Source organism: Dyadobacter sp. HNCC25DJ183 (assembly GCF_056895175.1).
Genome location: NZ_JBXHAP010000003.1, coordinates 576,041 through 690,771 on the forward strand (window position 1 = coordinate 576,041; position 114,731 = coordinate 690,771).

Consider the following 114,731-nt stretch of genomic DNA (forward strand, 5'->3'; position numbering starts at 1 on the left):
ATCGGCTCGGCAAACAGCTCAAATGCATTGATCCCGCCCACGTGAGAAAACTTCCCGGCTTTGCCCCAAACGTGTATCTCCTGCGGAGATGCATGAAACCTGAAACGGCGGGTTTTGTAGTTGATGGTAAGTCTGTTACGCTGGGTGGTGTAAAGCTCCGGCATGACAGAATCCGCAGGGGATAGCATGAAATTGTCCCGGAACTCAAATCGCGGTCTTACTTCGAAATCAATCGTGAGCTCGCGCCTGAGCGTGTCGGCCGACTGTGCGGAAGCGCGAAGCACCGGGCCTGTAAACAGGATAAACAATACCAGATAACGCACCGGTTTTAATAGTGTAAAATCCTGTCGGATGTAGGTTAAGAGCCTGAAATTACGCAATTATTCAAAGTTCAAAGCTGAACTTACCCACGCAGGCCACTATTTTTTGTTTGGGTATAAGCTGATCAGTCGAGCCTGGGGAAATTACGGATCTCTCCATTCAGGCGCGGAAATGATTCGAGATAGTCGCCGTTCCCCATTTCCCGCGGATCCTTCGTAGCGAGCTGGTAGCTTTTAAGGTCATTTCTCAGTCGGCTCACTTCCCGAGTAAGCTTTTTATCATGAATCAGATTATTCAAACAGCCAGGATCTTTGATAACATCATAAAATTCTTCTGCCGGCCGCTTGTCAACTGCCAGGTGGAAAAACGGCGCGATCTCCGGTTTTTTCCAATCGCGGATCACGATATTATCGGCCGATTCGTCAATGTCGTGAAATGCAGTATTTACAGCTTCCAGCTTTCCATTTGAATCCAGTTTGGTGGGATCGCCCGCAGGCCAGCGTTCGGGTTTGTAGTTCCGGATGAAAAGGTACCGGTCAGTCCGAATGCTTCTTTGCGGATAACCCATATTGTTGTACCGGGAAGAGGAATGTCGCTCCCTTGATGCAAATGCCGCAATGCGTTGCCCCTTACCTGTTTTCAAAAGTGGTAGCAAGCTTTTGCTCTCCGTTGGGTAAGAAGGCGAACCTGCCTTTCCTACTTCCAGAAAGGTCGCATACAGATCCACCAGACTTACGATGTCCTTTGCCACCACACCTTTGCGGATCTCGTTGCCCCAACGCACTGCCAGCGGCACGTGAATGCCGTATTCATACACATTGGCCTTGGCGCGCGGGAATGACATTCCGTTATCGGCCGTCACAACGATCAGTGTCTCATCCAGCTCCCCGGCTTGTTCAAGCTGCGCCATTACTTTCCCCAACTGCGTGTCAAACCATTGTATCTCATATAAATAGTCGAGCATGTCGCTTCGCACTTCGGGAACATCAGGAAGAAACGGCGGCACCTGCACTTTGTCGATCTCAAATCCATTGGCGGCCCCAATCCCTTTCTGGTAAGTCCGGTGTGGCTCGTGCGTACCCAGCCAGAAAAAGAATGGTTTGCCGGATTCTTTTTGTTCAAAAAAGTCTTTAAAGTTCCCGGCATAATCTACCTCCGAGATCCCTTCTGGGCTCTGTTGTTTTTTGGTCAGATAGGCATTGCCCGCTGGATTTCTGCGTCGCCCCGAAGCTTTAAAATCGCCGGGACCCCAGCCTTTCCCCGTAAATCCCACTGCATACCCGGCCTTTTCAAGCAGGTCAGGAAAAACCTGGAACTCGGCGGGGAAGCTGCTGGCATGGGTGCCGGCCTCTTTGATCTGCCAGCAATTGAGCCCGGTTAATAAAGCCGCACGCGACGGACTACACCCCGGCGACGCCGCAAATGCATTGGTAAACAATATCCCTTCGAGGGCAACCCGGTCGAAATGAGGAGTGCGCGCAGCTTTGTCGCCGTAAGCGCCCGCGTGCGGATAGGATTGGTCGTCTGAAATCACAAACAGGATATTGGGCCGCTTTTCAGCGGCCGGCTTGCTTCTGTTCGCAGCAAGACCGACCGCCAAAATCATCAGCAACGCAACAAATACGTTGATCTTCTGCATACTGACTTATTTATTAAGCTGTTCCAGGATCTGTTTCGCCGCACGCACATCGTAGTCCGAATCCTTCTGATTTTCCTTCAAAAGTGATTTTACATTGGCGATCGCAGGTTCCGCTTTCACGCCGATCGTTTCGAGTACGTTCAATGCCTGCACCCGCGCCATCTGATTGCTGTCTTTGAGCGCTTCACTCAGCGTTTGTACAGGCTTTTCAGTCTCACCTAAGGCAAGCAGTGACTCAGCTGCGGCAATCCTCACAGCTATTTCAGGATCGCTGAGCAATGTAAGCAGCTTGCTTTTGGCAGGAGCCGCTTCATTTTTCAGGACAATTGTGCCTGTTACAGCCCAGTACCGCACCACCGGATCTTTGTCGCTCAACCGTTTGATAATTTCATTCAGCCTGGATTTGTCGCGTGAAGAAGCTATATCTGCTGTTTCCACCACTTTTTTTACATCATACTTCCCACTTTTGGCATAGTCAAAAAGCGGCGTGGTTTCGGAGATTTTACTTAGAAGCGCCTCGGGAATAAAACCTACATCTTTCGACTCGATCAGCCAGTTGTGGTTCACCTCCCGCAGTTTCGCCAGTGTACTTTTATACTTCGGATCAGTAGCCAGGTTGTGGATATTATGCGGGTCGTTTTCGATATCAAACAGCTCCTCAGCCGGTTTTTCCTGCCAGAATCTGGATTGATCTGCATTCAGTCGGCCTGCTTTAAACTCGGCTTCCCAGGAAGGCATCGAAGGCGCCTTCCACAGGTATTCCAAATGTTGCGCGTAGATTTTATGAGGGAGATAGTTGCGGATGTACCTGAATTTTTTGTCGCGGACAGTACGGGAAAGATCGGTACGCTCGTCCATTCTCCCGCGAAAACCGAATGCATAATCGCGTTCTTTCACCTGTTGTTTTCCCAAAAAGGCTTTGCCTTGCATATAGGCCGGTATATCCAGTCCCGCCAGACTCAAAATGCTCGGAGCGAAATCGAGGAATGTCACAATGCGGTCCGTCTGGCTGCCGGGCTTACCAGGCGCGAGCGGCGCGTACTTTTCAGGAACACGAATGATCAGCGGCACGCGCAGCCCGGATTCATAGACAAACCGCTTGCTGCGACCAAGGACACCGCCGTTATCCGCATAATAAAATACGATCGTATTTTCTGTCAAACCCTGTTCGTCAAGCTCTTTCAGCAGCGCACCAAACTGCCGGTCCATTTCCTCCAACTTATCGTAATACTGCGCCCAGTCGTGTTTCATTTCTTCGGTTTTCGGGTGGTATGGCGGCAATGGTGCTTTTTCAGGATCGTGTTTCAACTTTTCAGCTGGTACCGGCGTGTGAATGCTGCTTTCGTGCGAAACATTAAGATTGAACACTGCGAAAAACGGCTGGCCCGGTTTGCGGTTCCTGTAAGTAGCCTTTCCACTCGACTCGTCCCAAGCCTCCGTCTGATCGACCGTATTGTAATCCTTTTTGGCATTGTTCGTCGTGTAATACCCCGCCTCGCGCAGGTACCTCGGGAAAAATTTGACAAAATGAGGGACCGGGTAAGTGCTCCGCATGTGCTCCGTGCCAATGGAAGGTGGGTACATGCCGGTAATCAGCGTAGATCGGGAAGGCGCGCAAACGGGCGCGGTTGCAAATGCATTTTTATACAATACACCCTGGGTTGCAAACTGGTCAAGATTGGGCGTAGTGGCATATTTATCGCCATAAGCACCCAAAAGCGGGCTGTTATCCTCACTCACGATCCAGAGAATGTTAGGCCTGTCCTGGCCGGGCCTTTCCTGCGCTCGCGCTGTTGTAAAGGCCAGTATGGCGACAAGAAGTAATATAGGTTTTTGAAAATAAGTTTTCATTAAAATGGGCCTTTTAGATGAATGTGATCTGCTTTTTTTGCGCTTCCCGGCAGGTCGCTGCCCGGCATTTCGCCGCGTTTGTCTCTACTGGCTGTGGGTTGGCCGGTTCCGCGGTCGTACCAGTCGGGCGTGAGGTTTGCCGGTTCTGTGTCGCCGGTTTCGTCCTGCCATTGTTTAAGCACACTGCGCAGCCCGTTTATTTTAGTTGCATAAGCTTTGTTACCTGCCTCATTTTTGGTTTGAAGCGGATCTTTCCGGTTATCGAAAAACTCTTCTGCCGGCCGCGGTTTGAGCAATGCGTCGTTTTGAAGGACGGTTAGCTTGCCGCTTGCTTTCGCCGCCTGCAATGCTTTTGCCGAGGGACTCTGGTTTGCATCGATCGGCCCTCCATTGTCCCATTCAGGTCTTTTGTTAATGATATACAGGAAATCTTTACTCCGGACGGAGCGTTCGTAAGCTGCGTAATCGTGCCAGTTGTGTTCGGCGAAAACGTACTTGCGAAATGCTTTTTCAGGTGATTGAAACAATGCCGCAAAACTGGTACCCTGGATCGTTTCCGCGGTTTTTACGCCCGCCACTTCCAGCAGGGTAGGTGCAATATCAATGCTGCTGATCAGACTTTCGCAAAGCTGTCCCGCTTTGATCGCCGCCGGCCAGCTCGCGATAAACGGCGTTTTTATGCCCGCATCGTACAGTCGCGTCTTACTGCCGGGAAACGGCCTTCCATTGTCGGCTGTGAAAATAATGAGCGTGTTCTCTGAAATTCCCTGCCTTTCCAGCTCCTGCCGCAACTCACCAACATACCTGTCCAGCCGTGCAATTTCATTGTAGTAAAAAGCCAGGTCCTCCCGCGTTTCCTTCGTATCCACGAGCGTGGGCGGGACAGCAATATCCTTTGCAGGATCGTGCTGAGGTCCGTCCGTCTTCGCCGACCAGGGCCGGTGTGCGTCAAAAGGCGCCAGCCAGAAGAAGAACGGTTTGTTTTTCGGACGCGCTTTCAGCAGGTTGTTCCATTGCAACTCGCCGCCTTCGCCATTGGCTTTGCGGTCTACCAGCAGCGTATCGTAAGCCCGCCGCGTGTTCGGGCCTTCATGCCATTTCCCGACCAATGCCGAGAAATATCCTTGCTTTTTAAGCAGCTCCGGAAAATACTTTAAATGTGCCGGCAGAGGCGAATGCAACTCGGCAGCGCCTGTATTATGCGGATAACGCCCTGTAAGAATGCTGCTCCGGCTCGGACTGCATGAGCTCGCCGTAAGGTACATATTGGTAAACCGCAGCCCGTCTTTCGCGAGCTGGTCCAGGTTCGGTGTTTTGATCTTTTTATTTTCATAAGCCCCGATATCGTCCCAGCTGATATCGTCGCCGATAATGAAAATGATATTAGGCGCCTGCGCGGCAGCTGTTTGAATGCAGCTGCCGGCAAGTACCAAAACCATTAACAGGCTCTTTGCAAGATGTTTTTTCAATGTAATGATCAGTTTAAAACCTGAAAACGGATGAAGACTGCTCGGTTAATAGTTGTTCTGCGTCAATCCCGGATTCACATCAATGGCGCTTTGCGGGATCGGGAACAGCAACTTGCTATCGGTTATATTAAAACCTTTTGGCTTTAAAACTTCCACCGCACGGCCCGTTCGAACCAGATCAAAAAACCGGTGAAATTCAAAGCATAATTCGGTCCTTCTCTCATGTTCAATGGCGAGTGAAAGCGTGGAATATTTGGTGGGGTAGCCCGTTTTTCCATAAACCGGCAGCCCCACGCGCTCACGTACCTGGTTGAGGTAAGAAGCGTCGCCCGTGGCTTCGGAGTAGGAGAGCAGAATGTCCGCATACCGCACGATCTCCACATTCTGGCCGGGATAGCGCCAGTTGGGATCGTAGTATTTTTGGGTAAACGGATATTTCACAAATGCGCCCGTTTCGAGGTTCACATACCCGGGATATACCGACACATTCCTGCGAACCGAATCTGCTGTTTCAAATTCATTCGTCAGGTCCGGTGTGGGACTGTTCAACCCGCTGCCGCGGAAGGTTTCGTTGCTGCCCGGCAGGTGAAAAGCCCAGTGGTAAGGCGTGTAGGTTTGCTGGTAATTGCTGTTCACCGCATTCTGTCCCGCCAAAAACTGCAATTCCAGGATCGATTCCTTTGAATTTTTGGTGCCCGGCGCAAAATTGAATGCATAGTCGGCGCTATTCACCTTTCCATCCTGATTGGCATCGAGCGAATAGGCATTGCTGTCGATGATCTCTTTCAGTTCCTGCGCTGCATTGGTTTTATCGCCAATGGTAAGGTATACCTTCGCAAGAATGGCGGCGGCTGCGTATTTGGTCACCCTGCCCACGTCTGCGCCCGTGTATTTTGCAGGCAATGCAGCTTTACTGGCTTTCAGGTCGGCGATGATCTGCTGGTAGATCGTTTCCTTTTTCTCACGCAGGTACGTGTAGCTTTCATCGGCGCTCACCACTTTCAGCGGCATGGGAATATCGCCCCAAACCCGCACCATATTGAAATAGATCAGCGCGCGAATGAATGTAGCCTCCGCTTTCAGCCGGTCTTTCAATGCGGGATTGGCAAATTGCACCGTCGTTTTTTCAAGCTGTCCGATCGCATTGTTGCAGATGTAAATCGAGTTGTAGCTGTTGTTCCACGCAGTCTGGATCAACCCATTGTTAGGCTGGATCCTGAAAGCTTTGATATCATCCTCAAAAGTGGTCGCGCCGCCCGAAAACTCGATATAGGTATTGTCCGAATAAAGCTCACCGTACAGATCCACCAGTCCGCTGGCGGCATAAGTGCGGTTCAGCTGCCGGTACACATCGTTTACAGCCTGCACGATCTGCGCCTCGGTCGTGTAAAAGCTTCCTTCCGAAAGCCGCGTTTCAGGATATTGATCCAGCTCGCTTTCGCTGCACGAAACCACAGAGAACGCAGCCAGGAGGTAATATATAGGTTGTTTAAAAAGCTTCATGTTGTTTGTGGATTTAGGTTAAAAACCAATGTTGACGCCGAATGTGTAAACCTTTGCCGACGGATAAGGAGAATGCGTTACGCCGCGTGCAGTGGCGCTCGTCGCGCTGCCATTGAAGTTCTCAGGATCAAAAATCGGCGCGTTTTTGTGTGTGAAAAGATTTTGTCCATTCACATAAACCCGAAGTGATTCCAGGTTCAGCTTGGAAAGAAGCGTCGAAGGGAACGTGTAACCCGCAGTCAGGCTTTTAACCCGGAAATAAGAACCGTCCACGATCCAGTAACTGGAAGCCGTTTTCTCGTATCCGTCCAGGTCCACCGTTAGTTTATAATGGTACCCATCGCCCGGCTCCTGTTCCGACCGCCAGCGGTTTGTCATTTCTTTATAGTAATTCCGGCCTTCATGGTACAGCATCGAGCGGTGAATATTATTATCGTACACATCGCTGCCCTGCACGCCCTGGATCAGCACGCTGAGATCAAAGCCTTTGTAGGTCAGGTTATTGGTAAAACCCCAGATGAAGTCCGGCGCATAATTGCCGATGATCGTCCGGTCTTTTGCATTCAGCACACCGTCGCCATTGATATCCACATACCGTCCGTCGCCAGGCTTGGCAGATGCGTAATGCGACGGGTCGGCATCAATTTGCGACTGGTTCATGTACACGCCGTCGTATTGATAACCGTAAAAGCTGAAAATCGGCTGGCCAACCTGGTTGATCGACTCCATTCCAAAACCCGGCTGGTAAATCATCGGCGCATTGTCTTTGCCCAGTGCAAGTACCTTGTTTCGGTTGCGCGAGAAGTTCAGCTGGGAGGTCCACCCGAGTGCGCCTTTGAGGTTATGTGTCGTTAAATTGAGTTCGAGGCCCTTGTTCTGGAGTTTGCCGATGTTTTTGAAAACACTGTTGAAACCGGATACGATGGGCACCGGCACATCCAGCAGCAGCCCGTCCGACTTGGAGATGTAGTAATCCGCTTCCAGCACGATCCGGTTGCTGAACAGGCCAAGATCAAGTCCCGCATTGAATTGCTGCGTGCGTTCCCATTCCAGGTCAGGGTTGGTAATGCTGCCCGGGTAGTAAGTAGTACCCAGGTTATTGCCAAAAGCCACTCTGCCCTGCGACATGGCGCCGATCCATTTGTAATCTGCAAAACGGTCGTTGCCGGTGAATCCGTAGCTCGCGCGGAGTTTCAGGTTGTTCAATGCTTTGACAGAGCTCAGAAAACCTTCGTCCGATACAATCCAGCCGCCGGAAACAGACGGGAACACGCCCCATTTGTTGTTCGGGCCAAAGCGCGAGGAACCGTCGCGCCGGATGCTCGCGGAGAGCAGGTACCTGCCTTTGAAGGTATAGTTCAGGCGTGAAAAATAGGAGATCAGGATACTCCTGTTTTTATCATCTTCTGCCTGAAAAACGGTCTTTCCGGCACTCAGCGCCTTGATCAGATCGTTGTCGTAGCCCCGCCGCTCCTGGTTGGTGTAGTAATATTCATTGTTGTTGTACTCCATTCCGGCAAGCGCAGAAAAGGCGTGTTCCTTGAACGTTTTGTCGTAGGTAAGCAGGTTTTGCGAGGTATAGTTGACGGTGCGCGACTGGTTCACGGTCATAATCCCTTCGGTATAGTAGGTAGGTCCGAGGTTATGGTCAACAGCCTGGTAATTGTTGTTGTCAATCCGGTTATAGAAGAAATTGAGCGATGATCTGAAACGCAAACCGGGCAGAAAATCGATCTGCGCGAATACATTTCCGAGGTTATTGAACTGCCTGTGCTGAATATCGTCCGTGATCTCATAAAGCGGGTGGCCGTTTTTAGGACGGAACAAAATCGCGTCGAACTTCTCAAAGCCGGGCGTATTGGCAGGCGCGCCAAGGTACCCGTTGTTCCCGTAAACCGGGTAAATGGTCGGGTACTGCACTGCCCATTCCACAGTCCGGTTGAAAGGCTCATTCTCGTGGTCGTAAGCCACATTCAGCATACCGCCCACTTGCAGCCACTTTTTGATCTGTGAATTGGCTTTAATATTAAACGTGTACTTTTTGTAATCGGAAGTGATCACAATCCCCTTTTGTTTCACATAACCTGCGGAAACGATGAAATTCGTTTTCGCATTCCCGCCGCTTGCATTCAGCTCGATCTTCTGCATGGGCGCCGTCCTGAAAACGACATCCTGCCAGTCCGTATCTTCGAGGTTTTCAGGATGATCAAATGCAGTGGGCCAGGTGTACTTATATTGTTTCCGGGCTTCGATCGTGTTGGGGGCAGCGGGGTCTCCGCCGCTTTCGATCCAGCCATTTTGCGCCGCGTCAATGGAAGCCTGTGCATATTCACGGGAGTTCATGACAGCAATGCGGTCAATCACTTTCTGGATACCGTACGAATAGTTTACATTAAACTTTGTCCTGCCTTCTTTGCCGCTTTTGGTCGATATCAGAATTACCCCATTTGCGCCGCGCGATCCGTAAATGGCCGCAGAAGAAGCGTCTTTCAATACTTCCATCGATTCAATATCGCCCGCACTGAGCAGGTTCAGATCGTAGTTGGGGATCGGCATTCCGTCGATCACAATCAGCGGTGAGCTGCTGGCCGAGACCGAATTAATTCCCCTGATCTGGATCGTGGAAGAAGTGCCCGGCCGGCCGTTGCTGGACAAAACCTGGACACCCGGGATTTTCCCGTACAAAGCCTGTCCAAGTTCCACAATGGGCCTGCTGGTAATTTCCCGGTCCATTTTGACCGAACCTACCGCGCCGGTCACGTCGCTCTTTTTCTGCGTACCGTAGCCTACAACCACGATTTCATTGAGCTGCCGGGTATCCACTTCGAGCGACACATCGATCGTGGAGCGACCATTCACAGGAATCTCGCTGGACCGGTATCCAATACCGGAGAATACCAGTACGCCGCTCTCAGGCGCCTGGATCTCGTACAGGCCACTGGCATTCGTAGTAGTGCCGCTGGTTGAATTCTTCAAAATCACATTGATCCCCGGTGCGCCGGACTGGTCAGTGGGGGAGGTGACTTTACCTTTAATGGTGAATGTTTGGGCGCTTGCGCCGAGAGAGGACATGATTGCCACCAGCAATACTGCCCAACGGGATCTGCCGATCCCGGTTGATGGTAGTTTTGTAACCATTTGTTTGGGTGAGTAAAAAAATAGTCAGAATAGCTGCGACTGGTGGTTAATGGCAGTACTCTATTAAGTTGATAGGCAAAATAAAGAACTTTGATGCAAAATCACAAATGTAGCTTGGTGCAGTCCAGAGTAAGTTTATTATGGTATGATGAAGTCTGCTATTTCCCACTCTTTTTAGCTATAAAACAATTTTAATAAAAACTTGAAAAATAGTAAGGGTGCTTTTTTCTGATTGACGTCACTGTGGGGTACATAGTGTATCTCTAAACCAAAACAACCCTTATGAAAAAATCCTCTACGTGCATTCGGTGGGGAAGTCTTGCGGTACTGTCAGGTATCTGGCTGCTTCCCGGCTTTCAGATCGAGGCAAGAAGTGGCACCCTGACCAAAGTCAGGCATGAAGTGAAGGCAGCCGTCACGATTACCGGCAAGGTGACAGACGAAAAAGGCGCTGGATTGCCGGGCGTGAATGTGATTGAAAAAGGAACTTCCAATGGTACCACCACCAATCCCGACGGTGACTACACGATTACTGTTGCAGGCGCATCCTCAGTGCTTACATTCAGCTTTATCGGGTACGTATCTCAGGAAGCGACGGTAGACAACCGTACTGCGATCAGCATTCAGCTGGCGCCGGAAGACAAGTCGCTCGATGAGGTAGTCGTGGTAGGTTACGGAACGCAGAAAAAAGTGAATGTCACAGGGGCGGTATCTGCGATCCAGATCGACGATAAGATCACCAATCGCTCGCTCAGCAACGTTTCCTCCGGTTTACAGGGTTTGGTACCGGGACTTGCAGTAAACCAGAATTCGGGTATGGCAGGCCGGAACAACGCTTCCCTGGTAATCCGCGGGTTGGGTACGGTCAACAATGCGAGCCCGCTCGTAGTAGTGGACGGAATGCCCGATGTGGACATTAACCGATTGAATATGAATGATATCGAATCGGTATCTATTCTTAAAGACGCTACTTCTTCTTCTGTTTATGGTTCGCGTGCCGCAAACGGCGTTATCCTGATCACAACAAAGTCGGGTAAAGGACAGGAAAAAGCGACGATCAATTTCTCGGGTAACTACGGCTTCCAGTCACCCACGCGTGCCTACGATTTCCTCGCTGATTATCCGCGTACACTCACGCTTCACCAGCGTGCAGCGGCTGTGAATACCTTGCGTCAGAACTTCAACTTCAAGGACGGTACCATTGATCAATGGATGGCGCTGGGGATGATTGATCCCGTGGCTTATCCGAACACCGACTGGTGGGATGTGATCATGCGGACCGGTTCTGTGCAGAACTACAACCTGTCTGCCTCCGGCGGCGGCGACAAGTCCAACTTCTTTATTTCAGTTGGTTTGATGAACGAGAAGGGTTTGCAGATCAACAATGATTTCAAACGCTACAATGCGCGCTTCAACTACGATTACAAGATCCGTAAGAACATCAATACGGGTGTAAAATTCACGGGTAACTGGTCTAATATGACCTACGCGCTGGAAGACGGGTTCACAGACGATGATGCTTCCAACACAGCAGGGTTTGACATGCAGTTCGCCATTCCGGGTATCCTGCCTTATGATCCTACTACCGGTTACTTTGGTGGTGTAATGGCGTACAATGAAGATCCTCAGGCATATAACCCTTACACGCTGTACGTAAATCAGCTTAACAGGCAGAACCGCCAGGAAGCCAATGCGAACATGTACATCGACTGGACGCCGATCAAAGGCCTGACTGCGCGCCTGGATTATGCACTCAACTACTTCAACCAGTTCCGCTGGAATGCAGCGATGCCTAATCAATCGTACAATTTCCAGACGAATTCGTTTGGTAGCCGGGTGTATGTAGGACCCAATGCGGGCGTAGGTAATTTCACCAATACAGGTTATAAAACCTTGCTCAATGGCCGTTTGAACTACAATACTACGATTGCCAAGAACCATGAGATCGGGGCAATGTTTGTGTATAGCGAAGAATACTGGTACGATCGCTACCAGGCTACCTCGCGTAACGACAGGCTGCACCCTTCTTTGCATGAAGTGGATGCGGCTTTGACGGATATCCAGTCAACAGGCGGTAACTCTTCTACGGAAGGTTTGCGGTCTTACATTGGCCGGGTCAACTATGCTGCATTCGACAAGTACCTGCTTGAAGTGAACTTCCGCTCAGACGGTTCTTCCAGGTTCCTTCCTGGCAGTCAGTTCGGCTTTTTTCCATCGGCTGCATTGGGCTGGCGGTTTAGCGAGGAGGCTTTTATCAACCAGTATACCAGCAGTTTTCTTACTAACGGAAAGATCCGCGCATCTTACGGAAGTCTTGGAAATAACAGCGGGGTAGGCCGGTTTGAGCAGCAGTCGACGCTGGGAGCGAGCAATTATATGGTCAATGGCCAAATTGTGAAAGGTTTTGTTAACCGCAAACTGGTGAACAAAGATCTGTCCTGGGAAACTACGAAAGTATTCAACCTTGGTCTCGACCTGGGCTTCCTGAACAACCGCCTTACTGCTGAAATCGATTACTACGATCGTCTGACCACGGGCATGAACCGTCCGTCAGAAATGTCGATCCTGCTTACAGGTGCTTACGACGCGCCGCGCAAGAACATCGGAAACCTGCGTAACAGAGGTATCGAAGGAAACTTCACCTGGCGTGACCGCAAAGGTGCTGTCAATTATACAGTGGCTGTGAATGCATCCTACAACCGTACGAACCTGGAATCGTGGAATGAGTTCTTGCCAAGAGGCTACACATTCCTGAACATGCCTTACCATTATTTGTACACTTACCAGGATCAGGGCATTGCGCAAACCTGGCAGGACGTGTACAATGCAACGCCGCAAGGCGCGTCGCCGGGAGATATCCTCCGGAAAGATACCAATGGGGACGGCAGGATCTCGGATGAAGACAAGGTAGCGTTCCCGAAGGTGCAGCGTGACCGCCCAACCACCAACTTTGCATTGAATGGTAACGTTTCGTGGCGCGGGTTTGACCTTACTTTCCTTTTGCAGGGAGCAGCGGGCAGAAAAGACTACTGGATCAACATTTACAACAACGTCAATTTCGGTGCGCAGCGGTACGCTTCTACGCCCGGACACTGGGATAACCCATGGTCTGTCGAGAACCGCGACGGCGCCTGGCCACGGCTCAGCGGTAATGCCAACCGGGAGGAAACTACTTTCTGGCTTGACAACCTGTCGTACCTGCGTGTGAAAAACATCCAGCTGGGCTACAACCTGCCGATCACGCTGACCAAAAAGCTTGGTATCAGTAACTTCCGCGTTTTTGCTTCAACTGAAAACCTGGCTACAATCACGAAGTTCCGTGGTCTTGATCCTGAGAAAGCCGGGAACAGAAGCGATGCCTATCCTTTGAACAAATCCTATTCAGTTGGTATCAACATAGGAATATAAAAGCCATTACAATGAAAAGTATCAAACATATATTATCAGCAATAACCCTTACGGGGCTCATATTCGGTACGGGCTCCTGTGTTCAGGACCTGCTTGAACAGGATCCTACCACTGAGCTGGCCGCGAATGCATTCTGGAAAACAGAAGACGACGCCACTTTCGCCCTCAACGGCGCCTATGCGTCTGTTCGCCCGCTGTTTGACAGGGACTATTACCTCGACGGCCACGGTGAGTACGTGCGTACACGCGGTACCAGCGCCACAAGCGGTAACCTGCGCCTCGGCGATGCTTACCACGACGGCGATTACAACCCAAGCGGCTACGGCGACAATTTTGACAAGATGTACCGGTATCTGTACGGAGGTGTGAACCGCACCAATTACGTGATTACCAATGTGGAAGCGATGCTGAAAACTGCCAAGCCGGAGTCGGTGGCCAAGCTGGAAGCGATCGTAGGAGAGGCTAAGCTGCTACGCGGTATGGTCTATTTCCGGTTAATTTCGATGTGGGGCGATGTGCCTTATTTTACCAAAATCGCGGAGTCAAATGCAGATGTATCTAAACTGACCCGCACGCCGATCGCGCAGGTGAAAGATTCCATTATGGCTGATTTCACTTATGCTTACGAAAAGCTCCCTGCAAAATCTGCGGGGGCGGGCCGTGCCGGAAAGCCTGCGGCTCTTGCATTCCGTGGAAAACTGCAGTTGTACTGGGCTTGCTGGAACCGTTTCGGCTGGCCGGAACTTGACACTTTCAAATCGGACGCCAGTCTGGCTCCTGCTGCTTATGCTGCAGCCGCAGCTGATTTCAATTCTGTGATCAATGACTACGGTCTGGCGCTTTTCCGGAACGGTGAGCCCGGCGATATTGATTCCCTGGGGAAAGCCGACAAGCTGCCCAACTACTATTACCTGTTTACACCGGCAGCCAACAATGATCCCGAGATCATCATGGGCTTTACGCACGGAGGAACGGGAACAGGGCAGGGTGAAGAACTGATGCGCGACTTTGCCGGTCGTTCACATGAAGGCTCACAGCTGTGGGTAGCACCGAGGTATGAAATCGCAGATCGTTACCAATCAACCGTTACAGGTGATTTTGCTCCGAAACTGGTACCCATGAACCCGACTGATCCGACTGCACGAACTACGCCAAACTCGGCAGTAAACCCGCAGAGCTACAAGAACCGCGATTACCGCATGAAAGCTTCCATTATGTGGGATTATGAGCAAAGTGTGGGTATGATCTCGTTGAAGTCTACCGGCTGGGTACCGTTTATCTACAAAACCTGGAACCAGCCCATTACGATCAACGGTGTGAAATACACTACCTACAATACCGACGGCAGCAACTCCGGCTACGTATTCCGCAAGTTCCTCCGCAATTATGCGGGACAGGGACGCAGCGACGGTGACTACAACTTCCCGGTAATGCGACTGGCGGATGTATACCTGATGTACGCGGAGGCAACCAATGCAACAAAAGGTCCGACTGCTGAGGCAATTGCTTTGGTTAACAAAATCCGCCGCCGCGGCAACCTGCCTGCACTTACTGCTGCCAAAACAGCGAGCGCAGATGCATTCTTCTCGGCCATTGAACAGGAGCGCATCATTGAACTACTGGGCGAAGGCCACCGCGGCTTCGATATCCGCAGATGGCGGGCGCAAGAGCGTATCTGGGGAGCGCCTTATACCGAGGGCCTGTGGCGGATCGATACCCACGGAGCCAATCAGCAAAGGTATTTCCAGAATACCCCTGAGCGTACTTACCAGCAAAACTATATCTTCCGCATCCCGCCGGGCGAGCGCGACCGCAACCCGAACCTGACCCAGAATACACCTTGGTTATAGGGAGTTACAGGCTGATTTGTTAAAACATTAATATCTATTCCAATGCTAAAAAATATAAAATGGATCGCGGCAATGATGCTGACCGTCAGCATGCTGGTTTCCTGCAAAGAAGATTTTCCCGTGGATGAAGATGGCTTGCTGATCACCGGCCGCAGCCAATGCTATGTCAGTAATTTCGAGCTGCTCGGCCCCGATTTCCAGACCGTAAGGGTAGAAAATCCCGTGATCGACACGACTGCGCAGACGATCAATGTGAAAGTATTTTACGGAACTGACCTTAAAAATCTGTATCCGCAATTCTCCCTGGTGACCGACGCAAAGCTGGATCCGAAGATCACCGGAAAAGAAGACTTTTCTGATCTCTCGAAACCAAAGCAGTATACCGTTGTGTCGGGCAACCGCAAAGTCAGGAAGACCTATACTGTTAACCTGACCGTGCAAACCCCCTAACCCTTAAACAACAAGATCATGAGACATACCTATTTGTATTACTTTCTTGTTTTGATCGGGTTGGTTTCCCTTTCTTCCTGTGAAGAGGAGGAATATGCGATTCCGACGCTCAAACAGGAACTTCAAAACGATGTGATCAAAAGAACGATCGGCCCGAACCTGGTCGGGATGAATATTGAGTTTGCCTATGCAATGGCGCTTCCCAAGTCAATGGGCAAGCTGGTTTCTGCCGAAGTGGAAGCTACCGTTGCAGGAGGCGAGGCTACTTACCTGGAAAACCGCTCTTTTTATACCAACGGGAGCGGTGAAGATGTGGGCATTGAGGTAGGAAGCAAGTCGGTGAACAGCGGCGGCAGAACGACCGTGACATTCACCAAAGATACCTCGGCAGCCACGCTCAGGTACTTTTACCGCATTCCGACAACCGCACGCGGCAAGGAGGTTTCTTTTAAATTTTCAGCTCAGGCTAGCAACGGACAATCGGTTACCTATTCAATGGGACCTTACAAGATCGCCGAGATGGATATGGTACTCGACCTGGATGTAACTGACAGTACCAAGGCATATATTTCGATCGAAGATATGGCGGTTTACAATCTTGCCGATGCCGCTGCCAATGCATCGAAGATCGACCTGGTATACCTGTACCGTTCCATTCCGAACATTACTTTTTCACACGGACTGGTTTCTCCTTCTGCCAAAACCTACCTGCCGGGCGTGAACCTGCCGGCCGGCGCAACCCACTCTTCCAGGGTGCAGAAGGTCTGGAACCTGCGCGATTTCCATTTGGCAAGATTGCAGTATGGTGTGTACATCGACGATCTTGATTTTCAAAAGCTGGACATCGCTTCTGCTCCCGACTATGCCATTAACCTCCGTTCAGAGGCCGGCGTGTGGGTGGAGACACAAGACGGAAAATACCGGGCTTACGTGTACATCAATTCGGTTAACAACAATACCAAAAGCGCCAAGATCAGCATCAAGCGCTACATGATGAAGTAGCATTGCTGAACCTGCTGCCGGCATTTCCCGCAGGTTGTAAACTATGCAACCTGCGGGAGTAATGCATTTCAAGTCACTTCCTAACACCCTTAATGATGAAGAACATTGCACTGGCTGTCCAGATGGCCACCGGTCTGGCATTGTGTTTTCCCATTGTTGCCAAACCGAATGCCATTCCCGCAAGCCTTTCTCCGCATTTAACCAAAACAACAATCCACGCTCGTGAAAGAGCACCCGATGCATCTGCTCCGGTCCAGACTTTTCTTGTCCGCCCCGCCTATCTGAAAGCTTCAAAAGACAAAATCCGGAAAGGGGATAAAGAGCTTCAAAAAGCGTTGCAGGACTTAATTGTCCTGGCCGACAAGGCATTGAAGTCGGGGCCCTATTCAGTTACCTACAAAAGCAAAATACCTCCCAGCGGCGACAAGCACGATTACATGAGCGTGGGTCCGTACTGGTGGCCTGATTCCACCACGTCCGACGGCCTGCCTTACATTCGTAAAGATGGTCAGGTGAACCCTGAGCGGTTTGTTATCAAAGACGCAGACTATCACGGAAGCCTCTGCCGCGATGTATTCCGGCTTTCGCTGGCGTGGTACTACACGGGAAATCAGCGTTATTCAGACAATGCGGTTAAGTTGTTGAAGGTGTGGTTTCTGGATGAACAAACACGGATGAACCCAAACCTCAACTTCGGACAAGCTATCCCCGGACGCACCAATGGGCGGGGGATCGGGATCATCGATACCCGCACGCTTGCGGTGCTGATTGACGGGGTACAGCTGCTTAAACACTCAAAAAGCCTCTCTGCTGCGGATTATCGCGGTATTCAGGATTGGTACAAAACCTTTTTCAACTGGATGCGGATAAGTCCGATCGGTTTGGATGAGGCCGATGAGCACAACAACCACGGTACCTGGTACGATGTCCAAACAGTTTCAATGGCGCTGTCTACAGAACAGCCTGAACTTGCGAAGGAGATTTTGCAGCAGCAGACAATGAAGCGGATCAGCAGCCAGCTGGATACCAGCGGCGCGCAGCCGCACGAGCTGGCGCGTACCGTTTCGTGGAATTATTCGGTAATGAACCTGCAAGGCTTTTTCCAGCTGGCCGCCCTGGCAGATCACGTGGGCATAGACCTCTGGAACTACGTTACACCGGACGGAAAAAGCCTGAAGGCCGCATTTAAATGGCTGCTTCCATTTGCCCAAAAGAAGAAAGCGTGGACGCACCAGCAAATCAAACCCATTCATTTCGACGGCTTTTCAAAAACGGCACGGGCAGTTGCAGACAAGTACCCGGATATTGATCTGTCGGGCCTTGCTAATGAAGAAAATCAGGAAAACAGTCTCTTACTCCTCACAAACACCAATCTCTGATTATGAAAAAGTTTTTTGTACTGCTCGGCATTGTGCTGAGTTTTCATGCCATTTCCGGATTTGGCCAGTCTAATCCGGATGTACTTAAATCGCTTAAAGCGGAACATCCGAGGCTGCTTTTGCTGAAAGGAGAGGAGCAGGCAGTTTTGTCACAGATCCGGAAGCACCCGGAATGGGATGCAATTCACAAGGAAATCCTGGCTGAATGCGACAAGCTGCTGGACATACCGCCTGTGGAGCGCATCAAGATAGGGAAGCGGCTCCTTGACAAATCGCGCGAATGCTTACGCCGTGTTTTTCAATTATCCTACGCTTACCGGACCACGAAAGACGAGAAGTACCTCCGCCGCGCGGAAAAGGAAATGCTGGCAGTAGCCGCGTTTGAAGACTGGAACCCGACTCACTTTCTGGATGTGGCGGAAATGACAATGGCGATGGCGATCGGTTACGACTGGCTCTTCGACGGACTTTCGGAGGAATCGAGAGGTAAGATCAGAGAAGCAATCGTGAAAAAAGGGATTGAGCCTTCAAATGAAAAACGGTATAGTAATTTCCTCAACGCGGAGCACAACTGGAACCAGGTATGCAATGCGGGGATCACTTTTGGCGCATTGGCTGTCGCGGAAAGCGAACCGGAACTTGCCGCCAAAATGATCTCGCGCGCCGTTGCTTCCATCCCAAAAGCAATGGTGCCTTCGTATGAGCCCGACGGCACCTATCCCGAGGGATTCAGCTACTGGGGCTATGGAACTAGCTTTAATGTACTATTTATCAGTGCAGTGGAAAAGGCATTGGGTACGGACTTCGGACTGGCGCAGTCACCCGGCTTTTTGAAAACAGGCGGTTTTTTTCAAAACCTGGTAGGTCCCAGTGGCCTTGCGCACAACTGGGGCGATAGCGGGCTGAAAGAAGGTTTAAGTCCCGCCATGTTCTGGTATGCTGAGAAAACTGGCGATCCGTCGCTGCTATGGACGCAAAAGAAGCTGCTTTCGGACAGAAGCGCAAACAACGTTCGTAACCGGATTCTGCCTGCATTGCTGGTGTGGGGTGCCAAGACCGACCTGGATGCAGTGAAGCCGCCTGCGAAAAAGCAATGGGTTGGGCAGGGACCTTCGCCGGTTGCATTGATGCGCACTTCCTGGGAAGATCCGAATGCGATTTTCGTCGGGGTTAAAACGGGCTCACCTTCAGTAAACCACGCGCATATGGATGTGGGTTCTTTCGTGATAGACGCGCAGGGCGAGCGCTGGGCAATGGATTTTGGAATGCAGGATTATAATTCGCTGGAATCGAAGGGAGTGGATCTCTGGAACCGGACGCAGAACTCGCAGCGCTGGGAGGTTTTTCGGCTCAACAATTTTGCCCATAATACCCTGACATTCGACGGCCAGCTGATGAATGCAAAAGGCTACGCGAAAATCGATTCGTGGTCAGACGATAAGTCGGCGATGTGGGCTATTACGGATCTTTCGGATATGTACAAAGGCCAGGTAGCTGCTGCAAAACGCGGGATTGCGATCCGCGATGGACAATCGGTGGTGATCCGCGACGAGGTAAAAACGGGTGAAAAGGCAGCCAAAATGCGCTGGAACCTGCTGACTCCCGCAACCGTGAAAATAGTGGATGGTAAAACGGTGGAGTTGTCCCGGAACGGTAAGAAAATGCTCCTTGTATTTGATACCAAATCCGACATTGAAATCAAAACCTGGTCAACTACGCCGGGCCACGATTACGACGCGCCAAATCCCGATACGCAGTTTGTGGGTTTTGAGGTGAGCTTGCCTGCCAACTCTTCCACCAGTTTCAATGCGGTTTTTGCGCCTTCAAACAAACTGCCGAAAATGAAGCCACTTGCAGACTGGAAGTAAAATGCTTCCGGTCACATCCTGAACCCTATGAAAAAAATCCTGATACTGTTTGTGTTGCTGACGCAGCTTGCTATGGCGCAGCAATTACGTAAGCCCGGTGAAAATGTCGCCATTCCCGTCGAAGCAGGCACTGGTCAGCCCGACGCGGACCTTGAAAAAATCAGAACACGTGTGGTAGCCGATTTGCTTAAACCAGAAGTAAACGCGGCGAATGTGGCCGATCTGATCAAAACACAAAAACCGGATGGTACCTGGCCGGGGATTAATTATGCGGATGTATCCCGCACCGGCTTTGAGCATAGTGTACACCTCAACAATATGCTGGAACTCGCGCGCGCATTCAAGAAGCCGGGATCTCCTTACCTGGGTAAGCCGGAAGTTAAAAAGACCATTTCAAAGGCACTTGACTACTGGTTTGCCAATGATTTTATATGCGAAAACTGGTGGTGGAATGAAATGGGCACGCCCAACCTGATGATCAGCATCCTGCTCGTACTTGACGAGGACCTTACTCCAAACCAGCGGAAAGAGGGCGTGAGGATAGCGGGCCGGGCCAACATGGAGGCTTCCGGCGCAAGGCCGGGCGGCGACCTGATCCAGATTGCCGGCATGCGCGCCAGGCAGGCGCTTTTTCAACGTAATCCCCAGGTACTAGCCGATGTGATGAAAGTGATGGTTTCGGAAATAAAGGTGTCGACAGGACGCGGTTTGAAGCCGGACCTGAGCTTTCACCACCGCACCGACAATGTCATTTCCACGCTTGCTTACGGTACGGGCTACGCAAATGCGTTCGCCTATTGGGCCGTGAAAACCGAAGGCACGAAATACAAGCTGCCCGACGAGCCGATGAAGCTGCTGGTCGACTACTTCCTGGATGGGATCTGTCAGTCGCATATCCACGGAAGATACCCTGATCCCGGCGCTGAAAACCGGGGGATCAGCCGGAAAGGCGCATTGAAACCGGCCGGTCCCGAATTGGCTGAAAACCTGCTCCGGGCTACTTCTTACCGCAAAGCGGAGCTCGAAAACATAGTCAGGATCAGGAAAGGGGAGGTAAAGCCGAACCTGACCCGCGATCACTATTTCTGGCATTCGCATTACTACACCCATCAGCGGCCCGACTATTATGTGTCGGTGCGCATGCACAGCAAACGCGCTGCCAACATGGAGCAGCCGCATAATGAGGAGGGTTTGAAAAACCACCATTACGGCGACGGCAGCAACTTTATTTCACAGACCGGCAAAGAGTTCGACGGGATTTTCCCGGTTTGGGACTGGCAGAAAATTCCGGGTACGACGGTGGTACAAAAGCCTGATGTAGCGCATTGGAAAGAGCTCGCCAAACCTGGTTTAAATGATTTCACGGGCGGCGTGACGGACCAGCGTTATGGTGCAGCCGCATTCGACTTTGCGAGTGTACATGATCCATTGAAAGCGAAAAAAGCTTGGTTTTTCTTTGATCGGGAGTATGTGAGTCTGGGTGCGGGCATTACTTCTGATGCAGATAATCCGGTAGCTACTACCCTGAACCAGTGTCTGCTTGCGGGCAATGTAACTGTGAGCGACGGCCAACAAACAGCTGTTTTAAAAACAGGAGAACATCAGCTGGAAGCGGCCGACTGGGTACAGCACGATGACGTGGCTTACCTGTTTACCAGGCCAACGAAGCTGAACGTGAGCAATGTGACTGCCACAGGTACCTGGCGGCAGATCAATCACCATTCCTGGGCTACCGACGAAGAGGTAAAGCAGGATGTGTTCAAGGTTTGGCTGGATCACGGACGCAAGCCGGCGGGTGGGAGCTATGAGTACATTGTTGTTCCCGGCATGAAAACAGCGCAGATTGCAGCATACAGGAAGCAGCTACCCGTGCGCATTCTTGCAAACAGTCCCGAAATACAGGCGGTACAGCATGCAGGATTAGGTGTTACGCAGATCGTGTTTTATAAAGCAGGTACACAGAAAATCAGCGATCAGCTCACGATTACAGCGAAAGATCCGTGTATGGTTATGGTAAAAACGCGAGGGAATGCAGTTCAGCGGATCACTGTTTCTGACCCTACTGAGAAGCTGAGCTCACTTGAACTGGAAGTAAGTAAAATGCTCAGTGTGAGTTCCCCTCTTGTTAAAGTAAGTGATGGAACTTTAAAGGGAAGTACGCTCCTGAACTTCAAGCTGCCTGCCGAAGGAATGGCGGGACAGAGTGTAAGTCAGGATTTTAAATAAATAATGGAAACTCCCGCCGAATGCATTTGTTCGGCGGGAGTTTCCCATTATTTATTGGACTTCAAAGCTGACTAGTCAACTTTTTGGGTCAGGTAAAGCGTTGGCATTTCGCTGAGCAGGGAATCGGCCCGGCTCACGAATTCCTTGATGTAAGGTTGTTGATTGTGGTTACTAAGACCAGCCTGGTTCTCCCAGATTTCGTAAAAGACAAACACGTTTTCGTCGTTAATCCCCTGGTGCAGATCATAAAGTACACACGCAGATTCTTTCCGCGTTTCAATGGCCATTTTTTCCAGAATGTCTTTTACCTCTGCTGTAAACTCAGGTTTACTCTTGATTATCGCTGTTAAATAGATTGACATATGTTCAATAAGTTAATTTATAAAGTCCATAATATTGGCAAATTCAGGTTTCCAGCGCAATTCTTCTCTCGCTTTGTTGGCACTGCAATAGCTGCTTGATGCAAAACCAAAATGCGCGCCGATACAGCCGAATTGTTTGGTTCCCTCTTCCACTGACACCGACTGGGCTTCACCCAGCTGAAAAACGTCGCTGATCTTTACTGCAAGCTCTCTGATTGTCGCAGAACCGTTTTCTGCAAAATAGATAGAGCCAGGTTTTGCTTTCTCCATAGCCAGCAGGTACAAATCCACAAGATCTTCAATATGCAGGTTAGACCACCGGTTTGCTCCTTTTCCAAAATACCCTCCGTGCCCTTTTTCCTTTGAAAAGCGGATCAGTGCCGGCAGTTGGATACTGTCTTTTTTGAGACCGGTACCTTTTCCGTACACCATTGTAGGCACAATCACAATGCTCCTCACTCCGCGTGTCGCCGCCCTTTGAATAAATTGGTTCACCAGTACCCGCGACGCCATTTCCAGTTGTGGTTGCAAGGGGATATCTTCTGTAAACCTGAAATCATTGGCTTCTCCTTTTTCTTTTCCGCCCAAAATAGCGGAGCCTGAGGTGAAAACCAGCGTTTTTCCGGTACCAGCAAGCAAGTCGACTAAAAGACCGGCTGCAAATGCATCATCGGCAGATTCGGCCGTGTGAATTACTGTATCGGAATCTGAAATAAACGTTCTGAGCAGTTGCTCGTCGTGTATATTGCCCAACACCCCTGCGAGTCCCAGCGCATTCACGCGGTCGATATCTTCGGGCTTCCGCACCAGTCCGGTCACGTGATATCCTGTTTCTTTCAACTTCATGGCAACCGAACCGCCAATATATCCTGTGATTCCCGTAATGAAAACTTTTTTCGCGTCCATATACCTAGTTGTTTGTCAATGTGGTTTTCAGATGGTTGAGATACAGTTCTTTATAGTTTGAAACCCGCTCGGATGTAACATTCTTCTCCATATCATGAAAATGCATTCCGTTAACCCGCTGCAAGGACAGGAATGCATTCATCCTGTGAAATCCCATTAAAACGCCATCGTCCACACTGGTCTCGTTAAAAAATTCGCCGGGGAGTGTGAATGCGGTCTCGGGTGCATTCCAGGTGGTGGTCACCATGTATTTTCTTCCGGCCAGACTGCCGCCTGTTCCATAGCTAACCTGCGGATTGTCGCTCTTGCGCCCGTCGCTCCTGTACATTCCGGTGCGGTGACCGGCTGTGAAAACCTTGTCGATGTACTCCTTTAATTTGTGGGGAACGGAAAACCACCAAACCGGGAAATGGTAAATGATCAGGTCTGCCCAAACGTAGTTTTCAACTTCTTCCGCCAGATCATATGCTTGATCGACTTCCGTCGTACGTAGTTCGTAGCCGTTTTCAGGTGTAAAAAATGTCTGGTCTGTTTCCAGCAGTGTCTTGTTGAACCTGCCTCCCGAGTGGGCAAACTGTTGCCCGCCGTTAATAATAAATACCTTTTTCATTGTCGCATATTTTTAATGTGACAAAACTAAACGGCTGTTAATTATAATAAAAATAAGTTAAATTTGCGATGTCTATAACTAATATTATACATGCAAGCTAACCTTGAATGGTTCCGGACTTTCAAAGCGGTGTACGATACAGGTACCATGAGCGGAGCTGCCAAGCAGCTGTACGTTTCTCAGCCGGGTGTGGGATTGCATTTGAATGCGCTGGAATCCTATACCGGCTTTCCGCTTTTCGAACGCACTGCGCGTAAAATGATACCTACTGAAAAGGGGAAGTTGTTGTATCAGCAAATGCTCAATTCACTGATGTGCCTGGAAGATATCGAAATACGCTTTCAGCGGAAATCGGGTACCGAGCGCGCGACAGTCAGTGTGGGCATGTGCGTCGAAACCTTTCAGCAAGCGCTGGAAAGGCATATTCCTTCCCTCGATTTCAACCTGATCATGCAATTTGGAAGCCACGACCAGCTGAATTTGTCTCTCGAAAATGGAGCGGTAGACCTGATCCTGACCACCTGCACAAGCAGCAGCAATGGGCTGATCTACGATCCTTTTACAGTGGAGCGGCTTGTGTTGGTAGCGGGGCTGCACACGGATTTAAGCGGCTTCCAGGTACCGGATCAATCGGATAAAACTGCTGCAAGAGACTGGATGAAGACGCAGCTTTGGTACAATACCGCTGCGGATATGGGTGTTCTCAACAGTTTTTGGGAGGTGAACTTCGGGGAGCGACCGGGCTTTTTACCCAACTATATCGTGCCTAATAAATTCTCGATCATCCGCTGCCTTTCGCAGGGAAACGGACTGGCTGTGCTACCGGAGTTTCTATGCAGGCAAGCGATTGAAAGCGGCCAGGTAACGAAGATCTGGGAAGGTTTTGAGCCGTTGGAGAACACGCTTTATTTCGGCAAAAGGAAGCAATCGCTTTATATGCAGGAGATCGGGTATATCGAAACCTTGCTGCAAAGCGAGTTTAAGTGAGAAGCCGGAAAGCTTCTCACTTCATCTAATTCGCATAATTTGTCAGCTGCAGCAAAACACCGTGCAGGTCACTGCTGACTTTAAGCTGACACGCCAGGCGACTATTATCCTGTGCATCCGGACGGGTTTCGAGTGTCATTAACTCTTCGTCCTGCGGTTCGGCGAGCTGGTGCTGGCCTTTCAGGATAAGGCAGTGGCAGTCGGCGCACAGTGCCAGCCCGCCGCAGGTTGCGCGCATTTCATAATCATGGTTTTTCAATGTTTCCATGAGGTTAGCCTCTTCGGCTTCCACCAGTTGCAGCGCTTTTTCCTGTCCCTGGCGATCGATTACTGTCAGCTCTATCATCTTAGAATGCATTAACACCGTTAACAGTTGTGTACTTAAAGCTTAGTTTTTGCTCGGGATACACGTATTTAAAGGCACTTTGCGCCATTAAAGCGGCTTCATGGAACCCCGACAGGATCAGTTTCAGCTTGCCTGTATAAGTATTGATATCCCCGATCGCGAAGATGCCCGGCGTAGATGTGGAGTAATCGTCTACATTCACCTCAATGGCAGATTTGTCCAGCGCAAGGCCCCAGTCGGCTATCGGGCCCAGCTTGGGTGTCAGTCCGAAAAGTGGGATCAGGTGATCAGCTTCCAGGTTAAACACCCCATTGTGTTTGCTGGATACGGTAAGTGACTGCAAATGCCCGTTCCCTGCTACTTCGGTGATCTGCGATTCGAGCAAGAGCCGGAGCTGTCCCTGGTGCGCCATTTCAACCACCTTTTCGGCTGAATCGGGTGCGCCCCGGAATGTTTCGCCCCGGTGAACAAGCGTAAGTTCGGAAGCGATAGGCGCGAGGAAAATAGCCCAGTCCAAGGCAGAATCGCCCCCGCCTGACAGTATCACTTTGCGGTTACGGAAAGTTTCAGGGTTTTTGACAAAATAAGAAATGCCTTTTCCCTCAAACTGCTCCAAACCATTGATAACAGGCTTGCGCGGTTCAAAGCAGCCCAGTCCGCCCGCTATCACGAGTACTTTGCATTCAATGCGGGTATCATCGTGGGTTTGAACCACGAAGCCGCCGTTATCCAGTCGGGTGACAGTATCCACGCGTTCGCCCAGCGTAAAGCCCGGCGTGAAGGGAGCGATCTGCTCCATGAGGTTATCGACCAGCTGCTGCGCCTGAATGGACGGGAAGCCTGGAATATCATAAATGGGTTTTTGCGGATATATTTCTGAAAGCTGCCCGCCTACCTGCGGCAGTGCGTCCACGAGGTGGCAGCGCATTTTTAATAAACCTGCTTCGAAGACGGCGAACAGGCCAACCGGCCCGGCTCCGATAATACATATGTCAGTGGTGATCATCTTTTGAATGGCTAAATGTGCTTTGTTAGTCCATTGCAAAAGTGACACATTCCACTGCCAAAGGCCAATGAAGAATTGTTATTCTATATAACTAAATGTTATAATGGCTTTTGCAAAACCGCATGAAAAGCTCGCTTAGTGCAGATGTTTTTCCGTGGAGATGTATGAACTGGAAGTCACGGTAAATCTCCAATCCTTTGATATCGATAATGGTCAGCTCGTTGTATTTCAATTCGTTCACTACCGATTGTACAGACAGAAACGCGGCGGTTTGTGAATGCAGGAGGTATTGTTTGATTGCGATACTGCTTTCCAGCTCAATTTCGATCGTGAGGTCGCTGAATGCAAGACCGGCTTTTGCCAGCGCTTTTCGCAGTACATCCAGTGTCCCGGAGCCTGCCTCCCGCAACACCAGCGGAATACCGGCGAGCTGTTTCAAGTTGATCTCGCCCCATTTGGCATACTTCCCTTTCGTTTGTGTAACCAGCACAATTTCGTCTTTGACAAAGGGCGTATAGCTGATCTGTGGGTGAAAGCCGGCCCCTTCTACGATCGCGATGTCGACGGTTTCGTCCAGTATGTGTTTGGTTATAAGGTCGGTGTTGCCCTGGATGAATGTGAATGAAAGGGCTGGATAGCTTTTCTTGAAGAGTGCCAGCAGCTTCGGCAGTATCGTCTGCGCAACCGTTGTACTCGCCCCGATGCGGATCGTTCCGCCATGCGCATGCGCCACCTGCGCGATTTCAGATTCCATTTCACGCGAAAGCTGAATGATGCGTTGCGCATACCTGACAAACAATGCACCTTCCGCGGTGAGCCCGATGGTATTTCCATTCCTGGTAAAAAGGCGGCAATTGAGCTGCTGCTCCATCTCCCGCACGTGCTTGGTCACAGCTGGCTGGGTAATGTTCAGTTCAAGCGCAGCTTTGGTAAAGCTGAGCTTTTGTCCCACGGTAAATACTACCAGCAGCCGGTAGTCTACGGTTTTTAATGCAATCATATCTTTAATTTCAGCATTTTCCGGTACATCGTCCGGCTAATCTTATACGCTTCCTGGCACAGCTTTTTAACCTTCGCCATCTTCATTTTTTTAACGAACACAAAATTCATCAAAACTAAAAATCACCTATCATGAAAAAACACTATGGTTTTTGGAAAACGATGCGGAGAGCCCCGTTGTTAATGGCGGTTTGCGGTACGCTCGTTTTTGGTTGCAAAGAAGACGATAATTTCTGGGATGCATTCATTCCCGAGACAGATGAAGAACCAACTTCCACGCAGATCGAGGGTTATGTTTTTTACCCGGCGGTTCAAAAAGCAACAGACGCCAACATCGCCCAGCTGAAAGTACCCGCCGGATTTACGATCAACAAGTTTGCAGACGGGCTGGGTAAGCCCCGCATCCTGCTGGCACACAATGGCCACGTTTATGCTTCCGACCGGGAAGCGGGGATTGTGATTATGCTCACTGATGCGGATAACGACGGCACTGCCGAAGGCAAGAAGACGGTGGCGAACATCAAGCAGGTGCACGGGCTTTCTGTTTACGAGGGCAAAATGTATATGGTAGCTGTAAATGAGGTATATGCAGCTGATATCAATGGCGATGGTACGCTCGGTCAGCCTACTATGCTGATCAATGATCTTCCCGACGGCGGACAGCATCCCAATCGCACCATTGCTTTTGGTCCGGATAAAAAAATGTATCTCACAGTTGGCAGTACCTGTAATTCCTGTCCTGAACCCAATCCTGAAAACGCGACTATCCTGCGTGCCGAGCCGGACGGGTCCAACCGGAAGATATTTGCGAAAGGTTTGAGAAATACGATCGGCTTTGGCTGGCATCCTGAAACGAGTGAGCTCTGGGGAATGGACCACGGGATCGACTGGCTGGGTGATAATGAGCAAAAAGAGGAGGTTAACATGATCAAGCAGGGGGCGGATTACGGCTGGCCTTACATCTACGGTGAAGGCAAATACAACCCCGGCGACAGGCCGCAGGGCGACACTACTTACCAGCAATATCTTGCCAAAACTACATTACCCGCATTGACATACCAGGCGCACTCTGCTCCGATGGGAATGGCGTTTTATACAGGCGCGATGTTTCCCGGTGAGTACAAGAACGATGCTTTTGTAGCGATGCGCGGGTCCTGGAACAGGAGCTCGCCGGTGGGTTACAAGATCGTGCGCATGCATTTCGAAAATGGTAAGCCTGTCCGTTTCGATGATTTTGTAACAGGTTTTATCGTCAACAACAACCGTGCGCATTTCGGCAGGCTGGTGGGCGTAACTGTGCATAAAGACGGATCACTGCTTTTCTCCGACGATACCAACGGGGTTGTTTACAGGGTATCCTATAGATAAAGCGAAGCAGCTCTGACCTGCAACTTTGAATTAACACCAAACACGACTGTATTTATTATGGAGAATCAACAAAACCAGCATTTCGGTAGTGAGCGCGCCGTCACGAGGGACGGGCACAATGTAAGTTTATGGCAAAGAAATATGCATCTGGATAAACAGAATGGCACTTTCGATCCTGCTTTCGTTTATGATGCATTGATAGTAGGAGCGGGGATCACCGGGATTACTGCCGCATTGCTGTTGCAGAGAGCGGGACGTAAATGCGTGATCGCCGATGCCCATCATGCTGGCTACGGAACTACCGGAGGTACCACTGCCCACATCAATACTTTTGCGGATACGACCTATGCCGAGGTGGAAAGTGCATTCAGCGAGGAAGCTTCGAAGCAGTTTGCGAAGTCAATTGCGCAATCGGTGAGCCTTATTACCGAGCTGGTAGACAAGTACGAAATCGAATGTGATTTTGAGCGTAAGAAAGCGTACGTGTATGCGCAGACAGACGATGAAGTAAAGGAGCTGGACGATATGCTCGAAAGTACCATCCGTGCAGGTGTACAGGTGGAAGTTACCCAAACGGCGCCTGCACCTCAGTCTTACCTGAAAGCGCTGGAGTACGATCACCAGGCGCAGTTTCATCCATTGAAATATATTCTGGCATTGCAGAAGGAGTTTGTAGCGCTGGGCGGAGTTGTGCTTGAAAACACCCGGATTGAGGATATTTCTACGGAAGATGATGTGCATACTGCCAAGTCGCCGGAGAGAGAGATTAAGGCAAAGTCTGTGTTTTATGCGACGCACATTCCGCCGGGCGGGGTAAACCTGCTGCATTTCCGCAATGCGCCCTACCGCAGCTACGTGATCGCGGCCACGCTCAGCGACAATGCTTATCCCGATGCATTGGTGTATGACCTGAAAGATCCTTATCACTACTTCCGCACGCACGAAGTGGACGGACAGAAATACCTGATCTCCGGCGGGCACGATCACAAAACGGGCCACGGAGAGCCGGAGCAATCCTTTGAAGACCTGATCAATTTTACCAAATCCTGCTACCAGGTCGCGGAGGTATCTTCCAGATGGTCGGCGCAATATTATGTACCTACTGACGGACTTCCCTACATCGGGCATCTGCCAGGCGCGTCGAAGGGCATTTACGCAGCGACGGGCTACAATGGGAACGGTATTATCCTGGGTACGGTGGCGGCAATTGTTGTCAGTCAGCTAATCGCAACCGGAGAAAGCGAGTTTAAAGATCTCTTCGATCCGGGCAGGATTAAGCCTATTGCAGGATTTACTGAGTTCGTCAAGGAAAATGCAGACGTGGCAAATCGTTTCGTAGCAGACCGCATTGGTATTGAAAAGATTGATTCCGTGGCGCAGCTTCCTGTGGATTCAGGCGATATCGTTGAATACGATGGACAGAAGCTGGCGATTTACAAGGATACGAAAGGCCAGGTACACGCGCTTGATCCCGTTTGTACGCACGCAGGCTGTATTGTAAAATGGAACGGTTCCGAGAAGAGTTGGGACTGCCCTTGTCACGGCGGTCGCTTCAATGCGTACGGGCAGGTACTTACTGGTCCTACGCGCCTTGATCTGGAACGGATTGTGGTTGGGGAAGGGAAGGAGAGTTGAGTTTATGAGTTTAGAGTTTATGAGTTTAGAATTAGAGTTTATGAGTTGTTTTAAATAATAAAAGACCTGCCGGCTTGATTGCGGGCAGGTCTTTTATTTTACTTAAAATCCGATACTGAATTATCGCCGGGTGCGGAGGAATGCGATCGCTAGTACTGCAATGCCGGCTCCCAGTGCGATTTTCCGCGTGAGGCCAACTTTGTTATACTTCATCTCCGACTTCCCTCCAAGCTCCGAGAATACATCCGGGAAATGTCCCTTGTTGATATCCTCGTGTATCCCTTCTATCATATTCACACGGTCGGCTACGAGTAGGAGCAGCCAGTGCCTGATCATCGATTCGCTGTATTTGAATGCGTAGCGACGAATTTTGCCACTCAGTCCTTTGGGCGGATTGGGCGTTCCGAATACTGCGGTAAGGCCCGGGCGCTCGTTTGAATGGAGTACTTCAACCAGTTCAGGCTGTTGCGGCGGTCGCTCCCAGATCATCCCTTTGTTATCGTTTTCAGTCCTTTTCTTCATCGGGTATGCCGGCACGTCCAGCGGATCGGCGTCAATTCCCCAACCATTGATGTGGCTGTAATCTTGTGCTGTCTTTTTCATAATGCTGGTTATTTTCTTGCTGATGGTGGTATTAGGATTGGCTTGATGCAGTTGTCCAGTTTGGCTGAGAAAATGTGGTAAGCATCCGAAACTTCTTCCAGCGGAATGCGGTGGGTAATAATGTCTTTCGGACTCACCCGGCCAGACTGAATATGGTCGATCAACTTAGGAAGCAGTCTTTTTACGGAAGCCTGATTGGCGCGGATTGTGATACCCTTGTTCACCACGTTTCCGATCGGGATCAGGTTTCCGGTTGGTCCGTAAACACCCACAATGGACACGATACCTCCTTTTTTAACCGAGTTGATCGCCCAGTGAAGCGCCGTGGCTGAGCCCGATTGGAGCATCAGTTTACGACCTGTAATGGTTTGCATGGCGTCACCCGCAGCTTCGCAGCCTACGGCGTCAATACATACGTCTGCGCCGAGCCAGTCTGTAGTCTTTTTCAGGAACAGTACTACATCTCCCAACGAGCGGAAGTTGTACACTTCGCATTGCGCATAGTTTTTCACGAATTCCAGGCGGTATTCAAGATGGTCGATCACGATCACGCGGCCTGCGCCGAACAACCAGGCTGATTTTGCCGCCATGATCCCGACTGGCCCTGCACCAAATACCACCACGGTATCGCCGGGTTTGATCCCGCCCATTTCAGCGGCCTGATAGCCGGTAGGGAACACGTCTGTAAGCAACACTGCGTCGTCGTGGTCCAAGTTATCAGGAATGATCATCGGGCCCACGTCTGCATATGGTACGCGCACGTATTCAGCCTGGCCACCGTCGAAACCGCCGGCTGTGTGCGAGTATCCGAAAATCCCGCCTACTGCAGTAGCCTCGGGGTTGGATTCGTGACAGTTACCAAAAAGTCCCTGTTCGCAAAACACGCATTTGCCGCAGGCGATATTAAAAGGAACGAGTACGTTGTCGCCCACTTTCAGGTTTTGTACTGCGTCGCCGATCTCTTCCACAACCCCGATGAACTCGTGGCCGAATGTGGTTCCGACGCGTGTGTCGGGTACCATTCCGTGGTATAAGTGGAGGTCGGACCCGCAAATACACGAACGTGTTACCCGGACGATCGCATCACCTGAATGCTCTATTTTCGGCATCGGCTTACTGCGATCAGCTCTGACCCGGTACGGGCCCCTGTAATTCATTGCTAACATAGTTTTACCGTTAATTGGTTGATGATGTTGAACATGTGAAATTGGGCGGGTATGTAAAAAATTATTCCAGCCCTGCCGGATCTTCTTATTTGTGCTGTTTTTAGATGTTGGTGAAAACAGAATTGCTGGAACGACTTTTTTAATAGGGGCGACATCAACATTAAAACCACAACCGAAATGGCAACTAAAAAAAGTGCATCAAAAGCAACCAAGCAGATCACCGAAGCAGATGGTGAAAAATTGAAAGAATTGTTCGTAGATGGTTTGAAAGATATCTACTGGGCTGAGAAGAACCTTGCGAAAGCTTTGGTGAAAATGGCGAAAAATGCGACCTCAGACGAGTTAAAATCTGCATTTGAACTCCACACTACACAGACTGAAGAGCAGATCAAGACTGTTGAGCAGGTATTTGAAATTATCGGCGAAAAAGCACAGGCTAAAAAATGTGCTGCAATGGAAGGCTTGATCGAGGAAGCGAACGAGATCATTGAAAGCACAGACAAAGGCACAATGGTACGTGACTGCGGTTTAATCATGGCTGCGCAAAAAGTAGAACACTACGAAATCGCATCTTATGGCACACTTCGTAACATCGCGAGAACGCTGGGTTATGAAGATGCAGCAACACTTCTTCAGCAAACATTGGATCAGGAAGGTGAAACCGACCATATCCTAACCGGACTGGCAGAAGGCTATGTGAACGAACAGGCTTCTGTTGAGCAATAACATCGCCGAAAAGCGAAAAAGGGGAAAGCCGGCCATTTGGCCGGCTTTCCCCTTTTATACCCCTATTAAGAAATCAGTACCCCGGATTTTGTGGGGCAAGATTGGGATTAACCTGCAATTCCACACGTGGGATCGGCATTAAATAGTCGCGCGCCGCATTAAAGTTTGCGTGTGGTTCGAGGGAGTTTGCACCTTTGAATACCACATCACCCAGTTTTCTGCGCTGGATATCGTACCATCTTTTGTACTCAAACGCGAGCTCAATGCGGCGTTCTTCCAGCACCAGATCAATAAAAGCCTGCTTGGTAAGTCCTGGTGCCACATCTGCCGGGAAGGTAGTCGGCTTACCGGCCCAGTTCCTCGCCCTGGCGCGTACCTCGTTTACATAGCCGATCGCCTCGGCAGTAGGTCCATTCACCTCGGCTGCCGCTTCCGCCGCAATCAGCAGTATTTCTGCGTAGCGCATTGCCGCATAGTTGTGGTCGGAATCGCGGCCTTCTGCATTGGAAGTACCTGCAAAACGCGCATATTTCGCGATATGCGGCCTTTTTGTATTTGGAAACTGGGTATAAGGCGCCAATTTACCACCGATGAGCAGCGAATCGTCAAAGCTAACTTCCTTCCGGTAGTCGCGCGCGTCCCAGGTATCGAACACTTTCTGGGAAGGTACGATTACACTCCACCCACTTCTTGGGGCATCGCCTCCACGTACTCCCGTCATTGGGGCCATAATATCATCATTCGCCCCACCATCGCCGGACTGCAATCCCAGAAAATCAATGGCAAAAATGTGCTCTTTCAAATTATTTGCCTGCGGCGCACGAAAAAGTGTCTGGAAATCTGCTTCCAGTCCGTAGCCGAATTTGTCTTTATTATCAATCACCCATTTAGCCTCCGCATACGCTTTGGCATAATCCTGCAAGGTAAGATGTACCGCCGCAAGGTAGGAAGCGGCAGTTCCCTTGGAGGGGCGGCTCCGCACATTCGACGGCTGCTGATCGGGCAGGTTTTGTTTGGCAAACTCAAGATCAGCCAGGATACCTGCATACACGGTCGCTGCCGGTGTGCGCGTCAGCTGCTTTACGGCTGCGGGATTGGTGATAAAAAAGTCGATGTAAGGAACATCGCCAAACACGCGAACCAGGTGAAAGTACGAGAATGCGCGTACAAACCGGGCCTCTGCGATCAGTGGGTTGATCTCATTATCAGGCAATCCCAACTGCTGGGCACCTGCAATCGCCGCATTGGTTGCGCTGATCACCTGGTACCAATATGGCCAGAACTGGTTGACCATGTTGTTGTTATCATCCATGTTGAAATCATTTACCTGCTGTCTTTCAGCGGGTGTGCCTCGGTCGCCGATATCGCACATATCGTCACGCAAGGAGAGCGCAGATACGAACTGCCGGCCATAAAGCCGCTCGGAGGCGATCCAGCCGTAAGCGCCGGATATCGCCGTTTCCACGTCTTTCGGAGTTTTGAACAATGCTTCCGGTGCGAGTAGCCCAACCGGCTTTTCGGCCAGATCGGCGCAGCCCAGCAGCATCACGGGAAGTGCAAGGGTGGCCAGTTTTTTAATATATATTTTCATAAAATGCATTTTAAAAGTTGGCACATGAACTATAAACCGATGTTCAGACCTACTGTGTAGGATTTTGCATTAGGGTAGCTGGCGTAGTCAAGACCCAGGTTCCTGTTCCCGTCGGTATCGCCTTCTGACGAATAGTTAACCTCCGGATCGTAACCTTTGTACTTGGTAAACGTGAGAATGTTCTGCGCGCTGACGTAGAACCTCAGCTTGCTGATCCTCAGTTTTTCCAATACCGGCTTCGGAAGATTGTAACCTAACGCCAGGTTTTTCAGACGTACAAAACTGCCGTCGTACACCCAGCGCGTAGAAACCCGACGCGTGCGGCCCGCCATTGCTTTGGGTACATTGGTGTTTGTATTTTCTGGTGTCCACCGGTTCAATGCTTCGGTAGTGGCATTGTTGATCCCCGACAGCAGGTTCAGCTCCATTAATGTGTAGCTCAGCAGATCGTTGCCCTGCGAAGCCTGGAAGAACACGTTCATGTCAAATCCTTTCCAGCTGAAATCGTTGTTGAGGCCCCAGGTAAATTTAGGGTGCGGATTTCCGATGATCGTGCGGTCGTCGCTGTTGAGCATACCGTCCGCCTCGCCGGTGAGCTTACCATTCGCATCTTTTTTGCCGTCAATATCCCTGAATTTCTCGCCGCCAGCTGCTACTTCAAAGCCGCCTCCGGGAATGAAATTGTCGTTTTGCTGATAAACGCCGTCATAAAGCCAGCCATAGAAACTACCCACCGGCTGACCCTCACGCAGGATCTGCGTTTGACCCAGACCTACCATGTGGCCAGGCGCAGAGTTGTAGAAAATGTCCGTTCCATTCGGCAGTTTGAGCACTTTGTTGCGGTTCAGCGAGAAGTTAAGATCTGTGCTCCATTTGAAATTGCCGATCAGGTTACGTGAATTGAAGGTTATTTCAAAACCTTTGTTTTCAACCGAACCGATGTTCTGCAACTGGTTGGTGTAACCTGAGTATTGCGGAAGCGGCACGCTGAACAGCAGGTCGCTGGTAACGCGACGGTAATAATCGAGCACGACATTAATCCGGTTATTAAACAGGCTCACATCAGTTCCGATGTCAAACTGCTTGGTTGTTTCCCAGGTCAGATCGTCGTTGGCAACAGTAGTGGGGCGAACCGCATTCACGGCCACGCCATTGATTACTGTGTACACATTTGAGAAGCGCGCCATTGTCTGGTATGGCGTAATGGCCTGGTTTCCTGTCAATCCGTAGCTCACGCGCCATTTCCACTGGCTGATCGCCGGCATGTTTTGCATGAATGGCTCACTTGACATTTTCCACGCGAATGCGCCGGACGGGAACATTGCCCATTTGTTGTTTTTGCTAAAATTCGAGGAACCATCGCGGCGAATGTTGGCCGTGAAAAGATACCTGTCGGCAAGCGAGTAGGTGATCCGTCCATAGAGCGAAGCAAGCTGCCACTCAACCAATTCTGAGGTCGGGCTCTGCCACACGGACGATCCGCCCAGGTTCCAGAATGAAACTGCGTCGGTGATGAAAGACTGCCCGGTGCCGCCCCAACGTTCGCTGGAAGAGGTTTGATAAGAGTAACCCGCCATGACCGACAGATCGTGGTTAGTACCGATCTTCTTGTTGTAAAGCAGGTAATTCTCGTTTAGCAGCAATGTGCTTTTGGTACCCGTGACACTCGCGCGCCCGCCTATGTTGCGGCCGTCGTTCAATGTACTTGGCAGGTAAGTCCCGGCGCGGCCGCTGTTGGTAGTTGCGCCCATGGTAACCCGCAGTTTAAGATCATCCAGGATGCTGTATTCTGCATAAAGGTTTCCCTGGATGCGATCGGTAAGTGACTGGTTTTCCAGCTGCGTCGCGATTGCGTAGGGATTGTCGATCGGGTCATTTAATCTCGCTACCGTAAATCTTCCGTTTGCGCCGCGAATAGGCTGGTCGGGCTCAAACTTGAATGCGGATGCCACAACGCCCGGCGTAAGGCCGGAAGATCCTTCCTGTGTTTTGGACTGATCGCGGGAAACACGCTGCGCAAAGAGATTCAAACCCAGTTTCAATCTTTTTGCAGCTTGTATATCAATGTTGCTGGTCACCGAAAAGCGGTTGTAGCCCGAATTGATGATGATCCCTTTATGATCGTAAAGTGCTCCCGACACATAGTATTTCACATTATCCCCGCCTCCGGCAATGGAAAGCTGGTAATTCTGAATACCGCCTTTTCTGAAAATCTGGTCTTGCCAATCCGTATCTGCTCCTTGTGAAACCACGTTGGGCCGCGCTTCCTGTACATAGCTCAGGAACTGGGACGCATTGAGCAGGTCGAGGCGGTTGATTTCAGTTTGAGAAGAAAAGGAGGTGTTGAAATCAATTTTCGGCTTGCCCGACATACCTTTTTTGGTAGTGACCATAATTACCCCATTGGCACCACGGGAACCGTAAATGGCTGTTGCAGAAGCGTCTTTAAGTACTTCAATGGATTCGATATCCTCCGGAGGCGGCAATGCGCCACCTACAAATCCATCGACCACATAGATAGGATCGCTGCTCGCATTAATGGAGCTGCTTCCCCTCACACGTACCTTGAAGGTTGAACCCGGCTCGCCATTGTTGGCCTGGATCTGAACACCAGCCGCGCGGCCCTGTAAGGCCTGCACAGTTCCCAGGGCAGGGTAGGCGGTGATTTCTTCTGCTTTGACAGACGATACCGAGCCGGTCACATCGCTTTTCTTGACCGTTCCGTAACCTACTACCACGATCTCTTCCAGCGATTTGTTATCTGTTTTCAGGCTCACATTGATCTGTGTCTGGCTGCCCACAACAGCTTCATGCGAGGTATACCCCACAAAGCTGAACACCAGCGTGGCACTGCCGTCGGGTACCTGAATGGTGTAGTTTCCGTCAGCATCCGAGGAGGTTCCCGTTTGCGTTCCTTTCACCAGAATGTTCACACCGGGAAGCGGCTCTGCATTTTGCGCGTCGGTCACTTTTCCTTTGATCGTGATTTCAGCTGCACCGGGTTGTCGCGGCATTTCAATGCTGGTAGTACTTGCCTCGCCGGTTTTATCATTCGGTTTTACGACAATGTTCTTTCCTTTAACTTCATACACAAGCCCCTGGGGCGTGAGAATGCCGCTAAGTACCTCCGAAAGCGGCTTTGCTTCTGCCGAGAAGGAGATCTTGCGAGTGGATTGTATCAGTTTCGAGCTGAATACGAAACGTACGTCAGCCTGTTTTTCGATCTTCTTCAACACCCGGCCCATTTCTTCCGAATTAACGGAAACAGAGATTTTCCTGCCGAGTAATTCCTGAGCACCGGAGGGACCGGCATTGGCCCGGCTGAAAAAGCACATGGCCAGGCATATTTGTAACAGGCTGATCCGCAGCAGCAACAGACAATGCGGCGATAGTACTATTTTGTTCATACTTTCTGAATTGATTAAGTGTTTAGCGTTTTCTTTTACATTTCCCCGCAACCTTTTCCATCAACGACGATCCGCCCGTCGATCACCTCGTAGCTGGCGCGGACTGCATTGCAAACCAGGTCGAGTTGTTCATAGAGGGACAAGTCGGTCAGCGTGGCTGTTACCGGGCAATGTTTCATTGTTTTTTCATCGAAAATGATTTCTATACCATAGGCTTTTTGCAGGGTTTTAAAGATGTCAGAAACAGGGGAATCATTGAAATTGAAGTCAATAGCTTCGTCAGGCGGGATAATGAGTTCGGGATCGGGGACAATGGTCTTTGTCAATTTTACGGTTTCATGCGCCAGTACAATCTGCTGGTTCGGCTCGATCACCACGGCTCCCCGCTCGCTGAGCTCGTCGCTGGTAAGCGGACTTTTCTCTCTGGCAAATACGGCGACGCGGCCGGTTTTTACAGACACACTTGCATTGCTTTCATTGTCAAAAGACCGGACGTGAAAGCTGGTACCCAGCACTTTGGTAACCAGACTTCCGGCAAAAACATAGAACGGGCGGCCAGGCTGCCGGGCAACTTCGAAGAATGCGCCGCCACTCAGGTGTACTGTCCTTTTTGTTGATGAAAAATGATCGGGGTAACTCAGCTTGCTGTCGGGTGAGAGATAAACCACGCTGCCGTCTGATAGCTTGACGCGCAAAATAGCCTTCCCTGTGTTCGCCACTATACGCATGTCTTTTGTCACCAGTAAATCTCCATTCACCCCGCTGTCCCGGTGTTTGGCAAAAAACCAGACGAAGCCAATAGTAAGCAGGCAAATGCAGGCAGCCCGGAACCAGAATGTGGGCGGAAACCATACCTGTCTTTGGTTGGGAGCGGGCTGGGGATATTCATCAAAATGGTTGAGAATGGACCCGATGGCGTGGTTTCTTTCTGCTTCCGGCAGCGGAGCAGGAGTGGGGCCCACTGCTTTCACCAGCTCACGCGCCCTATCGACCGTCGCTGCTTTGTCCGGATTTTGGGCCAGCCAGCTTTCCCATTGCGCGTCGTCCTGAGCACTGGGATGCAGTACCCACCGTCGGAATGCATCATCCCACAGAAAATCTTCTGCCGAGAAATTTTGATAATCTTTCATGTCCGGATTTGACCTTTCAAATACCATTAGACATTGCTACCGGGCTGATACTGCATTAATCCGACATTTTTCCGGATTATTTTAAAGAAGGTCTATTGGAACAACAATGAAAGGAGAAACGGAATGGCAGTTTTCCATTGCTCGCGGATCCATTTGAATGCAGTTTGAAGCAGATTGGAAACAGACTGGGGCCGGATGTGCATGATTTCGGCGATCTCGTCCCGGTCGAGTTCCTGGAAAAACCGCAGGTATACTACCTCTTTTTGCCTGGCGGGGAGGGCGTTCATCAGCGAGGTAATTTGCTGCGCCACGTGCCTGTTTTCTTCGGAAATGATAAAGTAATGCTCGGAGCTGAATTCGATTTCAAATTCGTTTTCATGCTCTTCGCCTGTGGGGAGCAGCCAATTGCTGCGGTGGCCGAGGCGGTGGAGACGCCGACGCAGGGAGGCGAGGAGATAGGGCTTTGGGGGAATATCACCATTGAGTGTCGCCCTTTTTTCAAGAACTTCCAGGAACACATCCTGGATCGCATCTTTGACAAGTTCCTGGTCGCGGCTGAATTTCTGACCGTACTGGTACATCAGGTCGTAAGTCGCTTCGAGCAGCTTCCGGAACGAAGCCCGATCACCGGCCAATGCAGCTTTCCAGTACTGCGTGACCTCGTTCTCAGAAAGTGAACCGACGTTGAACGTTTTCATCCGAAGCTTTGATTGGAACCGCCGGGTATGCTGCGGTTCCAATCAAAAGACGGCGGGCTTTGGAAAGTACCCGTAATTCCTGCGTAAGTTTTATTGCTTGCCGATAATATCTTCCCACCGATAGTAATGGAAAACCTTTCCTTCGGACATGACGACGAATAAACCTTTGGTGAAAGTCGCATTCAATGCCGTGCTGGTCACTTCGGAACCGTCGCTCTGGTGGGCTGCTACCTTCACAATCCTGAGCGGCGCATGCAGGTGCGGGTTTTCCTTTGAACCCTCGCGGCTGAAAATATGGAACTTGTCGGCACCCTGGTCGGATACCAGCAGATAGCCCGTTTTGTCTCCCGTTTTGTAGATCGAGATACCTTCATTATCCTCTGCAAAGCCGGTATTCGGGATCAATGCAAGCTCGGTGCTGCTGCTGTCGGGGTGGGCGTAGTATTTGCGCACACCTACCTGCTCGTCGGAATAGTAGAGGTAGCCCAGCTCGTTGTCCACTGCAATGGATTCTATTTCCTTCTTGCCACTGTATTTGCCGAATTTCCGCACAAGCTTGCCGGTTACATTCCCTTTTACGTCGCCAGATAACTGGTATTGCCAGAGGTAACCTTCTGCCGGGCCCGACTTCCTGCTCACGATCGCGAAAATCGCCTTGTCTTCTGGTCGGGTATACAACGTTATCCCCATTGGATCGCGCTCGATTTCTCCCGCAAATACTTCAATGCCTCCGTTATCGATCGGTTTCAGGTCAGGCAGACTGAATACACGGATTTTATTGGCCTTCCGCTCGGTTAGTACCGCAATGTCGGTCGGTTTACCATTGATGTTCATTCCGTAAGCGACGTCGACATTATTAGGTCTTTGCAGATTTCTGACAACCTTATCGGCGACTGTTTTTCCATTCAGGTCAAACACATACAGCGCGCCGTCTTCGTTTTTGTCCGTGCCCAAAACGAGGCTTTTTGCCGGGTCGGCGGGATTGATCCAGATCGCCGGATCGTCGGTATCGTGTTTGACGGAATCGGTAATTACCACCGGTTGTATCGCATTGGCAGTATCAATCTGAACTTTGCCGGTTGCTCCGGTTTGCTCATTGGGCTTGCTGCCGCATGCAGCGAGGACGATTATTGAAGTAAGGTATATGGGATAAAATGCGATTTTCATGAAGGTGTTTTAATGCGTTACTATCTGGTTAAGTCAAATTTCAGTCCCATGTTGAAGCGCGGGCGGTAGTACTCTGCCTGCACCGTGCGGGAAGAAATGCTCTGGTAGTAACGCAGTGGCTGGTTGGTCAGGTTGTTCGCTTCTGCAAATACACGCAGGTTTTTGGTGATCTTGTAAGCTGCGTTGGCATCGAGGAAAAACTGTTTGTCGTAGTAAATGTCATCGAACTCATTGCCGCCGAGTGCATCAAGGTAAGCAGCGGTATAGTTGGCCGACAAACGTGCCGAAAACTTCCTGTTTTCCCATGAAAGCGATGCATTGAACATGTGCGGGGCAGTTCCGGGCAGTGTAACGCCGGTTCTCACGTCACCATCTTCATTGTACACGCCATTTGCAAAGGATTTGGTGTAAGTATAGTTGGCGTAAATCCCGAAATACTTCCAAAAGCCTGGGAGGAAGTCGAGCTGCCGCTGAAATGCAGCTTCAATCCCGAACACATTCACGCTTTCACCATTTCTTGACTGGTAAAAATCCCAGGTTTCCCCATCGCCGACCGGGTTAACTTCGCCGGGAAAATCTGCGGCGAAACTGGCTGTGGTATATTGCTGGTTCCGGTAGGTGTAAATGAAATTTTTGAGGTTTTTGTAAAAAGCACCTGCGGAAAATAGGCCCACAGACCTGAAATAGTTCTCAGCCATGAAATCAAAATTCCAGGAGTAAGTCGCTTTCAGGTTCGGGTTACCGGCAGTAATCTCGCGGTCGCCGGGAATGATGCTGATGTAGGGAGCAAGTGCGTAATAATTCGGCCTCGCCAGTGCAGTTGTTGCCGCTGCGCGGAGGATCAGGTCTTCTGTCGCTTTCAGTTTGAATGATACCGAAGGCATTACATTCAGATAATCATTTTTTACAGAACGTGTACCTGTAAGTTCCTCTTCGTCGGTGATCAGGTTACCTGTGTAGTTGATCGAAGTATTTTCAAGGCGTGCTCCGAGGATCATGGAAAGCTTGTCTGTAAAGTCCTGGTCCCAGCGCAGGTAACCTGCTACGATGTTTTCCTTTGCATTGTAATTGGCGCCCAAAAACTCACTTGGAACAGCCTCCTGCTCAAACTCGCCGGTATTGCCGAGATTCAGGTTACCGAGGTAGCTCTTGCTTGTAAATATTCCCGGTACCAGGTGCGAGCCAGCCTGGAAGTTGTTGCTGGGCCAGTTTACAGTACCTGTGCTGCCCAGATCAGCGATCATATCTTCGTTGACAGGCGAGTATTCGTAAAACACATTGTCGCGATCTTTGTTCTTGATGCGCATTCTACCGCCTACCTTCAAACGGCCTTTCTGATCCGCGATGACGGAGAATGGAAACCTGAAATTCACTTTTGCCCCCAATTCCGATTCTTTTGTGAAATCGTGGTTTTCAGATATCTCATTCAGTCCAAGTGAGGTCTGGTCCAGATCAGGGGCGGTAAAAAGAGGCGCGCGGCTGTCGCCGTTGAAAGTCAACGCATTGCCGCCTTCACGGAAATTGACATACCGCTCGTTCGGGCGGTCTTCGCTGGCCGTAGAGTAGCTTACGCTCCAATCCATATCCACTTTCGGGCCCAGTAAGTGCTCGCCTTTGAGCGAATAGTTTTGCACGCGCTGGTCTTCCAGGCGGGTACCTTTGTTGTGGCTGTTTTCAATTCCGCCTTTTGTTTGCCTGCCCACACGGCCCTCGTAGCCGGTAATGTTGTTGGCTTCATCGTAGATCGGCTCAATGTCGTCGATGTTGAGCCTGTACCGGTTCTCGCGGTCATACCGCCAGTTGTACATCGCATTGGCGGTAATGGTATGGTTTTGACTCAGTTTGAAATCGAAAGAAGCTGAGAGGCTGCGGCGGATCCGCTGCACATCATATTTGCGGATCTGACTTTCATTGATGTACACATTGCCAAAATCGTCTTTGGTCCACGACGCTTCCACGTCGTCAGATCCATAGTTATTGTTGTTGTAAGAGCCGCTCAACACCATTCCGATCGCATTTTTGGCAAAACGATTGGCATAAACAAAACCGCCTGTATACAATGCTTTGCCGCGGATCGGGTTGTAGCCGCCCGACAAAGTTGCTGAAATACGCTGTCCATTGGGCGCTGCGCGGGTCACCAGGTTTACGGAGCCTCCGATCGCATCTGCGTCCAGATCGGGCGTAAGTGTCTTGTTTACCTCAATTGTAGAGATCATATCGGACGGGATCAGGTCCATTTGCACACGCCGGTTATCACCCTCGGCAGACGGAATGCGGTCGCCGTTCATGGTGACCGAGTTCAACTCCGGAGCCAGTCCGCGCACGATGATGTTACGCGCCTCCCCCTGGTCATTTTGCATGGTAATACCCGGCACGCGCTTCAATGCATCGCCGATATTGGCATCCGGAAAGCGGCCTACCTGATCAGAGGAGATGATATTGGTTATATTTTCATTGTTACGCTGCTGGTTCAATGCCTTGGCCTGACCTTTCAGCCGGTCCCCGAGCACTACTACCTCATTCATATCCAGTCCGCCTTCCTGCATGATCAGCTCGGTGTTTGTTATGAGCCCATTCTCAACGGCGATCTCCTGCCTTGAAGTGCGGTATCCCATATAGGTAGCTTCGAGCTGGTAAGTGCCAGGCTGTACATTCAGGAACTCGAATCTTCCACGCACATCGGAAATGGTGTACTGGTTTCCCGGCGTGATCCGCAGCGTTGCGCCGGGGAGGGAGAGCTTTTGTCCGTCCATGATAGTCCCGGTAATCAGGCCCTTCTGAGCTACTGCAACGTTTTGTAGCGCGAAAATGAAAGCAATAAGGAAGGTGAGTTTTGTAAAATTAAATACAGGCATAATTCCTCGTTTGATTGATCCGCAAAGATCCGAGGGCAATGTTTCGGCTGCATTACTATAATGTTGCCAAATTGTTACCTGTGTGCGCTGCTGTTATCTGTTCAGGAACCGGTAGAGGTAAGGAGCCTTGTTGGCTGCCCCGGTGAATTTTTTGTCCAGCCGTTCCAGCACATTAAGATCGAGTATTTTCTTCTGGAAATTGTTTCTTGCAAATGGCCGGTCGAAGATAGCTTCGTATAATTCCTGTACTTCTTTCATTGTAAATGTTTCGGGCAACAGGTTGAATGCGATCAGTTTGCGGTCGAGGTTTTCGCGCAATGTTTCCAGCGCGGTGGCAATCATTTCATTGTGGTCAAGGATCAATACCGGCAGGTCCTTGATCGGATACCAGTCAATGGATTGGTCGAGCTCGTTCTGTTTAGGAACCAGCTTGTTCATATCCACCAGCGCATAGTAGCCGATTGTGACGAAGCGCCGTGTGATCCATTCGTATTCCTTCCGGTTGTTGATCCCTTCCCCGAGCTTATCCGGGTTCAATGCGATCAATTTTTCAAGGAAGCTGAGATTTGTCCGCGCAGCTTTGCCGAAGACCCTGAACTGGTCGAGATAAACGTCGGCCAGGCCTGTCCGGTCCTGCAATATCCGGCTCGCTGCTGCGTCGACATCCTCGTCATTATAGACAAACCCGCTTGGCAAAGCCCAGAAATCACCATTGAAGTTCAGCTTGGGTACTAGTACATGCAGTTGTCTGTCGCGGTAGCCGAAAATGACACAGTCAATGGACAGTTGCGCTATGTAACCTTGTTCACTGGGATAATGTAAATTCTGACTCATGCCAATGCTGCCGATCTGAATATAAATGTGAAAGTAAAAAGTTGAAATAAATTTATTGTCTTAAATATAGACAATAAGGTTCTTATTTTTCTAACTTTGAAAATCAATGTACTACAAGCGTATTGAATCCAAAAGTTTTACATAGTCAAACAGCTTATTTATGAAAAAATTCAACCTGTTTATTTTCCTTTTCAGCCTTTGCTGCGTCTACGAGGCCTCGGCACAAACCGCTGCGACTCCCGACTTCTTTGCGGGAAAATGGGAGATTGCAATCAATGGGACACCGAATGGTGATGTTAAATTTTTGACGGATCTGGTACGTAAAGACGGCAAACTGAACGGAGAGCTCATGAATGCAAATGATACCACTGCTGCCAAGCGGCCGATCACGAAAATCGAGGAAAGCGCAGACCGGATCGCCATTTATTTCGAGACAGCCGAAGTAGGGGAGCTATCGATCGATCTGGCTAAGGTTGACGATGACAATCTGAAAGGAATGGTCTACAATTTCGAAGCAACGGGCAAGCGGGTAAAGTAGTTAGTTTGTTTTTGAAGCGAGAGGGCAACCGTTTTGAACGGTTGCTTTTTTTTTGTGCTGGAGCAGTACGTATCTTTCTCCAACACTCATGCAAATACCTGAACATGAAAAGAATCCCTTACATGCTTTTGCTTGCTTCGCTGCTCCTCAACGTATATAGCGCCGCTGTTTGGGGATTTGCCTGCTACGCGCATTCAGGCGTTGCCGAGCGTAGCACATATTACCGTCAGTTTACAGCCGGATCTGATCCCCGGACTTTCTCCATTGCGGCTCTTGCCCTGACGCTGCTATCACTGATTGTATTTATTGCAGCTGTGAGGAAATTGCGCGGGTGGTACATTGCCGTGGTGATTGTTCAGGCGCTATTTGCATTGCTTAATGTTTGGCAGCTTTTTTGAGTTCGGTTGAAAAGAGTTCGCTAACTGGGAGAGATAGGCAGGAATGATATTACAAATTCATTGCGACATAGGCATGAACAACAAAAAAGCACTTAACGAAAGTTAAGTGCTTTGGAAATTTTAAGAGCCCCCAGTCGGGATCGAACCAACGACCTACTGATTACAAGTCAGTTGCTCTACCAGCTGAGCTATGGAGGCCTTTTTTATTTTATGATGTCGGTGTTTGTTCCGTTATCATGGTGCAAAAGTAGGCTTGTAGACTATATAAAGCAACTTTTTGCAATATTTTTTTCTAAACTTTTTTACTGTTTTTAGATAGCCTCCTGAATAATAGTAAGTTGATGTTTCAACTCATCCAGCTGACTTAGTGCCGCATTAATCTTTCTTTCAAAATCAGCTTTCAAGCGGTCAGAAGTTTTCGACTTCGCGAAGAACTCGATGTTATTCTGCCAAAGTGCGATGTCATTTTCAAGCTGGGTGATCTTGCGGCGGATATCACTTTCCTTGCGGTAAAGTGTCCGGCTGCTTTCTCCATCTCTTGCCAGTTCTACTTCGCTTTCAAGCACAGCCTGCTCTTTCTCTTTGTTAGAAAGCTGACCAATCGCGCCCACGTAAGTATTGATCGCAGCAATGTAGCGCTTCTGAATAGCCTGCATATCCTTTTTAGGTACAAAGCCAATGGAAGCCCACTCGCTCTTGAATGCATTCAGCAGGTTCAGCGAAGATTCGTCTTTGTCTTTGGCTGCGGCCTCAATGCGCTCGATCAGGTCAACTTTGCGTGACAGGTTGCCTTCGAATTCTTCTTCCACCACCTTGTTCTTGGCGCGTTTCTGATCAAAGTATGCGTCACACGCTTTTTTGAACCTGTCGTAAATCGTATCCTTATACTTCTCAGGAACCTGACCGATCGCCTTCCATTTCTTTTGAAGCTCGATCACTTTCTGAGTGGTGGCCGGGTTGTCTTCGCCAGTAGCAAGTAGCCCTTCGGCTTCTTCGCAAAGCTGGGTTTTCTGTTCCAGGTTCTGCTCTCTTTTCGATTCCAGCTGACGGAAAAACTCACCTTTGTTGTTAAAGAAAGTCTTCAACGCTGCCCAGAACTTCTTGCTCAGCTCTTTACCTTCTTCCCTCGGCATAATTCCTTTCAATGCAACCCATTGATCCTGGTAAGCCATGATCTCCTTGGTTTTTGCATTCCATTCTTTAATGCTGCCTGAGTTGTAGGTGGTGAATGGGACGATCGCTTCGTAGATGGCCTGTTTTTGCTCGTAATTTTCGTGCATCAACTTCTTCTGCTCGGCAAATTGTCCGCGCTGCGCATTATACAGTACGTCCAGTGCTTCTTTAAAGCGCTGCCACAGCTTTTCCTGCTCGTCTTTAGGTGCAGGTCCAAGGTGTTTGTACTCTTCAAAAATATGGTTGGCCTCGTTCAGGATCTCCTTGGTCATCGGCCGGTTTTCCAATGATTTTCCAAGTTCTTCTACCTTCTCGCAGAGTTCTGCTTTCAGATCTGCATTGCGGCGCCTGTCGAGTTCTTTTAATTCAAAATAAATATTTCTGTTGCTGAAATATCTGTCAATCAATGCATTGTAAGTTGCCCAGAGTGTTCCGTTATGCGGAGAAGCGATGTTACCGGCTGTTTTCCATTCCTCCTGGATCTTCTTAAATTCCTCCCAGCTGGATTTCAAACCTGTCGCGTCGGTTTCGCGGCCGCCTTCTTCGTCTAGTAAAAGGCGCAAACGCTGCAACAAGGCAGTTTTTACATTGAAATTCTTTTCTTTTTCTTTTTCCTGAGACTGGTAATACGAATTCTTCAAACCCTTGATCTCGCGGCTAAGCGAATCGATCTTCTGGGTGTCGGCGTCGTACTTATATTCGAAACCTTCTTCGCTTCCGTTTTCGGCGATATATGCCTGCAAAGCGGTTTCTCTTTCCTTCAATTTAATCTGATCAAGAACCGGGCGGATTTCCTTTGCAACAGCTTCTGCTTTTTTAAGTTGCGCAGGTTTGGCACCTTCGGTACGGATAGCTTCCAGTTCGTTCTCTAACAAGTTAACCAACTGTTCTTTCGATAGTTGGGTATAATCAACATCCGGCACCGCCTCCTCATGCTCTTCGGTTAACTCATTGTTAAGATCAATTTCAAGGGTGTCAATTGTTTTTGGTTCCAGGTCCTCTTGCTCGTCGCTCCTGACCCCTTCTTGTTGTTCTTGTGCCATCGTGATTCTTGTTTCGTAAGTACGTCTTCTCCGGATTACAAATCTAATAATCTTTCCCTTGAAATGGCTAATTTTGAGCTCCCAACATCACATATTAGTGCCAAATGGATCATAATATTGCCAAAATCCGTCACGATTATCATTTGCAAGGTCTGCGTGAGCACGATCTGAACCCTGACCCGCTGAAACAGTTCAGGTTATGGTTTGATGAAGCTTTAAAAGCCGGTGTTTCCGAGGCAAATGCAATGCTTTTAAGTACTGTATCAGCAGGCCGGCCTTCCTCCCGCGTGGTGCTCCTCAAAGACCTGGATGAAACAGGTTTCTCTTTCTTTACCAATTATGAAAGTAAAAAGGGTAGACAGATCGAAGAAAACAGTCACGTTGCGCTTACTTTTTTCTGGAAGGAGCTGGAACGTCAGGTGAGGGTAGAAGGCAGGGCAGCGAAGACGAGCGAGGCTGAATCAAACGAATACTTTTCCGTGCGTCCAAGAGGCAGTCAGATCGGCGCCTGGGTTTCGCATCAGAGTGAAACCATTCCGGACCGGGAGTTTCTGGAAGAAAAAATAAGGGAAACAGAAGCCCGCTTTGAAGGGATTGAAGTACCTCGCCCGCCGCATTGGGGCGGCTACCGCGTAGTGCCTGATTTTATCGAGTTCTGGCAAGGCCGGCCAAGCAGGCTGCACGACAGGCTGGCTTACACGAAAGAAGAAAGTGGAGTTTGGAAGATTGAAAGGCTGTCGCCGTGAAGGAATTGTCAGTCCAGCCAAAATTTACCAACCTGTAAAAAGCTTGTCACCCTGAGCGCAGTCGAAGGGGCGTGGTGCACGCCCCTTCGACCGCCCGGCGGCCCGGTCCGCTCAGGGTGACAAAACCTGAGAAAACTTTCTTATATCATTACTACCTCTCGCTCATCGCTACGAAGTCTCTTTTGGGAGCTCCTACGTAGACTTGGCGTGGGCGGCCGATTGGCTCTTTGTTGGTACGCATTTCTTTCCATTGCGCGATCCAGCCCGGCAGGCGGCCGATGGCGAACATTACCGTGAACATATTGGTTGGGATACCCAATGCGCGGTAGATAATTCCTGAGTAAAAATCGACGTTTGGATAAAGCTTGCGTTGTACAAAGTATTCGTCTTCCAATGCCGCTTTTTCCAGTTTCTGAGCGATTTCAAGGACAGGATCGTTGATACCTAATTTACTTAACACATCGTCGGCGGCTTTCTTGATAATGCGGGCACGCGGGTCGAAGTTTTTGTAAACGCGGTGACCGAAGCCAAACAAACGGAAACCGCTCGTTTTGTCTTTAGCCATATCAATGTATTTCTGCGTGTCGCCACCGTCATTTTTGATAGCTTCCAGCATTTCAATCACTTCCTGGTTAGCGCCTCCGTGAAGCGGACCCCACAATGCGCTGATACCGGCAGAGATAGATGAGTAAATGTTTGCGTGAGATGATCCTACCAGCCTTACAGTCGATGTCGAGCAGTTCTGCTCGTGATCTGCGTGCAGGATTAGCAGCTTGTTCAATGCAGCCGAAACAACCGGGTCCACATTGTACTTCGCTACTGGCAGCGAAAACATCATATTCAGGAAGTTGGAGCAATAATCAAGATCGTTCTGCGGGTAGTTAACAGGGTGTCCCTGTGATTTTTTGTATGACCAGGTTGCAATTGTCGGCAGCTTGGAAAGCAGGCGGATAATATGCAGCTGTGTTACTTCCTCGCCGCTCTGATCCGCGTCGGGATAGAAGGAGCTCATTGCGCTAACCAGCGAAGAAAGTACGCCCATCGGGTGTGCATTCACCGGGAAACCTTCAAAAATCTTGCGCATATCCTCGTTAACAAGCGTATGCGTTCTGATCTCATGCTCAAAGTCTGCGAATTGTTTTTCAGTAGGAAGTTCACCGTAGATAAGCAGGTAAGCTACTTCCAGGAACGAAGCCTTTTCAGCCAGGTCCTCAATCGAATATCCTCTGTAATTCAGTATACCTTCTTCACCATCCAAAAACGTAATGGCACTTTTTGTAGCACCGGTGTTTTTATAGCCGGCGTCAATAGTAATATACCCTGTCTGGTCACGTAGTTTCGCAATATCAATCGCCTTTTCCTGCTCACTTCCTTCAATTACCGGGAACTCATACTTCTTACCATCAAGGGTTAATTCAGCTATTTGGGACATATAATTAAGAATAAAATTAAAAAGGTTAATGACGAGATAGGTCCGGATCAGGTCAATTTATTCCAAAGATTTTGCTTGATACTGATTTACTTATCCGACAAATTAATTTTGTGTTAAGCCTTCCGGAAACGGATGTTTACGTCCCCGGGACAAGCCGCAATATCCTAAAAAACCGCGTATTTTCTATTAATATCCATGTTTAATTTGTGAAAATTCAAGTGCTGAGCAATAATATTTTATAATAGATGGGAATAGTACCAATATTATATTGCCGCCACTTTAAGCTGCTTTCACAAGGTATTCACCGGCCTAAAACTCCTTCTTTTCAGCCTGGGCAATTCCGCCTGTGCCCGCTTCCGGCAAAGGCTTTGTTAACAAACGCTTTAACAGGTACCTGCTGAAAAGTCCTGTCAGGATAATGGGGAGCAAGTGGGTTCCGTAAATAAATGCCTTCCCTGTAATGCGGTAAGAAAAAGTGGAGAATGTCATATAAACGTAGACAAACCAGGCTATGCCAACTGCTTCAAGCGCCGCGTACAGCCACAATGCATTCCGGCGGTTTAAAAACCGGTAAGCCAGCTCGCATAAGACCAGTGAGATTCCGACCACAAGAAGTACAGTCAGCAATGCACGGGGGAAATTACGGATATAGGTGTGCTTGTAAACAAAAACGCCGATCCTTCCGATCAGGTTTGGATGCGCCAGCAGATAGGCGTCGGTAATGCTTAATACCAGCAGCAAAAGCAGGCTGCTTACTTTTCTGTTCATTGTAAATAGGACGTGGCTTAATGGGTTTTACTCTTACGCTTTGATTCTTTAAATTCCAGGTAGCGGCTCGTGATGAACTCTGTTTTACGGCTTTCATTCCAATCGTCGGGCAACCATGCAATGGGCAGTCCATCTTTTTCCATTTTCCTGAAAAAGGTCATCTGCCGCTTTGCAAAACGGTGGATCTCGATTTCCAGTTTCACCTTCATTTCCTCTAATCCAAGTTCCCCGGTAAGATATTGGGTAACATACTTGTATTCCAGACCATAATAGATCAGCTGGGAAGGGGAGAGGGTTTTAAGTAAATCCGCGACTTCTTCGATCAACCCATTGTTCAGTCGCTGGTACAGGCGGTTTGTAATGCGCTGCCTGCGTACCTCCACGGGCGGATTAAGACCGAAAATAATAGCATGCTCCGAAAGCGCACTTCTTTCAAATGAGACATTTTGCTGCGGGTTACTGATCAGGAACTCCGATATCTCGATCGCGCGGATCAGTCGCTTGCGTGTGGAAGTATCGGCGAGTTCGTGATAGCTGGTTTGGTAAGTATTGAACCTTTGAAGAAGATCCTCCTGCGGCATGTTTTCCAGCGTTTCCCGAAGTTGCTCGTTTACCGGAATGGCCGAGTAGGCGTGACCTTTCAGAAGCGCGTAAATGTAAAAGCCTGTGCCTCCGCAAACAACCGGAATGTGCCCCGCGTCATCTATCCGCTCAAATGCTTTACTGAAATCCTGTTGAAAATCATTCACATTGTACTGCGCGCCGGCTTCTGCGATATCGATCAGGTGATAGGGGATTTGCTGACCCTCAACCACATATTCGTCCAGGTCCTTACCGGTTCCGATATCCATATTCCGGTATACCTGTCGCGAATCAGCGCTGATGATCTCTCCCCCAAGCACACGCGCCACCTGCACAGCGAGCCGCGTTTTTCCCGAGGCAGTTGGCCCCAGTATTACCGGGAAAGGTGTTTCAATGTTCATCGATGTGCTGAATTGGAGTGGGAGTAATCGTTTTTACAAATTTAATACTGCCCATGTTCCGGATGTTAACCCGCGGTGAAGATTGGGAAGCCGACGGATTGCTTCTTTCCATTGAGACAGGATCGAGGCAAATCGTTTCAGGTGCAGTTCTGGATATTTCTTCAAAACCCAGCCTGGCGTAGCTTTTCCCGGCAGACCATTCCATATCTGCATACGTCATGATATCTCCCGGCATTTTGTCGCGGATAAAAGCCTGCAGCAGCTTATCCAGTCCGCCGACTACATTGGTATTCAGCAGACTCGCCGCGCGGATGAGCTCGTGCGAACGGAGCGGCTGCGTGTCTTTATTGAAAATCCGGGGATAGCTGAACGTAGCCACAGCAACCAGCAGCTCACCGGAACCGGCCGGCGTAAGCGCCTCGCTCAGCACCCTGAAATATCGAGCCGGCAGGAAGAGCCCGTACTTATATTTTGCCATTACTGCGCCATTTAAATGGTTTTGCTCCAAAAATGCATTCGCAGCTTCCTTGTCAATGCGCCTGGCCGCAGTGAGGCGCGCAGGTATCCGGTGTGCGCAGCCAAGAAGGGCAAGCAGGCGCGACTCCACAATCCTTCGTTTTCTGATCCAGAAATCTTCCCAGATGAACACGCAATTCCTGCCCAGCCCGCGCTCGGTTTCGACAAAGCGGATGCATTCAGACCAGTGTTCCTGTGCATTGGTATTTGTCCAGGTATCCAGATCAATAAGAACAATAGTAAGTGCCGATTGCTGGACGCTGCGGACATGCAGCACGTGGAAGTAACTTACCAGCAGCGGCTGCCGGTCGCATTGCATATCCATTGACAAAAGCCATTGAAAAAGCTGTTCGTGGAATGGAAATGCAGGTTTCAAGCAGAAGTGTTTTTCCGGGCAAGTTAGGTTTGATAACGGACAACAACAAAAAACGCGCCGTTTGGCGCGTTTTTCAAATGGAAACGGAACCTGTTATTTGCCTCCCAGTCCAAAAATAATACCCACGTTAACTCCGCCAAACTGCGAGGTCGATTCGAAATCGATATTGTCTACATTGCCTGTTGTTGAGCGCAGGTTTTTGTTGCCGAATACGAAGTGATAAATACCTTCGACCTGTATACCCAGGTTGCCAAATGCGAATACCAGACCGGCACGCGGCGCAGCACCAAAGTTGCTGTGTTTGGAAGATTCGATGATCGTGTTACCGTTGAATTTGGCGTCATACTTAGAGAAGTAAACACCCGCGTCACCACCGATATATGGTCTGATTACACCTTCTGCGAAGAAATAATCGAGTGTACCTGTTACCGGCATTAATGTACCTGTGCTGCTTAATGTTTGTCCTGCAATGGTGTAGTCGCTTCCGTCAGCGTAGATTTTTCCTGCCACACCGAATGCAAACTTGGGAGAAGTGAAAACGCGCAAGTTCACGCCGCCACCTGCTACTGTCTTGGAATCTTCCACATCGGATTTAGCAATACCTCCTTGTAATCCAAGTGAGAACTGGGCGTAGCTGGCTGTGCTTACCGCCACCATAAATGCCACAAACGCAAGGGAACGAGTTAGTGTCTTTTTCATGTCTGATCATGTGAATTGGTTGATAGCTACATTGCATCCAATATCAAACCATCATGAAATAGTTGAATTGTTTGTTAAATTTTATGGCTGTAATTCAGTGATTTGTGAATTTGTTTACATTCCATTGTGCTATTTAACAGCTTGTAAATTGTGCAAATTATTCCTCAAAATGTCGGGCAGCCTCCCAACCGATCAGTGCCTTTTTGCGCAGACTGCCCCAGCGATACTCCCCCAGAACTCCCTCTTTCCTGATCACGCGGTGACAGGGAATGAGGTAGGCAATGGGGTTGTCGCCTACTGCCGTTCCTACTGCTCTCACCGCATTCGGATTTCCGATGCTCCGGGCAATATGCTGGTAAGTAGTCAGAGCGCCCTGCGGGATAGTGAGCAGTGCCTCCCAAACTTTCAGCTGGAAATTGGTACCCTGCACGAGCAGCGGCAATTTGTCTGGTGATTTTTGCCCGGCCTGGAATATGCGGTGGATGTATTCAGCGGTAATTTGCTGGTCGGCCCGGATGTTGGCGTAATGCCATTTTTTCGCCAGTCGGATGAGCTGGTCTTCTTTATCGTCTGCATCCGTGAATGCCATCGCACAAATGCCGCGCTCGGTAACCGCGATGAAGCAGGTACCAAACGGTGTTTCGTGAATGCCGTAGCTGATATCGAGCCCCTTTCCCGAAGTCCTGAATTCCTGGGGTGTGACGGCTTCAATGGAAATGAAATGGTCGTAAACGCGACTCTGGCTCGACAAACCGGCCGCTTCGGCAAGCTCTGACAGGTTGGCAGTTTCGCGGATCTTTTCTTTCAGGTAACCGGCGGTGATGTATTGTAAAAACTTCTTGGGACTCACGCCGGCCCATTCCGAAAAGATCCTTTGAAAATGAAACTGACTAATACTTACTTCCTCGGCAACGTCGAAAAGCGAGGGCTGTTCCCTGGCATTGGCGACGATGAATTCAATCGCTTTCGCTATTTTATCGTAATGATAAGTTTGCTGTTCCATTTGGATGAATGATTTTGATATACAAATCTCGTGTGTATTTTTAGCCTGTTCAACCTGAAACTTGCTCAATTCCTCAACCAAACTCATCGACTGATGCTTTCAATTAAATGCTTCAAAATCACACTGCTACTTTCATTTGTTTGTTATTTCAATGCTTTTAGCCAGGATTTTAAATCAGACCTGAAAAAGCTGAATGCGCAGATTGAAAGTGATTACAAAAGCAAAAAGCTGACTGAAAACGAATACCGGAAACTAAAAGAAGAACAGGGTATCATCCAGATGACCATTGAGAAATCCAATGCAGACGGATACATGTCGCCTGATGAAAAGAATAAGATCCATTCGAAGATCATCCGTTCCCGGAAAAGGCTCGCAAAGTATAAGAACAACCGGGAAGTATATTAAAGTAAAAGAGCTCCGTTGTGGAGCTCTCTTGTTATCAGGTCAGTAGTCTTTCTTACTGGCTTTCTTCGCCTGTTTCTCTGCACGTTTCTCTTTCAGTGACTTTTCAGGCTCTTTCTTTGTGCTGCCCTTATCCAGATTTTTTCCTTTTGCCATGACTTTTGAATTGAGTTAGAGTTTTACAAATAACAGAAATAGTACCAGATTTTGTATCTCCCGAAATCGAATTTATTGCTCCTGCGTAATCCAGTCCATGATCCTGTTTGCCCGCATGCCGGTTTGTCCGGTACTCGGGCTTTTCCCTTCTCCGCGCAAATCCCGAACGATCAGATCTATAAGCGGCTGCTGTACGTGTTGCGGGTAGGGTATGTTGAATTTTTCAGTACGCTCGCCGGTTTCAACAATAATGTCGAATTTTTCGAAAAACGAGAAGGTAATGCGCCCTTTTGAACCGACAAGCTGCACTTTATCCTCGCGCTGTGCTTTATCGATGGTGTAACACCAGCTTCCCTTTCCAAGTATACCGGATTCAAATTCAAAGTTGGCAACTACAATATCATCCGCCTCGTACAAGCCGGCCTGATTCCGGGCAAAACCCCGGGCTGATTTAATCGGTCCCAATGCAAATTCCAGGAAATCAAACTGGTGAGAAGCCAGGTCGTGAAAATGGCCACCGCCTGAAACAGCAGGATCTACCCGCCAGCGCGGTTTGGGATTTGCTCCGGTTTCTTCTTCATAAGGCTGCCATTGCAGACAAATGTCGATGTACCGTATATCTCCGATCACTTTCTGGTCGATCAGCTCTTTTACTTTCAGGAAGTAATCCAGTGCGCGGCGGTAATAGGCTACGTAAACAGGCACGCCGGTCCTTTCGCTTTCTGCATTGATCCGGTCGCATTCAGCTGCATTCCTTCCCATTGGTTTTTCAATGTAAACCGGCTTTCCGGCCTGCATTGCTTTAAATGCAAGTGCTTCGTGGGCATCTGGCGGCGTAGCAATGTACACTGCATTCACTTCGGGATCGTTGATCAGCTCGTCGGCATCGGCATACCATTTCGGCATATTGTGCCTGGAAGCGTAATCGGCGGCGAGCTCGGCATTTCTGCGCATTACAGCTACCAGCTTAGAATTTTCCACTTTATTGAAAGCGGGGCCGCTTTTCACTTCGGTCACGTTGCCGCAGCCGATAATTCCCCAGTTAACTTGATCCATCAGAATAAAAGATTTGAACTAAACTATTCGCTTAATAATTATTCAGGAGGCTAAATCTACTTTTTAAAACTGTTTCAATAATCATGGAGACGCAAAGTCAACCCAATAACCCGCTGCACGGAAAAACGCTGGAAGCAATTCTGAACGAGCTTGTGGACTATTATGGGTGGGAACAAATGGGCTACCGCATTAATATCAACAGCTTTAATCACGAACCCAGCGTGAAATCAAGTCTGAAATTTTTACGGAAAACACCGTGGGCGAGAAAGAAAGTGGAAGATTTGTACATTGAAATGCTGGAAAGAAGATAGATTCAGCTTACACATGCTTTAACATAAAAGAACACCTAAGTGCATTGGTTATGCCATTTATAGATTATTATCAAATTTTGGGGGTCGACAAAACTGCCGACGACAAAGCGATCAAGAATGCTTACCGTAAGCTTGCACGAAAATACCATCCCGACCTCAACCCGAACGACAAGGAGGCTGAGAAGAAGTTTCAGCAGCTAAACGAAGCAAACGAAGTGCTCAGCGATCCTGAGAAGCGTAAGAAGTACGATCAGTACGGCGAAAACTGGCAGCACAGCGAGGAGTATGAACGTGCGCGCCAGTCGAGATCAGCCCGCGGCGGCCAGCAGGAGCAATGGTATGGCGGCGGCGGAGGTGATAATTTTTCCGATTTCTTCGAATCCATGTTCGGGTCGGGGAGCGGCTTTGGCGGAGGTCGGCAGGCACGGTTCCGCGGCCAGGATTACCAGGCAGAAGTAACGTTGACTTTGCAGCAGGCGTACGAAACGCATAAGCGAACATTGACCGTCAATGGCAGGAACATCAGGATTACCATTCCGGCCGGTATCGAAAACGGACAAACCATCAAGATTGCCGGTCACGGTGGCCCGGGCAGTAATGGTGGTCCGGCGGGCGATTTGTTTATCACTTTCCAGATTTTGAATGATGATAAGATCCGGCGGGCGGGGAAGGACCTGCACATCAAAGCCGACCTGGACCTGTATACTGCCGTGCTCGGCGGAGAGCTGATCCTGGAAACGCTGAGTGGAAAAGTGAAGCTGCCTGTGAAGCCTGAGACGCAGAATGGGAGTGTTGTCCGCCTGAAAGGAAAAGGCTTTCCCGTTTACAAGAAGGAAGGCGAGTTTGGAGATTTGTACGTGACTTTTGATGTGAAAATACCAACCAACCTGACTGAGCGCCAGCGTGAGTTGTTTTTGGAACTATCTAAATCCTAAATCCAAATGTTATGGAAAACGATCAATTGATAGCTGTTGACACTTTCTGTACCTATTATGAAGTGGAATACGCATTTGTCGAGTCGCTCCGGAACAGTGATCTGATCGAGCTGGTGGAGATAAACAGCAGCCGGTTTTTACACATTCCGCAGCTGCAGCGTATTGAACGGTTGATCCGCCTGCACCGTGATCTGGAAATCAATGTAGCGGGAATCGAGGCAATTGATAACCTGCTCGCCAGGGTGGATTATATGCACCGGGAAATTCTTTCGCTTAAAAACAGGCTGCGCTTCTACGAGCAGGACCTTTGACAATAATCATTTCTTTTAAGCTACTTTTGAATGTATTTGCATCGCGGGGCGCATTGTGCCCCGCTTTTATTCTTTATTATGAAATTTGACGATTACCATATCTCGCCCGAGATCAAGCAAAACCTGGAAGCCGCCGGGTTCAAACGTCCCACAGACATTCAGTTCAAGGCTATTCCGGCTATTTTGAAAGGCGAAGATGTACTGGCCATAGCGCAGACCGGCACGGGAAAAACGGCTGCATTTGCCATTCCTGTGATTGATTTGCTGGCGAGACAAAAATCCTCCGTTCGCTCGGAAGGTATCAAATGCGTGGTGATGGTACCGACGCGCGAGCTGGCTATTCAGATCACGGAAGTTTTTACCAAAATTGCGAAGTACACGAAAGTGAAGGTTTTCAGTGTTTTTGGCGGGGTAGAGCAGGGGCCGCAGATTGCGCAGCTTGAAAAAGGCATTGACATACTGGTATCTACACCGGGCAGGATGTTTGATCTGGCAAGTCAGGGGCACATTAAACTGAACAGGGTAGAGTTTCTAATACTCGATGAAGCCGATCACATGCTCGACCTTGGTTTTATCAAAGACATACAGGATCTGATCAAGTTGCTGCCGAAGAAGCGGCAAACATTGTTCTTTTCTGCTACGATCAATGAAACGATCAAGAAGCTGGCTTACTCGCTTGTACGCAATGCGATCAGGATCCAGATCTCGCCCAATAACCCAGTTGCGCGAAATATCAGCCATTCTGTGGCCTTTGTGGAAATGGACGATAAGCGCTTTTTTCTGGAAAGAACGATCAAGAATAACATTGACAGCAAGATCCTGGTATTTGTCCGCACCAAAGTGCGCGCGGAAAGAGTACATGCTGCATTGGAAAGAATGGAAGTGAAGAGTATAACTATTCACGGCGACAAGGAGCAGGCCGACCGTTTGAAGGCGATGAATGAGTTTAAATCCGGCGAAACCAAAGTGCTGATCGCTACGGACGTAAGTGCGCGCGGTATTGACATTCCGAATGTGGATTATGTGATCAACTATGATCTTCCGGAGCAGCCGGAAAACTATGTGCACAGGGTAGGGCGGACAGGACGCGGCACACAGAAGGGACTTGCAGTTTCATTTTGCAGCCCGGAAGAAAGGCCAATCCTCGATCAGATCCAGGAGTACCTCGATAAGCCAATTGACGTTTTAAAGATCAGTAATGAAGATTACTCAGCAACCCTCGATTTTACTTCCGACCAGGACAACGACCTGAAAGCGCTGATGAAGGAAGTAGAGGATTTTCACGGGCACAAGAAAAAGAAGAAGAAAAAATAAGCAGAGCAAACAAAAAAACGGCCGGTGCATTGAGCGCCGGCCGTTTTTTTTGAGGAGCAATGAAACACTACTCTTCGAATTTATCTGCCAGGATCTGGCCGCGGATTTCTCCGTAAATGTTTTCAGCAGTCGGGATGTTCACATACATCAAACCGACGATCAATGCAGTTTGCTGCTCGATGTTCAGCTTAACAGTTCCCTGTACCTGATTTCCGGCTGGATTTTGCGCCAGTGCGAATACCATCGGACCAGCTTCGTATGCCGGGTTCGCCATGTGAATGTTAACGGAGGTAGGGGTAATGTTCTGGTAAGTGATGTTGTATTTAAGGTCTCTCGTGGTTTTGTTGTATTCGAAAACCCCGGTTCCTTGTGCAGAGGAAGTAGCTTTCGGAACAGTCGGTGTACTATTTATGACAGCCGAGAATTTTACGATGTCATCCTTGTGAGGACCTTCCTCTTTGCAGGAAGACACAAAACCCAACATTAAAACCCCTGCGATCAATAGTAAAAAACGTTTCATTGGCTTTTTCATACAATTTAATTTAAAATTTAAACCCTTAAATATACATACAAACTGATACGCAGCAAAAATGATACCATTTGCCGGTCAGATATTCCAAAGATCGGTTTTTCTGATGTAAACGATCCTGTTGTTCCATATTACCCGGTTCCAGTGATCGACTGAACCGAGGATCGTCAGCTTGTGACCTTTGCCAACCCGCTCAATCACAGGGGCGGCCGAAGAAGGTTCATCGCGTAAAAACGTGTTTTCGTTGATGACAATGCAGGTTTGATAAAGCGACGGGATGTTGAGAATACCCAGCAAAACGAGCAGATAAACTATAATAGAAATTTTATGTATTTGTAGAATTGGTTCCCGCCTGCGCGTCTTGGTAACCATGATCACAACGATGTAAATGCCCAGAGTGAGCAGAAAAAGGGGGACATAATCGCCGTACCTGCGATAAAAGATGATGAAGTAGTTGTAGTCATCAAATTCATATCCGGCGAGATTCTGCTCTTCGGCCAGTTTATCCATTTTCTCGAACAATCTCCTGGACGGATTAGCGAGGGCCAGTTTGCTGAGGTAATAGAGGCAGTCGGTGTAATTATTGGTCTTTTCAGCGAGGAAAGCGAGCTTTAAGAGGAGGCTTTGATTATTTTTTTCTTCCGGATTGAAATTTTTTCGGTAGAGTAGCAGGGACTCGGGATACCTCCCCATAGCGAACAGAGAATCAGCAGTTTTTAGCTCCTTTTCATTCGCACAAAATGCCGGCTGTGAACCAAGAACAGCGGATATTATTAACCCAAAAAACAGGTTTTTCTTATATAAGGCTTGCATTATACTTTCAAGAATTCTACTTTTGCATCGCAATTACGGAAAAGGCCACGGCTAATCCAAGGTTGCAAAAAACAAGAAAAACAAGATTCCGTAGCTCAGCTGGTAGAGCAATACACTTTTAATGTATGGGTCCTGGGTTCGAATCCCAGCGGGATCACTTGAAGAAATAACAAAAAGCATCAAAAGCCTGCAAATCAACAGATTAGCAGGCTTTTTTCTTTCCCGGTTACCCCAAAATATTCAATTTTCCACAAACTTTTGGTGAGTAATTCGGTGAGTTCAAGGATCTGCAAATTTTACTCACCAGAATCGCTACAACTCTTTGTGTAACAACCTGTTTACCACGTAAACATCTTGTGCTGTAACGGCTTGCAAGACTACTTTTGTTCAACTTTTTAACCTGTAAAGGGTATGAAAACAAAGATCAGTCTGCTTTTCTATTTGAAGAAGCCGAAGAATTATCAAAAGGGACCTGTGCCGATTTACCTGCGGATTACGGTTGAAAGTAAAAGAGCAGAATTTACGACCGGGCGAGAATGTGAGCCCAGTCGATGGAACGCGGTAGCTGGACGAGTCACAGGCGCAAAGGAGGCCGTGAAATCTGTCAATGCATATCTGGGCAACTTAGAACAGCAACTACTCGACGCCCACGCCGCCCTAGTTCGTGACGGCGCATTGATCACAACGGAAACGATCAAAAACAAATTTCTAGGCGTCGGCCCAAAACAGCGGTTATTGATGGCGGTGATAGCTGACCATAACGAACGGATGAAGGCACTGGTCGGCCAGGAATATGCAATCGGTACATTCAATCGCTACAAGGTTTTAGAACGCCATACACTCGCATTCCTGAAAGTGACATTCAATACAAGCGATTTTGACATCAGCCGCATTGATTTCGCTTTCATCGCCGACTACGAATTCTATTTGCGCTCTGTCCGCAAGATGGGCAACAATGCCGTAGTGAAGCACATGAAGATGTTTCGCAAGATCGTCAACATTTGCCTGGGCAATGGTTGGATGAACCTTGATCCTTATTTGAACTTCAAGGGCAAGTACAAGAAGGTAGACAAGGCTATTCTCACAAGAACAGAATTGGACTTGATGGCAGGTAAGGAATTCGTAAGTGATCGTCTCGCACAGGTTCGCGACACTTTTCTCTTTTGTTGTTTCACCGGCCTGGCCTACTCTGATATCCAGAAGCTCGAAAAAAGCCAGATAGCACGAGGGATCGATGGTGAGCAGTGGATTTTCTGCCAGAGGACAAAAACGAATGTCAAATCACATATTCCGCTGTTGCCAGAAGCGGTTCAAATTATTGACAGATATAAAGATCATCCGCTTTGCGAATCGCGCGGGCTGGTGCTGCCTGTGCCAAGCAATCAGAAAATGAATGACTATCTGAAAGAGATTGCCGTAATCTGCGGGATTGCTAAGATTCTTACTTCACACGTTGCCAGGCATACATTCGCGACGACTGTGACGCTGCAAAATGGTGTGCCGATTGAAAGCGTTTCCAAGATGCTCGGTCATACCAACATTCGGACTACGCAGATTTATGCGAAAATTCTCGACACAAAGGTTAGTGAGGATATGCAGGCTTTGAAAGGGCGGCTTTCCAGACGCTCAGGCACGGAAGGTTAGCGCTGCACCTTCTCTCTCACGACCCCTCCTGTTTGTGAGAGGGGATCGCGAGAGAGAAGGTGAAACTAAATTACTATAATGAATCTTTATCGCTGTTCATCTAAATTTCAAGGAAGTGATTTGCAGACAACCTATTGAACAAACTCGCAATTCTTTAAAAGTAGTATTCTTTCCTCTTTGGTCGCAGATCTGGTCGCCAAAATAAACTCTGCCAACCGATGTTGGTCTACATTTATGGAATCCAGTTTTATATTGATCTCCTGAGCGCCAAGTGATTCACTGAATTTGACTAAGCTTTTGTAAATATCTCCCTTCTCTTTTGAAGGTTTAAAATCTTCACTAATAATTAGGCAAATAAACTTCACTCCGCTTATCTCTATGGGATAAGCATCAAGAATAAGCTCCCAATTGATAAAGCTATCGTGGGTTGATCTATCATGAATTCCATGTTCATTAAAAACGATTGCTGGTCTTCGGTCAAATAGTTGATAAATCCCGATAGGCAGTCCGAGTCCAAAGAAACTGATCGTTAGCCACCCAATCCACGGTGCAATGTCTTCCGACGTTAATTCCCAGACACCTAATGCGACAAATAACGAAGAAAGCAACAAGTACTTCACAATTTGGGTGCGGGACCTTTTTAGTGTGACCTCCATACATTTTGTATTTGAATCTTTGCGTATTTAATCCATGCAAGGATAGGAATACTAAATTGAGAAAAGTCATATCAAGCAGCAAATAGCGGCAAAAATTCTATATCCGGGCTGCGATTGTAACTATGCCAGCACTGTCGTCCTATGAACGCCCTTTCCCCAAGGATAAGAGACGTGACGCTGCATTCCGGCCAAAATGAGATAACATGGCGGACTTTATACAACTTTCCAATCTACAAGATTTTTTCGATAGGCAGTGATAGAAATATAATTTTTCCCTTTTGCCCTTCACCAGCACAAAGATGTTTCGAAAAAAGCATTTGACTCTTACCCGCAATCGGCCAGATGTACAATTGTCATACAATTGAATCTGGCCGCCCAAACGCTCCGAAGTCGCTGGCGGAAGAGTTTTATAAAAGTTCCTATCTTTGAATCAATTGCAAGCCACCCACCACAATTTGGTGAGTAACAAGGTGAGTACCAGATTTGACAGGACATAAGAACTTGATAAACAACTTGTTATATCAAAAAAAATAATCCCAGCGGGATCACAGAAAGCGCCTCCAAAGGGCGCTTTTTTCGTTTCTTGAGTGTACACTTTTAGTGTAAGAGTCCTGGGTTCGAGAGGTAATAACAGCAAAAACAATATTCCGTAGCTCAGCTGGTAGAGCAATACACTTTTAATGTATGGATCCTGGCCGGGCGGCCGGTGCCGTTCGAATCCCAGCGGGATCACTTGAAGAAGTAACAAAAAGCATCAAAAGCCTGCAAATCAAACGATTGCAGGCTTTTTTGTTTGCCGCAACTATACCAAAACGTTCAAATATTCTCAAAGTTTTGGTGAGTAATTCGGTGAGTCAATCAGCCTGCAAAGTTTACTCACCAAAAATCGCGTAATTAACTGAAAGACAACATGTCCACGCGATGGACATCTTGCGCTGACTAGGCTTGCAAGACTACATTTGTTTAACCTTTAAACCAGAGAATGGTTATGAAAACAAAGCTGAGTCTGCTTTTCTATTTGAAGAAGCCGAGAAATTATCAAGATGGGCCAGTGCCCATTTATTTAAGAGTTACCGTCGAAAGCAAGAGGTCAGAGATCGCGACCGGTCGGGATTGTGAGCCTAAAACGTGGAATGCTGCGGCTGGACGCATGCTTGGCAACAAAGAAGTTGTCAAATCTTTGAATGCCTATTTAGGCAACCTCGAACAACAATTCCTCGATGCTCATGCCTCCCTGATTCGACAAGGGGATCTTGCCACGGCTGAAAGTATTAAAAACAAGATTCTAGGAATTGGTCCGAAACAGAGAATGCTCATGTCAATTATAATCGAGCACAATCGAAGGTTGCATTCATTGATATGCCAGGAATACGCAATAGGCACATTCAAAAGGTACGAGGTAATGCGACGCCACACGGAAAACTTCTTAAAGGCTAATTACAATGTTACAGACTTCGATATCAGTCGTATTGATTTCGCGTTCGTTGCGGACTATGAATTTTATCTCCGTTCTATTCGTAAGATGGGAAACAATGCTGTGGTGAAGCATATGAAGATGTTTCGCAAAATCGTGAATATCTGTCTTGGAAATGGCTGGATAAATCTTGACCCATACTTAAACTTCAAAGGAAAATTTAAAAAAGTTGATAAGGCCATTCTCACGAAGGAGGAACTAGATACGATCGCCGGAAAGGAATTCGCGAGCGATCGGCTTACCCAGGTTAGGGATACTTTCCTGTTCTGCTGTTACACCGGTCTCGCATATTCAGACATCCAGAGTCTGGAAAGAAGCGACATTTCGAGAGGGATTGATGGTGAGCAATGGATCTTTACGCAGCGTACAAAAACGAATGTAAAATCTCACATTCCTCTCCTTCCTGAGGCTCTGGAGATAATTAGCCGCTATAAAGATGATCCTGTTTGCCAGTCCCGTGGGCTAGTTCTGCCTGTTCCGAGCAATCAGAAAATGAACGATTATCTAAAAGAGATAGCGATTGTTTGCGGTATTGACAAGGTTCTAACCTCCCATGTGGCCAGGCATACATTCGCCACCACCATTACCTTGCAAAACGGGGTTCCGATAGAAAGTGTTTCCAAGATGTTGGGACATACGAACATCCGTACGACACAGATTTATGCTAAAATCCTGGATTTGAAGGTAAGTGAAGATATGCAAGCCTTGAGAGGTCGCTTAGCGACGAAAACCGGCACAGGCAATTAGAAGAGTTAGGAAAAAAACAGAAAAGCCGCCAGTCAGATTTGGCGGCTTTCCTTATGTTGAGAGATAGCGCTTTAGGAAAAACTAGATGCCTGAAAGACACCAAAAAGCAATGTTTGGACAAATAAAACTCGGCAAAAGCGCAGCTAAATAAGTGGCCCCATTCTTTGAGCCTGCCGAAAAGATAGCCAAAAGCTTACGGCATAATGACGGCGTTTCACTGTATTAGATTTTGGAACATCAGCCGTCAGCCTTCGGACTATGCGTCCCGGACTGCGCGTCGCGGACTACGCGTCCCGGCACTTATTCCGTTTCCTTTTGGCTATGTGAGGGCCACTGTTAGAAGGGCTTTCTTTTTTCTCGTTTTTTCTTTGTCAAACATTCGTTTAAAGGGAGCGAGAGGAAGAAGAAAGAAAATCATTTCTAACTTCTAACAGCTACGATCATAGCTCACAACATCAATTTCGACGAAAACACAGGCAAAGACAGTTTTTTCTCAGTGAAAGAAAAAGCCTGGCGTGGATTAGGACAGATTGTCGATCAGTACCCTAATAGCAAAGACGCAATCGAATACGCGGGATTAAATTGCCAAGTTGAAAAGGCAGATTTATCCGCTATTATTAAAGGAAATGTAAGTCAATCAGAGCTAGGATTTATCCCCGTGCCTGGACACTACGCCACAATGAGAACAGATAACAATGCGGTTTTGAGAGTGGTGGGCAAAGATTATCAAATTGTACAGAATCGGGATGCATTTACATTTTTCGACAGCATTGTTGGCAATGACGGAATTCTTTATGAAACCGCCGGAGCGCTGGGCAAGGGTGAGCGCATATTCATAACAGCCAAATTGCCCGGATACATCGAGGTTGGTAACGACGATCTCATAGAGAAGTATCTATTCCTGACCACCTCGCACGATGGTAGTGGAAGTATCACGGCTGCATTTACTCCAATCAGGATTGTTTGCGCTAACACACTAAACGCAGCTATGAAAAACATGACCAACGTGGTGAAAATCCGTCATACCAGCAACGTTAGGGAAAGGCTCAGAACGGCTCCTAAGGTCATGGGAATTGCAAACAAGTTCTCTGAGGAAGTAGGTTGCATTTTTAATGATTGGGCAAAAAAACCAATTACGGACCCTCAATTGAAAAAACTCATTGAAATTGCAATGGCACCTAACAAGGAAGTGCTAGGCAATCTCAGGAACGGCAAAGTCAACGCACTTTCAACTCAATTCGTCAACATTGTTGAAGATGTCTATGAGTAGCCCTTAAATGGGTGCAGCAGAATATTGCCGCATTTGGTGGTGATCCAAAGAATGTGACGATTTTCGGGGAGTCTGCGGGCGATGTTTCAGTGCATTCACTGCTGACGATTCCATCTGCAAAAGGTCTTTTTCACAAGGCAATTATCGAGTCGGGAGGCGGCCGCGACGGCGTTTTATCAAGCAGACCGATCAGTAAAGAAAATGCCGACAAATATTATCCTGTGTCAGCCGAGACAATAGGTGTAAACTTTGCTGCTAAACATGGTATTCAGGGTAAGGATGCAGCAGCCTTGGACAAACTGCGTTCACTTTCTGTGGAAGATATTGTTGATAATGGACAAGAAAGCAATGGCCAGGGCGGGGCGCTGATTTACGCCGGGCCGATCCTGGACGGTAAATTGGTTGTAGAGACATTCGAGCAGGCATATAAGGCAGGCAGGCAGATCCGTGTTCCAATCATCATTGGTTCGAATAGTGCAGAAGTACCGGCTGGCTTTGTGAATGCAAGGTCAAAGGACGAATTGCTGGCGCAGTTTGAACCTGTACGTAAGGAAATGACTGTTGCCTATGATCCGGATGGTAAAACAGACTTCGCTCAAATGCTTTCGATGATCAACACCGATAAAGTTTGGGCAGAGCCAGCCCGGTTTACTGCAAGTGCGGTCACAGCCAAAGGTGACAAAGCCTACGTTTATCTTTTCTCTTACGTAGCAGCTTCCATGCAACAGCGGATGCGTTTTGGCGCAGGACATGCTTCCGAAATCGCATATGTTTTTGACAATCTGATGGAGCGCAGCGGAGCTACAATTGCACCAACAGACAAACAGGTTGCCACGATGATGAACGCGTATTGGGCCAATTTCGCCAAGACATCAGACCCAAATGGTAAGGGTTTACCAAAGTGGCCGGTTTATGATCCAAGGAAAAACGAAATCATCGAGTTCCGCTCTGACGGCTCGGCTATGGGCGGGCCCGACCCTAAAAAAGCACGGCTGGATGTGATGCAAAAGGCTGCGGAGAAATAGACTAAAAGCGGTTCTGGCATAGCTTTCCTGACAGGGTTTGACCCAATCTTCTACCGGGAATATTGGTAGAGGAAACGGGAATCTATATACCAAACATGCCCCTGGAAAGGCGGAACTTTGCATCATCAAAACAAAGACCACTATGGAAACAGTAAAATTAAATAACGGCGTAGAAATGCCAATTCTGGGGTTCGGGGTTTTTCAAGTGCCGGACCTTGCAGAATGTGAGAGAAGTGTATTGGACGCGATCGATACAGGTTACCGCCTGATTGATACGGCAGCGGCCTACCAGAACGAAGAAGCCGTAGGGAATGCAATAAAGAAAAGTGGCCTTGCCAGGGAAGAGCTCTTTATCACTACAAAGCTCTGGATACAGTCAAACGGATACCAGGATACCAAAAAGGCATTTGAGGTTTCGCTGAAAAAGTTACAGCTGGACTACCTGGACTTGTATTTGATCCACCAGCCATTCGGCGATGTGTATGGAGCGTGGCGGGCATTGCAGGAACTATATAAGGAGGGTAAAATCAGGGCAATTGGTGTAAGTAACTTCCAACCTGACAGGCTCATTGACCTGATCATCCATAACGAAATAGTGCCGGCAGTCAACCAGATTGAAACGCACCCTTTTCACCAGCAGATCCAGACACAACAGTTCCTGGAAGAAAACAATGTGCAGATCCAGTCCTGGGGGCCATTCGCAGAAGGTAAAAACGGCTTGTTTCAAAATGAGCTCTTAGCCTCGATTGGTCAAAAATATAACAAAACAATCGCGCAGGTAGTCGTCCGTTGGCTCACGCAGCGGGGGGTGATTGCAATTCCCAAATCAGTCCGTAAAGAAAGAATGGCAGAGAACCTGAGCATTTTCGATTTCCAGCTGAGCGCGCAAGATATGGACGCGATCAAATCTCTTGATACCAATGCGAGTAGCTTCTTTGATCACCGTGATCCCAATATGGTGAAATGGCTAGGTGAAAGAAAGCTCGACGACAAATAGCCCATAAGAGGCCGAGAAATTAATATTTAACCTCTAAATCAACTTATTACTCATGCAATTGCATTCTCAATCATTTTTCAAATCTATTTTGGCAGCTACGTTTCTGGGGCTATGCTCCGTGCTGGCAGGTACTCAATCATCACTGGCACAAGGCGCAGCTGGCCAGGAGCAGCATATCATTGATCTTTCAAAAAAGAAGTGGCAATGGATGGCTGATAAGAACGTGGACGAGCTGGCCAAACTCTTTGATGACAAAGCAAAATTTGTCCATATGAGCGGTACCTGGAAAAAAGACGAAGAGCTCGAAATCATCAAGACCGGAAGCATCTGGTATAAAAAAGCAGACGTCAAAGATGTTGCTGTCGAGATTGTGGGTAACACGGCAATCATTTGGAGCCGGATTATGCTTTCAGCGATGGTAAGGGGCAATGAAGCAAATACAGAGTTTACTGTTACAGAGGTTTATACAAAACAGGCCAGTGACTGGAAACTGTTGGCGCTTACATTCAGCAGCGTGCGCGATACGCATGTCATTAAACATTAAACCTGGGATACAATGAAATCGAACGTAGATAGAACAATCGCCAGAATCCTTACCTGCCTGATGCTTGCAGCAGGCTTGATGCAAGCATCTCAGGGAGTATTCGCGCAAGCTGAAAATAGCGCCGAGCAGAAAATCATTGCACTTTCTAAAACGAAATGGCAATGGATGGCAGACAAGAATGCAGACTCGCTTGCTGCGCTCTTTGATGAAAAGGCTGTCTTTGTTCACATGGGCGGATCATGGGGCAAACAGCAGGAAGTCAATATCATCAAGTCCGGGGGCATTCACTACAAAAAGGCAGATATCCATAAGGTATCTGTAAACATCATTGGATCAACAGCTATCCTTTTAAACAGGATCACACTGTTAGCGGTTGTAGGCGGCAGGGAAGTCACCAACGAGTTTGAAGTAACGGAAGTGTATGTGCAGCAAAAAGAAGGTTGGAAACTGGGATCGCTCTCATTTACCAAGGTGGGAGGATAATAAAGATCAGAAAACATGAAACTAACCGCTCCATTAGCACACCTGCTGCTGGCTTTTTTGTTTTTGGTTTCGGCTTGCTCTTCTACTCAAACTGAGCGGATCGATGCTGAAACGGGCACTGATGTGGCAGCTGGCAAGATCCTGATCGTCTATTTATCCCGCACGAAGAATACCAAGGCAGTTGCGGAAATGATCCAGAAGAACGTAGGTGGAAAACTGGTGGCGATTGAGCTGGAAAAGCCGTACCCTGAGAATTATCAGGCAACTGTCGCGCAGGTAGCCAGTGAAAACCAGTCGGGATATCTGCCGCCTTTGAAAACTAAAATTGATAGTATCGGCCAGTACGATGTCGTCTTTGTCGGTTTTCCGACCTGGGGGATGCAGCTGCCGCCTCCGATGAAAAGTTTTTTAAAGCAAAATGATTTGAGCGGTAAGACCATCATTCCCTTCAATACGAATGGTGGCTACGGCATTGGCAGCACTTTTGAAACTGTCAAGCAGCTATGCCCTGACAGTAAAATATTGGAAGGGTATTCGACCCGTGGCGGCCTTGAAAGGGACGGGCAGCTGCTAATGATTAAAGAGGAAAAAGCGCGGCAGACCCAGGACGAGATCAAGCAATGGCTCGAAAAGCTTAAAATGATTTAATGCGAACAATTTGATTCAAGCGTCGCAGATTAAATGCAATAGATATGAGAAATAAAGCAATGCTAAGCCTTGTATGTGTGGTATCCTCCATAGTTAGCTTGCAAGGCCAGGCACAGAAAACTAAAAGTCAGAAACCTTTAATCATCCAGGAGCAGGGCGCTTTTTCTGCTGGTGGCAGCGTAACCAAAAGTGAAGGCACGTTCGATGCGCTCAAACCCTGGAATGTAGCGCAGGGCGGACAAACCCGCCACGGGGACCATGCCGACGTGTTTTACCAGATCCCGCCAAAGGCAAAGCGACTTTCTATGGTTTTCCTGCATGGCTACGGGCAATCGCGCCGCAGCTGGCAAACCACGGCCGATGGAAGGGAAGGCTTTGCCAATATCTTTCTAAGAAAAGGCTACGGTGTTTATCTGGTAGACCAACCCGGGCGTGGCCACGCAGGGCAAACATCAAAGCCAGGACAGATCACGGCCACACCAGATGACCAGACCTGGTTCACCCAGTTCCGGATCGGCTTGTATCCTGATTTTAATGAGGGTGTTCGATGAGATCATCGAGATGGTTGAAGAAAAAGAAATGCCGCTGAAATCATACACCTTTTTTGGATTGCATAAGGACGCTAATCTATCAGAGCAGCAGCGGGAGGTGCTTATCGTTTGGGCCAGGCAGCAAATGGCGACGCTGAAAAATGAGTTTCCCGCGGACAGTTTGAAAATGAAGAGAAGGTAATTCAAAGTTGTAGCGACTAGTGGTGTACTTAAATGCTGGTGGCTCTTTGATATGCCAGCAGCAATTTATTTTTTCTCATTGAGAGTTATCTTAATGAATCTGAACAACTACGCAACAATTAAATGCCGAGTACTTTTAAGAAATCATCCTAATAATTACCCCGTAATGGCACTTCGCTTTTGCCAAGAATGATCCGGTTTCCCTGCAAACTGGTGATTTTGGAAAGGTTGACAATAAAGGACCGGTGGACTCTAAAAAAAAGCTCATTAGGCAGATGAATCTCAACAGACGATAGTGGGGTAGTGCTTATTAGATGTTCCCCGATAATAACAACTTTTGTATTGTTGCGGTTAGCCTCTAGATACACAATTTGATCATAGTTTAACTTGTTGATTCGGCCTTCGGTTCGCAAAAGAAGATGACTACTGTTGGCAGAAGGTTGAGTTTCTGGTTTCGTGCCATTTTTAAAATCTAACTTCTCAATAACCCGGTCAATGGCGATTATAAAACGTTCAATCGAAAAAATGGAGGGCTTTTTAAAGTCCTACCAACTTTCAAAAAGTACTGTTCGCAAGTGATTTCGATGTCTCTGATCTAGAGGTGGTAAGCCTGCTTGCCAGATATGCTGAAATACTGCACTTTGAGCTTGAAGTTGTCCATGTCCGTAACACTGAGATCGTGAAAGTGAGGGGATTATTGCTGAACAGGTATTTTTGAATATGCTTGAAGATATTAACCATCCAAATTTAACTCATTTAGAGATTCGCGGAAAAAATGTAGTACTAGCTTTAAAACGGTTATGTTCTAAACAGGGTATTGACATTCTCGCTTTGTTACACCATCAAGAATCTCTTTTGACAAGGATGTTTAAACCAAGTAAGACAGATGACGTTCTTGATAACCTTACATTACCCATTCTTGTTTTTCCATCCAAAATGAGGTGATCAAAGTAGGTGAGCCTCTAACTGATAACAGAATGGCGGCACCTTTAATAGTTTCATTTCGAAGCGCGTTAATTCCATATTTGCTTCGATCAATGAAAAAAATGTTACCTGGGTTGTCACCTGCACCTGATCCAACATTGTATCAGGTGCATGCGACAACCCAAGTTAGTACTGTTCGTATTCATAGTAAAGAGTTTCTTGCAAAACTTCGGGCCGGTCAAGCATTACTTTAACCCAGGTCCTCCTGCTTTCCGGCATGCCGCTTACATGATAAGTATATCTGTAATTTGTTTGTGAAAGCCCCTTGCTATTGGAAGATGCCAGATTGTTTTTGCTTAGATGAAGCACGTTGTCGATCCCGCCAGCATAAGTGTAGTGTTGGAAATTGCCTGAGGATGGTGATGCCATTTTTACCGGGGCAGGTATGACATAACTACCATAGAATGGATTTTTATGATCATCATAGACGAATTCAGTATTGGTGATGCTGGTTCCCGGAACCGCCCTTACCACCGTGGTTTCTACGTGGATTGAGCTCAAATTATCATGGCTAAATGAATAGCTGATCAGTTGCTCATATGAAAGGGCGTGGAAATAATCGAAGTGTCGTCTGCTACTCTGGAGTTTTCCGGCACTATCATATTTAAAAGCCAGATCAAAATAATCATTAGGTGCGCCGGTATAGTGGATTGCTGACAGCTGTCCTGCTTGACTATAATTGTAAACATAGCGCTCGGAAGCTAATGAACTTGTGGTTCGCTCCATTTGGGATAATCTTCCAGAAATATCATATTGATATGCGCTTTTTTCTGTTGGTAATCCTGCGCTGTCTGGGGTTTGATAAGTGAATATGGAGGCAATCCTTCCATCAGGATTGTAGGAAAATTTGCTGACGAATCTGCTTTGCGGATCCTCGGGCAACACCCTTATCAGCTTTTTTACCCTCCATTGCACTTCCTCAGGGATTTGATGATCTGTGCAGGAGACAATGAAAAACACAGCCAAAATCACATTTAATGCGAGAACTTTTGGAATTTTTGTTTTCATGACCGTCTTGTTTTCAACTGAATATTTAATCGGTAAATGTCGGATTGATTACGATAAATGCTTCGGATGCATCTACACCCAAGAGGTAGTTATGTGGTGCAGCAATTAAAGTTTTCGTTGTTTCAATGTTGTGGAAGGCATACAGCACATTGCCGGTAAAATTGGTATAAACGGGCGTGTTAAGCGGTTGTAAATACTCGACCATAATATGATATTCGGCATCAGAAATAACTACTGCGGTCTGGCCCAGAGGCAGCGATTGAAGTTCTACGGGTACCTGCGGGTGAAGTGGGGGAAAGATGAGGGTGGAATAAAGTGAAGCAATGCTCGTCGGCCTGCCGGTCGGCTTGTCCAGAATATAACCCGAACTGGCGTTTATCGAGGCGTTTGCAATGCGTTTTACGTGCAATTTTACTTTGAAAGTGACATCTATTGTATTTGGGTTCCGGCTAAGACGAGACCAGGCAAATTGCATAGGTAGTACCACATCCGTATTTTGCGGGGTGATAGTTGCAAAAATGTCATTGATTGTTAATCCTTTGGCGAATTCTGCTTTGACGATTTCAAACTCGCATGGATAGAAGCGTGGCGTTCCATCTAATCTTTCGCAATGCTTTTCCGGGTCTGGAATATCGTGGTCGGTACAGGAAATCGCGAGAGCAATTGTTAAAATTGCAATGGACGAAAGTAGTTTAAGCATTTGGTTGATCTTCATCTAAATCACTGGTTAAACTGTGTAGAATTGCAAAATGCACGTATTAATGCAAGCGATGGGCAAAAGCTCTTACTGTGATGTCGAGATCTATGAGGTTATCTTTTGAAACTGCATTGACCCCGTTGGTCATTACCCTTTTCCGCTCCGGGTTTTTTTCAAAAAAGGCAGCTATCCGTAACATTATGCGGTCGAAAAGCGTAAGTGCTCTTATGTCCAGTTTCCCGGGTAGAAAAAAGATGTGTTCATCCTCCACTAGCGGTGTCGGTATGTTCACCTTTATAATTCTCTTCTGTTCCCATTGATCCGAATCAGGAGTTGCACAAGTAATAAAAATGAAAACCTTTTTGTGTTTTAGTATTTCTAGATTTTTGACAAGGAAAGGACGCAATAACATCTTGCCATAGTACACTGAACTTCCCAAAATGATATAGTCAAAATTGTTGAGGGTTTGGCTTACGACACGGTCGATGTCTAAACACGGCAGCTCTAAATCTTCACTAAGCCATTGTGCGTACTGCTTTGTCGCACCATACTTACCTTTGTATACGACTACTCCATTCTTCATAGTTGATCATGTTACAGATGAATTAAGTGGAATCGTTTAATATCGCAAAGGCGAGCTGGTCTGAATTATTGGCAAACCGGCACGCCTCATTATTGTTACCTTAACGGTGGTCAGGAAACTGCAATTTCCGTCTTAAGTGCAGGGAAAGTGACTTCCCGTTTTGGCACTGTCAGCCTTAGAATTCCATACTGGTATTGGGCTTCTATTTTATCCGTTTGCGAATTTTCAGGGAACCTGAAAGGACTGCGAAAAGCATCAACGACATAAATGTAAGGTTGGCAGAGATGCTTCTGTATGATCGTTTGTACCAGTAAAAATGATTATAATCAGTTTTCGGTCAATTGGTTAGATAAGCCGCGTGATTGCCTTGTCGATAACGATTTTACCATCCTCCATTTCGATATTTCTTGTGGTCTTGCTGGCAAAGCTGTTGTCATGTGTCACAATAAGCATGGTCTGGTTGTAATCTTCGGCAAGCCGTTTAAATATTTCAAATACAAGCTCGCTGTTCCTTTTATCCAGATTACCGGTGGGCTCATCTCCCATAATAATCATCGGATCGTTGATGAGCGCCCTGGCAATGGCTATCCGCTGCTTTTCACCTCCCGATACATGGTCCGCATTTTTGAGAGCCAGATCACCAATGCCAAGCATTGTCAGTTTCTCCATGGCGCGGTGCTCTACTTCCTGTTTGGAATATTTATTGAGCTTTAAGCCGGGAAGCATTACATTTTGAAGAACTGTAAACTCTTTTAATAAATAATGAAACTGGAATACAAAGCCGATCTTCTCATTACGGACCCGGGCCAGATTCTCTTCTTTTCTGTTTTTCATCAACTGGCCGTCAATCCAGAGCTCGCCTTCATAAGCAGTATCCATCGTCGACAAGATATACAGCAAAGTAGACTTCCCGCATCCGGATTTGCCGGTTACCGACACAAACTCCCCAGCCTCGATCTCGAAGCTTATGTCTGAAAGCACTTTGACCCGGATGGGATCTGTGAATTCTTTGGTGATTTGGCGGGCCGCAAGTACAATCTTTTCCATTATTTTCCTCTTATGATAACAACCGGGTCAACTTTGCTGGCCTTGCGTGATGGAAACCACCCGGCAAAAAGCGTCGTAGCCAGTGAAAAGACGATCCCAATGCCGTAAAACCATGGGTTGTATTCTACGGGGAATGTTGTGATGGTCGGCAGTGAGGGTGTCACGAAGGGAATTTGATCAACAATGACCGAGATACCAAAGCCGAAAATCAACCCGAGCATACCTCCGGATAGGCCGATTACGAGTGCAATAAGCAAAAACACACTTTTCACATCCTTTCCCGAAAAGCCCGTCGCCTTCAATATGGCGATTGTATCCATTTTCTCATAGATCATCATGTTAAGAATGTTGTAAATGCCAAAACCTGCTACAATCAGAACGGTAATGCCCACCGCGTAAGAAATAAGGGTCCGGATAAAGCTGCCGGTTTCGAACTGCCCGTTAGCTGTCTGAATATCTTCTGCATCTGTTTCGAAAATCCGGGCAAATTTTTTCGCTGCCTCCGGGGCTTCGGTTATGTCTGTCATTTTGATTTGAATGTCCGTCACATAACTTGCCGTTTTCCCTAGCAGCTTTTGCACCACATTGACGGACGCATAGCTTTGTGTCTTATCATACTCCTGGATACCGGACTGAAAAAGGCCAACAACCTTGAGTTGAAAAACTTGTCCCTGAGTCGTTGTTAGCTGGATCACTTCTCCCACATCTGCTAACAGAAGGTCGGCTAACGTTTTTCCAAGAATAATACTGTTCGGGACTTTTATCAGATCAGCTCCCGCACCAGAGATGATGTATTCATCAAAATTGAATAATCTGTTTTCAAGCTCGGGATTAATGCCCTGTACTATTCCTGTGAGATCGATGTTGCCATCGTTGAAAAATACCTGCGTGGTGATCCTGGGCGTGGCACCGATCACATGCTGATCATTTCTGAGATAGGCCAGGATTGCCTGACTATTGCGGATCTGCTGACTTGCATTAACTGCCTTCACGGAATTGATAAAATGATAGTGCTTTTCAAATCCCGGGACCTGCATGACGGGTTGCTGTTCGCTGGGGCGAATGGCCTTGTAGAGGCGTACATGTGGTACCCGGTTCAGGATCAGCCCATCGAGTAAAACATTTAGTCCTGTCATGAAGCCCAGCAACGAAATAAACATAGCAATGCTGAATGTAACGCCCGCAGCTGCAACCAGAGTTTGCTTCCATCTGGCAAGCAGAAGTGCCCAGGAAATGTCCATGATCAGTTTCGATTTCATAGCTCTGGCTTAAAAATGTGCTCATTCGGCTGTAATCCACCCACTATTTCCACGCGTTTGTAATCCATCAGTCCGGTTTTTACCTTCCGTTTTTTGTTATTCTCCACAAGCACGTACCCACCATCGAGCAGGTAATCTCTCGGGATGGTCAGGGTTTTAGGCTTCTGACTGATGATAATGTTTGCTTCGCATGTCAGGTTAGCATAAAGGATCTCTGGTTTTTTCAAGAAATGGCCTTCTACCGTAAATGATTTTGAACCTTCATTCATATACGGCACGATTTTACCGACTACCGCTTCAAAGACCTGGCCCTTATAACTATCCATTGCTATGACTATCCTCTGGCCGGTTTTCACCTTAATGATGTCATATTCATCGATCTGCATCTCGATCATGAAATCGTCACCAGCGCCGATGACTGCAACGGCGCTTTGAGGGGTGACCATTTCGCCTGGTTCTTTAAGAATTCTATAGACCTGGCCGTCCTGTTGGCTGGCTATGATGTAGTCCTTTGCTGACGTTTTGGCAATCAGCAGGTTCTTGTTGGATTGCTGTTCTTGAAATCGAAGTTGTTTTAATGTCTCCGTGTAACGGAGTTTAGCTGTCTCAACAGCATTTAGTGCATTGTTGTAATTTAGCTCACGTTGCTCGAACTCGTTTCGGGTGCCAATGTTCTGAGCCCAAAGGTTTTTTTGCCTTGACCAAAGGGACTGTTCAGTTTCTAATTTCAGCTTGGCCAGGGAGAGGGCGCTTTTTAACTCATCCACGCGCTCGGCGTTGGCGCTTATTGAGGTGTAGGCTGCTGCCAGTTCCGCATTTTCTGCATTGAGCCGTGCCACTTTTCCAACCAGGCTCATGACCGGTGCGCCTTTCCGTACCGAATCGCCTTCCGAGACAAGTATTTTGTCGACCAGGCCGTTTACAGTTGAGTAAACCTGGTACTGATTGGCGCCTTTCAAAACACCCGAAGCGTAAACAGACTCTGTAATGCTTTCCAGCGAAGGGAGAGTCGTTTCAGGCTTTCCTTGACAGCAGATCATCAATGGAAGGAGAACGCCGAAAGGTGAAAGCTTTACAACCGGTACAAGTTGTTTTAAGTACATCGGAAAAATTTGGCTTATTGAATTTAATTAAGAAATGAGAGCAATGTGAATCGTTTTTTAGTTCGCTTTTAGAGTTTCTGTCATTGCATATATGCTTGCAGCGATTTAATAAATGTAGATGGTAAAGCCGGGTAGGACTATGATTTAGGTCAGGAGTGAAAATGATATACTTTGATGAAGAGCTAGGTTTATTGTGCTATGAAGCTAAATATAATCATTTTATAAAATGACCCGGCTCATACCCGGGCGTGGTCAGATAAAGTTGATTTGCCATAACAATCAAATACAAAAAATGGAACTGCAACCAAAAACACAAACATTGCTTGCCCTTTGGAAAGAAGCGAGAACACGTTTCTCCACCCAATTAGCAAGCCTTCAATCCCGGGACTTGATTCGTAAGTTGCCTCTGACCCAAAACAGTGTTGGCTTTCTGATCCGGCATATTGGAGATGTAGAATTCCTATTCGCCAAGAATGTTTTTGGTAGTCATCTATCAGTGAGTGCAAAAACATTAATTGCCCAGCACGATACCGGAGAATGGACGAACCTGCCAAGCCTGCTCGAATATATTGCACAGTCGGGTGAGGCACTGGAGAATGCTATTGCCCTGCAAAGAGATCAGGATTGGGACGTAGAGATTGTAACCAAAGAGTTTGGCGTGAAAACAAAAGCAGAATCGCTCGGAAGGATCATCTCTCATACTGCACATCACGGAGGACAATTGGCCATTATACTCAAATACGCAGATCGCGAGAGATAGTGGCTCGGAATCTCAACGGCTGACCGATAGCAGCGCTGAGCTAATATTAGATTACACGATAACTGTTGAAGATAGATCGGTATTCGTGCCTGACCCATACGGATATAAGTTTTGATTTCCCAGTCCGTGGTGCAATAGTCGCAACACCCGCATGCGCTATATAACCAGGGCACCTACTATATCAGACGTTCAAAGGCGATGTATAAGTTGAAATATTTATTCAGAGCCCCGGGCGGGCGGGATCATATTCGGAAGATTTACATAGAATTTCGTGCCTTTTCCTACTTCACTGGTATAGTGTCAATGATAAAGCTAACTACAAACTCACCATCACCCGTTGTAAACGGACTAAGGCTTACTTCCACAGGAAATTCGCTTCCATCTGATCTCCTTGCAAAGAGATCGGATGCATGCCCCATGCCCCTGGCCTTGGGAGCCTGCAGATATTCGTCCCGGTAATGCACATGGTTTTTTGCAAAACGCTGAGGGATCAGTGTTTCTATTTGCTTGCCAATCAGATCGTGGTCAGTGTAACTAAAAAGCTCTTTTGCCTTCGGATTGATCATGACAATCTCGCCTGATTTTTTTACTACTACAATGCCTTCCGTAGCATGTTTGAATAGGGCGTCCAGCATCTCAATGTATCGTGAAATTGTCTTTGTTTGTATTAAAATATCACTAAACATAGACAATATACGTTGAGATTCTAAATCAGACGAAGGATTTATAGAATGATCTGAAAGCATGGAAAATTTAGACCTCATGCGCAGTGTAGGTATAGACGACTTCGGGGAGTACTTTAATGCTTTGACAGGGCTTATTCCAGATTATGATATTGATTACTCAATGCCGTTAATCCGCCCGTTTCCAATACTTAAATATCTCAAACCAGCAAACTGAAATAAAGCTAACAACAAAGCACGGTAAAGCCTGAGCTATGCCCGGAATGTCGAGCTTAAACAAGTTCCTGAGGAGCGGGTTAAAAAAGACCAGGACACAGAGGGAGACAGATATGGTTAGGACCCATCCAATCAGGTCGTTTTTGTATTTCAAAGTGGTAAACAGTGATTGATAGAATGAACGGTTGGTCAGCGTCAGAAAGAAATTAGCTGAAATGAGACCGATAAAAATCAGCGATCTGGTCATAGGTTCTGAGCAGCCAGTGCTGAGCGCATACCAGTAAATGCCAAACAAACCTGCAGCAATGACCAGCCCTTGGATGAAGCTAAGGAGCAGTTCATTTGTACTGAACAAACTGCTGGTGAAAGGGCGTGGAGGGTGTAATAAAACATCTTTGCCGGCAGGTTCATTTTCGTAAACAATGGAGCATGTAGGACCCATGATCAGTTCGAAAAAGATCACGTGTACCGGAGTGAAAATTTCAGCATACTGCCAACCTAGCAGCAGTGGCACAAACACGGTCAGGATGATGGGTATGTGAATGGAAATGATATACCGGATCGCTTTTCTAAGGTTAGTATAAATACGTCTTCCGGCTGCAATAGCATCAACCATTCCGGACAGATCATCATTTTGCAGAATGAGAGCGGACGCTTGTTTGGCAATCTCACTTCCCTTTTTTTCCATGGCTATGCCAATGTTCGCCGCTTTTAGCGCTGGGCCATCGTTTACGCCATCACCGATCATTGCAACAATTTCGCCATTGGCTTTCAGCGCGTCAATGACGCGGAGTTTTGCCTCAGGAAACATGCGCGCGAAAATCTGGGTATGTGTTACTGTTTTTCGGAGCTCCTGATCATCCTCTTCCACGAGGTTCTGCCCAAGCAACACATTTTCCGCGCCACGAAACCCGATTTGTGATGCAATGTTCTGGGTTGTGGCGGCATTGTCGCCGGTAATGATTTTGATCTGTATGCCAGCTCTGTAAAAAGATTCGAGTACGGATTGGATGTTTTTCTTTGGAGGATCGTAAAAAGCAACAAGTCCTGCAAAACGGAATTCAATTTGCTGCTGGGTTTCTGGAAAGTGTTTCCCTGCGAAGCTACTCTGACCCACACCCAAAACCCGGTATCCCTTCATTGTGAATTCACCGACAGCCTTCAAGATACTTTCATTCTCTTTATCGCTCAATCCGCATACCGATATAATGGCTTCTGGCGCCCCTTTTGCCGCCACGATCCTTTTCCCAGCTGCGTTTTCAAACACATGTGTCATCATAGGAGGCAGGCCACTTAGCGGATATTCATGCACCAGCTGGAAGTTACGCCGGTCATCTTCGCCAGGCAGCTCCTGATATGCCTGATGAAGTGCCTTTTCCATGGGATCAAACGGCTCTGGTTCACTTGCCCACATAGCTGTTGTCAGAAGTTGAATGGTCTCTGCGCCAGGTTTGTCAGCGAGTGAGATAGTCACATTTGTCGTCGGAAGATAGATTCCTGCCAGCGACATTCGGTTTTCAGTGATCGTACCGGTTTTGTCGGTGCAGATAATGCTTGCGCTTCCAAGGGCCTCAATGGTTTTTGCGTCTTTGACAATGACACCTAATTTCATCAGCCGAAATGCACCCAGAGCCATAAACGTCGTAAAGGCAACAGGGATTTCCTCAGGAAGAATGCTCATTGCCAGGGTTAGCGCTTTCATAAGACTATCCAGCAGGTTTTGCGACCTAAAGTAGTTGATCGTCCAAACCGATACGAACACGGCAGCTCCAATGAATGCCATATTCCTTACCAGATGATTGATCTGGATTTGCAGCGGTGTTTTCTCTACTTCAATTGAATCAAGGCTTTCGCCAATTTGAGCAAGGTGTGTTTTACTTCCGGTTGCTGAAACCTGGCAGACAGCCCGGCCGCTGGCAACAAGGGTGCCTTGGTAAACCGGTTCGGAAACATATCTAAAAACGGACAGTGATTCGCCGGTTAGAATTGATTCATCCACTGAAAAATCATGCGCTTTTATAACGGTTCCGTCCGCTGCTATTCGCACGCCTTCTTCTATGATTAGCAAATCCCCTACAACAATGTCTTCTATGGGAATCGGAGATTCAATTCCATTTCTGATAACAATGCTTTTGGGCTGGGTAAACTGCCTGAGCTTTGCCAGCGCGCTTCTGCTTTTTGTTTCCTGGTAAAGCGAAATAATGGATATCAGCACAATGGCACCAACCATCATGAGACCTTCCTGAGCAGAACCTGTAAAAAAATAGATGCTGGCAGCGATCATGAGCAGTATCAGCATCGGCTCCTTGACAAGCGATAGCAGCGTATCAAAAAATTCGCTACGCGATTTTTCTTTTGGACAATTTCGACCAAATCTCTCTCTTGATGCCAGAACTTGCGCATCATTCAAACCTTGGCTTTCAATAGTGTTTACAGCTTGCATAGGAGTACTCTACAGTGCAGGTAGCCTGCAAGAAAACAATGAGCCTGCGATTAGCAGGCTCATTGTTGAGCCATACCTGAGTTTTTTACAACGCATATTCTTCCTCTTCTACTAAAAATCGTTAATTACCTGACTTACTCCTGAGGCTGCCCAGGCAGCATCTTCCGCGTCTTCTCTTTCACTCCATGAGCGCACTGTTCCCGATAACGTGACTATGTTTCCGGCCACTGAGACCTTTACCTTCTCTGAATCAATGGAAGCATGACGCTGGAAGGCAGATCCGATCTTTTTAGTGATATCGTCTGCTATGGGTCTGGCCTTTACAGTAATACTATTGACTACCATGCGAACGCCAGCCAGATTCTCGATTGCATGGATCGCCATGGTGCGTTCGTAAGACCAGTCAACCTCACCGGATAAGGTAACAAAACCGTCTTCAACCTTAATCTTGATTTTTTCGCTCACGACAGCCGAATGCCATTGAAGCGTTGGCTACTGCCTCTGCAAGTTCTGTATCAGTCTTTTGTTTCTCTGGATAAATATGAACAATAATGTCCTCTGCAACAGCTTTCACGCCGGACACTTTCTTTGCAGCTTTCTCGGCAGCCAGTTTTTTAGGATAGGAGTTAACCAATCCTGACAATGTTACGATCCCATTTTTAACAGAGACGCCGATTTCAGCAGCGTCCAGGATTGGCTGCCAGCGTAATTGATCCATTACATTTTTTTGAATTTCCAGGTCTGTTTTCATTGTTGAATTTGTCTAAGTTTAACATCGGCTTTGCACTTGCCTTATTCCAAAACTATATTGTTTGTACTTGTGATCGAATGACGCTAATCAGGTCCCTTACTGATTGTTATTGGGTGTAGATGTGGTTGTTAAGCTATACGTTCAACAAAGGATTACCATTGGTACTTTGAGCTCGTTTGCAACGGGTTCTTTGTGGTAAACTAATAGTGGAACTTGTGTATTCACCGTAAATTTTTTAGTCATCGATGAGTTAAGGAGCTTTTCAAGAAAGCCTCTGCGGCGGTTAGATACGATCAGTAAATCCGCCTTGATCTGATCGCAGTAATTTTCCAGCCGATCCATCACATGATCACTATTCAATATGGTGATCTCGCTACGGTCAATGCCAAGCTCACGCTCAATTTCATCAATATATTGCCCGTCCGGTTGGATGTCGAGCTGCTCATCGGAATTCACCTTTACTAGTCTGAGCTTACTATTGAGCTGTTTAGTCAGAGCGATGACATCGAGCAATATCTCTTTCTCGTCAAATTCAAGTTGTGTAGCATAAACAAACTGATCGAACCGTATCGCCACCTTATTGATCGGCGGTATAATGAGAACCGGGCAGTGCGCATGCAGTGCAATGCCGGTTGCCGCGCTGCCTATCAACCTGTCGAGAAATGTTCCGTGACCAGTCCTTCCGACTACGATCAGATCAGCTGCATTTTGCTTTGCTTGTCTTAGTACAGCCGTTTCTACGCTATCCGTTTCCCATATGGCATCCGCACGGTAGCCTTCCTGTTGTGCCCGGGACACTCGGTCATTTAAATTTGCACGGTAATCGTCTTCCAACTGCTGATAAATGGGCGCAGTAACAATGGATTCTGGTATCATAAAGTCTCCTACGTAAGGCTGGTAGGCATACATGATCAGGAGCTTCGCGCCGGTCTTGGCTGCGATTTGCTTGGCTGCCTCTAGTGCCTTGTCAGCGTTTTCAGAAAAGTCTGTTGGTACTAAGATCGTTTTCATAGGATATTTTGGGTTTCTTATGAATGCTCTGATTCAATGCATTACAAAGTTCGTCGCGGCGGGCCCGCAAGAGAATGACGAAGGTCATATCGTTTCAGAAGCGTGGTCAGTCGTATATACACTGTTGGCCAATAGCTTTGCCTTTATAAGTATAAGCTGTTGTATATGGGCGGAAGTAACACAGTCAATTCCATCTTTGATATCGATCTGTCGCCTAAGCCAGGTAAGACCTACTGGGCTGATGGTAACCGGGAATGGCGCGAGGAGTTTATTTACTTTCTTCTAATAGACCGCTTTCATGATGATCTTGAAAGGACGCCTGAGGGCAAGCCGAGTAGACAAACCGGTTTTGGGAATGCAGATCAGCTTCAAAGAATTTGTGGCGGGACACTCAGTGGGATCACCCGTCACCTGGGCTATATCCGGGACCTGGGTTGCACTGCGTTGTGGCTTAGTCCGGTATTTCAGAATAATGCCTTTTCTTACCACGGGTACGCCGTGGAGAATTACCTGGAAGTCGACCGGCGATTTGGAACCAAAAAGGATCTTGAAGACCTCGTCGAAAAGGCACATAGTTATGATATCAAGGTCTTTTTAGATATCGTCTTGCATCATTCCGGGGATAACTGGACTTATCCGGGCGATGAAAAATATTACTATTATCAGGGAGCAGTATTCCCATTTGAGTCTTGGCGCTCCCAAGATCTCCCTGTCCCAATCGAATTGAGAAATCCCCAACTTTACTGGCGAAAAGGGCAAATCCGTAATTTCGATGCTTATCCCGAAACGCGCGAAGGTGACTTTGAGAACCTCAAGAGCTACAAAAATGACGCTTCACCTGAGGCTTTGCTAGTGCAGCAGATCCTGACCAAGATACATTGTTACTGGATTAGGGAAACCGACATTGACGGTTTTCGGATCGACGCAGTTAAGCATATGGGGGAGGAAACCGTCAGTCAGTTTTGCTCACACGTACGCGAGTACGCCTATAAATTAGGGAAACGAAACTTCTTCTTTTTCGGCGAATTTGTCGGTCCCGAACAGATGTATAACCGGTATATCGGTCCAAAAACTTCTGTGATGATAGAGGATAAGGCCATCTACTTTGGGCTCAATTCTGTACTGGATTTTCCGCTTTACCATATCTTGGCAGATGTGATCCGTGGCGTCTCTAAGCCACAAAAGCTCGTAGAGCGTTACGAATCGCTGCGGGAAGGTGCTATGGGCAGAGGTGAATTTGGTGAGTTTTTGATAACGTTTATCGACAACCACGATCAGTTGGGTCAGGTAATCAAGCGGAGATTCGGTAAAGAGGCCTCAGAGAATCAGATTATTGCGGGGATTGGTTTTTTGCTGTGCGCACTGGGCACGCCCTGCATTTACTACGGCACTGAGCAAGGGTTTGACGGATCGGGAGAAAAGGATTTTAATGTTCGTGAAGCGATGTTCAGCTTAGAGGACCCAAAAGTAAATGCCTTGAACAAATCCTGCCGGATCTACCAGCAGATTGCTGCTCTTGCCAGGCTCAGAAAAGAATATGCGGCGCTTAGGTTCGGACGCATGTATATGCGTAAACTTTCGGTGAATGGCAAAGATTTCATGCTTCCCACATTTGAAAAATGCCTGCTTGCGTTCTCAAGAGTCCTTTATGATGAAGAAATTGTGGTTGCTTACAACAGCTCTCAAGATGAATATGACGAGGAGTACGTCCGTGTAGACCCGCTGCTCAACCCCCAAGGAAGCTCACTCCACTTTATTTACGGGCAGCATGGAAGCGTGAACGTATTGTTAAATGAAGAGGGGAGCAAGCACTTCATTAAGCTGAAACTGGCTCCCGGCCAATTCGTGGTTTTGACTAATAAGGCTGACAGTCTATAATAGCTTGCTTTAAAGAGACAGCGATAAGGCTTTTTTGCATGTACTTGAAAGCTTCTAGCCATGATGCGCTCTCGGCAATTCGACCAATTTACTGCCAAGTCAAAATTTGCGATGGGTGCCTATCAATGATAATTCTGCTAAACTGGAATTTGAATACGGGAATTTAGCTGTGGCTTTCACAGTAAGCTTTGACGCTCAGCACCAGATCGCCGAATAAACCCAGCTCTATTCTTAGTTGACCAAAATCATACCTTTAAATCTTGTTGGTGTTACTCGGTATCCTGACAGCGTACATGCTTACCGCTGCGGTTCTTTAAATTCAATAAAGCCTGTTCATCAGCGTACGTATGTCGGTTACCGTAAAGATGATTAATATCATTCAGGGGAATAGGCCTTGTCATCGTAAATTAGTCTACAACAGGATAACTTAGCAAAACTAGCTGATTAACGAACCTATTGTAAAGCAAGCAAATGGATCATCTGGACTTAGATTAACCGCAGCAGTAACATTTGGAGAATTCGTAGAAAATTCATCTGACATGGACATGAAAACCTGGATAAGTGACGCTGTGCTGATGAAGCATATCGTCAGTGCACTTCATCAAAACTCTCATCTTCATGATGAGAATATACGTGTATCTGTCAACGAGGGGTGGGTATCTCTGGAGGGAAAAGTAGGTCAAGAGTCCGATAGGCAGCTTGTCCAGGAAAGTGTTGAGAGTGTGTTGGGCGTTTATGGCATTACGAACAATCTGACTTTTTCTCGATTTTATTGCGACTAATATTGACAGGAACATGCAAAATATACTTGTGCCTTGCGATTTTTCTGTGTCGGCATTACGTGGGCTTGCCTTTGCAGTTGAAGTAGCTCAGGCAACTTCCGGATCCATTATTGTGCTGTCGGCAATCGGTCAACAGCAAGCAGACGAAGATCCGCTTGTTTCGCAGCGTTATCATGCAGACTTTGAACATTTCCTGGTAAGTATCAGCCATTCGGTTCCTATTACTCACGAGATTCGTTTCGGCAGGCTATTGCCAGCAGTATTGGACATCATTGCTGAAGAATCAGTAGATCTGGTCGTAATGGGTACGCGTGGTTCCCGGGGGTGGGAGAGTACATTCATCGGTTCCAATCTTGAAAAGATTCTGAGACGTTCTCCTGTGCCTGTTTTTGCAGTGAATCAAAAAACGCATTTGAAGAGCCTTAGAAGCATAGTCTTACCCTGCAATCTTGTTTCGGCAGATCAATATGGAATAGGCCAGCTTAAAAAACTACAAGCCTTGCTGAATGCGCGGCTGCACCTGTTGCGGGTTGATACAACACTTGGGATAGATAAGCAAACACTCATGCGGGAAGTCAGGGATTATGCAGCATTTCACGGACTAAAAAACTTCTCTATTAATATTGTCCAAAATACCGACGAAAAAAATGGCATTCTCCACTTTGCCAAAGAGATCAATGCGGATATGATTGCGATGACTACTCAAGGGTCTGTTGATACAGCACATATGTACCGGTTTAGCGTTTCTGCCGATGTAGCCAACCATTCGCATTTGCTCACCTGGACCTGTGTGCAGCAACATCTGCCTTCCGGCTTAATAAAGGAAAAATAACCGGGCTAAATGCCCGGTTATCCTTATGTATGTGCTATAAAAAGCGGGCTATCCAATTTCTCCATAAGCACATCTGCCATGCTTTGACGAAACCATCGCGACACCAGGTTACGCTGGTACGCCCCTAATACCACCAATGACGGTTTTTCACTTTCTTTTAAGTACTTCACAATTTCTTGTTCGGCAGCACCATGCAGAACATGATAACTTGCATTATGAAAGTGTCGCCTCGAAAACTCCTTCATCAGGTGGTTGTCCGGGAGATGCAGGTCCTCGTTCTCTGGTTTAACGGTTAGTATTTCCACCGGAAGCATCTTCATGAACGGCAGCAAATAGCTAAACATCTTGATCGCAAACATGGAAGAAGGCTGTCCGTCGTATAACAATACAATCTTGTTAACCAGCTCAAAATCTTCCGGGACCACCAGCACCGGGCATTGGATATCACCCAACAGATCACGCAGAAAGCCGGTGGGCGGTACTTGTGGTAAGGGCGATAAGGTTTCATTTTTGCCGATAATTAAAAGGTCGGCATACACCGTCTCATGCAGTAATTCCGGCAATGCGAAATTCCGGTCGTGATGGATACTAAATTCAATTTCGGCTTTATGGCAAAGGGCGGTAAATTTCTCTACCGATTCTGCCCTTGAGATAAGGTCTTGCTCATTGCGTTTGCGGAGTTGATGCTCCCAGGGTTCCAGGCGGGGGGCAAGTTCATAGATGGAATAACTGTGATAGCTGAAATCTTCAAGAAATACTCCGACCAGATGCGAACGGGTTTCACGTGCAATCTGAATGGCAAACTGAACAGTGCTTTCTGCATATTTGAGCCCATCAAGGGCAGCAATGATCTTTTTCATGTGTTTCTTAATTTAATGGTAAGATTTGGAAGGCAAATTGTAATAACGTTGATCTGTAAACGCATTCGTAAACGGGAGCGCATGGTCATATATTGATTTCTGTATCAAAGTAACCGTATGCAATGCTCGATTAACCTGATGATGAGTGGTTTGTGATATGATTTACATCAGTTTCCTATTACAATAGAAAGTATGTCAGCCAAGCAGATTTAAGGATACTTTGAAACAAGAAACCTGATGAATGTCATATAGAATGGGTGACGAAGTCAATTAATTTGGTTACAACAACGTATACCTTCGCTGCACCTTTCACTGGGTAAGCTCTTTCCGAAATAGCTAAGATTACCGTGAAAAGCATCAATGACTTTGCTCCTGGTAAACACCAGAAAGGAAGTCTATTGTTTTGTTAACGGGTTTAATATTTAAACATACCTCCATGAATATTTACATTTTACTAGCTCACCCCAATAAGGATAGTTTTAATGGAGGGCTGGCTGATGCTTACGAGAAGAAAATGTTACTGGCGGGGCATCAGGTCCGCCGACAGAATATTGGTGAAATGCAGTTTGACCCGATTCTCTGGAAAGGGTACTCCGTTATTCAGCAGCTTGAACCGGATTTGCAGCAGGCGCAGGAAAATATTCTATGGTGTCAAAAATGGGTGATCATCTATCCGGTATGGTGGGGCTCGGTTCCGGCAATCTTCAAAGGCCTTTTAGACAGGGTATTGCTGCCGGGATTTGGCTTCAAATACCATGAGAAAGATCCATTCTGGGACAAATACCTTGGCAAAAGGTCAGCGCACGTTATTACTACCTCGGACGCGCCCGCGATCTGGTTATGGTGGCAATACGGCAATAGTGATATCAAAGCCATCAGGAAAGCGACACTGGAATTTTGCGGGATCAAACCAGTGAAGGTTACCCGCATCGGCAGGGTCAAGTATCTGGATGAAGAGAAACGCAGTAAGATTATCAAGGATATAGCTGCAGACTAGCACTTTAAATATGGCAAAAGCCTTTCAAGAACTCAGCCCACAGGAATTGGCCCAAAACCTTCAGACGGACATTGCAAAGGGTCTTTCCAGTGCCGAAGCCAAATCCAGGAATCAGCGTTTGGGACTCAATGAGCTGAGCCGCGAGAAACCTGAGAGCCTCTGGGCGATACTGCTCAGGCAGGTCAACAGCCTGATCGTATGGATACTGGCGGTAGCGGCGGTTGTCTCATTTTTAATGGGAGACACAGTAGAAGGCTTTGCCGTCCTGGCTGTTATTGTCATCAATGCGGCAACCGGATTCATACTCGAATATAACGCGCGCGAATCCATGGAAGCGCTTCGCAAACTAGATACGACGCCCGCCAGGGTTCTCAGGGACGGGCTAATCATGGAGATACATTCTGAAAACGTCACCGAAGGCGATATACTGGTGCTGGAAGCCGGCGACCTGGTACCAGCGGACGCCAGCATAGTGCAGTCCAACCAACTTGAAGTAGATGAATCTGCCTTAACGGGCGAATCGCTCCCGTCGGCAAAACGTGTTGAACCCTCGGTTGCTGATGCGTCACTGGGCGACCAGCACAACCGGTTGTTTAAAGGGACTGCCATTACCAACGGAAATGCGAAGGCCATCGTTACCGGCATTGGTCAGGCGACGGAATTGGGCAAAATCGCGACGATGGTGCAGCAGGCCAAACGCACGGCCACGCCGCTTGAAGCCAAACTCGATTCGCTGGCCAAAGTACTGATCTGGATCACGATCGGGTTGGCGATGCTGTTTTTAGTAGTCGGCTTGTTGCGCGGAGAAGAAACCAAGCAGCTGATAGAAACTGCAGTTGCGCTGGCCATTGCAGCTATACCGGAAGGAATGTCGGTGGTAGCAACCGTGGCACTGGCTTACGGGATGCTCAGACTTGCTGAAAAGAAAGTAATCGTAAAACGACTTTCTGCGGTGGAAACGCTGGGCGGGACCAATGTGATTTTTACAGACAAAACCGGCACACTGACCCAGAACAAGATCGAAGTACAGCAACTGCATTTTCCGGCAGGTGATTTGTTGGTAACCTTGCGCCCCGGAAAAAATGGAAGGGAAGAGATGGAACTGGCTGGCGCGGGTTTAGACCTTTCCAGCTCAAAGGAATTTGAACTATTGGCCCGGACAGGGGCACTGGCTAACAATGCGCAACTGAATTCCGGAGAGCCGGAAAGGAAACAGATCGGTGATCCGGTGGAAATTGCATTGCTGCGTTTCGCTGAGGGCGCGGGCATTGATCTGCAAGCTCTTGGTTCGAAATACATCAGAAAGGCAGAAGAGGCGTTCAGTTCGGACACACGCATTATGGGAACGCTGCACGAGTCGGAGGGGACGTACTATGTTTCTGTGAAAGGAGCTGTCGAGGAAGTATCTGAGCTTTGTTTCTGGGAAAGCGATACTGTGAGGATGATGAATTTTAAACACAACCTGACTGTACTCTTCTGGCTGCACAGACAAAAAGCAAAGGCCGACTGCAAAGCCGGATGCGGAGCATCTATATAGTTTTGGATAGAGGTAATACTAATCCGGGTCATAGAATATATTCCACGATACACGCCTGTACTCAAACACAGACAAATTCAGTTCGGAATAGTTTTCCGTAACCCACCAGCATATTTTAGGAGCTGAATTTACCATCCCATACAGGCTCAAACCCAGCCCTGTATTTCGACATGTTATAGCCGTGTTGAATCGCTTCTTTTGTCACAATCAATCTATTTGTCGACTTGAATATTAATTGGTTACCATTTTTCGTGACTGGTAAAGAGTTAAATGAGCTTGATAGTTCAGCGTAGTCGGGTGAAAAGAATTTGATGTATTTAGACATTTCGCGGCGCACAACATGCCAGGCCAGCTTTACGTATTTTTTAAAATGCCTTCTCAAAACCGGAACAATTGAATGCGAAGCCCAGATTTAGCTTGCTAAGTAGATTTTCTCGTCAGATAGCTTGATTAAAGCAGTACGATCTACTCAAACAGCCCGAAACCGATTGATCCTAATGAATAGCCGCAGAACATTTCTAAAAAGCAGCATGGCGCTGGCCGCAGTAACCGCTCTTGACCTGCCCATTAAAAAAGGCAAACAAAAATTGTCGTTCTCTACATTGGGCTGTCCCAAATGGACGCTGACCGAAATTGTGACCACCGCAGCCAGAGAGGGATACGACGCAGTGGAAATACGCGGATTGCAGGGAGAACTTTATCTGCCTAAATGTCCTGAATTCAGCACGCCTGAGCAGATTGCTACAACCCGCAAGCTTTTTGCGGACAATCAAATCAAGATCTGCAACCTGGGCGCCTCCACTGCCCTGCACCATCTCGATCCAGAAAAACGCAAAAAGAACCTGGATGAAGGACGTGCTTTTATCGACCTCGCGCAGCAGCTCGGCTGTCCTTACGTGCGTGTGTTTCCCAATGATCTTCCCAAAGATCAGGATCGAGAGAAAACGATCAATATGATTGGAGAGGGGCTGCTGGAACTTGGCCATTATGCCAAAGGAAAGCATGTGACCGTATTGCTGGAATCTCACGGGGAGGTCATCTGGAAGGACGTGTTGCTGCGCATCATGAAACAGGCCGATCACCCGAATGTGGGGCTGATCTGGGATATCTACAATATGTGGTCGATTACCAAAGAGTCGCCTGCGGAAGTGTACGCGACGCTGAAACAATACATCCGGCACGCGCATATCAAAGACGGCAGGCAGGTCGATGGCAAACCGGCTTATACTTTCATCGGCAAAGGCGAGGCCCCGCTCACCGAAGCGATCAATGCACTCGAAGAAGGCGGATACAAAGGGTATTACAGCTTTGAATGGGAGAAAATGTGGCATCCCGAAATCCCGGAACCTGAGCTTGCTTTCGCTGATTATCCCGGCGCAATCAAACCTTACTTTAAAGCCGGCCGCCGCTAGATGTGACCTTATTTAAAAAATTCACCCCAATCAAATATGGCATTAGCAAGGTTATAGCCGGGATATAGGACACATAATTGGCAATTGCAAGCGGCGCGGGGAGGCTGGCGGGCAGCAGGTTTAATAGTACGCCCAGGCAACAAAAGAAAATATAAATAGAGCTGGCAAGCCGACTTAGATGGCCCGATCTCCTTAGCGCATAAGCGAAGATAGCTGTGCCGCAATAGATTAGTGTTACTTCAATCATTCTTACAGCCATGAAGGCTGTGGATACTGTTTGAAGCCAGTCGGGCTTGGCGGGCGCCCCTGGTTGAGAATATTTCACAAATACATTCGTCAGAAAAAATCCCCAGTAGATCATGTTTGCGATGAAAGGGGGAAGTGCTATTACAAACATCGTCTTGCCGACCTTTGCGAAACGCACACCCTGGCCGCTTCTAAGCATATCATACATTCTTAAAAAACCTATCGTGGTGAACGTACCGCTCACGATCAGAATGCAGTATCTCAATTGCTGCTCCCATGCCAGCGCGGCCCATCCCTCGGCAGTTTCAGGCGGCGGTCCCATTCCGGCAAAAACAGAAATTGGCGCCCAGGACATGATTAAGGGCCATGCGATGCTGCGAACCGTCTCACTTTTTGCATCTCCCAGCGTCTTCAAAGCCAGGAGCATCACCAGCATATTCAGGAACCAGCCTGGCAGGTAAATCCAATGGGATTGGTGCCCGAAAACAAAAGCCATCACAGTCACCATGGCGGGAACGGCAAGGAGGAAGATGTAGCTGAGTTTCTGGGGGAAAGTTTTCATTAAAAAACAAACGTCAAGTACATATCAATGTATGAATGGTAAAGGACAATGCAATGACAATCAGCGTTTTCTTGTATCAATGATGCCTGCTAATTGCCTGACCAGTGCCAGAATGATGCGCCATCATTCATTCAATACTATCCCAATCAAGGTAATGATGGAAAGCTTCGCGAGTGTTTCAAATTTGTGTCAGGTAGCAGGAATTGAGCTGATCTAGAAATCCAAAGTACAAGCAAGCCAGCGTCCTAAAATAGAATTGTCCAGAAATGCATATAAAGTGCTGGTGCAAAGCTGGAATCCCGACAGCGTGAAGCCCCGTCGCACTGGAATTTATCGAAGAGTTCAAGATACTGTTATTGAACAATGCTAGCCGGGTGCTAGGTATTTTTGAAGTTTCCAAAGGTGGGATTTCAGGAGCAAGTGCCGATGTAAGGATCGTTTTCGCAGCTGCTTTGAAAGCCAATGCGACAGGAATTATCCTGGCTCACAATCACCCTTCCGGCCAGCTCGTGCCGAGTGATGCTGATAAGTATGTTACTGAGAATATGAGAAAGGCTAGAGAGTTACTGAATTTCCGGGTTCTGGATCATTTGATCGTGACGGCGGAAGGGTTTTGCTCGTTCGCCAATGAGTGAATTATGTAGTGTTGCTACATTGATTGCCTGACAAACAATTTTCAAATCCAAGGTGCTTTAAGTAAGAGTTTTTGTTGTACCCGTAAAAAAGATTTTTTGCACCTCTAATTGAGAAAGACGAGTAGTGGATACTTCCAGAACTATTCATTTGAAAGTGTCTGGATGAGATGGGTGAAATTATTTCAAGATCGTAAGTGACTGTCAATTAAATGCTAGTAAGACCGAGAAGAACAGTTACAAACAGAGAATTGTCTTAGTGAGGAGTTCCTCGTGTTTGAAAGAGCGTAGGTTTCTATCTTTGTGGATGAAGATGATAAACATTACCACCAACCCGCCTGACCTTTATGACCGTTAAATAACAATTTTTGAGAAATCAAGGTTTTATCAAAGTACTTACAATGAAACTTTTATATTGCAATTCTTGACTTTACCGGTTAATACAACCTCCTGATATTTAACGAGTATGGATCCATTTCTAAAATGGGCTGGCGGAAAACGTTGGCTTATCACTAAGCATAAAAATCTCCTGCCGACCAGAGACAGTTATAATAATTATTTTGAACCTTTTTTGGGTGGTGGTGCTGTCTTTTGTCATATGCAGCCTGCCAGCGGCGTATTGAGTGACATCAATTATGATTTGATCAATGTATATGCTGCGATCAAAGATTCTTGGCGGGATATTGTTGATCTACTGAGAATACATAATGCGAATCATGGTCCAGATTACTACTACAGCGTTCGCCAGTCGCGTCTTACGAATGATATTGAGGAGGCTGCGCGTTTCATTTACTTAAATCGAACCTGTTGGAATGGCCTCTACAGAGTCAACAGAAAAGGAGAGTTTAATGTGCCCATTGGCACAAAATCGAGTGTGATTTTACCAAACGACGATTTTGAAGGAATGTCATTTTTATTGCAGGACCTAGATTTGGTAGCGTGCGATTTCGAGACGACGCTAAATATGGCTGGCGATCAAGACTTTGTATTTGTGGATCCTCCATACACTGTGAAACATAATTTTAATGGATTCGTAAAATACAATGAAAACATATTTTCTTGGGATGATCAAGTTCGTCTAAGCCACGCAATAAAATCAGCAGTTGGTAGAGGAGTAAAAGTGTTGCTTATGAATGCACACCATGAATCAATTATCGATTTGTATCAAGGTGTCGGTGATATGTATCCATTGGAACGTGCAAGTGTGATAGCGGGTAACGCAATGGCGAGAGGCATTTATTCAGAACTTGTTGTCAAATCCTGGTGAAATGTTGAAGAGAATTAGACCGTTTCAGGCAATATCTGAATACTTTAAAGCGCAGGATTTTAGCATTGGACTAAGCAGCGCTGGAGAGGCATTCTGGTTAATGGGTCTTTCAATAGGGCCATTGTTAATAAATATTTTGATAGCACTGATCTCTGAGGAAAGTGCAGCTGCTTGGAGAACGAAGATTATTCCCGGTGAAATGCTGTCTTACAGTTTGAGTTTTCTAGCACCAGTTCTCTATTTGATGCTTGTCAAGGCGCACGGTACGTCATATAAGCTTCCGCTGTTATCCATAGTATCGTTTGTGGCATTAATAGTGTATTTATCTTCGGCACTGTTATATCTTATTATGAAAAACGGATGGGTTAAGAATATCGATTCTGTCCCTAAAACACATGGATACTTCTTCAATGTGGTGATTCTATTCGTTTGTATAAGTGTGATATTTCGTATTTATGCTATATATCATGGTAAACGACTGTCAAATTTTTCGCAAGATCGCTCCAAGCAGCAAGTGGATTTCAATGAATCATTTCGACAAAAATTAAATAACTAATAATACATGTACCCAAGTTTAACTATTCCCGTAATTAAGGTTTCACAAGGAATCGGGGAATTTTTTATCGGAAGGATGAGTGCTGCGGACCTTGTGAGTATCTCATACGCTGACGTAAGAAGAATTAAGGATGAACAGCGTGAAGTGGAAAAATATCTAGGGATTCAACGCCCTCTTGATATGACTCGTGTAAAAAAAATCAAAGAATACATACAATCTCCAGATGCTTCATTTCCGACTGGAGTAGTTTTGTCTGTGGATCAGAAATGTGCAGAATTTGACGAGAAGGGGTTTTTGACTCTGACATCATTTTCCTCGGATTACACCGAAGATTTTGTGCCAGTAGAGAAAATAGCAAAGGTTTTAGACGGTCAACACAGAATAGCAGCTTTTACCGATGATAAAGGCCAACTAGATATGTTTCTCGGTAAATTGAATGATGAGTTTCAATTTAATGTAGTAATATTCATTGGTTTAGATATAGATGAGCAAGCAAACATATTTGCGACAGTAAATCTAGCACAAACAAAGGTTAATAAAAGTTTGGTTTACGATTTGGAGGGACTTTCAAAGACTAGAAGCCCTTTTAAATCTTGCCATCAAATTGCGGTCGCGTTAGATAGCGCAGATGCGAATAGCCCTTTATATCATCGTATCAAACGGCTTGGGGTTAAAACAAAAGGCAGGGATAGTTCCGAGCCGCTTACCCAAGCTGTATTTGTTGAGTCATTAGTCAAAATGATTTCGCCTGACCCATTCGCGGACAGAAAAGCTTATATGCTAAATAAAATACCTAGAAGGTTTTTTGGTGATGAGCTACGCAAGTATCCATTTAGAAATCTTTTTATCGATGAAAGGGATAGTGAAATCGCTGTGATAATCTATAACTACTTCAAGGGCGTAGAGGAGATGTGGCCTAAGGCTTGGCAGGATGTTTCCAAAGAAGGAAACATCCTGCCTCGTTCAAATGCGTTTAAGGCATTAATGAGATACCTCAGGGATATCTACCCAAATGTCTCGTCAATGGCTCAATTAGAAATTCCGACTCCGAGCGATTTTCGGAGTGTTTTTTCTACCATTCAAGTTTCTGACGAAGATTTCACTTCTGGAAATTTCAAACCCGGTAGCGGTGGAGAATCGGCATTTTATAAATTGTTGACGGGTACGTTGAGTATTGAGGATTTAAAGAACTAGCATTGTTTACTAGAATTAAGATTGTCAATGTTGTTACAATTGTATATTTGTCTTCTCCTCTTCTATTTGATTAATCGTAATTCTTTCAATAATCCGAAACAAAATTTCCAAATTATTGGAGTCTAAAAGAATTACTCTTCCATTCAATTCTTCATGATGATAACGCCAACTTTCAAATCCACGGTTATGCATCGAGAGCAAGTTAGGTAAAGTTCCAGAATACGACTTTCTCATCTGAGCGCCCTTTTGTGTGTCTACTGAGTCATAAAGGAATATTGCACCAGAGTTCTTTGTCTTCTGATGCCTTAGGGTTTCATATTCTATACTTATGATTTCCTTTAAATTGCTCGGAAGTGCCTCAAATAATTTATCTATTTTATGGCCGGTAGCTTTCCGGCCTACCACGTTGGCTAATAAAAGTAGAGTCTTCAACAATATTTCTAATCCGAACAACATATTAGTGCCGCCAGTAGCTACATATATACTCCTATTCAAAGTGTCTTTTACGGGAGTTCGGTCATACTTGTTCACAAATTTTTGCCCCAGCGCAAAAAAAGTTTTAGCCGTTTCAAGCATCAGAATTTCACGGTAAATCGCCATAAACCTAGTTATCTGGCTCCAATCAACCGCTCCAACCGCCCCATCATCTCATCCTTCTCCTTCAACATCCGCTCATACAAAGCAATTTTCTCCTCATGAAGCTGAATGATTTTTTCCACAGGATTTAAATAAAAGGTGCCTTGATTAAACGAATTATCACTTGAATGATCATGGTAAGTATTAGAAATAATATTCACTGCCTTCTCTTCATCAAAATTCCGAATCGCCTCAGCAGGTATTTTCAGAATAGCTGCAACCTGCTCCAAGATATTATTATCGATCTTTTCCCTCTGTTCGAGCAAAGAGACTTTCTGCTGATTCCAGTCTTCGCCGAGCTCGAATGCGAGGTGATCTTGTTTGATCGAGAGCATTTCTCTGAACCTCTTCAAGTTACGGCCTTCGTGAATCTTCGGATTGGAGGTAGTATGTGCCATGCGGAAAGGGTGTTTGGTTAAAAAAGGCAATTTATATAAATCTCCCGGGAAGTGCCCGGATATCTTACGGTGTTGCAATGTACTTTACCGGGCGGAGTTGCTGCGTATCGCTAGCGGGCAGTTCATTTCGCCACAATCCTGGTGTATGCTAAATTCCTTGTAACCTTCTTCGTGCCGTTTTGCTCTTCGTAATATGTCTCTGTGTAATGCGAATCGTCCACGATTTGCAGGACTCTTTGTTTCTTGATCTTAAAACCCAGCCGTAATTCGCTTTCCCACTCGTATGTGAAAACAGCAGTATTGGGATTGTAATTGCCAAGTTGAATATCGATGTTACTCCCAATATGATTGTTAATTGAACTGGAAATAAATGCCTTCTTTACGTTGTCATAACCTTCAATTTCCATTTCCTGGTAATTTTCGAGCTTCATTTGTCCGTTAGCAATCGGGATCTGCAGTTTCCCGCCTGTTACTTCAACCACATAGAACCGCCGTTCGTAAATCGGTTTCCTCGTAATTGTTCCTTTGACAAAAGGCAGATTTTTATCTTGGAATGCCCAGTCACAATGAAAAAAGAAAAAAGCCCCACCGGGCTAAAATCCTGACTTCATCGGTCGGAGGCCGTAAGACCTACCATACCGATGAAGTCAGGATTTATATAAATGATATTCTAAACAGTAACGCTGTGCTCTTCGAGCAGCGCAATCAAGGCTTTCGCCGTAGGCCCTGCCGATAATGGGTTTTGGCCTGTCACCAGGAGGCCCGACGTTTCCACATGGCTCATAAACGGAAGAGCCGCGCTATGGAAATCGGCTCCCAGTTCTTTCAGTCGTGTTTCCAGCTTGTAAGGTACATTGTCTGCCCGCAACGACAGTGTTTCCTCGGCATTCGTAAAACCGGCGATCCGCTTCCCTTCGAGAAAGCCAGGTTGTAGCTCAGCGGCTTTGATCAGCGCGGCAGGCCCATGACACACAGCGCCCACGGGTTTGCCGGCAGCAATATAATCCAGTATCAATCGTCCGCTGAAAGTATCTGTGGCAAGGTCCCAGATTGGGCCGTGTCCTCCCGGATAGAATACCGCATCGTAAATGGTCGGATCCACATTGGATAATACATGTGTATGCTCAAACGCCGCCAGTGCTGCTGCGTCGTCATTGAACCTGCGGTTGGATTCGGTAATGTTTTCAGTGAGCGTGCTCATCGGATCAATCGGAGGTTTGCCTCCTGCAGGACTGGCCAGCGTTACCTGGTAGCCAGCATCAATAAATTCGTAATAAGGGTCGGTAAATTCGCCCAACCAGACACCTGTTTTACCGTCGGTGTTTTCCATCGCCTCGTGTGAGGTCAGGATCATCAAAATGCTTTTCATCGTTTCCGTTTTTAGTTTAATGAAGTTTAACTAGTGAAGCGCGTTAAACAAAACTTATGCCATCAGGCAACGCGTCTGGATGAAGATCTCCAACTTTGAAGGTTTTATCCTGCTCGAAGCATTGAGATAATTGGGCACAATTGGAAGGGAGCCTGGCTCTATTTTCAACCTTTATCCGTTCAATCCCGAAATGTTCAGTTTTTGTACAAAAAAGGTCAGACGCTCTTTACAATCCAGTCTTGAACAATCTTAGTTAAGTCGTCCTTGCTCGTTTCAATCGACTCAAGTGTGTTAAAGCTTGCAATAGCCCTATCATTTTCCTTCCAAAGCAAAAGGTGATTTTCATCTTCGATTAACCGGGCAACTGGTTGTTCTTTGACCTTTGCTCCCCGGTGAAAGATCAGTTGAATTTTGGTCGGTGGCAAAATTTTCATCGTGATCCTATCCTCGCCGCCAACCGAATAGTTGGGTCCATTCCATTTGATGTTTTCGTTAAGCCGGGCGTCCGCGGATAATATGATGGAGCGCAAGGCATCAATTTCACTCCTGAGCGGATGAGCAAGATCATCCAGAAATTGGGTTACCTCTGTATTACTGGCTAGGTCTTTCGTGTTCATTGGTTTTTGGCATCTGTGATTCACAAAGCTAATGTCTGCCTCATTGACAAGGGTAGGGGATACAAGACAATCGTGATGGCGGATCGGGACAGCAGTGCGGGATGTTTGAATTTCGATAGCATCTGTTTGATCGGGGTAATGCCCGGGCTGGATGGCCATCCTACTTTTGCGATATCAAAATACCGGATATGGAAAACAGAAAAACATGGTTTGTCACAGGCGCTTCAAAAGGCCTGGGATTGACATTAGTGAAGCAGTTATTGCAGGCAGGCCACCAGGTATCAGCTACTTCCCGTAACACGGCCGGCCTCGTTGAGGCAGTCGGCTTCCAGGGAGATGCATTTTTACCATTAAGTGTGGAACTGGATAGCGACGAAAGCGTCGCGGCAGCCATTGGGCATGCGGATCAACATTTCGGCCGGATCGACGTGGTGGTCAACAATGCTGGTTACGGCATCGGCGGGAGCATGGAAGAGCTGACAGACAAGGAAGTTCGCGATAGTTTTGACATCAACGTATTTGGTACGGTCAATGTCATCCGCCACGTTTTGCCTGTGATGCGCCAGCAAGGATCAGGTCATATTATCAACATTTCTTCGATTGCTGGTATTGCCCCGAGCGCAGGCTGGTCGGTTTACGCTGCTGCAAAACATGCAGTGATCGGTCTTACCGAAGTGCTGGTCGACGATGTCCGTCACCTGGGCATCAAAGTGACGCTGGTGGCTCCCGGCGCTTTTCGCACAAACTTCAACAATCCGGATTCGCTGGTATTGTCGCAGCGCAAAATCGATGCTTATTCGGAAGTACGGTCCCTGCAGGAAAAGTTTGCGGCCAAGAGCGGCACGCAGGTCGGCGATCCGGCAAAAGCTGCAAAAGCCATGATTGAAGTGACCGAAATGGCACAGCCACCTTTGTATTTACTTTTGGGTAGCGACGCTTATGCGCGCGCATTCGCCAAGTTGAATTTGCTGTCTTCTTCGTACAAGGAATGGGAAGTGCTGACGAAATCGACGGATTATGATGTTTAATACTGTCTCTGCACGGTCGAAAGTAGTTCATGAGGATACCCCATCCGGATGGTGCTGACGTTATCGAGCCGGGTTATTTGTTCGGTATCCAGCTTAATATCCAAAACTTTCAGACTCGTTTCGAGATGCGATAGAGTACTTGCGCCGATAATGGGGAAAACGCCTTTGGTCATTACCCAGGCCGTTGCTACCTGCCCGGGCGTTACACTAAGCTCTTCCGCTATCAATTCCAGTTCGTCAATGATCGATTTTGTTTGCGGGTCTTCCTCGTAGTCGGTGTCGGATTTTGTCAGCCGGCCAGACGAGCCATGCCTGTATTTTGCAGTAAGTAATCCCCCTGCCAGTGGGGAATAGCACATCATTCCCAGTCCGAAATGCGTTGCCATCGGTTTCAGTTCACGCTCTGCCGCCCTTTGGACAAGGTTATATTCAAATTGTATAGCGTGCAACGGCATGGAAGCAGCAATCGAAGCTGCTTTCCAGGCCGGAAAGTTTGCCAGGCCTGTATATAAAACCTTACCAGAATCAACAAGATCTTCCAGGCCACGGGCAATTTCGTCCAGCGGTGTAATGCCATCATCGTAGTGGGGGATATAGATGTCGATATAATCCGTTTTCAGCCGTTTCAAACTACCTTCAACGGCCTGCCGTATGGCTTTGCGATGGTTCCCGGAATTCACTGCCGAGGGATTGGGCTCCCCGCCCGCTGTGTACTTGGTGCAAAAAATAAAATTGTGGCGACTGCTCGCGGTAAACTTGCCGACGATCTCCTCCGCTTCGCCAAATTGATAGCGGTCCGATAAATCAATGAAGTTGCCACCTGCATCGGCATAAGCGGACAAAATTTGTATTGCTTCTTCTGCGGATGTCCCGTTTCCGCGGCGCTGGCCCAATTGTGAGCCGCCCATGATCAACTCGCTGACGGGCAACCCTGTTTGTGTTCCGAATAATTTCTGTTTCATCATACAAAGGACAACCCTGGCCAATTCTCAGTCAAGTATGGCTAAATTCAGCCGTACCAAAAAACTTTATCTTTGCAGGATGTACGAGCGAAAATTACCGGTAGAAACAGAATGCGGGCTCCATCTTTTCATGGAAGTGTTGAACGGAAAATGGAAGATCAAACTCATTTGGTGTATCCATTGCGGTATCAACCGCCCCGGAGAGTTGCGGCGTAAAATTCCAAAGGCATCGCGCAGATTGCTGGATACGCAGTTGACACAGTTGGTGGAGCATGGTATCTTATCTAAAACCAGCTTTGATCAAAAACCATTGAAAGTTGAATACAAGCTTACCCGGTTAGGCGAAAGCCTGATTCCCGTCATTGAATCGACAGCGAAGTGGGGTGAAGCTAATCGGAGTATATTGGAACCACTATTTAGCCCAGTGTAGTCTGCGTGAGTGGCTTAAATGTTCAGCCACTCACTATTGTTTACGAATTTCAAAAAAAGCACTTGCAAACAGGTTCCCTCCACCTTTCACCCATTCATTCCGTTTCAAGAAGTTTTTTCAGGTTCTGCCCAAGGAGATTATCCCATCCCATTTCAAACCGCTCTCTTCGGAAATGTGGATGGTCAGGAAAACTTTCCAACTGTGTCTGGGTAACCCGTAACCTGGTCGAGCTGCCCTCCTTAAATAAATCAAAACTAACATCAGAGATTCCCGGATAGCCTTTGTATGCCCAACTATGGGTCAATGTCCTTCCCTCCACGACATTCGTAACAAACCATTCTTTTTGGTAGCCGGCATTGTCATCCTCAAATTCGAATTTAAACCCGACTACCGCTTCAAACTTTCGAAGTTGTGGGAAATACCATCTCTTCATCTCCTCCCTGTTCGTTAAAGCTTTCCAAACTTTCGCAATGGGCGAGTTGTACGTAAATTCTTTTATCAGTGGACTGCTCATAGTTATCAGGCTCGACTTAACTAATTGATTCAGAATGCGGACATCCAATTTCCCAAATATGCCCAAACGGATCTTTGAGCTTTCCAATCTTCCAATCTTCTTCAACCGTTACCGGACAAATTTGAGTTGCTCCGGCCTTTAATGCCTTGGCGAATATGGTGTCGGGGTCGGGAGTGGTTAAAATCATGCGAACTGCCGATCCTCCTAAGGTTGTGGGGCTGAGATTGTCAAATTCCGGTTCTTCATCTCCGATCCAGAAGTCTGCATTGCCTATTCTGACCCTGGCATTTGTTCTGCCATTGTTGGTATACTTTTCCAATATAATTGCATCGAATGCCGCTTCGTAGAAAGTAGCTGCCTTTGTAGCATCAATTACGACCAGAAAAGGTGTAATGTCTAGTTTAATGTCCATGCTCGTAAGTGATTTGAAATTTGTTTCAACTAATTTGAACTTTGGTATTTGACAGGGCTTTTTAGTTGAAACAAGGTTGACCCTTCGTTTATTCCATAAAGAACCCATTACAGCTTTAAATACTTTCGCCTTTTTGGCCTGTTCCGCAAGTAGAGCTAGACCTTAACCCGAGTTTGAAACAAAACCCACGTTGGTAATGAAATTGAAATTAATAGCCGCATGCACAGTACTGCTTTCCGCCTGTTTTTCAATGGGCTTCAAAAAGGAAGTGCCTGCTTCCAGGACACCGAACATCGTTCTGTTCTTCATTGACGATCTGGGCTACGGAGATCTTTCTGTCACCGGCGCGCTAGGTTATACCACGCCGAACCTGGACAAAATGGCCGCGGAAGGTACGCGTTTTACAAATTTTATGGCCGCTCAGGATTTTCAATATCCAAAAGCATTGTATCACCTGACGCGCGATCCTGGCGAACGTTACGATGTTTTGGAACAAAATCCGGAAATCGTGGCTGAACTGGAAAAGATTGCCGATGCAGCCCGCGAGGATATGGGCGACGATTTGCAGCAAAAACAAGGAAAAAATGTAAGACCTGTGGGACAGGTTTCAATGAGATAAAATCTTTGCCCTGGTCCCCGCCGGCTTGTTTGCTCATGCTTTTCGGCACGTGCCCGCACTAACTTAATAGTATGGCGATCTTTTGAGCAGGCCGAGGCGTAGATAGCCTGAACTTGACCTGCAACACATGAAGAACTCACCGAGCCTTTTTGACTGGCATGTTCCTGCGGGTAGGGGTATGGCTCCTTGCACTTCAGATGGTGGGCGCTATGTCCCCCTTGTTTCTTTATCCAGCCGAGCTTTTCTCTGGCACATTGCACGCACCAAACCTGGAAGCACAATACATTATTAAGGATATAATTTTAATAGCAGCAGGGATGGTCATTGCATCCACTTGGACCGGTGCACGCATCGTTGCAAGGCCACAAGGGTTTAGGACCACCTTGAGTAAAAGAGTTGCCGGGGTTTTGGTGAGTTGATGAAAGTATTTGTTCATCAACGGATAACTGGCATTTGTCGCCGGTGAGGCCCCGGCCTTTACGCAAAAATGCTTCTTCCTTACTTCTGATTTTTTGTCACCAGCTTTTGGGTATAGGCAACGCGCTTGTCGGTTAAATCCCAATGAAGGAGTTCTTGCGCTACCAAGGCGCCGTGCTTTTTACTTATATCCCGAAGTGCGTTGCCTACCGATTTGCGTACATACTCACTTTCGCTCCCTTTCAGTTGCGCAATAAGGCCGATTGCGATTTGCGGATGTTCCTTGAAGTAGGGGCGGGAAGTCCAGATACGCAATCCTTCCACCGCAGCCCGGTTCAGGTTTGGATTTTCATGCAGAAGCCAGGTTTTGATTTCAGCCAAGGACGCTTCATAACCGATGCGGCTGCAATAATAATCAAAGGCTTTCGCCAGCATTTCCTGCACGCGCCAGTTCGGGTCTGTCGCTACGATAGACTTCAATGCTTGTAATGCCTGCTCATTCTCTGCGGCGAGCTGTCCCAGCAGGAAGGTGCCGAGCATGCGCGCCTGGTATGTTTCATTCCCGAGTAGCTCTAATGCAATCGGAAGAATGTCTGATTGTTTGTCTTCCAGTATGTTTTTGCCGGCCTCTTCAATGTGTTTAAAGCCGTGCTCGGTTTTTTGGAGTTCATTGATAATTTCTTCAAGCATATTAGATGAGTTGTTTAAGAAACATTGTACTGTGAGGTTGGAAAGCCCGCTTTTGACCCTGCAAACTTAGTAGGAAACTGGACAACCATTCCGAATGGACAACCATATTTACGATGGACCTTAGACGAGAAAATATGGTCTTATATAGAACCAACTTTAAGGAGGAGGCAATATTTGAAAAGTGTCAGTAAAGAGGTGGGTGTAAGTCTTATAAACGCCTCTTACGAACCGGACAGAAACTGTCCGGTTTTATCTGATGAAAATCTTAGCACATTACAGCTTGCATTTGTTTACAAGACTTAATCAAAATGTCAATCCTTCAAAAGCTCCGGCGTGATCATCGCGTCGGTACTATGGCGTGGTAATTTGTAGACGTCGCCTTTTGAATTAGTGAAATACAAGAACGATTCGGAAGGTTTCCGGCCGTGACCGTCAGCCCATATTCCGTAAAAATCCGGCTTGGCCGCAACAGGTTTGCGGACGTACGAGTGGTTCATGGTGCTGTTTTGTGTCATTTGCTTTTCCTTGTTCCAGGTTTTGCCACCGTCTTTACTCAGCCACATTGCCACCTCACCACCTGGGTTATACGCCTGCGGGCCATCCACCGTCGGGCCGATCACTTTCAACACTTTGTCCGATTCCACGTAAAGGGAGCCCATATCGTAATTACTGTCCGACGTGGTGACTACGTTGCGGTCCCACTTGTTTTGCTTCCAGCGGAAAAGCGTCCATTCTCTCGGATTGTTGCCCGGTCCCGCCTCAAAACCCTTGCTCGAAATAACCAGTATCGCAGGTTTTTGCTTGGGATCAAATGTGATATCGAGCAGGTAGCAGTTCAGTTTCTCGCTTGCATAATCATGCACTACCGCAAGATTCTTGGCATCGGTAAGCGGAAGTTGTGCTTGCTCACCCTGTATATTCTGCCAGGTTTGTCCGAAATCTGACGTTTCCAGGTATTGCAGATTCGTCCGGTAATTGAGTCCTTTTCCGAGCGGATGGTAATCAAAAGCGACACCTACTTTCCCATTCAACTCAGTGCTCACCTGATAATGCCCTTCCTGAATATGCGCCAGCACTTTCCATTCATTCCAACGGACACCGTCTTTGGTGGTGTTAAAACCGATCACGCGCTGGCCTTTCGAATTGTACTTGGTAAAAAGCGCGATGAAACCTTTGCCTTTGATCGGATACACCTGAAAATAAGAGAAGTTGTTGAATGGTACTTCCTTTCCATCCACGATTTCAGTTGCCTTTATCGTCTCAAAAGCTTCAATATCATAGGGTTTTTTACTCTTGTGAATGTAAGATGGCCGCGATGTTCCGTGTGAGGTGGAGAAAATCCAGATATAGCCCTGATCATCAATGGAAATCACAGGATTATCGTGAGCATCGGTCGTTTTTTTGTCCAGTAATATTACCGGGTTTGCCAGTTTGCCGGTTTTATGATCAAAGTAGGATACGTTGTGAAGCAGCGTAGAGTTGGTATCGTCGGTGCCGCCGAAACAGAAAAACGTCTTGTTCACCTTTTTTGCATAGATCGCAAATGGACGGTGATTTGCCGGATACACAGCCAGTCCGCCGCTGTATTTGTATACATACTCATCTTTGGAAGGCTGGTTCATGTACCAGATACCTTTAAAACCATCTGCCTTTTTCAGGATCATTTCCGCTTCGGCATATTGAAGGTCCGGGTGGACTGTCTGCGCGAATGAAGGGATGGTAAAAAAAGTCAGTAAAAAGGCACAGGTTAATGCAATTGATTGATTCCTCATTTTTTGATTATTAGTGATTAAAAACGTACTGACCTGAAATCAGTAACCCGGGTTTTGCTTGATCCTGTCCGGATTGATCTGGATCTGGGTGAGCGGGATCGGGAGCAGCAACCGGAAAGGCTGTACATTGAACCCCTTGGCATTCATTACTTCGATCGCCCGGCCGGTGCGTGTGAGGTCGAACCACCGGTGATTTTCAAACGCCAGCTCAACGCGCCTTTCCTGTTCAACCGCCAGTCTGAAAGCCGCCTGGGAAGGAATTTCCTGGCTCGTCTTGTCGGCAAGCCCAGCTCGTTTTCTGATCGTATTCAATAGAACAAAAGCTTCTCCGCCAGCCACATACCCCACTTCATTCAATGCCTCGGCACGCATGAGCAGCACATCGGCATAGCGCAGCACAGGCCAGTTGTTATCCGAATCGCCGCCCGCGAATGGCGCAGGATCCAGGTATTTTTTTACAAAAAGCGCGGGTACAAATTTTCCACCGCTGGTATATCCCTGCGCCAGGGAAGCTTCTTTTCGGAGATCTCCTGCCTCATAAGCTTTATCCATATCTGCCGTCGGCAGGTTATGCCCGCTACCCGCGCCGATGGTTGTTACAGCAGCACCGGCGAGTCGTGGCGCAAATGCATTGTTGAACGGACTTCCTAGTCCATATCCGCCTTTTTTGTATTGCACCTCAAACAGTGACTCTTTATTGTTCTTGTTGCTGATCTTGAAAATGTCGGCATAGGAGGGAAGCAGTTCATACATTTTTGAATCAATAATTTCCTTGGTTTCGGCAGCAGCTTCGGCCCATTTTTTCTGGGTTAAAAAAACCTTCGCGAGCATACCTGTCGCCGCGCCGGACGTAGCCCGACCGACGTTCGTTCCCGTGTAACTCGCTGGCAGCTTTTGTTTTGCCTCCTGCAAATCCTTGACAATCTGCGCGTACACTTCTTCTGCCGGGTTACGCGTATAGGTATAGCCGGATGATACATCGGTCGTTTCTGTCAAAACCAGCGGAACATCCCCGAAAATCCTGACGAGATTAAAGTACATCAGCCCCCGGAGAAATTTTACCTCAGCAACAAAACGATCCTTCAATGCCTGGTCCATTGTAACGCCGCCCATCCGATCGATAACCGTATTGCAGGCCAGAATGCCGCGGTAATGGTCGTTCCATGTTGTACTTGCAATCCCATTGTTGCTCAATGTGGTGAATGCGTCTATCTGCGAAATGTCGATGCCGCTCTGGGCGTCGAGAATTTCCGTATTGTCGGACATGGTTTCCCCGATTGCATACATGCTCAGGTTATACATTCCATTGAATTGAAGCGAGGCATAAGCCGCATTGACAGCATTGAGCATATCTTCCGCATTGCGGTAAAAGTTGACACTGTTGGTGTCCGATATGGGCGCGAGTTCCAGAAATCCCTTTTTACAGGAGGGTAGGGTAAAAGCGACCAGTAATATGAGTATCCGATATAATTTCATATGCATTTGATTTAAAAACCAATGTTCAGACCAACTGTGTACACTTTGGCAATAGGGTAGCCCCCATAGTCCACACCAGGTTCAAGCGGACTTGCACCTTGCACGCTCACCTCAGGATTGTAGCCGGTGTACTTGGTCCAGGTGACCGGATTTTGCAGGTTGACGTAGACCCTCATGGTGCGCATCTTTATTTTTTCCAGCAATGGTCCGGGCAAATTGTAGCCGAGCGCGATGTTGCGGATCCGCAGAAACGAGCCGTCTTCGACATGTACGGATGAAATGTTGGCGCTGGAATTGCTGCTGGCGTACTTGTTCAGGTCGCGGTTGGTACGGGGAGTTTTGCCGTCTCCCGGATCCTGCGCCGACTTCCAGCTGTTGTTCATTTCACGGATCCCATTGGCAGTACCGGCGTAGTTTGCATAAAAGCGACGTCCGAGATTGAGGATCTCATTACCCTGCACACCTTGCAGTAATATGGTCAGATCTATTCCTTTGAAAGAGAATGTATTGGTCATGCCATAAATAAAATCCGGCTGCGGGTTTCCCAGAATGGTACGGTCGTCGCTGCTCAGCTTTCCATCGCCATTTACATCCACAAACCGCAGCTGGCCAGGTTTCGATTCTGCAAATGCAGGACTGTTTTTCACTTCGTCCTCGGTTTGGAAAATCCCGGCAACCTCATAGCCATAGTAGTTGCCCATCGGCTTTCCGATCTGCGTGACGTGACTGGCGGTAACCTGGTAATTTCCATACAAAGGATCGCCGCTCGGTCCCAGAGCCAGTACTTTATTTCTGTTGAACGAAATATTGAAATCCGTACTCCATTTCAGCTTTTTGTTAAGGTTCTGCGTCGTTAGTCCAAACTCCCAGCCTTTGTTTTCGATCTTGCCGATGTTCTGGCGGGCAGTTGTATACCCGGTAATGGACGGGGTAGGCACGTTCAGCAGCAGATCGGACGTGATCTTTTTATAGTAATCGGCCACCAGAAAAATCCGGTTTTGAAATATCCCAAGTTCAAGGCCAATATCAGCCTGCTTGTTCTTTTCCCAGCTCAGGTTAGCATTGCTGATCCTGTTCGGTCCGAGCCCATTAACCACGGTGCCCGCGAAGGTGTAATTTCGCTTTGACAATAACCCGATGTGATCATAGTTTCCGATGAAGTTGTTTCCGGTATGACCATAGCTGGCCCTCAGTTTCAATTCATTGATCACAGGTATACTCTTCATAAAGGCTTCTTCCGAAATGCGCCATCCGGCCGACACCGAAGGGAAAACGCCCCATTTGTTATTTTGTCCGAAACGTGAAGAACCATCGCGGCGGATCGTAGCTGTTAAAAGGTAGCGGCTGTCATAGCTATAATTAGCACGTGCCAGGTACGATAGCAGCGACCATTCCTCAGCCGTGGTGGAAGCCGACGATACAATTCCTGCATTCAGGGTTTCTACCAGGTCATTTGGGAAGTTAGTCGAATTGATCTGCGCATTATCGGAGCGGACTTTCTGGGCAGTAAATCCACCCAGCGCGTCAAAATGGTGTTTGTCCCACGATTTGTTAAAATTCAGAGTATGCTCGATCAGCCAGTTGTACGAACTGGTGTTGGTAGCGCTGCCCGCCGGGATCAATGGCGGAACGGCGCCGTCGCGGCCTACAATGGACGGACTGAATGTATTCTGACGACTGGATTGCAGGTCTGTACCGAGCAACAGTTTATATGTGAGGTTATTCAGGATTTTGTATTCGCCGAAAACAGTCCCGAGCAGACGCAGTTCATTCAGGCGGTTAATCCGCTCTTTGGCCAGCTTTACCGGGTTTTCAATGCTGCTGAAACCGTTTCCCAGATCCAGTCCGGTGGAATAGGTGCCGTCTTCCTTGTAAACCGGCAAATGCGGCGCCATTGTCAAAGCGGAGAGTACAATCCCGCCATTGGCCCAGTGACCTTCCGAGCCTGTCGGATTACTGATGGTGTAGGCAGGTGTTAAATTCAGGCCGATTTTAAAACGTTTCGATGCCTGTGCTTCCAGGTTTACGCGGAATGTATATCTCTTAAAATCGGAATTGAGCACGATTCCGTCTTGTTTGAAATAACCGCCGGAAGTCATGTATTTGATCTTATCATTCCCGCCGGAAAGCGTAAGCTGTACATTATGTGTCGGTGCCTGGCGAAAGATTTCGTTTTGCCAGTTTGTACCCTCTCCAAGTGCACCCGGATTTTGTAAGGCAGGTAATATCTGGTAGATGGCGGTCCTGGCAGAGTTTGGGTCTTCCGGCTTGCCGCCTGCATCCACCCAGGCATTGTTGCGGCTGTCGATGATATACTGCGCAAACTCGCTTGCATTCATCATATCCAGGGTTTTTGTCACATTTTGCACACCTGTATAAGCATCGATATCCACCCGCATCTTTCCGGATTTTCCACTTTTGGTAGTTACAATCACAACCCCATTGGATCCGCGTGATCCGTAAATGGCCGTGGAAGAAGCGTCTTTCAGGATCTCTACCGACTCGATATCATTCGGATTCAGGGAATTCAGCGGGTTGCTGGTCTGATTGTAGGAAGCGGTCACGGGGAAGCCGTCGATCACATACAATGGCTCGTTGCCCGCACCGATTGAGCCGGTCCCACGCACGCGTACTGTAAGTCCGCCGCCAGGTGTACCGGTGGTTTGGGCTACATATACACCCGGCATTTTGGCGGTCAATGCACCGTCCAGACTGGGTGTAGGTAAGCCGGCAATGTCTTTGGCACTCACCGAGGCTACTGAACCGGTAATGTCGCCGCGTTTTTGTGTACCATATCCCACCACCACCACCTCGTTAAGTGCTTTAATGTCTGCTACAAGCTTCACATCGAGCTGGTTACGATTACCCAGTGTAATTTCCTGAGGTGTATATCCCACAAAACTGAACACCAGGATCGCTGATTCTCCAGCGACGGAAAGGTCATAGTTACCCTCAATATCCGTGGTTGTCCCGGCAGAGGTACCTTTTACTACCACACTCACTCCGGGTAAAGGTTCGTTGTTATCCGAGCCGGTTACTTTGCCGCGCACCCGCACATCGGCGTTCTGCTCAGCTGTAAGCCGGACTTTTTCGTCGGAGCGCAGCACTGAGGTTTCCTTTTTTGCTTTGGACAACAAAATTTGCCCGTTCACTACCTGGTAATTAATACCAAGCGGGGCAAAAAGACGATCCAGGACGGAGGATAACGCTTCGTTTTTAGCTGTCACGCTCACCGTTTCCGAAACGCGAACTACCTCCCGGCTGTATGCAAACCGGACTTTTGCATGGTTTTCGATCCGGTTCAATACCTTTTCAAGCGTAGCGTCCGACAGCTTCAATGTCAGGTTACGGTTCAAAAGCTCCTGCGCCGGTGTACGGTGTGCATACGCCATAGCAGAAAGGAAAACCGCGCAAATGAGCTGGTAGAGGGTTAGGCGCATAATAGTTACAAGAATGCCATACTTGCAATACAAGTGTTTCTTCATAATTTTACTAATGACTGGTTAATAGGTTCGAAATCGTTCGGAATCACGGGTAACCGCAGTCGCGGCGACCGTGGTTGCGATTAGTCAGTTACGGTCAGGAGTGTTGCAACCACTCCTGACTTTCCTGTCATTGTCTGATCAGTTTTAATCATAGGCAATCGGGTTTTAGTTAGTATAGATCGGGGTTTAGGAAAAGTCGATTGTAATTATTGCCCGCCGCAGCTTTCGCCCGACAGCACAATGTGGTCTCCATCCATTTCATAGGTACTGCCCAAAAGGGTGTTGATCATTTCGAGTATTTCAGGCAGATTTTGATGGTCGAATCCGACTTTGATCACGCATTGTTTTAAAAGCGGGTTGGCAATGGAGATTTTCACCCGGAATACTTTCTGAAGTTGTTCCGTAATTTCCTGAAGAGGCACGTTATCAAAGTTGAGCGATACCGGCTGCCAGGTTTCATTGTTATTTTTCATGACATCCATATTTGCCATTCTCAGGTCATTGGTAGCTCGCTCAAAAACGGCCTGCTGCCGAGGTTTAAGCAGGACTTTTTCAGCCCGATCTTCGGAGCTGACGGACACGCTTCCGGTCACCACCGAAACCTGGTACGTTTTTTCATCGCGATTGGCGCGAACATTAAAGCTGGTACCGAGCACTTCTGTTTTCAGTGTACCACTGTGAATAATGAAAGGATGATTGCGGTCTTTGGACACATTGAAAAAACCTTCTCCCTCGAAAACGATTTCTCTGGTTCCTTTTCCGTTAAAAGTCCGCGGGTGCTCAATGCGCGCGCCCGGCTGAATCCACACAATGCTGTTATCAGGAAGTTCGTAGCGTATGATTTTCTTCTGCCGGTTTATCATTTGAACAGGCATTTCCTGGCTGGTAACAGAGGAAACCGACTGTGTTTTAAATTGCAGATGATAAAATAAAAATCCGAGCGATAAAATCACGGCGGCGGCTGCGCCACTCAGGTACACTTTCCAGTTGATGACGCGGATAGGCGTTTCTTCAACGGTTGCTTCCTGATCAGATATCTGGTCTTTGATGCGAAGGAGAAGCTTCTCTTCGTCATTTTCCGTAAATTCTTCGTCCGGTTGCAGGTGAAGGGTACGGTACCATTCATCTACAAACTGATGTTCGGAATCGGTGCATTCATTGGCCAGATACTTGCGGAGCAACTCAGGCGACGGGGTCTTGTTGATCATTTTTGTATAAATATTCCATGCTTTAATGCAATCTCTACTTATACAGTCTGGAAAAACGGACGGTATCCCTTAGTTGAATGTGAATTTATTTTTAAAAAATAGGATAGGTAATGGCGTGTTCAAAGGAAGGATATTCCCAGCAAAGCCAATGCAATGTAATCTTTCATTTCGACGCGAAGGATTTTCAGTGCTTTGCTGATGTGCGCTTCCACAGTTTTTTCCGAGATATCCATTGCCGCGGCAATTTCCTTGAGGCTGTGGCCTTGCCGGCTGAGCTCAAACGCCTGGCGGCATTTCCAAGGCAATTTGAGAAGCGATTGATTGTAGAGCTCGCTGAGCACATTCATGTCGAGATGCTGCTGTGTATCGTCGGCAGAAGGGTTTTCTGCTTCTTCCAGCGGCACTACCTGTTGCCTTTGTTCTCGGTGATAATGCGTGATAATGGAGTTTTTCAGGATGCCGTTGAGGTATGCACCGACATTTTTCCGGGCCTCGAATTTGTGTCTGCCCAGCCAGAACTTCACAAATGTTTCCTGTACAAGGTCTTCTGCCACAGTTTTGCTCCCGGTTTTCCGGATCGCGTTTTGTACGAGCGATTTGACGTGACGGCGATACAGTTCGGTGAACGCAACCTCGTCGTGCTGGTTGCAGACCAAATGGACCAACGCTTCATCAGAAAATGCAAGATAAGATTGCGACACCAAGGCCTGCTGCTCTAAAAGTTATAACTACTGTCCCGACGCAAAAGCCATTGCACTGAAATATTTACCTGTTGGGAAATGAGCAGGTCCGCTTATCGGCAGGCTTGCTATTTCGAAGGAACAAGGAGCAATTTGAAACAAGTCCCTTCCCCCGGTTTGCTTTCAACCTCAATGCTCCCGCCCAGCGCCTCGACCTGGAATTTGGTAATAAAAAGGCCAATGCCTCGTGCATCTCTGTTTCCATTAAAGGTCTTGAACATACCGAAGAGATCTTTCCCATGCTTTTCAAGATCAATGCCAATCCCATTGTCTTTCACCTTCACACATATGAGTTCATCTTCAATAGCAGAGCTGATCTCGATCGAGGGGGAGCGATCGGGATGATGGTATTTAAGCGCATTGGTCATCAGGTTCAGTGCTATACTTTCCAGGTAAGACGGCTGCGCGACAACCATTGCGTCGGGATCGATATTGATCGACACACTGGCATTCAGGGAGACAATTTGCAGATGCAGTGTTCTTTTTGCGACTTCAAAGAATTGCAGCAGATGGCAAGGCTCTGTCTGTAATGTGGTAAAATTATGAATTTTCGCCGCTTCTGAAAGGTTCTCGACTGTCGTGGAAAAGGCTTTCGAGAGATCTTTTAAAAACCCGAAAATCTCTTTTTGTTCATTTGCATCGGCAGTCAGGTCGTATAATGCCAGCAACGAACTGAGGTTACCTGAGTAGGAGCGGAGGTCGTGCGCGACTACGTTGGCAAAATTTGCCAGGCGCAAGTTCTGCTGTTTGATTACTTCGTTGGATTTCGACAATTCACGTTGCGGAACCTTTACTTCATTGATGTCAGCAACATGGACGAAAAAGCCTTTCACTTCCCCGTCGACAATATCAGGGAAGTAGTTGGCGAGGGTAAATCTTTTACCGCCCGACGGCATCGGAATTTCGCGCTCAAAAGTTTGTGGCTGTCCACTCAATACCCCCTGAATATAGGGAAGGTTTTTTTCGTAAAGTGGTCCAAGGAGTTCGGAGATAGTAATCTTATCGATCATTTCTTCACTGCTCTTGCCGAACCATTCCAGATACGAAGCATTCGCAAACCTGCATACCAGATCTTTGTCCCAGTAGGCGATCATTGCTGTGATGTGGTCAACTACGGAACGTGCGAGTGACGATTTTTCTATTTGCATGCTGCCGCCTTTATTCCAATCCTCTGCATATGATATATATGATTATTGAGGCAAGATATATCAAAAATGTAGTAAAACTCATGATTTGCATCATATTCAGCAGCCTTAGAGCGCCTGTGTTTACTCCCGGGGGATGATGTCAAATTATTTGTACAGGCATGAAAATTTATCATAAATATTCTTCAAATTACTTATCAGTCCAGAAAGGATAACCTACTTGAATCATGAAGTCAGTTTCACAGTGTTCCCTATTCAGAAATGAAGTTAAAAATGCAACTCGAAGCCAGCCAAATGGCCAAGCTCCTGGCTAATAGCTTTGAGGTAATTTCCCTTTTGAACTCTTCTTTTGAGATAATATACCGTAGTCCAAATGCAGCGCGGATCACAGGCTGGGCAGATCAGCACAGACTGGGTGCACGCCTGGAAGATGCGATCCACCCCGACGATCTGGCTAATGTATTTCAATCGCTTCACGGCATTTCGCAACTGGAAGGAATGTCGGCTTCCTGTGTGTTCCGTACGCTCAGGCCTGGCGGAGATTACATCTGGATAGAGTCCGCTTTTACAAATTTGCTGCAAGACCCTGATATTGCTGCGATCGTATGCCATTACCAGGACATTTCGGAACAACGCAGATCCAACTTTTTGCTTGAAAAGAGCAATAGCGAACTGTATGCATACAAATACGCCCTCGACGAATCGGCCATTGTTGCTGTTACTGATCAGAAAGGCGTTATAAAACATGTGAATGAAAACTTCTGCCGCATATCCGGGTATGTTTACGACGAGCTCATCGGGAGAGATCACCGGATCATCAACTCGGGATTTCACGACAAAGCATATATAAAGAACCTCTGGACAACCATTGCCAATGGAAAAGTCTGGAAAGGAGAATTGAAAAACCGGACAAAAGACGGAAAATATTACTGGGTTGATACAACGATTGTGCCTTTCATTGATGAGAAGGGAAAACCTTACCAGTATGTTTCTATTCGGTCGGATATCACTGAGCGCAAATCCGGCGAGGAGAAGCTCAGGCAGGAACAGGCGCATTTACGCCTACTGGAATCGGTTATAACGAACACCCGCGATGCTATCCTGATCACCGAAGCCGTACCCCAGGACGAACCGGGGCCCAGGATCATGTACGTGAATGAAGCTTTTACGAAAATGACCGGGTACACTTCCGAGGAAGTAATCGGCCAGACGCCGCGGATATTGCAGGGGCCAAGAACGGACCGCAAGGAACTTGACAGGCTTAAAGAGAGCCTGCTCAACTGGAAGCCCTG

General features: G+C 47.5%; 107 protein-coding genes and 3 tRNA genes (2 of these 110 running past the window's edge). 47 read left to right on the forward strand and 63 right to left on the reverse strand.

The genetic code is table 11. The annotated features are described in order from the left end of the window. The 6 genes from AC1XTG_RS09945 to AC1XTG_RS09970 form a co-directional block, all read right to left on the reverse strand. Positions 1-380, reverse strand: the 5' end (the start) of a protein-coding gene (locus tag AC1XTG_RS09945; protein WP_484841857.1) for an alginate export family protein. 958 nt of this gene lie to the left of the window's left edge; the window shows 380 of its 1,338 coding nt (coding positions 1-380); it begins with the start codon at positions 378-380; its stop codon lies beyond the left edge, outside the window. A gap of 65 nt (positions 381-445) precedes the next feature. Next, the gene (locus AC1XTG_RS09950; protein ID WP_484841858.1) at positions 446-1,960 is read right to left on the reverse strand and encodes a sulfatase family protein; all 1,515 of its coding nucleotides are present in this window, start codon (positions 1,958-1,960) and stop codon (positions 446-448) included. 6 nt (positions 1,961-1,966) lie between these two features. Further along, positions 1,967-3,811 carry a sulfatase-like hydrolase/transferase gene (locus AC1XTG_RS09955; RefSeq protein ID WP_484841859.1) on the reverse strand — a complete coding sequence of 615 codons (1,845 nt, stop codon included), beginning with the start codon at positions 3,809-3,811 and terminating at the stop codon, positions 1,967-1,969. After that, positions 3,811-5,280, reverse strand: a complete 1,470-nt coding sequence (locus AC1XTG_RS09960; RefSeq protein ID WP_484841860.1) for a sulfatase family protein — start codon at positions 5,278-5,280, stop codon at positions 3,811-3,813. The genes AC1XTG_RS09955 and AC1XTG_RS09960 overlap by 1 nt, the downstream gene beginning before the upstream one ends. Positions 5,281-5,325: 45 nt before the next feature. Beyond that, positions 5,326-6,783 carry a RagB/SusD family nutrient uptake outer membrane protein gene (locus AC1XTG_RS09965; RefSeq protein WP_484841861.1) on the reverse strand — a complete coding sequence of 486 codons (1,458 nt, stop codon included), beginning with the start codon at positions 6,781-6,783 and terminating at the stop codon, positions 5,326-5,328. Positions 6,784-6,801: 18 nt separating this feature from the next. Continuing rightward, positions 6,802-9,921: a SusC/RagA family TonB-linked outer membrane protein gene (locus AC1XTG_RS09970; RefSeq protein ID WP_484841862.1), complete on the reverse strand. Its 3,120-nt coding sequence runs from the start codon at positions 9,919-9,921 to the stop codon at positions 6,802-6,804. A gap of 282 nt (positions 9,922-10,203) precedes the next feature. Between AC1XTG_RS09970 and AC1XTG_RS09975 the strand changes: the two genes are divergently transcribed. The 7 genes from AC1XTG_RS09975 (at position 10,204) to AC1XTG_RS10005 (ending at position 22,104) form a co-directional block, all read left to right on the forward strand. Continuing rightward, a complete protein-coding gene (locus tag AC1XTG_RS09975) occupies positions 10,204-13,329 on the forward strand; it encodes a SusC/RagA family TonB-linked outer membrane protein (RefSeq protein WP_484841863.1) in 3,126 nt (1,041 codons plus the stop codon). An 11-nt stretch (positions 13,330-13,340) separates the two neighbouring features. Beyond that, on the forward strand, positions 13,341-15,179 hold the full coding sequence (locus tag AC1XTG_RS09980; protein WP_056288930.1) for a RagB/SusD family nutrient uptake outer membrane protein: 1,839 nt from the start codon (positions 13,341-13,343) through the stop codon (positions 15,177-15,179). A gap of 42 nt (positions 15,180-15,221) precedes the next feature. Next, the gene (locus tag AC1XTG_RS09985; RefSeq protein ID WP_056288926.1) at positions 15,222-15,629 is read left to right on the forward strand and encodes a DUF5018 domain-containing protein; all 408 of its coding nucleotides are present in this window, start codon (positions 15,222-15,224) and stop codon (positions 15,627-15,629) included. A gap of 18 nt (positions 15,630-15,647) precedes the next feature. Further along, positions 15,648-16,631, forward strand: coding sequence for a DUF4466 family protein (locus AC1XTG_RS09990; protein WP_484841864.1), 984 nt, complete (start codon positions 15,648-15,650; stop codon positions 16,629-16,631). Positions 16,632-16,723: 92 nt separating this feature from the next. Then, on the forward strand, positions 16,724-18,010 hold the full coding sequence (locus tag AC1XTG_RS09995; RefSeq protein WP_484841865.1) for an alginate lyase family protein: 1,287 nt from the start codon (positions 16,724-16,726) through the stop codon (positions 18,008-18,010). Positions 18,011-18,012: 2 nt separating this feature from the next. Further along, on the forward strand, positions 18,013-19,878 hold the full coding sequence (locus AC1XTG_RS10000; protein WP_484841866.1) for a heparinase II/III domain-containing protein: 1,866 nt from the start codon (positions 18,013-18,015) through the stop codon (positions 19,876-19,878). A 27-nt stretch (positions 19,879-19,905) separates the two neighbouring features. Further along, complete coding sequence (locus AC1XTG_RS10005) at positions 19,906-22,104, forward strand: polysaccharide lyase family 8 super-sandwich domain-containing protein (RefSeq protein WP_484841867.1); 2,199 nt, start codon at positions 19,906-19,908, stop codon at positions 22,102-22,104. Positions 22,105-22,175: 71 nt separating this feature from the next. Here AC1XTG_RS10005 and AC1XTG_RS10010 read toward each other — a convergent pair whose 3' ends face one another. From AC1XTG_RS10010 to AC1XTG_RS10020, 3 genes are read right to left on the reverse strand one after another with little or no spacing between them, the layout of a single operon-like run. Then, entirely contained in the window at positions 22,176-22,466 is a 291-nt protein-coding gene (locus AC1XTG_RS10010) for a putative quinol monooxygenase (protein WP_484841868.1), read from the reverse strand. 12 nt (positions 22,467-22,478) lie between these two features. Continuing rightward, a complete protein-coding gene (locus AC1XTG_RS10015; protein ID WP_484841869.1) occupies positions 22,479-23,372 on the reverse strand; it encodes an NAD-dependent epimerase/dehydratase family protein in 894 nt (297 codons plus the stop codon). Between the two features lie 4 nt (positions 23,373-23,376). Further along, positions 23,377-23,982 carry an NAD(P)H-dependent oxidoreductase gene (locus AC1XTG_RS10020; protein ID WP_484841870.1) on the reverse strand — a complete coding sequence of 202 codons (606 nt, stop codon included), beginning with the start codon at positions 23,980-23,982 and terminating at the stop codon, positions 23,377-23,379. 90 nt (positions 23,983-24,072) lie between these two features. Between AC1XTG_RS10020 and AC1XTG_RS10025 the strand changes: the two genes are divergently transcribed. Beyond that, positions 24,073-24,969, forward strand: coding sequence for a LysR family transcriptional regulator (locus AC1XTG_RS10025; protein WP_484841871.1), 897 nt, complete (start codon positions 24,073-24,075; stop codon positions 24,967-24,969). Between the two features lie 25 nt (positions 24,970-24,994). Here the strand turns inward: AC1XTG_RS10025 and AC1XTG_RS10030 are convergent, their stop codons facing one another. From AC1XTG_RS10030 to AC1XTG_RS10040, 3 genes are all read right to left on the reverse strand, one after another. Next, a complete protein-coding gene (locus tag AC1XTG_RS10030; RefSeq protein ID WP_484841872.1) occupies positions 24,995-25,327 on the reverse strand; it encodes a 2Fe-2S iron-sulfur cluster-binding protein in 333 nt (110 codons plus the stop codon). Further along, positions 25,317-26,321: an NAD(P)/FAD-dependent oxidoreductase gene (locus AC1XTG_RS10035; RefSeq protein ID WP_484841873.1), complete on the reverse strand. Its 1,005-nt coding sequence runs from the start codon at positions 26,319-26,321 to the stop codon at positions 25,317-25,319. Before AC1XTG_RS10035 ends, AC1XTG_RS10030 begins: the two co-directional genes overlap by 11 nt. Positions 26,322-26,412: 91 nt before the next feature. Next, positions 26,413-27,321 (reverse strand): LysR family transcriptional regulator, encoded by a 909-nt coding sequence (locus tag AC1XTG_RS10040; RefSeq protein ID WP_056288896.1) that lies wholly within the window; start codon positions 27,319-27,321, stop codon positions 26,413-26,415. A 131-nt stretch (positions 27,322-27,452) separates the two neighbouring features. Here AC1XTG_RS10040 and AC1XTG_RS10045 point away from each other — a divergent pair, with 131 nt between their 5' ends. After that, positions 27,453-28,688 (forward strand): PQQ-dependent sugar dehydrogenase, encoded by a 1,236-nt coding sequence (locus AC1XTG_RS10045; RefSeq protein ID WP_484841874.1) that lies wholly within the window; start codon positions 27,453-27,455, stop codon positions 28,686-28,688. A gap of 57 nt (positions 28,689-28,745) precedes the next feature. After that, complete coding sequence (locus tag AC1XTG_RS10050; protein WP_484841875.1) at positions 28,746-30,323, forward strand: FAD-dependent oxidoreductase; 1,578 nt, start codon at positions 28,746-28,748, stop codon at positions 30,321-30,323. Between the two features lie 120 nt (positions 30,324-30,443). Here the strand turns inward: AC1XTG_RS10050 and AC1XTG_RS10055 are convergent, their stop codons facing one another. Together AC1XTG_RS10055 and AC1XTG_RS10060 are read right to left on the reverse strand one after the other, a co-directional pair. Next, complete coding sequence (locus AC1XTG_RS10055; RefSeq protein ID WP_056290464.1) at positions 30,444-30,926, reverse strand: hypothetical protein; 483 nt, start codon at positions 30,924-30,926, stop codon at positions 30,444-30,446. An 8-nt stretch (positions 30,927-30,934) separates the two neighbouring features. Continuing rightward, complete coding sequence (locus AC1XTG_RS10060) at positions 30,935-32,092, reverse strand: zinc-dependent alcohol dehydrogenase (protein ID WP_484841876.1); 1,158 nt, start codon at positions 32,090-32,092, stop codon at positions 30,935-30,937. Between the two features lie 177 nt (positions 32,093-32,269). Between AC1XTG_RS10060 and AC1XTG_RS10065 the strand changes: the two genes are divergently transcribed. Then, entirely contained in the window at positions 32,270-32,818 is a 549-nt protein-coding gene (locus AC1XTG_RS10065; RefSeq protein WP_484841877.1) for a YciE/YciF ferroxidase family protein, read from the forward strand. Between the two features lie 73 nt (positions 32,819-32,891). Here AC1XTG_RS10065 and AC1XTG_RS10070 read toward each other — a convergent pair whose 3' ends face one another. The 7 genes from AC1XTG_RS10070 to AC1XTG_RS10100 all read right to left on the reverse strand — a co-directional run bounded on the left by AC1XTG_RS10070 (position 32,892) and on the right by AC1XTG_RS10100 (position 44,500). Then, positions 32,892-34,409, reverse strand: coding sequence for a RagB/SusD family nutrient uptake outer membrane protein (locus AC1XTG_RS10070; RefSeq protein WP_056288887.1), 1,518 nt, complete (start codon positions 34,407-34,409; stop codon positions 32,892-32,894). A 29-nt stretch (positions 34,410-34,438) separates the two neighbouring features. Further along, positions 34,439-37,816 (reverse strand): TonB-dependent receptor, encoded by a 3,378-nt coding sequence (locus AC1XTG_RS10075; protein WP_484841878.1) that lies wholly within the window; start codon positions 37,814-37,816, stop codon positions 34,439-34,441. Positions 37,817-37,851: 35 nt separating this feature from the next. Then, positions 37,852-38,946: a FecR family protein gene (locus AC1XTG_RS10080; protein WP_484841879.1), complete on the reverse strand. Its 1,095-nt coding sequence runs from the start codon at positions 38,944-38,946 to the stop codon at positions 37,852-37,854. 92 nt (positions 38,947-39,038) lie between these two features. Continuing rightward, a complete protein-coding gene (locus AC1XTG_RS10085; protein WP_056290462.1) occupies positions 39,039-39,644 on the reverse strand; it encodes an RNA polymerase sigma factor in 606 nt (201 codons plus the stop codon). Positions 39,645-39,734: 90 nt separating this feature from the next. After that, positions 39,735-40,811: a phytase gene (locus AC1XTG_RS10090; RefSeq protein WP_484841880.1), complete on the reverse strand. Its 1,077-nt coding sequence runs from the start codon at positions 40,809-40,811 to the stop codon at positions 39,735-39,737. 20 nt (positions 40,812-40,831) lie between these two features. Beyond that, complete coding sequence (locus tag AC1XTG_RS10095) at positions 40,832-43,666, reverse strand: TonB-dependent receptor (RefSeq protein WP_484841881.1); 2,835 nt, start codon at positions 43,664-43,666, stop codon at positions 40,832-40,834. Between the two features lie 93 nt (positions 43,667-43,759). Further along, positions 43,760-44,500 carry an NUDIX hydrolase gene (locus AC1XTG_RS10100; RefSeq protein WP_484841882.1) on the reverse strand — a complete coding sequence of 247 codons (741 nt, stop codon included), beginning with the start codon at positions 44,498-44,500 and terminating at the stop codon, positions 43,760-43,762. A gap of 160 nt (positions 44,501-44,660) precedes the next feature. On the opposite strand from AC1XTG_RS10100, the gene AC1XTG_RS10105 reads away from it, so the two are divergent. Further along, on the forward strand, positions 44,661-45,038 hold the full coding sequence (locus tag AC1XTG_RS10105) for a hypothetical protein (RefSeq protein ID WP_484841883.1): 378 nt from the start codon (positions 44,661-44,663) through the stop codon (positions 45,036-45,038). Between the two features lie 104 nt (positions 45,039-45,142). Next, positions 45,143-45,436: a hypothetical protein gene (locus tag AC1XTG_RS10110; protein ID WP_484841884.1), complete on the forward strand. Its 294-nt coding sequence runs from the start codon at positions 45,143-45,145 to the stop codon at positions 45,434-45,436. Positions 45,437-45,561: 125 nt separating this feature from the next. On the opposite strand, the gene AC1XTG_RS10115 is transcribed toward AC1XTG_RS10110, so the two are convergent. Together AC1XTG_RS10115 and AC1XTG_RS10120 are read right to left on the reverse strand one after the other, a co-directional pair. After that, a tRNA-Thr gene (locus tag AC1XTG_RS10115) sits at positions 45,562-45,634 on the reverse strand. Between the two features lie 113 nt (positions 45,635-45,747). Next, complete coding sequence (locus AC1XTG_RS10120; protein ID WP_484841885.1) at positions 45,748-47,652, reverse strand: DUF349 domain-containing protein; 1,905 nt, start codon at positions 47,650-47,652, stop codon at positions 45,748-45,750. Positions 47,653-47,756: 104 nt separating this feature from the next. On the opposite strand from AC1XTG_RS10120, the gene pdxH reads away from it, so the two are divergent. Then, positions 47,757-48,398 (forward strand): pyridoxamine 5'-phosphate oxidase, encoded by a 642-nt coding sequence (gene pdxH / locus AC1XTG_RS10125; RefSeq protein ID WP_484841886.1) that lies wholly within the window; start codon positions 47,757-47,759, stop codon positions 48,396-48,398. Positions 48,399-48,549: 151 nt separating this feature from the next. Here the strand turns inward: pdxH and AC1XTG_RS10130 are convergent, their stop codons facing one another. The 6 genes from AC1XTG_RS10130 to AC1XTG_RS10155 all read right to left on the reverse strand — a co-directional run bounded on the left by AC1XTG_RS10130 (position 48,550) and on the right by AC1XTG_RS10155 (position 54,175). Further along, positions 48,550-49,830, reverse strand: coding sequence for a citrate synthase (locus AC1XTG_RS10130; RefSeq protein ID WP_056288858.1), 1,281 nt, complete (start codon positions 49,828-49,830; stop codon positions 48,550-48,552). Between the two features lie 309 nt (positions 49,831-50,139). Then, complete coding sequence (locus tag AC1XTG_RS10135) at positions 50,140-50,598, reverse strand: hypothetical protein (RefSeq protein ID WP_484841887.1); 459 nt, start codon at positions 50,596-50,598, stop codon at positions 50,140-50,142. 17 nt (positions 50,599-50,615) lie between these two features. Then, positions 50,616-51,581 (reverse strand): tRNA (adenosine(37)-N6)-dimethylallyltransferase MiaA, encoded by a 966-nt coding sequence (gene miaA, locus AC1XTG_RS10140; protein ID WP_484841888.1) that lies wholly within the window; start codon positions 51,579-51,581, stop codon positions 50,616-50,618. Beyond that, on the reverse strand, positions 51,571-52,473 hold the full coding sequence (locus AC1XTG_RS10145) for a hypothetical protein (RefSeq protein WP_484841889.1): 903 nt from the start codon (positions 52,471-52,473) through the stop codon (positions 51,571-51,573). The genes miaA and AC1XTG_RS10145 overlap by 11 nt, the downstream gene beginning before the upstream one ends. A gap of 93 nt (positions 52,474-52,566) precedes the next feature. Further along, a complete protein-coding gene (locus tag AC1XTG_RS10150; protein ID WP_484841890.1) occupies positions 52,567-53,172 on the reverse strand; it encodes a hypothetical protein in 606 nt (201 codons plus the stop codon). Positions 53,173-53,329: 157 nt separating this feature from the next. Further along, positions 53,330-54,175 carry a methylated-DNA--[protein]-cysteine S-methyltransferase gene (locus AC1XTG_RS10155; protein ID WP_484841891.1) on the reverse strand — a complete coding sequence of 282 codons (846 nt, stop codon included), beginning with the start codon at positions 54,173-54,175 and terminating at the stop codon, positions 53,330-53,332. Positions 54,176-54,268: 93 nt separating this feature from the next. On the opposite strand from AC1XTG_RS10155, the gene AC1XTG_RS10160 reads away from it, so the two are divergent. Then, positions 54,269-54,580, forward strand: coding sequence for a hypothetical protein (locus AC1XTG_RS10160; RefSeq protein WP_056288846.1), 312 nt, complete (start codon positions 54,269-54,271; stop codon positions 54,578-54,580). 225 nt (positions 54,581-54,805) lie between these two features. Here AC1XTG_RS10160 and AC1XTG_RS10165 read toward each other — a convergent pair whose 3' ends face one another. Next, entirely contained in the window at positions 54,806-55,789 is a 984-nt protein-coding gene (locus AC1XTG_RS10165; protein ID WP_484841892.1) for a Gfo/Idh/MocA family protein, read from the reverse strand. 83 nt (positions 55,790-55,872) lie between these two features. Here AC1XTG_RS10165 and AC1XTG_RS10170 point away from each other — a divergent pair, with 83 nt between their 5' ends. The 4 genes from AC1XTG_RS10170 (at position 55,873) to AC1XTG_RS10185 (ending at position 58,660) form a co-directional block, all read left to right on the forward strand. Beyond that, positions 55,873-56,100 (forward strand): VF530 family protein, encoded by a 228-nt coding sequence (locus tag AC1XTG_RS10170; protein WP_484841893.1) that lies wholly within the window; start codon positions 55,873-55,875, stop codon positions 56,098-56,100. 50 nt (positions 56,101-56,150) lie between these two features. Beyond that, positions 56,151-57,035 (forward strand): DnaJ C-terminal domain-containing protein, encoded by an 885-nt coding sequence (locus AC1XTG_RS10175; RefSeq protein ID WP_056288838.1) that lies wholly within the window; start codon positions 56,151-56,153, stop codon positions 57,033-57,035. Between the two features lie 11 nt (positions 57,036-57,046). Continuing rightward, positions 57,047-57,346, forward strand: coding sequence for a chaperone modulator CbpM (locus AC1XTG_RS10180; protein ID WP_484841894.1), 300 nt, complete (start codon positions 57,047-57,049; stop codon positions 57,344-57,346). Between the two features lie 78 nt (positions 57,347-57,424). Then, positions 57,425-58,660, forward strand: a complete 1,236-nt coding sequence (locus AC1XTG_RS10185) for a DEAD/DEAH box helicase (protein WP_484841895.1) — start codon at positions 57,425-57,427, stop codon at positions 58,658-58,660. A 67-nt stretch (positions 58,661-58,727) separates the two neighbouring features. On the opposite strand, the gene AC1XTG_RS10190 is transcribed toward AC1XTG_RS10185, so the two are convergent. Together AC1XTG_RS10190 and AC1XTG_RS10195 are read right to left on the reverse strand one after the other, a co-directional pair. Then, positions 58,728-59,192 (reverse strand): CHRD domain-containing protein, encoded by a 465-nt coding sequence (locus AC1XTG_RS10190; RefSeq protein ID WP_484841896.1) that lies wholly within the window; start codon positions 59,190-59,192, stop codon positions 58,728-58,730. A gap of 75 nt (positions 59,193-59,267) precedes the next feature. Next, positions 59,268-60,002, reverse strand: coding sequence for an SH3 domain-containing protein (locus AC1XTG_RS10195; protein WP_484841897.1), 735 nt, complete (start codon positions 60,000-60,002; stop codon positions 59,268-59,270). Between the two features lie 84 nt (positions 60,003-60,086). On the opposite strand from AC1XTG_RS10195, the gene AC1XTG_RS10200 reads away from it, so the two are divergent. Both AC1XTG_RS10200 and AC1XTG_RS10205 read left to right on the forward strand, forming a co-directional pair. Next, positions 60,087-60,159: transfer RNA gene (locus AC1XTG_RS10200), tRNA-Lys, on the forward strand. Positions 60,160-60,413: 254 nt separating this feature from the next. After that, a complete protein-coding gene (locus AC1XTG_RS10205) occupies positions 60,414-61,646 on the forward strand; it encodes a site-specific integrase (RefSeq protein ID WP_484841898.1) in 1,233 nt (410 codons plus the stop codon). 131 nt (positions 61,647-61,777) lie between these two features. Here AC1XTG_RS10205 and AC1XTG_RS10210 read toward each other — a convergent pair whose 3' ends face one another. Then, positions 61,778-62,302, reverse strand: coding sequence for an STM3941 family protein (locus tag AC1XTG_RS10210; RefSeq protein ID WP_484841899.1), 525 nt, complete (start codon positions 62,300-62,302; stop codon positions 61,778-61,780). A 644-nt stretch (positions 62,303-62,946) separates the two neighbouring features. Between AC1XTG_RS10210 and AC1XTG_RS10215 the strand changes: the two genes are divergently transcribed. The 10 genes from AC1XTG_RS10215 (at position 62,947) to AC1XTG_RS10260 (ending at position 70,222) form a co-directional block, all read left to right on the forward strand. Further along, positions 62,947-63,034 (forward strand) — tRNA-Lys (locus AC1XTG_RS10215). Between the two features lie 256 nt (positions 63,035-63,290). Next, the gene (locus tag AC1XTG_RS10220) at positions 63,291-64,523 is read left to right on the forward strand and encodes a site-specific integrase (protein WP_484841900.1); all 1,233 of its coding nucleotides are present in this window, start codon (positions 63,291-63,293) and stop codon (positions 64,521-64,523) included. Positions 64,524-65,019: 496 nt separating this feature from the next. Beyond that, positions 65,020-65,793: a DUF932 domain-containing protein gene (locus AC1XTG_RS10225; protein WP_484841901.1), complete on the forward strand. Its 774-nt coding sequence runs from the start codon at positions 65,020-65,022 to the stop codon at positions 65,791-65,793. A gap of 11 nt (positions 65,794-65,804) precedes the next feature. After that, positions 65,805-66,818 carry a carboxylesterase family protein gene (locus AC1XTG_RS10230; protein ID WP_484841902.1) on the forward strand — a complete coding sequence of 338 codons (1,014 nt, stop codon included), beginning with the start codon at positions 65,805-65,807 and terminating at the stop codon, positions 66,816-66,818. A gap of 142 nt (positions 66,819-66,960) precedes the next feature. Continuing rightward, on the forward strand, positions 66,961-67,815 hold the full coding sequence (locus AC1XTG_RS10235; RefSeq protein WP_484841903.1) for an aldo/keto reductase: 855 nt from the start codon (positions 66,961-66,963) through the stop codon (positions 67,813-67,815). Positions 67,816-67,867: 52 nt separating this feature from the next. Beyond that, the gene (locus tag AC1XTG_RS10240) at positions 67,868-68,359 is read left to right on the forward strand and encodes a nuclear transport factor 2 family protein (protein ID WP_056289099.1); all 492 of its coding nucleotides are present in this window, start codon (positions 67,868-67,870) and stop codon (positions 68,357-68,359) included. A 12-nt stretch (positions 68,360-68,371) separates the two neighbouring features. Continuing rightward, complete coding sequence (locus tag AC1XTG_RS10245) at positions 68,372-68,842, forward strand: nuclear transport factor 2 family protein (protein ID WP_484841904.1); 471 nt, start codon at positions 68,372-68,374, stop codon at positions 68,840-68,842. 15 nt (positions 68,843-68,857) lie between these two features. Further along, positions 68,858-69,490: a flavodoxin gene (locus AC1XTG_RS10250; protein WP_484841905.1), complete on the forward strand. Its 633-nt coding sequence runs from the start codon at positions 68,858-68,860 to the stop codon at positions 69,488-69,490. A 44-nt stretch (positions 69,491-69,534) separates the two neighbouring features. Next, positions 69,535-70,041 (forward strand): alpha/beta hydrolase family protein, encoded by a 507-nt coding sequence (locus tag AC1XTG_RS10255; RefSeq protein ID WP_484841906.1) that lies wholly within the window; start codon positions 69,535-69,537, stop codon positions 70,039-70,041. Continuing rightward, the gene (locus AC1XTG_RS10260) at positions 70,025-70,222 is read left to right on the forward strand and encodes a heme-binding domain-containing protein (RefSeq protein WP_484841907.1); all 198 of its coding nucleotides are present in this window, start codon (positions 70,025-70,027) and stop codon (positions 70,220-70,222) included. Before AC1XTG_RS10255 ends, AC1XTG_RS10260 begins: the two co-directional genes overlap by 17 nt. Before the next feature lie 148 nt (positions 70,223-70,370). Here AC1XTG_RS10260 and AC1XTG_RS10265 read toward each other — a convergent pair whose 3' ends face one another. From AC1XTG_RS10265 to AC1XTG_RS10300, 8 genes are all read right to left on the reverse strand, one after another. Next, complete coding sequence (locus AC1XTG_RS10265) at positions 70,371-70,634, reverse strand: LytR/AlgR family response regulator transcription factor (RefSeq protein WP_484841908.1); 264 nt, start codon at positions 70,632-70,634, stop codon at positions 70,371-70,373. Between the two features lie 697 nt (positions 70,635-71,331). Beyond that, positions 71,332-72,213, reverse strand: a complete 882-nt coding sequence (locus AC1XTG_RS10270; RefSeq protein ID WP_484841909.1) for a hypothetical protein — start codon at positions 72,211-72,213, stop codon at positions 71,332-71,334. A gap of 25 nt (positions 72,214-72,238) precedes the next feature. After that, positions 72,239-72,928 (reverse strand): hypothetical protein, encoded by a 690-nt coding sequence (locus AC1XTG_RS10275; protein WP_484841910.1) that lies wholly within the window; start codon positions 72,926-72,928, stop codon positions 72,239-72,241. 43 nt (positions 72,929-72,971) lie between these two features. Beyond that, on the reverse strand, positions 72,972-73,493 hold the full coding sequence (locus tag AC1XTG_RS10280; RefSeq protein ID WP_484841911.1) for a flavodoxin domain-containing protein: 522 nt from the start codon (positions 73,491-73,493) through the stop codon (positions 72,972-72,974). A 110-nt stretch (positions 73,494-73,603) separates the two neighbouring features. Further along, positions 73,604-73,804 carry an Hsp20 family protein gene (locus tag AC1XTG_RS10285; protein ID WP_484841965.1) on the reverse strand — a complete coding sequence of 67 codons (201 nt, stop codon included), beginning with the start codon at positions 73,802-73,804 and terminating at the stop codon, positions 73,604-73,606. 34 nt (positions 73,805-73,838) lie between these two features. Then, positions 73,839-74,540 carry an ABC transporter ATP-binding protein gene (locus AC1XTG_RS10290; protein ID WP_484841912.1) on the reverse strand — a complete coding sequence of 234 codons (702 nt, stop codon included), beginning with the start codon at positions 74,538-74,540 and terminating at the stop codon, positions 73,839-73,841. After that, positions 74,540-75,799 carry an ABC transporter permease gene (locus AC1XTG_RS10295; RefSeq protein ID WP_484841913.1) on the reverse strand — a complete coding sequence of 420 codons (1,260 nt, stop codon included), beginning with the start codon at positions 75,797-75,799 and terminating at the stop codon, positions 74,540-74,542. The genes AC1XTG_RS10290 and AC1XTG_RS10295 overlap by 1 nt, the downstream gene beginning before the upstream one ends. Beyond that, the gene (locus AC1XTG_RS10300) at positions 75,796-76,902 is read right to left on the reverse strand and encodes an efflux RND transporter periplasmic adaptor subunit (RefSeq protein ID WP_484841914.1); all 1,107 of its coding nucleotides are present in this window, start codon (positions 76,900-76,902) and stop codon (positions 75,796-75,798) included. The genes AC1XTG_RS10295 and AC1XTG_RS10300 overlap by 4 nt, the downstream gene beginning before the upstream one ends. Before the next feature lie 292 nt (positions 76,903-77,194). Between AC1XTG_RS10300 and AC1XTG_RS10305 the strand changes: the two genes are divergently transcribed. Beyond that, a complete protein-coding gene (locus AC1XTG_RS10305) occupies positions 77,195-77,662 on the forward strand; it encodes a DinB family protein (protein WP_484841915.1) in 468 nt (155 codons plus the stop codon). A 281-nt stretch (positions 77,663-77,943) separates the two neighbouring features. Here the strand turns inward: AC1XTG_RS10305 and AC1XTG_RS10310 are convergent, their stop codons facing one another. The 5 genes from AC1XTG_RS10310 to AC1XTG_RS10330 all read right to left on the reverse strand — a co-directional run bounded on the left by AC1XTG_RS10310 (position 77,944) and on the right by AC1XTG_RS10330 (position 82,766). Then, positions 77,944-78,297, reverse strand: coding sequence for a PAS domain S-box protein (locus tag AC1XTG_RS10310; RefSeq protein WP_484841916.1), 354 nt, complete (start codon positions 78,295-78,297; stop codon positions 77,944-77,946). A gap of 217 nt (positions 78,298-78,514) precedes the next feature. After that, positions 78,515-81,004: a cation-translocating P-type ATPase gene (locus tag AC1XTG_RS10315; RefSeq protein WP_484841917.1), complete on the reverse strand. Its 2,490-nt coding sequence runs from the start codon at positions 81,002-81,004 to the stop codon at positions 78,515-78,517. A 111-nt stretch (positions 81,005-81,115) separates the two neighbouring features. Beyond that, the gene (locus tag AC1XTG_RS10320; protein ID WP_484841918.1) at positions 81,116-81,469 is read right to left on the reverse strand and encodes a BON domain-containing protein; all 354 of its coding nucleotides are present in this window, start codon (positions 81,467-81,469) and stop codon (positions 81,116-81,118) included. After that, positions 81,447-81,755: a BON domain-containing protein gene (locus AC1XTG_RS10325; RefSeq protein ID WP_484841919.1), complete on the reverse strand. Its 309-nt coding sequence runs from the start codon at positions 81,753-81,755 to the stop codon at positions 81,447-81,449. Before AC1XTG_RS10325 ends, AC1XTG_RS10320 begins: the two co-directional genes overlap by 23 nt. 141 nt (positions 81,756-81,896) lie before the next feature. Further along, on the reverse strand, positions 81,897-82,766 hold the full coding sequence (locus AC1XTG_RS10330; RefSeq protein ID WP_484841920.1) for a universal stress protein: 870 nt from the start codon (positions 82,764-82,766) through the stop codon (positions 81,897-81,899). Positions 82,767-82,931: 165 nt separating this feature from the next. Here AC1XTG_RS10330 and AC1XTG_RS10335 point away from each other — a divergent pair, with 165 nt between their 5' ends. From AC1XTG_RS10335 to AC1XTG_RS10350, 4 genes are all read left to right on the forward strand, one after another. Further along, positions 82,932-84,644 carry an alpha-amylase family glycosyl hydrolase gene (locus tag AC1XTG_RS10335; protein WP_484841921.1) on the forward strand — a complete coding sequence of 571 codons (1,713 nt, stop codon included), beginning with the start codon at positions 82,932-82,934 and terminating at the stop codon, positions 84,642-84,644. 91 nt (positions 84,645-84,735) lie between these two features. Next, complete coding sequence (locus AC1XTG_RS10340) at positions 84,736-84,861, forward strand: hypothetical protein (RefSeq protein WP_484841966.1); 126 nt, start codon at positions 84,736-84,738, stop codon at positions 84,859-84,861. A gap of 328 nt (positions 84,862-85,189) precedes the next feature. Then, the gene (locus tag AC1XTG_RS10345; RefSeq protein WP_484841922.1) at positions 85,190-85,426 is read left to right on the forward strand and encodes a BON domain-containing protein; all 237 of its coding nucleotides are present in this window, start codon (positions 85,190-85,192) and stop codon (positions 85,424-85,426) included. Positions 85,427-85,439: 13 nt separating this feature from the next. Further along, positions 85,440-86,258, forward strand: a complete 819-nt coding sequence (locus AC1XTG_RS10350) for a universal stress protein (RefSeq protein ID WP_484841923.1) — start codon at positions 85,440-85,442, stop codon at positions 86,256-86,258. 23 nt (positions 86,259-86,281) lie between these two features. On the opposite strand, the gene AC1XTG_RS10355 is transcribed toward AC1XTG_RS10350, so the two are convergent. Next, a complete protein-coding gene (locus tag AC1XTG_RS10355; RefSeq protein ID WP_484841924.1) occupies positions 86,282-87,118 on the reverse strand; it encodes a universal stress protein in 837 nt (278 codons plus the stop codon). Positions 87,119-87,554: 436 nt separating this feature from the next. On the opposite strand from AC1XTG_RS10355, the gene AC1XTG_RS10360 reads away from it, so the two are divergent. The 3 genes from AC1XTG_RS10360 to AC1XTG_RS10370 all read left to right on the forward strand — a co-directional run bounded on the left by AC1XTG_RS10360 (position 87,555) and on the right by AC1XTG_RS10370 (position 91,064). Beyond that, on the forward strand, positions 87,555-88,115 hold the full coding sequence (locus AC1XTG_RS10360) for an NAD(P)H-dependent oxidoreductase (RefSeq protein WP_056288811.1): 561 nt from the start codon (positions 87,555-87,557) through the stop codon (positions 88,113-88,115). Between the two features lie 10 nt (positions 88,116-88,125). After that, positions 88,126-89,652 carry a cation-translocating P-type ATPase gene (locus tag AC1XTG_RS10365; RefSeq protein WP_484841925.1) on the forward strand — a complete coding sequence of 509 codons (1,527 nt, stop codon included), beginning with the start codon at positions 88,126-88,128 and terminating at the stop codon, positions 89,650-89,652. A gap of 497 nt (positions 89,653-90,149) precedes the next feature. Then, complete coding sequence (locus tag AC1XTG_RS10370) at positions 90,150-91,064, forward strand: TIM barrel protein (RefSeq protein WP_484841926.1); 915 nt, start codon at positions 90,150-90,152, stop codon at positions 91,062-91,064. Here the strand turns inward: AC1XTG_RS10370 and AC1XTG_RS10375 are convergent. Beyond that, entirely contained in the window at positions 91,045-91,872 is an 828-nt protein-coding gene (locus AC1XTG_RS10375) for a hypothetical protein (RefSeq protein ID WP_484841927.1), read from the reverse strand. The two genes, AC1XTG_RS10370 and AC1XTG_RS10375, sit on opposite strands and share 20 nt — an antisense overlap. Before the next feature lie 374 nt (positions 91,873-92,246). Between AC1XTG_RS10375 and AC1XTG_RS10380 the strand changes: the two genes are divergently transcribed. From AC1XTG_RS10380 to AC1XTG_RS10395, 4 genes are all read left to right on the forward strand, one after another. Continuing rightward, positions 92,247-92,507 (forward strand): JAB domain-containing protein, encoded by a 261-nt coding sequence (locus AC1XTG_RS10380; RefSeq protein WP_484841928.1) that lies wholly within the window; start codon positions 92,247-92,249, stop codon positions 92,505-92,507. Positions 92,508-92,970: 463 nt separating this feature from the next. After that, positions 92,971-93,771, forward strand: coding sequence for a DNA adenine methylase (locus AC1XTG_RS10385; RefSeq protein WP_484841929.1), 801 nt, complete (start codon positions 92,971-92,973; stop codon positions 93,769-93,771). Between the two features lies 1 nt (position 93,772). Beyond that, the gene (locus AC1XTG_RS10390) at positions 93,773-94,327 is read left to right on the forward strand and encodes a hypothetical protein (protein WP_484841930.1); all 555 of its coding nucleotides are present in this window, start codon (positions 93,773-93,775) and stop codon (positions 94,325-94,327) included. A 6-nt stretch (positions 94,328-94,333) separates the two neighbouring features. Beyond that, complete coding sequence (locus AC1XTG_RS10395) at positions 94,334-95,521, forward strand: DGQHR domain-containing protein (protein WP_484841931.1); 1,188 nt, start codon at positions 94,334-94,336, stop codon at positions 95,519-95,521. 33 nt (positions 95,522-95,554) lie between these two features. Here the strand turns inward: AC1XTG_RS10395 and AC1XTG_RS10400 are convergent, their stop codons facing one another. The 5 genes from AC1XTG_RS10400 to AC1XTG_RS10420 form a co-directional block, all read right to left on the reverse strand. Further along, entirely contained in the window at positions 95,555-96,121 is a 567-nt protein-coding gene (locus tag AC1XTG_RS10400) for a hypothetical protein (protein WP_484841932.1), read from the reverse strand. 8 nt (positions 96,122-96,129) lie between these two features. Continuing rightward, positions 96,130-96,555 (reverse strand): XRE family transcriptional regulator, encoded by a 426-nt coding sequence (locus AC1XTG_RS10405; RefSeq protein ID WP_484841933.1) that lies wholly within the window; start codon positions 96,553-96,555, stop codon positions 96,130-96,132. Positions 96,556-96,677: 122 nt separating this feature from the next. Further along, the gene (locus tag AC1XTG_RS10410) at positions 96,678-97,037 is read right to left on the reverse strand and encodes a DUF1579 family protein (protein WP_484841934.1); all 360 of its coding nucleotides are present in this window, start codon (positions 97,035-97,037) and stop codon (positions 96,678-96,680) included. Positions 97,038-97,225: 188 nt separating this feature from the next. Then, complete coding sequence (locus AC1XTG_RS10415) at positions 97,226-97,924, reverse strand: type 1 glutamine amidotransferase domain-containing protein (protein ID WP_484841935.1); 699 nt, start codon at positions 97,922-97,924, stop codon at positions 97,226-97,228. A gap of 215 nt (positions 97,925-98,139) precedes the next feature. Further along, positions 98,140-98,541 carry a DUF1801 domain-containing protein gene (locus tag AC1XTG_RS10420; RefSeq protein ID WP_484841936.1) on the reverse strand — a complete coding sequence of 134 codons (402 nt, stop codon included), beginning with the start codon at positions 98,539-98,541 and terminating at the stop codon, positions 98,140-98,142. Between the two features lie 188 nt (positions 98,542-98,729). Between AC1XTG_RS10420 and AC1XTG_RS10425 the strand changes: the two genes are divergently transcribed. Then, a complete protein-coding gene (locus AC1XTG_RS10425) occupies positions 98,730-99,569 on the forward strand; it encodes an oxidoreductase (RefSeq protein ID WP_484841937.1) in 840 nt (279 codons plus the stop codon). Here the strand turns inward: AC1XTG_RS10425 and AC1XTG_RS10430 are convergent. Continuing rightward, positions 99,566-100,534: an aldo/keto reductase gene (locus AC1XTG_RS10430; RefSeq protein ID WP_484841938.1), complete on the reverse strand. Its 969-nt coding sequence runs from the start codon at positions 100,532-100,534 to the stop codon at positions 99,566-99,568. The genes AC1XTG_RS10425 and AC1XTG_RS10430 overlap by 4 nt on opposite strands. 34 nt (positions 100,535-100,568) lie before the next feature. Here AC1XTG_RS10430 and AC1XTG_RS10435 point away from each other — a divergent pair, with 34 nt between their 5' ends. After that, positions 100,569-100,961, forward strand: a complete 393-nt coding sequence (locus AC1XTG_RS10435; RefSeq protein WP_484841939.1) for a winged helix-turn-helix transcriptional regulator — start codon at positions 100,569-100,571, stop codon at positions 100,959-100,961. A 94-nt stretch (positions 100,962-101,055) separates the two neighbouring features. Here the strand turns inward: AC1XTG_RS10435 and AC1XTG_RS10440 are convergent, their stop codons facing one another. Next, a complete protein-coding gene (locus AC1XTG_RS10440; RefSeq protein WP_056288765.1) occupies positions 101,056-101,475 on the reverse strand; it encodes an SRPBCC family protein in 420 nt (139 codons plus the stop codon). 16 nt (positions 101,476-101,491) lie between these two features. Beyond that, positions 101,492-101,887 carry a VOC family protein gene (locus tag AC1XTG_RS10445; RefSeq protein ID WP_484841940.1) on the reverse strand — a complete coding sequence of 132 codons (396 nt, stop codon included), beginning with the start codon at positions 101,885-101,887 and terminating at the stop codon, positions 101,492-101,494. A gap of 196 nt (positions 101,888-102,083) precedes the next feature. On the opposite strand from AC1XTG_RS10445, the gene AC1XTG_RS10450 reads away from it, so the two are divergent. After that, positions 102,084-102,506: a sulfatase-like hydrolase/transferase gene (locus AC1XTG_RS10450; protein ID WP_056288762.1), complete on the forward strand. Its 423-nt coding sequence runs from the start codon at positions 102,084-102,086 to the stop codon at positions 102,504-102,506. A gap of 498 nt (positions 102,507-103,004) precedes the next feature. Here AC1XTG_RS10450 and AC1XTG_RS10455 read toward each other — a convergent pair whose 3' ends face one another. The 7 genes from AC1XTG_RS10455 to AC1XTG_RS10485 form a co-directional block, all read right to left on the reverse strand. Next, positions 103,005-103,613: a HEAT repeat domain-containing protein gene (locus AC1XTG_RS10455; protein ID WP_484841941.1), complete on the reverse strand. Its 609-nt coding sequence runs from the start codon at positions 103,611-103,613 to the stop codon at positions 103,005-103,007. A 311-nt stretch (positions 103,614-103,924) separates the two neighbouring features. After that, on the reverse strand, positions 103,925-105,385 hold the full coding sequence (locus tag AC1XTG_RS10460; RefSeq protein ID WP_484841942.1) for a BNR-4 repeat-containing protein: 1,461 nt from the start codon (positions 105,383-105,385) through the stop codon (positions 103,925-103,927). 39 nt (positions 105,386-105,424) lie between these two features. Continuing rightward, positions 105,425-106,861 carry a RagB/SusD family nutrient uptake outer membrane protein gene (locus AC1XTG_RS10465; protein WP_484841943.1) on the reverse strand — a complete coding sequence of 479 codons (1,437 nt, stop codon included), beginning with the start codon at positions 106,859-106,861 and terminating at the stop codon, positions 105,425-105,427. Between the two features lie 11 nt (positions 106,862-106,872). Further along, the gene (locus AC1XTG_RS10470; RefSeq protein WP_484841944.1) at positions 106,873-110,346 is read right to left on the reverse strand and encodes a TonB-dependent receptor; all 3,474 of its coding nucleotides are present in this window, start codon (positions 110,344-110,346) and stop codon (positions 106,873-106,875) included. Positions 110,347-110,552: 206 nt separating this feature from the next. Next, the gene (locus AC1XTG_RS10475) at positions 110,553-111,554 is read right to left on the reverse strand and encodes a FecR family protein (RefSeq protein ID WP_484841945.1); all 1,002 of its coding nucleotides are present in this window, start codon (positions 111,552-111,554) and stop codon (positions 110,553-110,555) included. Between the two features lie 119 nt (positions 111,555-111,673). Further along, positions 111,674-112,255, reverse strand: coding sequence for an RNA polymerase sigma factor (locus tag AC1XTG_RS10480; RefSeq protein WP_484841946.1), 582 nt, complete (start codon positions 112,253-112,255; stop codon positions 111,674-111,676). A 107-nt stretch (positions 112,256-112,362) separates the two neighbouring features. Then, the gene (locus AC1XTG_RS10485) at positions 112,363-113,442 is read right to left on the reverse strand and encodes an ATP-binding protein (protein WP_484841947.1); all 1,080 of its coding nucleotides are present in this window, start codon (positions 113,440-113,442) and stop codon (positions 112,363-112,365) included. 270 nt (positions 113,443-113,712) lie between these two features. Between AC1XTG_RS10485 and AC1XTG_RS10490 the strand changes: the two genes are divergently transcribed. Then, positions 113,713-114,731, forward strand: the 5' end (the start) of a protein-coding gene (locus tag AC1XTG_RS10490) for a PAS domain S-box protein (RefSeq protein ID WP_484841948.1). Its footprint extends 1,468 nt past the window's final position; only the first 1,019 of its 2,487 coding nucleotides appear in the window; the start codon lies at positions 113,713-113,715; its stop codon lies off the right edge, out of view.

What these genes read in the sequence shown, in the direction of transcription:
- AC1XTG_RS09950 (WP_484841858.1), bottom strand. Translation starts at nt 1,960, where the DNA reads ATGCAGAAGATCAACGTATTTGTTGCGTTGCTGATGATTTTGGCGGTC.
- AC1XTG_RS09955 (WP_484841859.1), bottom strand. Translation starts at nt 3,811, where the DNA reads ATGAAAACTTATTTTCAAAAACCTATATTACTTCTTGTCGCCATACTG.
- AC1XTG_RS09965 (WP_484841861.1), bottom strand. Translation starts at nt 6,783, where the DNA reads ATGAAGCTTTTTAAACAACCTATATATTACCTCCTGGCTGCGTTCTCT.
- AC1XTG_RS09970 (WP_484841862.1), bottom strand. Translation starts at nt 9,921, where the DNA reads ATGGTTACAAAACTACCATCAACCGGGATCGGCAGATCCCGTTGGGCA.
- AC1XTG_RS09975 (WP_484841863.1), top strand. Translation starts at nt 10,204, where the DNA reads ATGAAAAAATCCTCTACGTGCATTCGGTGGGGAAGTCTTGCGGTACTG.
- AC1XTG_RS09980 (WP_056288930.1), top strand. Translation starts at nt 13,341, where the DNA reads ATGAAAAGTATCAAACATATATTATCAGCAATAACCCTTACGGGGCTC.
- AC1XTG_RS09985 (WP_056288926.1), top strand. Translation starts at nt 15,222, where the DNA reads ATGCTAAAAAATATAAAATGGATCGCGGCAATGATGCTGACCGTCAGC.
- AC1XTG_RS09990 (WP_484841864.1), top strand. Translation starts at nt 15,648, where the DNA reads ATGAGACATACCTATTTGTATTACTTTCTTGTTTTGATCGGGTTGGTT.
- AC1XTG_RS09995 (WP_484841865.1), top strand. Translation starts at nt 16,724, where the DNA reads ATGATGAAGAACATTGCACTGGCTGTCCAGATGGCCACCGGTCTGGCA.
- AC1XTG_RS10000 (WP_484841866.1), top strand. Translation starts at nt 18,013, where the DNA reads ATGAAAAAGTTTTTTGTACTGCTCGGCATTGTGCTGAGTTTTCATGCC.
- AC1XTG_RS10005 (WP_484841867.1), top strand. Translation starts at nt 19,906, where the DNA reads ATGAAAAAAATCCTGATACTGTTTGTGTTGCTGACGCAGCTTGCTATG.
- AC1XTG_RS10010 (WP_484841868.1), bottom strand. Translation starts at nt 22,466, where the DNA reads ATGTCAATCTATTTAACAGCGATAATCAAGAGTAAACCTGAGTTTACA.
- AC1XTG_RS10015 (WP_484841869.1), bottom strand. Translation starts at nt 23,372, where the DNA reads ATGGACGCGAAAAAAGTTTTCATTACGGGAATCACAGGATATATTGGC.
- AC1XTG_RS10020 (WP_484841870.1), bottom strand. Translation starts at nt 23,982, where the DNA reads ATGAAAAAGGTATTTATTATTAACGGCGGGCAACAGTTTGCCCACTCG.
- AC1XTG_RS10025 (WP_484841871.1), top strand. Translation starts at nt 24,073, where the DNA reads ATGCAAGCTAACCTTGAATGGTTCCGGACTTTCAAAGCGGTGTACGAT.
- AC1XTG_RS10030 (WP_484841872.1), bottom strand. Translation starts at nt 25,327, where the DNA reads ATGCATTCTAAGATGATAGAGCTGACAGTAATCGATCGCCAGGGACAG.
- AC1XTG_RS10035 (WP_484841873.1), bottom strand. Translation starts at nt 26,321, where the DNA reads ATGATCACCACTGACATATGTATTATCGGAGCCGGGCCGGTTGGCCTG.
- AC1XTG_RS10040 (WP_056288896.1), bottom strand. Translation starts at nt 27,321, where the DNA reads ATGATTGCATTAAAAACCGTAGACTACCGGCTGCTGGTAGTATTTACC.
- AC1XTG_RS10045 (WP_484841874.1), top strand. Translation starts at nt 27,453, where the DNA reads ATGAAAAAACACTATGGTTTTTGGAAAACGATGCGGAGAGCCCCGTTG.
- AC1XTG_RS10050 (WP_484841875.1), top strand. Translation starts at nt 28,746, where the DNA reads ATGGAGAATCAACAAAACCAGCATTTCGGTAGTGAGCGCGCCGTCACG.
- AC1XTG_RS10055 (WP_056290464.1), bottom strand. Translation starts at nt 30,926, where the DNA reads ATGAAAAAGACAGCACAAGATTACAGCCACATCAATGGTTGGGGAATT.
- AC1XTG_RS10060 (WP_484841876.1), bottom strand. Translation starts at nt 32,092, where the DNA reads ATGTTAGCAATGAATTACAGGGGCCCGTACCGGGTCAGAGCTGATCGC.
- AC1XTG_RS10065 (WP_484841877.1), top strand. Translation starts at nt 32,270, where the DNA reads ATGGCAACTAAAAAAAGTGCATCAAAAGCAACCAAGCAGATCACCGAA.
- AC1XTG_RS10070 (WP_056288887.1), bottom strand. Translation starts at nt 34,409, where the DNA reads ATGAAAATATATATTAAAAAACTGGCCACCCTTGCACTTCCCGTGATG.
- AC1XTG_RS10075 (WP_484841878.1), bottom strand. Translation starts at nt 37,816, where the DNA reads ATGAACAAAATAGTACTATCGCCGCATTGTCTGTTGCTGCTGCGGATC.
- AC1XTG_RS10080 (WP_484841879.1), bottom strand. Translation starts at nt 38,946, where the DNA reads ATGAAAGATTATCAAAATTTCTCGGCAGAAGATTTTCTGTGGGATGAT.
- AC1XTG_RS10085 (WP_056290462.1), bottom strand. Translation starts at nt 39,644, where the DNA reads ATGAAAACGTTCAACGTCGGTTCACTTTCTGAGAACGAGGTCACGCAG.
- AC1XTG_RS10090 (WP_484841880.1), bottom strand. Translation starts at nt 40,811, where the DNA reads ATGAAAATCGCATTTTATCCCATATACCTTACTTCAATAATCGTCCTC.
- AC1XTG_RS10095 (WP_484841881.1), bottom strand. Translation starts at nt 43,666, where the DNA reads ATGCCTGTATTTAATTTTACAAAACTCACCTTCCTTATTGCTTTCATT.
- AC1XTG_RS10100 (WP_484841882.1), bottom strand. Translation starts at nt 44,500, where the DNA reads ATGAGTCAGAATTTACATTATCCCAGTGAACAAGGTTACATAGCGCAA.
- AC1XTG_RS10105 (WP_484841883.1), top strand. Translation starts at nt 44,661, where the DNA reads ATGAAAAAATTCAACCTGTTTATTTTCCTTTTCAGCCTTTGCTGCGTC.
- AC1XTG_RS10110 (WP_484841884.1), top strand. Translation starts at nt 45,143, where the DNA reads ATGAAAAGAATCCCTTACATGCTTTTGCTTGCTTCGCTGCTCCTCAAC.
- AC1XTG_RS10120 (WP_484841885.1), bottom strand. Translation starts at nt 47,652, where the DNA reads ATGGCACAAGAACAACAAGAAGGGGTCAGGAGCGACGAGCAAGAGGAC.
- pdxH (WP_484841886.1), top strand. Translation starts at nt 47,757, where the DNA reads ATGGATCATAATATTGCCAAAATCCGTCACGATTATCATTTGCAAGGT.
- AC1XTG_RS10130 (WP_056288858.1), bottom strand. Translation starts at nt 49,830, where the DNA reads ATGTCCCAAATAGCTGAATTAACCCTTGATGGTAAGAAGTATGAGTTC.
- AC1XTG_RS10135 (WP_484841887.1), bottom strand. Translation starts at nt 50,598, where the DNA reads ATGAACAGAAAAGTAAGCAGCCTGCTTTTGCTGCTGGTATTAAGCATT.
- miaA (WP_484841888.1), bottom strand. Translation starts at nt 51,581, where the DNA reads ATGAACATTGAAACACCTTTCCCGGTAATACTGGGGCCAACTGCCTCG.
- AC1XTG_RS10150 (WP_484841890.1), bottom strand. Translation starts at nt 53,172, where the DNA reads ATGAAAAAGACACTAACTCGTTCCCTTGCGTTTGTGGCATTTATGGTG.
- AC1XTG_RS10155 (WP_484841891.1), bottom strand. Translation starts at nt 54,175, where the DNA reads ATGGAACAGCAAACTTATCATTACGATAAAATAGCGAAAGCGATTGAA.
- AC1XTG_RS10160 (WP_056288846.1), top strand. Translation starts at nt 54,269, where the DNA reads ATGCTTTCAATTAAATGCTTCAAAATCACACTGCTACTTTCATTTGTT.
- AC1XTG_RS10165 (WP_484841892.1), bottom strand. Translation starts at nt 55,789, where the DNA reads ATGGATCAAGTTAACTGGGGAATTATCGGCTGCGGCAACGTGACCGAA.
- AC1XTG_RS10170 (WP_484841893.1), top strand. Translation starts at nt 55,873, where the DNA reads ATGGAGACGCAAAGTCAACCCAATAACCCGCTGCACGGAAAAACGCTG.
- AC1XTG_RS10175 (WP_056288838.1), top strand. Translation starts at nt 56,151, where the DNA reads ATGCCATTTATAGATTATTATCAAATTTTGGGGGTCGACAAAACTGCC.
- AC1XTG_RS10180 (WP_484841894.1), top strand. Translation starts at nt 57,047, where the DNA reads ATGGAAAACGATCAATTGATAGCTGTTGACACTTTCTGTACCTATTAT.
- AC1XTG_RS10185 (WP_484841895.1), top strand. Translation starts at nt 57,425, where the DNA reads ATGAAATTTGACGATTACCATATCTCGCCCGAGATCAAGCAAAACCTG.
- AC1XTG_RS10190 (WP_484841896.1), bottom strand. Translation starts at nt 59,192, where the DNA reads ATGAAAAAGCCAATGAAACGTTTTTTACTATTGATCGCAGGGGTTTTA.
- AC1XTG_RS10195 (WP_484841897.1), bottom strand. Translation starts at nt 60,002, where the DNA reads ATGCAAGCCTTATATAAGAAAAACCTGTTTTTTGGGTTAATAATATCC.
- AC1XTG_RS10205 (WP_484841898.1), top strand. Translation starts at nt 60,414, where the DNA reads ATGAAAACAAAGATCAGTCTGCTTTTCTATTTGAAGAAGCCGAAGAAT.
- AC1XTG_RS10210 (WP_484841899.1), bottom strand. Translation starts at nt 62,302, where the DNA reads ATGGAGGTCACACTAAAAAGGTCCCGCACCCAAATTGTGAAGTACTTG.
- AC1XTG_RS10220 (WP_484841900.1), top strand. Translation starts at nt 63,291, where the DNA reads ATGAAAACAAAGCTGAGTCTGCTTTTCTATTTGAAGAAGCCGAGAAAT.
- AC1XTG_RS10235 (WP_484841903.1), top strand. Translation starts at nt 66,961, where the DNA reads ATGGAAACAGTAAAATTAAATAACGGCGTAGAAATGCCAATTCTGGGG.
- AC1XTG_RS10240 (WP_056289099.1), top strand. Translation starts at nt 67,868, where the DNA reads ATGCAATTGCATTCTCAATCATTTTTCAAATCTATTTTGGCAGCTACG.
- AC1XTG_RS10245 (WP_484841904.1), top strand. Translation starts at nt 68,372, where the DNA reads ATGAAATCGAACGTAGATAGAACAATCGCCAGAATCCTTACCTGCCTG.
- AC1XTG_RS10250 (WP_484841905.1), top strand. Translation starts at nt 68,858, where the DNA reads ATGAAACTAACCGCTCCATTAGCACACCTGCTGCTGGCTTTTTTGTTT.
- AC1XTG_RS10255 (WP_484841906.1), top strand. Translation starts at nt 69,535, where the DNA reads ATGAGAAATAAAGCAATGCTAAGCCTTGTATGTGTGGTATCCTCCATA.
- AC1XTG_RS10260 (WP_484841907.1), top strand. Translation starts at nt 70,025, where the DNA reads ATGAGGGTGTTCGATGAGATCATCGAGATGGTTGAAGAAAAAGAAATG.
- AC1XTG_RS10270 (WP_484841909.1), bottom strand. Translation starts at nt 72,213, where the DNA reads ATGAAAACAAAAATTCCAAAAGTTCTCGCATTAAATGTGATTTTGGCT.
- AC1XTG_RS10275 (WP_484841910.1), bottom strand. Translation starts at nt 72,928, where the DNA reads ATGAAGATCAACCAAATGCTTAAACTACTTTCGTCCATTGCAATTTTA.
- AC1XTG_RS10280 (WP_484841911.1), bottom strand. Translation starts at nt 73,493, where the DNA reads ATGAAGAATGGAGTAGTCGTATACAAAGGTAAGTATGGTGCGACAAAG.
- AC1XTG_RS10290 (WP_484841912.1), bottom strand. Translation starts at nt 74,540, where the DNA reads ATGGAAAAGATTGTACTTGCGGCCCGCCAAATCACCAAAGAATTCACA.
- AC1XTG_RS10295 (WP_484841913.1), bottom strand. Translation starts at nt 75,799, where the DNA reads ATGAAATCGAAACTGATCATGGACATTTCCTGGGCACTTCTGCTTGCC.
- AC1XTG_RS10300 (WP_484841914.1), bottom strand. Translation starts at nt 76,902, where the DNA reads ATGTACTTAAAACAACTTGTACCGGTTGTAAAGCTTTCACCTTTCGGC.
- AC1XTG_RS10305 (WP_484841915.1), top strand. Translation starts at nt 77,195, where the DNA reads ATGGAACTGCAACCAAAAACACAAACATTGCTTGCCCTTTGGAAAGAA.
- AC1XTG_RS10310 (WP_484841916.1), bottom strand. Translation starts at nt 78,297, where the DNA reads ATGCTGGACGCCCTATTCAAACATGCTACGGAAGGCATTGTAGTAGTA.
- AC1XTG_RS10315 (WP_484841917.1), bottom strand. Translation starts at nt 81,004, where the DNA reads ATGCAAGCTGTAAACACTATTGAAAGCCAAGGTTTGAATGATGCGCAA.
- AC1XTG_RS10325 (WP_484841919.1), bottom strand. Translation starts at nt 81,755, where the DNA reads ATGAAAACAGACCTGGAAATTCAAAAAAATGTAATGGATCAATTACGC.
- AC1XTG_RS10330 (WP_484841920.1), bottom strand. Translation starts at nt 82,766, where the DNA reads ATGAAAACGATCTTAGTACCAACAGACTTTTCTGAAAACGCTGACAAG.
- AC1XTG_RS10335 (WP_484841921.1), top strand. Translation starts at nt 82,932, where the DNA reads ATGGGCGGAAGTAACACAGTCAATTCCATCTTTGATATCGATCTGTCG.
- AC1XTG_RS10345 (WP_484841922.1), top strand. Translation starts at nt 85,190, where the DNA reads ATGAAAACCTGGATAAGTGACGCTGTGCTGATGAAGCATATCGTCAGT.
- AC1XTG_RS10350 (WP_484841923.1), top strand. Translation starts at nt 85,440, where the DNA reads ATGCAAAATATACTTGTGCCTTGCGATTTTTCTGTGTCGGCATTACGT.
- AC1XTG_RS10355 (WP_484841924.1), bottom strand. Translation starts at nt 87,118, where the DNA reads ATGAAAAAGATCATTGCTGCCCTTGATGGGCTCAAATATGCAGAAAGC.
- AC1XTG_RS10360 (WP_056288811.1), top strand. Translation starts at nt 87,555, where the DNA reads ATGAATATTTACATTTTACTAGCTCACCCCAATAAGGATAGTTTTAAT.
- AC1XTG_RS10365 (WP_484841925.1), top strand. Translation starts at nt 88,126, where the DNA reads ATGGCAAAAGCCTTTCAAGAACTCAGCCCACAGGAATTGGCCCAAAAC.
- AC1XTG_RS10370 (WP_484841926.1), top strand. Translation starts at nt 90,150, where the DNA reads ATGAATAGCCGCAGAACATTTCTAAAAAGCAGCATGGCGCTGGCCGCA.
- AC1XTG_RS10375 (WP_484841927.1), bottom strand. Translation starts at nt 91,872, where the DNA reads ATGAAAACTTTCCCCCAGAAACTCAGCTACATCTTCCTCCTTGCCGTT.
- AC1XTG_RS10385 (WP_484841929.1), top strand. Translation starts at nt 92,971, where the DNA reads ATGGATCCATTTCTAAAATGGGCTGGCGGAAAACGTTGGCTTATCACT.
- AC1XTG_RS10390 (WP_484841930.1), top strand. Translation starts at nt 93,773, where the DNA reads ATGTTGAAGAGAATTAGACCGTTTCAGGCAATATCTGAATACTTTAAA.
- AC1XTG_RS10395 (WP_484841931.1), top strand. Translation starts at nt 94,334, where the DNA reads ATGTACCCAAGTTTAACTATTCCCGTAATTAAGGTTTCACAAGGAATC.
- AC1XTG_RS10400 (WP_484841932.1), bottom strand. Translation starts at nt 96,121, where the DNA reads ATGGCGATTTACCGTGAAATTCTGATGCTTGAAACGGCTAAAACTTTT.
- AC1XTG_RS10405 (WP_484841933.1), bottom strand. Translation starts at nt 96,555, where the DNA reads ATGGCACATACTACCTCCAATCCGAAGATTCACGAAGGCCGTAACTTG.
- AC1XTG_RS10415 (WP_484841935.1), bottom strand. Translation starts at nt 97,924, where the DNA reads ATGAAAAGCATTTTGATGATCCTGACCTCACACGAGGCGATGGAAAAC.
- AC1XTG_RS10420 (WP_484841936.1), bottom strand. Translation starts at nt 98,541, where the DNA reads ATGAACACGAAAGACCTAGCCAGTAATACAGAGGTAACCCAATTTCTG.
- AC1XTG_RS10425 (WP_484841937.1), top strand. Translation starts at nt 98,730, where the DNA reads ATGGAAAACAGAAAAACATGGTTTGTCACAGGCGCTTCAAAAGGCCTG.
- AC1XTG_RS10430 (WP_484841938.1), bottom strand. Translation starts at nt 100,534, where the DNA reads ATGATGAAACAGAAATTATTCGGAACACAAACAGGGTTGCCCGTCAGC.
- AC1XTG_RS10435 (WP_484841939.1), top strand. Translation starts at nt 100,569, where the DNA reads ATGGCTAAATTCAGCCGTACCAAAAAACTTTATCTTTGCAGGATGTAC.
- AC1XTG_RS10440 (WP_056288765.1), bottom strand. Translation starts at nt 101,475, where the DNA reads ATGAGCAGTCCACTGATAAAAGAATTTACGTACAACTCGCCCATTGCG.
- AC1XTG_RS10445 (WP_484841940.1), bottom strand. Translation starts at nt 101,887, where the DNA reads ATGGACATTAAACTAGACATTACACCTTTTCTGGTCGTAATTGATGCT.
- AC1XTG_RS10450 (WP_056288762.1), top strand. Translation starts at nt 102,084, where the DNA reads ATGAAATTGAAATTAATAGCCGCATGCACAGTACTGCTTTCCGCCTGT.
- AC1XTG_RS10455 (WP_484841941.1), bottom strand. Translation starts at nt 103,613, where the DNA reads ATGCTTGAAGAAATTATCAATGAACTCCAAAAAACCGAGCACGGCTTT.
- AC1XTG_RS10460 (WP_484841942.1), bottom strand. Translation starts at nt 105,385, where the DNA reads ATGAGGAATCAATCAATTGCATTAACCTGTGCCTTTTTACTGACTTTT.
- AC1XTG_RS10465 (WP_484841943.1), bottom strand. Translation starts at nt 106,861, where the DNA reads ATGAAATTATATCGGATACTCATATTACTGGTCGCTTTTACCCTACCC.
- AC1XTG_RS10470 (WP_484841944.1), bottom strand. Translation starts at nt 110,346, where the DNA reads ATGAAGAAACACTTGTATTGCAAGTATGGCATTCTTGTAACTATTATG.
- AC1XTG_RS10475 (WP_484841945.1), bottom strand. Translation starts at nt 111,554, where the DNA reads ATGATCAACAAGACCCCGTCGCCTGAGTTGCTCCGCAAGTATCTGGCC.
- AC1XTG_RS10485 (WP_484841947.1), bottom strand. Translation starts at nt 113,442, where the DNA reads ATGCAAATAGAAAAATCGTCACTCGCACGTTCCGTAGTTGACCACATC.